This window comes from Massilia violaceinigra (assembly GCF_002752675.1).
Classification (GTDB): Bacteria; Pseudomonadota; Gammaproteobacteria; order Burkholderiales; family Burkholderiaceae_D; genus Telluria_A; species Telluria_A violaceinigra.
In genome coordinates, this window is sequence record NZ_CP024608.1 from 4,482,871 (window position 1) to 4,598,213 (window position 115,343).

At 63.4% G+C, this 115,343-nt stretch carries 84 protein-coding genes and 1 pseudogene (2 of these 85 only partly in view); 52 read left to right on the forward strand and 33 right to left on the reverse strand.

The genetic code is table 11. The annotated features are described in order from the left end of the window. Together CR152_RS19750 and CR152_RS19755 are read right to left on the reverse strand one after the other, a co-directional pair. Window positions 1-911, reverse strand: partial view of a copper-transporting P-type ATPase gene (locus tag CR152_RS19750; protein WP_099877480.1) — the 5' portion only. The gene continues 1,219 nt to the left of window position 1, outside the view; only the first 911 of its 2,130 coding nucleotides appear in the window; it begins with the start codon at window positions 909-911; the stop codon falls past the left edge of the window. A 63-nt stretch (window positions 912-974) separates the two neighbouring features. Then, window positions 975-2,402, reverse strand: coding sequence for an RtcB family protein (locus CR152_RS19755; protein WP_099877483.1), 1,428 nt, complete (start codon window positions 2,400-2,402; stop codon window positions 975-977). Between the two features lie 253 nt (window positions 2,403-2,655). Between CR152_RS19755 and CR152_RS19760 the strand changes: the two genes are divergently transcribed. Further along, on the forward strand, window positions 2,656-3,735 hold the full coding sequence (locus CR152_RS19760) for an ABC transporter substrate-binding protein (protein ID WP_099877486.1): 1,080 nt from the start codon (window positions 2,656-2,658) through the stop codon (window positions 3,733-3,735). Here the strand turns inward: CR152_RS19760 and cphA are convergent. The 5 genes from cphA to CR152_RS19785 all read right to left on the reverse strand — a co-directional run bounded on the left by cphA (window position 3,703) and on the right by CR152_RS19785 (window position 10,646). Then, the gene (cphA, locus tag CR152_RS19765) at window positions 3,703-6,300 is read right to left on the reverse strand and encodes a cyanophycin synthetase (protein ID WP_099877489.1); all 2,598 of its coding nucleotides are present in this window, start codon (window positions 6,298-6,300) and stop codon (window positions 3,703-3,705) included. The two genes, CR152_RS19760 and cphA, sit on opposite strands and share 33 nt — an antisense overlap. 5 nt (window positions 6,301-6,305) lie before the next feature. Further along, complete coding sequence (locus tag CR152_RS19770; protein WP_099877492.1) at window positions 6,306-7,163, reverse strand: cyanophycinase; 858 nt, start codon at window positions 7,161-7,163, stop codon at window positions 6,306-6,308. Next, entirely contained in the window at window positions 7,160-8,170 is a 1,011-nt protein-coding gene (locus CR152_RS19775; RefSeq protein WP_099877495.1) for a methyltransferase, read from the reverse strand. The genes CR152_RS19770 and CR152_RS19775 overlap by 4 nt, the downstream gene beginning before the upstream one ends. A 28-nt stretch (window positions 8,171-8,198) precedes the next feature. Further along, window positions 8,199-9,671 (reverse strand): iron-containing redox enzyme family protein, encoded by a 1,473-nt coding sequence (locus CR152_RS19780; RefSeq protein WP_229413465.1) that lies wholly within the window; start codon window positions 9,669-9,671, stop codon window positions 8,199-8,201. A 96-nt stretch (window positions 9,672-9,767) separates the two neighbouring features. Continuing rightward, window positions 9,768-10,646, reverse strand: a complete 879-nt coding sequence (locus tag CR152_RS19785) for an isoaspartyl peptidase/L-asparaginase (protein ID WP_099882534.1) — start codon at window positions 10,644-10,646, stop codon at window positions 9,768-9,770. Window positions 10,647-10,861: 215 nt separating this feature from the next. Between CR152_RS19785 and CR152_RS19790 the strand changes: the two genes are divergently transcribed. Then, on the forward strand, window positions 10,862-11,431 hold the full coding sequence (locus CR152_RS19790) for a hypothetical protein (protein ID WP_099877498.1): 570 nt from the start codon (window positions 10,862-10,864) through the stop codon (window positions 11,429-11,431). Between the two features lie 27 nt (window positions 11,432-11,458). After that, complete coding sequence (locus CR152_RS19795; protein WP_157778620.1) at window positions 11,459-11,803, forward strand: hypothetical protein; 345 nt, start codon at window positions 11,459-11,461, stop codon at window positions 11,801-11,803. Here the strand turns inward: CR152_RS19795 and CR152_RS19800 are convergent. Beyond that, the gene (locus CR152_RS19800; RefSeq protein ID WP_208640156.1) at window positions 11,785-12,423 is read right to left on the reverse strand and encodes a TetR/AcrR family transcriptional regulator; all 639 of its coding nucleotides are present in this window, start codon (window positions 12,421-12,423) and stop codon (window positions 11,785-11,787) included. The two genes, CR152_RS19795 and CR152_RS19800, sit on opposite strands and share 19 nt — an antisense overlap. An 89-nt stretch (window positions 12,424-12,512) precedes the next feature. Here CR152_RS19800 and CR152_RS19805 point away from each other — a divergent pair, with 89 nt between their 5' ends. Then, on the forward strand, window positions 12,513-13,700 hold the full coding sequence (locus tag CR152_RS19805) for an arabinose transporter (protein WP_229413466.1): 1,188 nt from the start codon (window positions 12,513-12,515) through the stop codon (window positions 13,698-13,700). A gap of 34 nt (window positions 13,701-13,734) precedes the next feature. Beyond that, complete coding sequence (gene ribB, locus CR152_RS19810) at window positions 13,735-14,379, forward strand: 3,4-dihydroxy-2-butanone-4-phosphate synthase (protein WP_099877507.1); 645 nt, start codon at window positions 13,735-13,737, stop codon at window positions 14,377-14,379. A gap of 679 nt (window positions 14,380-15,058) precedes the next feature. Here ribB and CR152_RS19815 read toward each other — a convergent pair. The 3 genes from CR152_RS19815 to CR152_RS19825 all read right to left on the reverse strand — a co-directional run bounded on the left by CR152_RS19815 (window position 15,059) and on the right by CR152_RS19825 (window position 18,296). After that, complete coding sequence (locus CR152_RS19815) at window positions 15,059-16,645, reverse strand: sensor domain-containing diguanylate cyclase (RefSeq protein WP_099882537.1); 1,587 nt, start codon at window positions 16,643-16,645, stop codon at window positions 15,059-15,061. Window positions 16,646-16,964: 319 nt separating this feature from the next. Further along, entirely contained in the window at window positions 16,965-17,516 is a 552-nt protein-coding gene (locus CR152_RS19820) for an RNA 2'-phosphotransferase (RefSeq protein ID WP_099877510.1), read from the reverse strand. A 114-nt stretch (window positions 17,517-17,630) separates the two neighbouring features. Next, window positions 17,631-18,296: an NUDIX hydrolase gene (locus CR152_RS19825; protein WP_099877513.1), complete on the reverse strand. Its 666-nt coding sequence runs from the start codon at window positions 18,294-18,296 to the stop codon at window positions 17,631-17,633. 173 nt (window positions 18,297-18,469) lie between these two features. Here CR152_RS19825 and CR152_RS19830 point away from each other — a divergent pair, with 173 nt between their 5' ends. Genes CR152_RS19830 through pnuC form a run of 6 tightly spaced genes read left to right on the forward strand, consistent with a single transcriptional unit; the run spans window position 18,470 to window position 24,861 of the window. Next, window positions 18,470-19,339 carry a cysteine hydrolase family protein gene (locus CR152_RS19830; RefSeq protein ID WP_099877516.1) on the forward strand — a complete coding sequence of 290 codons (870 nt, stop codon included), beginning with the start codon at window positions 18,470-18,472 and terminating at the stop codon, window positions 19,337-19,339. A gap of 57 nt (window positions 19,340-19,396) precedes the next feature. Then, complete coding sequence (gene pncB / locus CR152_RS19835) at window positions 19,397-20,587, forward strand: nicotinate phosphoribosyltransferase (RefSeq protein WP_208640275.1); 1,191 nt, start codon at window positions 19,397-19,399, stop codon at window positions 20,585-20,587. Between the two features lie 16 nt (window positions 20,588-20,603). Beyond that, window positions 20,604-22,301 (forward strand): NAD+ synthase, encoded by a 1,698-nt coding sequence (locus tag CR152_RS19840; protein ID WP_099877520.1) that lies wholly within the window; start codon window positions 20,604-20,606, stop codon window positions 22,299-22,301. 17 nt (window positions 22,302-22,318) lie between these two features. Next, the gene (locus tag CR152_RS19845) at window positions 22,319-23,365 is read left to right on the forward strand and encodes a bifunctional nicotinamide-nucleotide adenylyltransferase/Nudix hydroxylase (RefSeq protein ID WP_229413467.1); all 1,047 of its coding nucleotides are present in this window, start codon (window positions 22,319-22,321) and stop codon (window positions 23,363-23,365) included. Further along, complete coding sequence (locus CR152_RS19850; protein WP_208640157.1) at window positions 23,362-24,285, forward strand: ADP-ribosylglycohydrolase family protein; 924 nt, start codon at window positions 23,362-23,364, stop codon at window positions 24,283-24,285. The genes CR152_RS19845 and CR152_RS19850 overlap by 4 nt, the downstream gene beginning before the upstream one ends. Before the next feature lie 12 nt (window positions 24,286-24,297). After that, complete coding sequence (gene pnuC, locus CR152_RS19855) at window positions 24,298-24,861, forward strand: nicotinamide riboside transporter PnuC (RefSeq protein WP_099877523.1); 564 nt, start codon at window positions 24,298-24,300, stop codon at window positions 24,859-24,861. Window positions 24,862-25,051: 190 nt separating this feature from the next. Here the strand turns inward: pnuC and CR152_RS19860 are convergent, their stop codons facing one another. Beyond that, window positions 25,052-26,389, reverse strand: a complete 1,338-nt coding sequence (locus CR152_RS19860) for an acetylxylan esterase (protein ID WP_229413826.1) — start codon at window positions 26,387-26,389, stop codon at window positions 25,052-25,054. A 178-nt stretch (window positions 26,390-26,567) separates the two neighbouring features. Between CR152_RS19860 and CR152_RS19865 the strand changes: the two genes are divergently transcribed. From CR152_RS19865 to CR152_RS19885, 5 genes are all read left to right on the forward strand, one after another. After that, a complete protein-coding gene (locus tag CR152_RS19865; RefSeq protein WP_229413468.1) occupies window positions 26,568-27,077 on the forward strand; it encodes a hemerythrin domain-containing protein in 510 nt (169 codons plus the stop codon). Window positions 27,078-27,205: 128 nt separating this feature from the next. Further along, the gene (locus tag CR152_RS19870) at window positions 27,206-28,024 is read left to right on the forward strand and encodes a Crp/Fnr family transcriptional regulator (RefSeq protein ID WP_370663824.1); all 819 of its coding nucleotides are present in this window, start codon (window positions 27,206-27,208) and stop codon (window positions 28,022-28,024) included. A 174-nt stretch (window positions 28,025-28,198) separates the two neighbouring features. Further along, window positions 28,199-28,528, forward strand: a complete 330-nt coding sequence (locus CR152_RS19875) for a DHCW motif cupin fold protein (protein ID WP_099882547.1) — start codon at window positions 28,199-28,201, stop codon at window positions 28,526-28,528. Window positions 28,529-28,538: 10 nt separating this feature from the next. After that, entirely contained in the window at window positions 28,539-29,018 is a 480-nt protein-coding gene (locus CR152_RS19880; protein WP_099877531.1) for a GNAT family N-acetyltransferase, read from the forward strand. A gap of 32 nt (window positions 29,019-29,050) precedes the next feature. Continuing rightward, the gene (locus CR152_RS19885) at window positions 29,051-29,671 is read left to right on the forward strand and encodes a hypothetical protein (RefSeq protein ID WP_157778622.1); all 621 of its coding nucleotides are present in this window, start codon (window positions 29,051-29,053) and stop codon (window positions 29,669-29,671) included. On the opposite strand, the gene CR152_RS19890 is transcribed toward CR152_RS19885, so the two are convergent. Then, the gene (locus tag CR152_RS19890) at window positions 29,655-31,226 is read right to left on the reverse strand and encodes an oleate hydratase (RefSeq protein WP_099877538.1); all 1,572 of its coding nucleotides are present in this window, start codon (window positions 31,224-31,226) and stop codon (window positions 29,655-29,657) included. The two genes, CR152_RS19885 and CR152_RS19890, sit on opposite strands and share 17 nt — an antisense overlap. A gap of 258 nt (window positions 31,227-31,484) precedes the next feature. Here CR152_RS19890 and CR152_RS19895 point away from each other — a divergent pair, with 258 nt between their 5' ends. Further along, complete coding sequence (locus tag CR152_RS19895) at window positions 31,485-32,738, forward strand: PQQ-dependent sugar dehydrogenase (RefSeq protein WP_229413469.1); 1,254 nt, start codon at window positions 31,485-31,487, stop codon at window positions 32,736-32,738. Here CR152_RS19895 and CR152_RS19900 read toward each other — a convergent pair. Next, entirely contained in the window at window positions 32,692-34,533 is a 1,842-nt protein-coding gene (locus tag CR152_RS19900) for a putative bifunctional diguanylate cyclase/phosphodiesterase (RefSeq protein WP_167399925.1), read from the reverse strand. The two genes, CR152_RS19895 and CR152_RS19900, sit on opposite strands and share 47 nt — an antisense overlap. Before the next feature lie 506 nt (window positions 34,534-35,039). Between CR152_RS19900 and CR152_RS19905 the strand changes: the two genes are divergently transcribed. Next, window positions 35,040-36,017, forward strand: coding sequence for a chemotaxis protein (locus CR152_RS19905; RefSeq protein ID WP_099877544.1), 978 nt, complete (start codon window positions 35,040-35,042; stop codon window positions 36,015-36,017). 115 nt (window positions 36,018-36,132) lie between these two features. On the opposite strand, the gene CR152_RS19910 is transcribed toward CR152_RS19905, so the two are convergent. The 3 genes from CR152_RS19910 to CR152_RS19920 all read right to left on the reverse strand — a co-directional run bounded on the left by CR152_RS19910 (window position 36,133) and on the right by CR152_RS19920 (window position 38,338). Further along, window positions 36,133-36,315, reverse strand: coding sequence for a hypothetical protein (locus CR152_RS19910; protein WP_099877547.1), 183 nt, complete (start codon window positions 36,313-36,315; stop codon window positions 36,133-36,135). A 49-nt stretch (window positions 36,316-36,364) separates the two neighbouring features. Continuing rightward, window positions 36,365-37,420 (reverse strand): alpha/beta fold hydrolase, encoded by a 1,056-nt coding sequence (locus CR152_RS19915; protein ID WP_229413470.1) that lies wholly within the window; start codon window positions 37,418-37,420, stop codon window positions 36,365-36,367. A 105-nt stretch (window positions 37,421-37,525) separates the two neighbouring features. After that, window positions 37,526-38,338: an EcsC family protein gene (locus CR152_RS19920; RefSeq protein ID WP_099877549.1), complete on the reverse strand. Its 813-nt coding sequence runs from the start codon at window positions 38,336-38,338 to the stop codon at window positions 37,526-37,528. A gap of 144 nt (window positions 38,339-38,482) precedes the next feature. Between CR152_RS19920 and CR152_RS34695 the strand changes: the two genes are divergently transcribed. The 6 genes from CR152_RS34695 to CR152_RS19945 all read left to right on the forward strand — a co-directional run bounded on the left by CR152_RS34695 (window position 38,483) and on the right by CR152_RS19945 (window position 42,065). Further along, window positions 38,483-39,097 carry an SMP-30/gluconolactonase/LRE family protein gene (locus tag CR152_RS34695; RefSeq protein WP_267876245.1) on the forward strand — a complete coding sequence of 205 codons (615 nt, stop codon included), beginning with the start codon at window positions 38,483-38,485 and terminating at the stop codon, window positions 39,095-39,097. Next, a complete protein-coding gene (locus CR152_RS34700; protein ID WP_267876246.1) occupies window positions 39,094-39,486 on the forward strand; it encodes an SMP-30/gluconolactonase/LRE family protein in 393 nt (130 codons plus the stop codon). Before CR152_RS34695 ends, CR152_RS34700 begins: the two co-directional genes overlap by 4 nt. Window positions 39,487-39,677: 191 nt before the next feature. Then, complete coding sequence (locus tag CR152_RS19930) at window positions 39,678-39,869, forward strand: hypothetical protein (protein ID WP_099877552.1); 192 nt, start codon at window positions 39,678-39,680, stop codon at window positions 39,867-39,869. Window positions 39,870-40,016: 147 nt separating this feature from the next. Next, window positions 40,017-40,634, forward strand: coding sequence for an AIM24 family protein (locus CR152_RS19935; protein ID WP_208640158.1), 618 nt, complete (start codon window positions 40,017-40,019; stop codon window positions 40,632-40,634). Window positions 40,635-40,712: 78 nt separating this feature from the next. Then, a complete protein-coding gene (locus tag CR152_RS19940) occupies window positions 40,713-41,324 on the forward strand; it encodes an AIM24 family protein (protein WP_229413471.1) in 612 nt (203 codons plus the stop codon). Window positions 41,325-41,327: 3 nt separating this feature from the next. Beyond that, entirely contained in the window at window positions 41,328-42,065 is a 738-nt protein-coding gene (locus tag CR152_RS19945; protein WP_099877557.1) for an AIM24 family protein, read from the forward strand. A gap of 12 nt (window positions 42,066-42,077) precedes the next feature. Here the strand turns inward: CR152_RS19945 and CR152_RS19950 are convergent, their stop codons facing one another. After that, a complete protein-coding gene (locus tag CR152_RS19950; protein WP_099882555.1) occupies window positions 42,078-43,043 on the reverse strand; it encodes a DMT family transporter in 966 nt (321 codons plus the stop codon). Window positions 43,044-43,393: 350 nt separating this feature from the next. Beyond that, on the reverse strand, window positions 43,394-44,023 hold the full coding sequence (locus CR152_RS19955) for a pyridoxamine 5'-phosphate oxidase family protein (RefSeq protein ID WP_099877560.1): 630 nt from the start codon (window positions 44,021-44,023) through the stop codon (window positions 43,394-43,396). 350 nt (window positions 44,024-44,373) lie between these two features. Here CR152_RS19955 and CR152_RS19960 point away from each other — a divergent pair. Continuing rightward, window positions 44,374-44,664 (forward strand): annotated as a pseudogene (locus CR152_RS19960) (IS30 family transposase); the annotation flags it as partial. A 533-nt stretch (window positions 44,665-45,197) separates the two neighbouring features. Here CR152_RS19960 and CR152_RS19970 read toward each other — a convergent pair. Both CR152_RS19970 and CR152_RS19975 read right to left on the reverse strand, forming a co-directional pair. After that, complete coding sequence (locus tag CR152_RS19970; RefSeq protein ID WP_099877566.1) at window positions 45,198-45,815, reverse strand: nitroreductase family protein; 618 nt, start codon at window positions 45,813-45,815, stop codon at window positions 45,198-45,200. Window positions 45,816-45,849: 34 nt separating this feature from the next. Beyond that, window positions 45,850-46,761, reverse strand: a complete 912-nt coding sequence (locus tag CR152_RS19975; protein WP_099877569.1) for an EamA family transporter — start codon at window positions 46,759-46,761, stop codon at window positions 45,850-45,852. Window positions 46,762-46,846: 85 nt separating this feature from the next. On the opposite strand from CR152_RS19975, the gene CR152_RS19980 reads away from it, so the two are divergent. Continuing rightward, window positions 46,847-47,362 (forward strand): MarR family winged helix-turn-helix transcriptional regulator, encoded by a 516-nt coding sequence (locus tag CR152_RS19980; protein WP_099877572.1) that lies wholly within the window; start codon window positions 46,847-46,849, stop codon window positions 47,360-47,362. A gap of 14 nt (window positions 47,363-47,376) precedes the next feature. Here the strand turns inward: CR152_RS19980 and mdtH are convergent, their stop codons facing one another. Then, the gene (mdtH, locus tag CR152_RS19985; RefSeq protein ID WP_099877575.1) at window positions 47,377-48,576 is read right to left on the reverse strand and encodes a multidrug efflux MFS transporter MdtH; all 1,200 of its coding nucleotides are present in this window, start codon (window positions 48,574-48,576) and stop codon (window positions 47,377-47,379) included. Window positions 48,577-48,660: 84 nt separating this feature from the next. On the opposite strand from mdtH, the gene CR152_RS19990 reads away from it, so the two are divergent. After that, window positions 48,661-49,569, forward strand: coding sequence for a LysR family transcriptional regulator (locus tag CR152_RS19990; RefSeq protein ID WP_208640159.1), 909 nt, complete (start codon window positions 48,661-48,663; stop codon window positions 49,567-49,569). A gap of 188 nt (window positions 49,570-49,757) precedes the next feature. Here CR152_RS19990 and CR152_RS19995 read toward each other — a convergent pair whose 3' ends face one another. Both CR152_RS19995 and CR152_RS20000 read right to left on the reverse strand, forming a co-directional pair. Then, window positions 49,758-50,837: an ABC transporter ATP-binding protein gene (locus tag CR152_RS19995; RefSeq protein WP_099877580.1), complete on the reverse strand. Its 1,080-nt coding sequence runs from the start codon at window positions 50,835-50,837 to the stop codon at window positions 49,758-49,760. Window positions 50,838-50,845: 8 nt separating this feature from the next. Beyond that, entirely contained in the window at window positions 50,846-54,625 is a 3,780-nt protein-coding gene (locus CR152_RS20000) for a GH36-type glycosyl hydrolase domain-containing protein (RefSeq protein WP_099877583.1), read from the reverse strand. Window positions 54,626-54,857: 232 nt separating this feature from the next. On the opposite strand from CR152_RS20000, the gene CR152_RS20005 reads away from it, so the two are divergent. From CR152_RS20005 to CR152_RS33130, 11 genes are all read left to right on the forward strand, one after another. After that, complete coding sequence (locus CR152_RS20005; RefSeq protein WP_099877586.1) at window positions 54,858-55,898, forward strand: LacI family DNA-binding transcriptional regulator; 1,041 nt, start codon at window positions 54,858-54,860, stop codon at window positions 55,896-55,898. 18 nt (window positions 55,899-55,916) lie between these two features. After that, window positions 55,917-58,784 carry a TonB-dependent receptor gene (locus CR152_RS20010; protein WP_099877590.1) on the forward strand — a complete coding sequence of 956 codons (2,868 nt, stop codon included), beginning with the start codon at window positions 55,917-55,919 and terminating at the stop codon, window positions 58,782-58,784. A gap of 12 nt (window positions 58,785-58,796) precedes the next feature. After that, window positions 58,797-60,221 (forward strand): glucoamylase family protein, encoded by a 1,425-nt coding sequence (locus tag CR152_RS20015; RefSeq protein ID WP_099877593.1) that lies wholly within the window; start codon window positions 58,797-58,799, stop codon window positions 60,219-60,221. Beyond that, complete coding sequence (locus tag CR152_RS20020) at window positions 60,218-61,492, forward strand: sugar ABC transporter substrate-binding protein (RefSeq protein ID WP_099877596.1); 1,275 nt, start codon at window positions 60,218-60,220, stop codon at window positions 61,490-61,492. Before CR152_RS20015 ends, CR152_RS20020 begins: the two co-directional genes overlap by 4 nt. Continuing rightward, window positions 61,489-62,367, forward strand: coding sequence for a carbohydrate ABC transporter permease (locus tag CR152_RS20025; RefSeq protein ID WP_099877599.1), 879 nt, complete (start codon window positions 61,489-61,491; stop codon window positions 62,365-62,367). The genes CR152_RS20020 and CR152_RS20025 overlap by 4 nt, the downstream gene beginning before the upstream one ends. Next, complete coding sequence (locus tag CR152_RS20030) at window positions 62,364-63,197, forward strand: carbohydrate ABC transporter permease (protein ID WP_099877603.1); 834 nt, start codon at window positions 62,364-62,366, stop codon at window positions 63,195-63,197. The genes CR152_RS20025 and CR152_RS20030 overlap by 4 nt, the downstream gene beginning before the upstream one ends. Beyond that, window positions 63,194-66,274 carry a discoidin domain-containing protein gene (locus CR152_RS20035; RefSeq protein WP_208640160.1) on the forward strand — a complete coding sequence of 1,027 codons (3,081 nt, stop codon included), beginning with the start codon at window positions 63,194-63,196 and terminating at the stop codon, window positions 66,272-66,274. The genes CR152_RS20030 and CR152_RS20035 overlap by 4 nt, the downstream gene beginning before the upstream one ends. Next, window positions 66,271-67,671: a GH1 family beta-glucosidase gene (locus tag CR152_RS20040; RefSeq protein WP_099877606.1), complete on the forward strand. Its 1,401-nt coding sequence runs from the start codon at window positions 66,271-66,273 to the stop codon at window positions 67,669-67,671. The genes CR152_RS20035 and CR152_RS20040 overlap by 4 nt, the downstream gene beginning before the upstream one ends. Window positions 67,672-68,251: 580 nt before the next feature. Further along, window positions 68,252-69,952 carry a ShlB/FhaC/HecB family hemolysin secretion/activation protein gene (locus tag CR152_RS20045; protein WP_229413472.1) on the forward strand — a complete coding sequence of 567 codons (1,701 nt, stop codon included), beginning with the start codon at window positions 68,252-68,254 and terminating at the stop codon, window positions 69,950-69,952. A gap of 72 nt (window positions 69,953-70,024) precedes the next feature. Next, window positions 70,025-87,727: a hemagglutinin repeat-containing protein gene (locus CR152_RS20050; RefSeq protein WP_099877613.1), complete on the forward strand. Its 17,703-nt coding sequence runs from the start codon at window positions 70,025-70,027 to the stop codon at window positions 87,725-87,727. A 1-nt stretch (window position 87,728) separates the two neighbouring features. Further along, window positions 87,729-88,034, forward strand: coding sequence for a CDI system immunity component (locus CR152_RS33130; protein WP_157778623.1), 306 nt, complete (start codon window positions 87,729-87,731; stop codon window positions 88,032-88,034). Window positions 88,035-88,139: 105 nt separating this feature from the next. Here CR152_RS33130 and CR152_RS20055 read toward each other — a convergent pair whose 3' ends face one another. Then, window positions 88,140-88,310 (reverse strand): hypothetical protein, encoded by a 171-nt coding sequence (locus CR152_RS20055; protein ID WP_208640161.1) that lies wholly within the window; start codon window positions 88,308-88,310, stop codon window positions 88,140-88,142. A gap of 410 nt (window positions 88,311-88,720) precedes the next feature. Between CR152_RS20055 and CR152_RS20060 the strand changes: the two genes are divergently transcribed. The 4 genes from CR152_RS20060 to CR152_RS20075 all read left to right on the forward strand — a co-directional run bounded on the left by CR152_RS20060 (window position 88,721) and on the right by CR152_RS20075 (window position 97,988). Then, a complete protein-coding gene (locus CR152_RS20060) occupies window positions 88,721-95,803 on the forward strand; it encodes a hemagglutinin repeat-containing protein (protein ID WP_099877616.1) in 7,083 nt (2,360 codons plus the stop codon). After that, window positions 95,800-96,294: a hypothetical protein gene (locus CR152_RS20065; protein WP_208640162.1), complete on the forward strand. Its 495-nt coding sequence runs from the start codon at window positions 95,800-95,802 to the stop codon at window positions 96,292-96,294. Before CR152_RS20060 ends, CR152_RS20065 begins: the two co-directional genes overlap by 4 nt. 384 nt (window positions 96,295-96,678) lie before the next feature. Then, window positions 96,679-96,954 carry a hypothetical protein gene (locus CR152_RS20070; protein WP_099877619.1) on the forward strand — a complete coding sequence of 92 codons (276 nt, stop codon included), beginning with the start codon at window positions 96,679-96,681 and terminating at the stop codon, window positions 96,952-96,954. A 554-nt stretch (window positions 96,955-97,508) separates the two neighbouring features. Next, entirely contained in the window at window positions 97,509-97,988 is a 480-nt protein-coding gene (locus CR152_RS20075; RefSeq protein WP_099877622.1) for a hypothetical protein, read from the forward strand. Between the two features lie 481 nt (window positions 97,989-98,469). Here the strand turns inward: CR152_RS20075 and CR152_RS20080 are convergent, their stop codons facing one another. After that, window positions 98,470-98,931 carry a hypothetical protein gene (locus CR152_RS20080; RefSeq protein ID WP_099877625.1) on the reverse strand — a complete coding sequence of 154 codons (462 nt, stop codon included), beginning with the start codon at window positions 98,929-98,931 and terminating at the stop codon, window positions 98,470-98,472. A gap of 150 nt (window positions 98,932-99,081) precedes the next feature. Next, on the reverse strand, window positions 99,082-99,381 hold the full coding sequence (locus CR152_RS20085; RefSeq protein ID WP_099877628.1) for an antibiotic biosynthesis monooxygenase family protein: 300 nt from the start codon (window positions 99,379-99,381) through the stop codon (window positions 99,082-99,084). Window positions 99,382-99,480: 99 nt separating this feature from the next. On the opposite strand from CR152_RS20085, the gene CR152_RS20090 reads away from it, so the two are divergent. Then, window positions 99,481-100,026, forward strand: a complete 546-nt coding sequence (locus CR152_RS20090; RefSeq protein WP_099877631.1) for an HD domain-containing protein — start codon at window positions 99,481-99,483, stop codon at window positions 100,024-100,026. Here CR152_RS20090 and CR152_RS20095 read toward each other — a convergent pair. From CR152_RS20095 to tssK, 3 genes are all read right to left on the reverse strand, one after another. After that, window positions 100,014-100,586 (reverse strand): 3'-5' exonuclease family protein, encoded by a 573-nt coding sequence (locus CR152_RS20095; protein ID WP_099877634.1) that lies wholly within the window; start codon window positions 100,584-100,586, stop codon window positions 100,014-100,016. The genes CR152_RS20090 and CR152_RS20095 overlap by 13 nt on opposite strands. Before the next feature lie 142 nt (window positions 100,587-100,728). Further along, a complete protein-coding gene (icmH, locus tag CR152_RS20100; RefSeq protein WP_099877637.1) occupies window positions 100,729-101,493 on the reverse strand; it encodes a type IVB secretion system protein IcmH/DotU in 765 nt (254 codons plus the stop codon). Window positions 101,494-101,510: 17 nt separating this feature from the next. Further along, entirely contained in the window at window positions 101,511-102,851 is a 1,341-nt protein-coding gene (tssK, locus tag CR152_RS20105; protein ID WP_099877640.1) for a type VI secretion system baseplate subunit TssK, read from the reverse strand. 233 nt (window positions 102,852-103,084) lie between these two features. Between tssK and CR152_RS34275 the strand changes: the two genes are divergently transcribed. The 9 genes from CR152_RS34275 to CR152_RS20150 all read left to right on the forward strand — a co-directional run bounded on the left by CR152_RS34275 (window position 103,085) and on the right by CR152_RS20150 (window position 112,994). Next, window positions 103,085-103,657 (forward strand): tetratricopeptide repeat protein, encoded by a 573-nt coding sequence (locus tag CR152_RS34275; RefSeq protein WP_229413473.1) that lies wholly within the window; start codon window positions 103,085-103,087, stop codon window positions 103,655-103,657. Window positions 103,658-103,696: 39 nt separating this feature from the next. Beyond that, window positions 103,697-104,206: a type VI secretion system contractile sheath small subunit gene (gene tssB / locus CR152_RS20115; RefSeq protein ID WP_099877643.1), complete on the forward strand. Its 510-nt coding sequence runs from the start codon at window positions 103,697-103,699 to the stop codon at window positions 104,204-104,206. 2 nt (window positions 104,207-104,208) lie between these two features. Then, window positions 104,209-105,696, forward strand: a complete 1,488-nt coding sequence (tssC, locus tag CR152_RS20120) for a type VI secretion system contractile sheath large subunit (protein WP_099877646.1) — start codon at window positions 104,209-104,211, stop codon at window positions 105,694-105,696. Between the two features lie 37 nt (window positions 105,697-105,733). Beyond that, window positions 105,734-106,225 carry an Hcp family type VI secretion system effector gene (locus tag CR152_RS20125; RefSeq protein WP_099877648.1) on the forward strand — a complete coding sequence of 164 codons (492 nt, stop codon included), beginning with the start codon at window positions 105,734-105,736 and terminating at the stop codon, window positions 106,223-106,225. A gap of 24 nt (window positions 106,226-106,249) precedes the next feature. Continuing rightward, window positions 106,250-106,741, forward strand: coding sequence for a type VI secretion system baseplate subunit TssE (gene tssE / locus CR152_RS20130; protein WP_099877650.1), 492 nt, complete (start codon window positions 106,250-106,252; stop codon window positions 106,739-106,741). A gap of 2 nt (window positions 106,742-106,743) precedes the next feature. Further along, window positions 106,744-108,588: a type VI secretion system baseplate subunit TssF gene (gene tssF / locus CR152_RS20135; protein ID WP_099877653.1), complete on the forward strand. Its 1,845-nt coding sequence runs from the start codon at window positions 106,744-106,746 to the stop codon at window positions 108,586-108,588. After that, window positions 108,552-109,637 (forward strand): type VI secretion system baseplate subunit TssG, encoded by a 1,086-nt coding sequence (tssG, locus tag CR152_RS20140; protein WP_099877655.1) that lies wholly within the window; start codon window positions 108,552-108,554, stop codon window positions 109,635-109,637. The genes tssF and tssG overlap by 37 nt, the downstream gene beginning before the upstream one ends. 34 nt (window positions 109,638-109,671) lie before the next feature. Further along, window positions 109,672-112,329, forward strand: a complete 2,658-nt coding sequence (gene tssH / locus CR152_RS20145; protein ID WP_099877658.1) for a type VI secretion system ATPase TssH — start codon at window positions 109,672-109,674, stop codon at window positions 112,327-112,329. A gap of 143 nt (window positions 112,330-112,472) precedes the next feature. Then, window positions 112,473-112,994, forward strand: a complete 522-nt coding sequence (locus CR152_RS20150; RefSeq protein ID WP_157778624.1) for a hypothetical protein — start codon at window positions 112,473-112,475, stop codon at window positions 112,992-112,994. Between the two features lie 50 nt (window positions 112,995-113,044). Here CR152_RS20150 and tssA read toward each other — a convergent pair whose 3' ends face one another. The 3 genes in view from tssA to tagF are tightly spaced (at most 24 nt apart) and all read right to left on the reverse strand, a layout consistent with a single transcriptional unit that may run on beyond the window. Next, a complete protein-coding gene (tssA, locus tag CR152_RS20155; RefSeq protein WP_099877664.1) occupies window positions 113,045-114,112 on the reverse strand; it encodes a type VI secretion system protein TssA in 1,068 nt (355 codons plus the stop codon). Between the two features lie 24 nt (window positions 114,113-114,136). Next, on the reverse strand, window positions 114,137-114,904 hold the full coding sequence (locus tag CR152_RS20160; RefSeq protein ID WP_099877667.1) for an OmpA family protein: 768 nt from the start codon (window positions 114,902-114,904) through the stop codon (window positions 114,137-114,139). A gap of 2 nt (window positions 114,905-114,906) precedes the next feature. After that, window positions 114,907-115,343, reverse strand: partial view of a type VI secretion system-associated protein TagF gene (tagF, locus tag CR152_RS20165; RefSeq protein WP_099877670.1) — the 3' portion only. Its footprint extends 550 nt past the window's final position; 437 of the gene's 987 nt are visible here — the last part of the coding sequence; the start codon falls outside the window, past its right edge; the stop codon is at window positions 114,907-114,909.

Sequence of the window (115,343 nt, forward strand, 5' to 3'; positions counted from 1 at the left end):
AGCGGCGCGCGCGAGCGCTGGGCGCTGGCCACCAGTTCGACGATGCGCGCCAGCACGGTGTGCGCTCCGACCAGCTCGGCCCGCATCACCAGGCTGCCGCTGGTATTGATGGTGGCGCCGATCAGCTTCTCGCCCGGGCGCTTGCTGACCGGGACCGGTTCGCCCGTGAGCATCGATTCGTCGACGGCGCTCTCGCCTTCGAGTACCACGCCGTCGACCGGTACCTTATCGCCGGGACGCACGCGCAAGCGGTCGCCCACCCGCACATCAGCCAATGGCACTTCGTCCACGGCGCCGTCCTCGCGCAGGCGGTGCGCCCTGGCGGGGGCAAGCCCCAGCAGCGCCTTGATCGCCAGCGAGGTCCGGGCCCGTGCGCGCAGTTCGAGCACCTGGCCGAGCAAGGTGAGCGAGACGATGACCGCCGCCGCCTCGAAATACACGCCAGCCATGCCATCGGCCGCCAGCGCTGCCGGAAAAATGCCCGGCGCGACTGTTGCCGCTACGCTGTAGCCGTAGGCGGCCGCCACGCCGGTGCCGATCAGGGTCCACATGTTCGGACTGCGGTTGCGCAGCGAGTCGCGCCAGCGCACGAAGAAGGGGCCGCCGGCCCACAGCACCACCGGCGTGCTCAGGACCAGTTCGATCCAGTGCTGCGGCCATCCGGGCGGCAGCAGCCGGTGCCCGCCCATGGCCACGACCATCAGCAGCACGGTCAGCGGAAGCGACAGCCGGAAGCGCCGCTGCATGGCGTGCAGCTCGGGGTTGTCGTCGTCCAGCGCCGGCATGAGCGGTTCGAGCGCCATGCCGCAGATCGGGCAGGTGCCCGGCCCGCTCCGGCGAATCTGCGGGTGCATCGGGCACGTGTAGACGGCGGCACCGGCGCCGGGAGGAGGGTGGCTGGCGTCGTTCATATGGCAGTCCTGCAAGGCGATCCTGTTTGGATCGCGGCGGCGGCGAATGGTTCGGCGCCACGGTCATGCCTTGAAGGTCAGCAGCGGGGACAGCTTGGCGATCGGCCGCACCAGTCCTTCTTCCACCTGCGATTCGATCACCGGCCCGATCGGCTTGTAGGCCCCGGGCGCCTCTTCGATGCGGCGCTCCTCGCGCAGCGTGATGCACTCGAACTGGCGCTGTGCGCCGGCATCCGCGTCGTGCTTCGACTTCCACGCCATCTCCATGCGCGACACCGCCCGTCCCGCGCCATGGCTGGCCGAACTGGCCCAGCGTTCGTGACCGAGGCCGTCGAGCAGGTACGAGTCGTCGCCCATCGAACCGGGAATGAGCAGCGGTTGCCCGGCATGCGCGGGCGTGGCGCCCTTGCGGTGCACATTGCCGCCCGCTTCACTGAGCACGATACTGTGCGGCACGTCGCACACCAGCGGCATCGACTGGTCGCCGAACACCTGGCGGATGCGCTGGCGCACCAGTTCCACGATCAGCGCCCGGTTGGCGTCGGCGTAATGGGCGGCGGCGTGCATGGCCGTCAGGTATTCGGCGGCCAGCGGCCCGCACAGGCCATACAGGCCGGACTCCGGATGCTTTACGCCCGTTGGCCACTCGGCCTTGGCGCGGTCCATCCAGCGCGTGCCGATGTACGAACCCACGTCGCGCGAGCCGCTGTGCACCATCAGCGCCAGTTGACCGGGCCGCACGCCCAGTTCAAAGGCGCGGTGGCGGTCCAGCACTTGCGACACGTACTGGAACTCGCAGAAGTGATTGCCGGCGCCGAGCGTGGCCAGGCCCGGATCGCGCAGCAGGCCGCGGCGGGTATCCTGCAGCGCTTCGGGCGCATAGTGCGCGTTGCCGGCGATGTGCGAGGCCGCAAACAGGCGCGTCGTTTCCGCTTCGACCTGGGCGAAGTCGATGTGCGCGAACAGGCCCTCGCGCGTGTTGCGCATGGCGCGCCAAAAGGCGCCCAGGCCGTCGGAAAACAGCGCCGTCATGGCCGCCGGCGTGGTCGGCACATTGCGCGCCGCCTCCAGCAGATCGCCCTTGAGCAGGGCGACCAGGCGCTCCTTGTGCGCCAAAAAGCGTTCGAGCGGCACATCGATCACGTGCAGGCGCATGCCGCAGTTGATGTCGCGCCCGATCGATTCGGGTACCACGAAGTCGTGGTTGGTAACGAGGATGCTGCCGACCGGTACCGGCGCGCCGGGATGAAAGTCGGGCGTGGCGCAGGCGCGGCAGACGTGCCCGCCATGCGGGTGGCGCATGCCGGCGAACGCCAGCAGCTGGCTGACCGCTTTCGCTTCCAGCGGCAGGCTGTCGGGCAGCAGGATTTCGGCGCGCACGTCGGACCGCAAGGTCGACTGCACGCGCAGGATATTGCCTTCGCGTTCGGCGAAGATATTATGGGAGGCAAGGGCTTTGGCCAGGCGTTTGGCCGATACGGTAGTGCTCATTTTTGGCTGCTTTCAGGGGACGAAGAAAAACGCACCTTCGAAAAGGCGGTTTCTTCAGAGGCAGCAGCCAATACAACGAAGAGGGCGGATTATAGCAGGACGCCCGCAAGCATGGTGATTTCGTTAAGATTGAAGTGTAAATGAAATCAAAGTTGCAGCACGTCATCACCCTGTCATACCTTGTGCGTACCATCGCGGTTTTCACCCCTGAGAGTTGACCGTGAAGTCCTGTATCCGTGCCCTGTGGCTGGCAATGAGCGTCTGTTTAACCCTGCTGGCCACCCGCGCCAGCGCCGCCGAGCAGATCGTGGTCGGCCATGCGATCGACCTGTCCGGTCCCAACGGCAGCATCGGCCGCGATTATGTGGCCGGCATCACTACCTATTTCGACAGCATCAATGTCAAGGGCGGCATCAACGGCAGGAAGATCGTCTACACCGTGCGCGACGACCGCGGCGTGGCGGCCGAATCGGCCAGGCTGGCCAGCTCCCTGATCCAGCAGGACCGCGCCAACTACCTGCTCGGCGCCATCGGAGCCGAGTCGACCCAGGCCATCCTGGCCGCGCCGGCCTTTGCCGACTCGCGCCACGTGCTGTTTGCGCCGCTGACCGATGCTTTCGCGGCGCCGCGCGGGCGCGTCATTTTCTGGCGCCCCAGCATGGAGCGCGAGTGCCAGTTCATCCTCGCCTACTTCGACAAGCTGGGACTCAAAAAAGTCGGCATCGTCCTGCAGGACACGCCGCAGAACCAGAAAACCTACCAGATGGTCGCCGAGGAAGTGCGCAAGCGCGGCATGACGCTGGCCGGCACCGCGCGCGTGTCGGCCAATATCGAGGCCGACGCGAAGCAGTTAAGTGCCTCCGGCGCGAAAGTGGTGCTGATGATCGCCGATACCATCGGCGCATCGCAGTTCCTCAAGGCTTTTCGCAAGCATGATGCGAGCACGTTTGTTGCCGGCACTTCGCTGATCAACCTGGCCACCTTGAGCGAAATCGCCGGCGCCCGCGCCACCGAGTGGACCGTGTTTTCGCAGGTGGTGCCCAATCCGGGCAGCACCGCGTCGGTACTGCAGTCCGAGCATATCGACATGATGAAAAAATTCCGCGACGAGCCGGTATCGGCGATCACGCTCGAAGGCTTCGCCGTTGCCAAGACGCTGGTCAAGGCGATTCAGATGGACGCGGGCGGGCGCGGCGCCCTGCAGACAATGGCCGCCAGCCGCACCCCGATCGACATCGGCGGCATGACGATCCTGTCGTCCGACCGCAAGAGTACCATGTCCGAATTCGTGGACATTGCCTTATTCAAGCGGGACGGTCGCCTGATGTACTGATGGCACGGCGGCCGGCATCCCTGGCGCCGGGTCGACGTAGCGTGCCGTCTCGCGCAGGGCGGTGGCGTTTGATCCGCAGGCGAATACCAGCACGTCGCCCGGCTGGCAGCGCGCCATCGCCGCCGCGAACGCATCGCTGACCGGCACGATGGCGTGCAGCAGGTGGTCGTCTTTCCCGGCGCGGCGCGCGCCATCGAGAATGGTGCGCGCCGTCTCACCGCTGGCGCGCCCGCGCGGATCGGCTTCGTACACGAACAGTTCATCGAAACCTTCGGCGCAGGTGTGCCCGATGTCGAGCAGGTCGGCCTCGCGCCGGTCGCCGGGGCAGGTGAGCACCGCGATGCGGCGCCCGCCGGAGAGCGACTGCGCCATCGACGCCATGGCCGCGTAGGCCGCCGGGTTGTGCGCATAGTCGACCACGATGGTCACGCCCTGCGCGCTGTAGATGTTCGAGCGCAGCGGATTGTTGTCGCGGTCCGACACAAAGGTGGACAGTGCCGCGCCAATCTGCGCAGGGGTAAAGTTCGCCCCCATCAGGGCGGCGGCGGCCGCCAGGGCGTTGGCGATGTTGTAGCGCGCGTGGCCGTGCAGGCTCGCCGGCATGCGTTCCGCGCGCAGCAGTTCCAGCCTGCGCAAGCCGTCGTCGAGGATCAGCGCATTGTCCTGGAACCAGGCGGCGCGTCCGCCGTTGTCGAGGTGGCGCAGCAGGACCGGGTTTTCCGGCTCCATGGAAAAGAAGATACGTTCCACATCCGCCGACACCTGGGCGCTCATCGCCACGCACAGCCGGTCGTCGGCGTTCAGGACCACCGCGCGCGAAGCGGCATTGGCCACCACCGCCTTGACCGCTGCCAGTTCGGCCACGGTTTCGACGCCGTCGAGCCCCAGATGGTCCGCCGAGACGTTGAGCACCACCGCCACCGCGCAGCGGTCGAACGCCAGGCCGCGCTTGAGGATGCCGCCGCGCGCCGTTTCCAGCACGGCGATATCGACGCTCGGCGTGGTGAGCAGGGTGCGCGCCGAATGGTAGCCGGCGCAGTCGCCATCGATGATCTGGTGGCCGTCGATGAACACGCCCTCGGTGGTGGTCACGCCGGTGCGCAGGCCGGCCAGGCGGGCCGCATGCGCGATCATCAGCGAGGTCGTGGTCTTGCCGTTGGTGCCGGTGACGGCGATGACGGGAATGCGGCCGTCGCTCTCGCCGAACATCGCCTCGACGATGGACTCGCCGGCATTGCGGGCCTGGCCCTGGCTTGGGTATTCGTGCATGCGGATGCCGGGCGCGGCGTTCACTTCGATCAGGGCGCCGCGCTGGCCGCGCAGGCACAGCGAAATATCGCTGCAGATCACGTCGATGCCGGCGACGTCCAGGCCGATGATCTGCGCGGCGCGGATGCACATTTCGCGCGTGGATGGATGCACGCGGTCGGTGACGTCTTCGGCGGTGCCGCCGGTCGACAGATTGGCGTTGCCGCGCAACTGCACCTCGACGCCGTTCGGCACAACCGAATCGAGCGTGTAGCCTTGCTCCGCCAGCAGTGCCAGCGCCAGTTCGTCGAGCCGAAGGCGCGTGAGGATGTTGGTGTGGCCGTCGCCGCGCGCCGGATTGCGGTTTTCAAGATCGACCAGTTCCTGCACGGTGGATGTGCCGTCGCCGGTGATGGAAGGCGGGCGGCGCAGCGAGGCGGCGGCGAGCTTGCCGCCGATGACCAGCAGGCGGTAGTCGCGCCCCTCGATGAAGCGTTCGACGATGACGCGGCGGCCATACTGGCGCGCGAAATCGAAGGCGGTACGGACCGTGCCGGCATCGGTGCATTGCGTGGTGACGCCTTTGCCCTGGTTGGCGTCGAGCGGCTTGACGGCGACGGGAAAGCGCAGACGCGTTGCCAGCGCCACCGCTTCATCGGATGTGCTCACCACACCGCCCCTGGGTACCGGAATGCCGCCCTGTTCGAGCAGGGTCTTGGTCAACTGCTTGTTGCTGGCGATACCGACCGCGATGGTGGAGGTGTCGCCGGTGACGGTTGCCTGCAGGCGCTTCTGGCGGCTGCCCCAGCCAAGCTGAAACAGATTGGCTTCGTCGGTCAGGCGTACCGCGGGAATGCCGCGCGCCTGCGCCGCGTTGACCACGGCAGCCGTGCTGGTGCCGATGGCGCCGCGTTCGGCCACTTCGTGAAGCGCTTCAAGACGCCCGCTCCAGTCTTGCGCTTCGCCGCGCGCCAGTGCCTGCACCACGTCGAGCGCCAGGGCCATCGCCTCGACGGCGACCTGCTCGCGCTGGTAAGCGACCACGATGCGCCAGTGCGTCTCATCGACTTTGCCGGTCAAGCCAAAGCTGACCGGCGTACCGGCCATGGTTTGCAGTTCCAGCGCCACTTGTTCGGCCGCGTGCGCCAACGTTGCATAGCTGCGCCGGCCGGCCATGCCGGGAAGTTGCGCAAGCAGCGCATCAGTAAAACCAGGGGCCATGCCAGACAGCTCGCCCGCATCGATAATGGTTTGCAGGCAGGTCAGCCGGGACCAGCGATTGGGGCCGCGCAGGACGCGCTGTTCGATGATGTTCATGATGTTTATGCGATGTTGGTAACGATTTTCAAAAAGTCGGACAAGGCCGCCGGCGTTGCGGTGTCGCCGGCCGCGCCGTAGCGCGAGCCGGACGGCAGCAGGTGAAGGCGCACGTCCACCATTTCAGGCACGCTGCGGTTGCGGATGTCAGCCACGTTCGACACCATGTGTCGGCCGTCGATGACGGTGACGGCGCCGGCGCCCAGGATCTCGATGCCGCCGCCGGCTTCGATCAGCAGGGCCGTGTCTTCGTCGATGCCCACGCCGAGCAGAAACGGGTTTTGCGCCACCACGGTGAGCAGCCGGGCGAGGCGCTGGCGCTGCGAGAAGTGCTGGTCGATCACCACGCGCTGCACGAAGCCGATGCCGGCGCCCAGGCTGACCGTGCCTTTTTCCGGATGCAGGTCGGCCTTGCCGTCGGCCAGCATGTGGGCCGACATGGCCGACGCGCCGGCGCTGGTGCCGGCGATGCAAGCCCCGCGCGCGAGGGCTGCGTGCAGGGCTTCGTCAAGCCCGGTTCCGCCGATCAGCGCCAGCAGTCGTTTCTGGTCGCCGCCGGTAATAAAAATGCCGTCCGCCTGCGCCACTTCGGCCGCCATGGCCGCATCGTTGGCCTCGGCGCGGCTGGCGATGTGCACCGGCTTGCGGCTGGTCACGTTCATGCCGCCGAATGCGGCGTCGTAGATGGCCCACATGCGCTCGGGCACGCGGCTGGCCGCCGTCAGTACCGCGATGCGCTTGTCCGGCCCACCGCACAGGGCGATGAAGCGCTCCAGGATCTGCATGTCGTCTTCGCGGTCTTCACTGCCGCCGATGATCAGGAGGCTGCCACGGCGCGGATCGGCATGCGCCGTCTCGCTCATGCGCTGCCGTCGGGCCGGGTGGCGCACAGCCACACCGCCGCGATCCGGTCCGCATAGGCATAGGGGGCTTCGTCGAGTTCTTCGCCGAACACGTCAGGGTCGATTTCGTCGTAGGTCCAGTGAAAACCGGCGGCGCGCAGGCGCGGTTCCACCGCCTGGCGGAACGGGTCGGCATTGGCCACGATGGCCGCGCCGGTGTACAGCATGAGCGTGCCGCCCGGGGCCAGGCGCTTGATGGCTTCGTCGACGATGGCCACCGACAGGCCGGCACCCAGGTCGCCGCCGCCATGGCGGTAGGCGCGCTGCTCGCGGTCGATCAGGTAGGGCGGGTTGGCGACGATCAGGTCGAACTGGCCGTCGACGCTCGACAGCAGGTTGCTGTCGACGGGCGTGAGGTTGGTCACGCCGGCGATGCGGGCGTTGATTTCGGTGAGCACCAGCGCGGCCGGGTTGATGTCGGCGGCGAACACGTGGGCGCCGGGATGGACCAGCGCAATCGTGATGGCGCCAGGCCCCGCGCCGCAGCCGATATCCGCCGCGCGCCTGACTGGCGCCATGCGCGCCCCCAGCGAGGCGCGCATGGCGCGCACGAAGCGGTAGGTGTCGGGGCCGAAGAACACGGCGTCGGCCGCAGTGGTCGGATAGGCCGAATGCAGGTATAGCTGTCCGTCCAGGGTGGAGGCGCGCAGCACGCTGCGCAGCATGCCGTTGTCGTGGTTGATCACCTCGGCGTCGTGCATCAGGTCGATCAGCGTGGCGTTGACCACGGCCGGCTTGAAGGCGCGGCTCCAGCCGAAAATGCCCGACAGGTCATGTGCCCAGCCGCTGGCCAGGCGCGCATTGACGCGGCTGTGCGTGAGCGGGGTGACGGTGGTGAAGGCGTAGCCGTGCTGCTTCAGGGCGCAGCCCAGCGCATGCAGCGCGGCCTTGCGTTCCTCGCCGGCGATGCCGATGGGCGGCGCCTGGTCGAGCCGGTGACCGTCGATGGAGATAATGGAGGCGCTCATGCTGTTCCTGTCGTTTTGGTTTTGTCGGTCAGCCGAGCAGGCGCACGAACATGCGCGTTGCCATCAGGCCGGTAGCGGTGTGGTGTCTGGATGGCGCCATGTGCGCCACCAGCAGTTTCATGGCGGCGCTGGTCGATGGCGCCAGCGCGACGGCTTGTTCAAGGCGGCGCAGCTGGTCGTTTTCGGCTTCGTGTTCGCCGGCATGGCCGGCGTACGGGTAGCGGATCAGGGCGCGCGCGCCGTGGGCTTTCGGCGGCGCGCTGCGGGCCGGGGCGAGCGCGCGCTGGCGGGCGCGAAACGAGGCCACGCGCGGCGCGTCGGTGGCGGGGCCGCCCGCCTGCGCCGGCGTAGCGATCCAGTCGGCCAGCACCTGCTGTTCGTAGCTTGAGAAAACGCCGAACATTTCGGCATGGTCGCCCTGCAGGAGGCTCCAGAAGCGGCTTTCCTGGGGCGCCGCGCCGCGTTTGATCCAGCCGGTGCTTTCAAAGGCGCGCAGCAGGCCGGGGATTTGTTCGGGATCGGCCAGCCAGGCGTTGATGGTTTTTCCGGCCACGCGGCAGTAGTCGCTGTGCATGTTCTGTCCGACCACGGCCTTGGCCGCGAGGATGCGCACCAGTTCTTGTTCCAGGTCGAAGGAGGCGATCACGGAGTTGGTGTTTTCGCCCAGTTCATTGAGCTTGTAGCCTTCTCGTACGCGGCGATAGAACTCGGCCGGATCGGCGGCGCGCGCCGCAATCCGTTGCAGTGCGTCGACCGCGTCACGCGCGTGCCCGGTCGAGCCATTGTCGACCGTGATGTGCAGCGTGAAGTAGTACGGGTCGATTCCGAGCTCGTTCAATTCGTAGGCGGTGATGAGCAGGTGCAGCGGCAGCTGTTCGTAGCCGAGGTTATAGCCGATCATCTCCGGCAGGAAGCTTTCGCCCGCATGCGCCAGCGCCAGCTGCAGCGCGCCCTGGGTGAAGTGGGCGCCACCGAGGTCGTCCCATTCGGCGCAGCCGTGGTTGTCGAGCAGGCGCTGGTACAGTACCACGTGGTTCTTGTCGGGCAGGCCGTCGCCCAGTTCCTCGACATAGGTCTTGACCAGGGGGCGGAAATCGTTTTCCTGCCAGCGCTGCAGGGCGCCGTACAGCCAGGCGCCGTCCACCAGCTTGGTCGGCGCCACGCAGCGCAGGAAATACAGCGCGTGCGACTTGCTGGTGAAGAAGCGGCGCGGGGCGCCATCGCGGCGGCTGGCCAGGTATTGCTGGTACTGGGTGCCGATGGCGGCGCTGCGCGGCGCGATCCAGTCGTTCAGGCCGGCCGCGGTGTCGGGCAGGTCGCATGGGTGGGACGCGGCGCGCGCCAGCTGGCCCACCAGGTAGGCCTGGGCGTCGGCGCCGGCAGGCGCATCGGGCTGCGAGAGGGTGTCGTACAGCGCACGGCAGCTGGTCGCGGCAGGCGCGCAACGGCGCGGAGCGATGACGGGTGGCGTGGCGAACGCGGTGCTTTGCATGTTGGACATGGGTGCGAGGTCTGGGTTTTTCAGAGAGGCCTCATTATCGCTGCCGCCCCGCGCGCCTCGTATCGGTGGTCAAGCTGTGCTTGTGTAAGACAACGATTACGCGAATTCCCGGATTATTGCCCGCGGCATGGCGCGGTTGCTGCACGTTGCCTGCTCGGTGTAGCTCACCGCGATCAGGCCGACGGCCACCGCCGGGTCGAACAGGTTGATGCCGCGCTGTAGCGCCTGCTCCAGCGGGGTGCCGGCCGCGATCCACTGGTACACGGTGAAGGCCAGCAGGTGGCGCACGATCTGCTCGCCGATGCCGGTGGCCGCCACGGCACCGTCGGGACCGGCATAAAAGCCGCTGCCGATGATGGGCGTGTCGCCGACGCGGCCGAGCAGGGAAGGGGCCGAGCCGCCGGTCGAGCTTGCCACGGCGAAGTGTCCGTCGGCGCCGCGCACCACCGCACCGACTGTGTCGCAGGCGCTCTCTGCGGCCTGGTCGAGCGGACGTTCGTAGTTCCACAGGCGGGCAAATGCGGGCCGCTCGCCCAGCGAGGCGAGCAGCCGCGCATGGGCCGCGCGCGCCTTGTCGGTCGGCTGGTGGAAGGGCGGGTGGCCGCCGGCGCGGGCGAAACGGGTGGCGCCGTCGCCGGCCAGCAGCCAGTGCGGGCTGTCCGCCACCGCGCGCGCAACCAGAACCGGGTTCTTCACTTGCGTGATGCAGGCCACGCCACCCAGTCGCCCCCGGGTATCCATGACGGCGGCATCCATTTCGATGGTCTGGCCGTCCAGGCACAGCACCGAGCCGGTGCCGGCGTTGAAGCGGCCATCGTCTTCCATCGATACGACGGCGGCCACGGCGGCGTCGAGCGCGTCGCCGCCGCGCCGCAGGGCGGCCAGCGCCAGGCCGGCGGCCAGGGTGCAGCCATCTTCATTTTCCCTGGAGGTACCGGCGCCGCCGTGGACGACAATGGCATGAGCAGTGGACATGGTGTTTCCGCTTGATTCGGCATCGGCTGCCATTATCCGGCGCGGTGCAGCGCGCCAGTGTGCGTTGCCTAACCCTGCGGCGCATCGACCGCTGTGCCTTAAACCGAAGGTATATTCGTAAATACGACAAACGGTTTTGTTTGCGATTCGTCAAGTTGACAAAATCGGCGTATGCTGGGTATTCAGGCTGATAGCGGCCGCCCACCGGGGAATGCATGACACTGTCCGATATCATTGCGACGGAGCAACTCGAACTCCGTCGGCGCACTGGCGTGGCACGAACGGAAACGCGCGCCGTGCCGCGCGCGATGCCGCAGGACGGCGCGAGCCTGCGCGACACCTTGCGTCCGCGTTGCGAGGAGGCGCTGCTGCGCTGTTCGGCGCAGTCGGCCGGCATCAGCATTTTCGACAACGACGACCTGGACGAGCTGACCTGGGCCGCAACCGTGGGGGTGCTGGGACCCTTTGAAGGGCGCCGTTTTCCCTGCTCCAACAGCCCGTGCGGGCTGTGCTTTTCCTACCGGAAAACCCAGCTGCTGCTCCAGCCGCACCGGTATTTCGCGTGGATGGCGCAGACCGGCGTTTCCATTAACGAGGCGCTGGTAGCACCCCTGATTGGCCAGTTCGGAGCGTTTTACGGGACCATCTGGGTGATGACCCATGACGACCTGGATATCCATTTCAACCTCGACGATGCCGACACCCTGGCCGACCTGAGCCGCGGGCTGGCGAGCACCATCCGGCTCAACGATATCGGGCGCGATCCGGCCGGGAGCAGGGCCTGACCGGCCTGTTCCCTTGTTTCGGAATCTGTGGCAGGGTACTCCCGGCAAGACGCCGGCGCCGCGAGACTGGCGTTTTCATCCATAACGCCAGAGTCGATCCATGAAAAAACCACGCTAATCCTTGCCATCGTGCTGGCGTCGGCGCCGGCCGGCCCGGCGCAGGCGCAATTTTCCGGACGGGCCTGGGCCAATGCGGGCGACGTGGCGCGCGACAAGCAGAACCATCAGGCAGCGCTGGACGCCTATCGCCAGGCGGCCGACAGCGGCTACACCAAGCTGGCCAGCGACAAGCGCCAGCCCGGTATCGCTATTCTGAGCGTCAGGGATTTCAAGCGCTTCCTGGCCGATAGCGGCTACGCCAGCGCGCCTTGACGGGCGGCGCCGGCGCGCAGGAAGCCTTCCAGCGCGTCGACGATGCTGCGCTCGATGTCGGCGCCGGCAAAGCGCGCCGGCGCGTCCATCACGGCCGCGTGCACCAGCGACTCCATCATGCGCAGCAGCACCCAGGTGGCGAGGTCGGGGTCGGGCTGGCCGATCTCGTCCTTGTGGCGTTGCAGCAGGTGCAGGATGCACTGGAAGGAATTATTGTCCACCGCACCGTCCTGGCTGGGCGCATCGAAGAAGGGGAATTCCTTTTCCAGCACCTTGTGCAGTTCCGGTTCGAGCTGGTGCGCGACCAGCCAGGCGTGCACCATGGCCGCCAGCTGCTCGCGCAGGGTGCGCGGCTCTTCGCCGCCCAGCACGGCGTCGATGGCGGCGTACATCTGGGCGCCATGGCGTTCGTGCAGCGCCGTGATCAGCGCATCCTTGTTGGGAAAATACTGGTAGACCGATCCCACGCTCACTCCGGCGCGGGCGGCCACCGCATTGGTGTTCATGCCTGCGTAGCCGTGTTCTTCGAGAATGCGAGCCGTGGCCTGCAAAATCTGCTCGACCATGTGCTGGGAACGCGCCTGGCGCGGCACTTTGCGGGGCGTGGGAAGAGGGCGCATGCGGTCCTTGGAATGCGAGTTTTCAATACGAGTAATTGCTCGTATTCTCTCACATCCCGAGCAATTGCTCGTCTTCCTGTGAGGCCATCGTGCAGTTACAACCGAATGCCGCGGCGGCCGCGCCGCGCAGCCTGTTCGTTGAATTATTTCCCATCACCCTGACCGTGTTCGTCGCTTTCCTGACGCTGGGCCTGGCGTTGCCGGTGCTGCCGCTGCATGTGCAGTCGGCGTTGTCGATGAGTCCGCTGGTGATCGGGATTGTGGTCGGCAGCCAGTTCGTGGCGGCGCTGCTGACGCGGGCGTGGGCCGGCAATACCGTCGATCGGCGCGGTGCCAAGCGTGCTGTACTGCTTGGTCTGGGGCTGGGCGCGTGCTCGGGTGCCGCTTGCCTGGCATCGCTGGGCGCGCCGGCCGGGTACGGCGCCGTGGCGATCCTGATCGGTGCGCGGGTGCTGCTCGGCTGCGCCGAGAGCCTGGTCGTGACCGGTGCGCTGGGCTGGGGCGTCGGCCTGGCCGGGGCGCAGCACGCGGGCAAGGTCATGGCGTGGGTCGGCATTGCCATGTACGGCGCGTATGCCGCCGGCGCGCCGCTCGGCGTGTTCGTGTACGGCCGCTACGGGTTTGCCGGCATTGCGCTGGCCGGCGTGGCGATTCCCCTGGTGGCGCTGGCCATCGTGGCGCCGGTGAGGGCGCTGGCGCCGTCGCACGCGGTGCGCGTGCCTTTTTATAAGGTATTGCGCGCGGTATGGCTGCCCGGGCTGGGCCTGGCGCTGTCGAGCATGGGGTTCAGCGTGATTGCCGCCTTTGTGGCGTTGCTGTTTGCCGCCCGCGGCTGGGGTGACGCGGCGCTGGCGTTCACCGCATTTGGCGCGGCGTTTATCGGCGCGCGGCTGCTGTTCGGCCATCTTCCCGATACGCTTGGGGGCGCGAAAGTGGCGCTGATGTGCGTGCTGATCGAAGCGGTCGGCCAGCTGCTGATGTGGAGCGCACCGTCGGCCTTGGTCGCCTGCGCCGGCGCGGCCATCACCGGGTTCGGCTACTCGCTCGCGTTTCCGGGCTTCGGGGTGGAAGCGGTGCGCCGCGCGCCGCCCCAAAGCCGCGCTGCCGCGATGGGGGCGTATGTCGCTTTCCTCGATATGTCGCTGGCCGTCAGCGGTCCGCTGGCGGGGCTGGTGGCGATGCGCTGGGAGGTGGGCAGCGTATATCTGGCTGGCGCGGTCGCGGTGGCGTTGTCCGCCTTCGTGGCGCTGCGCTTGCTGGTGACCCGGCCCGCCTGATCATTTTTCTATTTTTTTATGGGAGTTAAAACGCATGTTGGATTACATTGATACCGCGCCTGCCAGCGCCCTGGCCAATCGCATCCATGCCGCGCTCGGCGCGATGCGCGCGGGCGTGCCGGTGATCCTGACGGACGATCATGACCGCGAAAACGAGGCCGACCTGATCGTGGCGGCCGAGCGCCTGACGGTGGAAACGATGGCGCTGATGATCCGCGAATGCAGCGGCATCGTGTGTCTGTGCCTGCCGCCGGAAACGGTAAGCGCGCTGGCGCTGGTTCCCATGAGCGCGCGCAACGGCAGCCGGCATGGGACGGCGTTTACCGTGTCGATCGAGGCGCGGGAAGGGGTGACGACCGGGGTGTCGGCGGCGGACCGGGTGGCCACCATCCGTGCGGCGGTTGCGCCAGACGCGCAGCCGGGCGACGTGGTGAGCCCGGGCCATGTGTTTCCGCTCGCTGCCAAGGTTGGTGGCGTGCTGGCGCGGCGCGGCCATACCGAGGGATCGGTCGATCTGGCGGTACTGGCGGGCCTGCGCCCGGCGGCCGTGCTGTGCGAACTGATGAACGCCGACGGGACCATGATGCGCGGGGCGCAGATAGAACGCTTTGCGGCGGACCGGGATTTGCCGGTGCTGTCGGTGGCCGATATTGTGGCTTGGCGCAGCGGGGAGGCGTAGGACTTGGCGGCTGCGCACCGGGGCGCGTTGGCGGTGCGAGGAGGCCGGCGCATCGGATCAGCCCCGCTTGCGCGGCATCGACTTGACCAGGCCGGGGATCTCATGGGCGGTTTCGGCGAACTGCATGGTGCATGTTTTGGGTGGGCACCGTGACGTGACTTCGTTCTTAAAGCTCCCCCGGTTTGGGTTCACTCACAGTCGTGGTGGGCTCGTTGAGGGCATTCGCGGTTGGCGCCGAGGTGCCCCACAAGGATGTTCATGCCATTTATTCGTGGGAGGAGGGTTTGCGTGCTCAACTTGTTTCTACAATAAAGCACAGCTTACTTTTCGTTCAACGGCAATTGCAATAATTCACCATTGCAGACAGGGAGCTTTTTGAATGCAAGAGCTCTTGACTTATCGAGTAAAAAATATGCGTGCAGATCTTCGTAGCTACAGCAGGCAGCATGCCAGATAAATCCATTTAGGAATTTATCGCCACGACTCAAACTTCGTTCCCATTCATCATCGGATTTGCTGACAAGTACTGCTCGAAGCCGTGCCCCGCTTCATAGCCGGCGGCGGCCCGCGCATGGGGACTGTAAGCCGGCAGGCAACATGCCATAAGAAACATTTACCCGTCGACCGGACCAGGCCGTACGCTCGCGTCGCTGTGCACTTTCGACTGAACGACCCGTCCCTAGCTGCCCAGGATCGACGCGCGCTCGCGCCGCGAGGACACCGCCGGCGCATCCGGGCACACCCGGTTGCGCCCGGTCGACTTGGCCAGGTAGAGCGCCTTGTCGGCCGCTTCGACCAACTGTTTCGACTCCATGCCTTTGGTCGGCACCAGCGCGTGCACGCCGCAACTGATGGTGACGATGCCGGCCGGATTGGCCTGATGCTCGCGCCCGGCCGATGCAATCGACCTGCGCACCGACTCGGCCACCACGATCGCCCCGTACAGGTCGGTATTGGGCAGCAGGATCGCAAACTCTTCGCCGCCCACGCGCGCGGCCAGGTTGCCGGCGCGGCGCCGCCCGGTGCGGATGCACTGGCCGATGAACTGCAGACAGGCGTCCCCGGCCGGATGGCCGTAATGATCGTTGTACTTCTTGAAGAAATCGACGTCGAGCAGCACCAGCGCGAGCGAGGTGCCGTCGCGCACGGCACGGTTGAACTCGGCGTCGAGACGGGCGTCGAACAGGCGCCGGTTGGCGATCCCGGTCAGGCCGTCGTTGCGGGCCAGCAGTTTGAGCGAACGGTTCTTGGTCACCAGCGCCAGCTGGGCGTTGCGCAGCTGTTCTTCGAGCTCGTCGCGCAGGGTCACCTGGCGGAACAGGCGCAAGCCCATCCACATCAGGATCAACAGCAGGATCACCACCCACGCCGTCGAGATATACGCGTTGGCCCACCAGTTCGCCAGCGTCTCGTCGGTCGACAGGCCCACCGCCACGAACAGCGGGTAGCGCCGCAGGGGACGGTAGCTGTACATGCGGTCGAGCGTATCGAGGTCGACCGGCACGGCGCGCGAAGCGGGCGTGGCGCGCCACTGCTTGAACATGGGTTCCTTGGCAATCGACGTGCCGATGTTTTCTTGCACGTAAGGGCGACGCATCACCAGCGCGCCGCTATCCAGGGCGATCGTGATGTTGCCTTCCTTGCCGATGTCGAAACTGTCGTAAAAGGTGCGGAAGAAGCTCAGTTGCACCGTAGCCAGGGCCACCCCGATGAAATTGCCGTCCTTGTCTTCCAGGCGGCGCGACACCGGCAGCACCCAGGTGTCGGTCGAGCGGCTGCGGATCGGCGGGCCGACATGGGCCAGCTTGTCCTTGTGCGTCTTGTGATAAACGAAATATTCGCGGTCGGCGTTATTCAGCACCGGGATCGGCTCGCGCAGCGAGTGCAGCGCCCAGTTGCCGCTGGCATCATAAATATACATGCCCTGCAGCGATGGCGTGCGGCTGACGTGGTCGATCAGGTGCAGGTGCAGGCGCTCGCCGTAATGGGTGATGCCGTCGTGCTGCACGCTCTCGACCACACTGGCCAGGATGGTGTCGACCAGCTCGATGGTGCTGTCGGCGTGGTCGGCCAGGGCGCGCGCCATGTTGGCGGTTGCCGCCGCGCTTTGCGCCAGCTGGGTTTCGCGCGCGCTGTAAATGCTCCAGCCCTGCACCGCCACCAGCGAAATGCAGACGACGAGCAGAAACGACGCGGCAATAGCGATCAGCGGCCGCTTTTTGCCATCGAGGTCGGTCACGGGCGGTACATGCTTATCAGCTTTCATGGCGGGGAAGGTCGCGTTCGGAAAGTGTCGTGGGGCGCGCATGCGCGCGATGCGCCCGGGGCGGGCGGCGTGTTCATGCAGTGTGGATCGAATCGCAAAATGGCGCCTGCACTCACATCGTCGTAGCTCCGCAAGGCGACTCGGCCAGGGCTGACCGGATACGCGCGGTGATTGAATAATAGAGCGGCCATTCTACCTTAGCGCATGCGAACTGGAATCAAATATTTACTCAAGGAATGCTTGTCTGTTGTTTCATAAAGCGAATACGAGCATGCCTTGCCATTGTCCGGGCGCCGCGGTCAATTGCCGCAGAGAAAAATCAAGGGAAGGTGATAAAGCGCTTGTTCACCGGGCCGGTCAGCCACACACCATTGGCGGAAAGATAAAATTCCTGGCCCTGTTCATGCAGGGCGAGTGCCTGGACCGTCAGCACCACCGGCACGCCGTGGCGCTGGCCGACGGACAGCGCGGTGGCGGTGTCGGCCGACAGGTGCACATGGTGGCGCGAGGCGGGAATAAGGCCCTGGTCGCGGATCGACGCGGTAAAGCGCGAAGCGGTGCCGTGGTACAGCAATGGCGGCGGGGTCACCGGCACCAGTGCGAGGTCGACGCCGGCCACCGAGTGGCCCTGGTTGGCGCGGATACGTTTGCCGTCGTCGCTGATGGCGAAGCGCTTTTTATCGTTGTCGGCAACGACTTCCAGCAGCAGTTCGGGGGTGATGCGCTTGCCATGCTTGGCGGCGCGCGTAATCAGCTCGTCGATATCGGCCCAGCCGTTCTGGTCGAGCGTGAGCCCGATGGTGCCAGGGCTGTGGCGGAGAATCAGGGACAGGAATTTACTGATTGCTACGGTACGGTTGGAGTCGCTCATCAAATGAAATGATTGTTCTTTTATATTTTTACGTTTAGTCATGTCTCATAATTATACGTGACAGCAATGCAAAGATAGCAAGATAATATGCTATTGCTGTTGCATGAAACCCCACTACAGGCCACGTTCGAGCAGGGTCAGGGTTTTTCTCAGCGCCGCTTTCAGGCGGTACAGCTGGGCCGGACGATGGGCGCCGGCCGCTTCGAACTGGCCGTCAACCGGGTCGAGCACGTCCATTTCGCTCATCTTGCGGCGAAAGCTCACCTTGTTCAGGGTCTCGCCCAGCAGCAGTTCATAGATGCGCTGCAGTTGCGGCAGGGTGAAGGTGTCGCCGGCCAGGAAGCAGGGCAGGGAGGAATACTGGCTTTTGTTGCGCAAGCGTTCCAGCGCCGTGGCGATAATCTCGTTGTGGTCAAATGGCAACGTTCCAAGCTGCGACAGGGGTACGACATGCACGGCGGCGTCATTGCGCGCAGCCAACAGCTCGTACGGTACCAGCGCATAGTGAGCGACCGACAACGACCAGCCGCGCGGATCGCGCTCGGCCCCCGAGAAGGTAGCCAGTTGCTCGAGATAGGGCGCGACGATGCCGGTCTTGTCCTTGATGACGCGCATGGCCGCATCGTGGGCGCTCAAATCGTCTTCCGGATGCACATAGCCGCCCGGAATGGCGAGCGCGCCCTGGAAGGGATCGTGTTCGCGCCGCAGCAGCACGGCCGCCAGCTCCTCGCCGACCAGGGTGAGCAGCACGATATCGACGGTGCAGATCACCGCGCTCATGTGCCTGCCGCCGTCGCGCGGCGCTGAAAATTGCTAAAAATTAATTTCCCGGACATTGTTACTCCTTCATATAGATCAGGCCCGCCATCGGATGAACAAATTATTGCATAGTTAGTTGCAAAAGTAAATTAAGTAGCTTATGCTTGTCGTACTGTACTCACAAGGACAAAGCAATGAAACGCAACCTCCATCTGCTCGTAATCGATCCGCAAAACGATTTCTGCGATTTGCCGGCCGACTATCTGCCGCCGCCCGTGGGCGCCAACGCCGCGCTGGCGCCGGCGCTGCCAGTCACCGGCGCGCACGCCGACATGCTGCGCGTGGCCGACCTGATTCGCAGCGGCCAGGATGGCCTGGCCGCGATCAGCATCACGCTCGACTCGCATCACCGCTTCGACGTGGCGCACAGTTCATTCTGGATGGATGCGCAGCAGGGCGCGATCAACCCGTTCACCCAGATCACGGCGGCGGACGTCAGGCAGGGCAAGTACCTGCCACGCAAAGCGAGTGCGCTGCCGCGCGTGCTGGCTTACCTCGATGCGCTGGAGGCGGCGGGCCGCTACACCCTGATGGCCTGGCCGGTGCACTGCGAGATCGGCTCCTGGGGCCACAACGTGCACGCCGACGTGCGCGCCGCCTACAACGCGTGGGAAGACAGCGCGCTGGGCATGGTGGGCAAGATCAGCAAGGGCAGCAATCCCTGGACCGAGCACTATTCGGCGGTGCAGGCCGAGGTGCCGGACGCCGATGACGACAGCACCCAGGTCAATCAAGCCTTCCTGAGTCTCTTGCGCGGGTCCGACCAGGTGTATATCAGCGGCGAAGCGGGCAGCCACTGCGTGCGCGCCACCACCGAGCATATCGTCGCCAACTGGGACCCGCGCCAGTTGTCGCAGCTGGTGCTGCTGACCGATTGCATGAGTCCCGTGACCGGCTTCGACGCCCAGTACGACGACTTCGTGCGCGACATGCGCGCGCGCGGCCTGCAGATTGCGCAGGCCGCTGACATCATGCCCGAGCTGCTGGCCAACGCGCGCCGCTGATCCCGCCTTTTCCCTTTCCTTTTTCCGACGCGTTCTTACGCGAACCATATGACGCCGATTGTCCCGATTGTCCATAGTCTGCTCGAAACCGATCTGTATAAATTCACGATGTGGCAGGCGCTGTTGCACCGCCACCCGGCCGCCCAGGCCGAATATGCCTTCACCTGCCGCAACCAGAGCGCCTATCCGCTCTCCGAACTGAAGGCCGACGTCGAACGCGAACTCGATCATCTGTGTTCGCTCTCGTTCAAGCCCGAGGAAATCGCGTACCTGCGCGGCCTGCGCTTCATCAAGAGCGACTTCGCCGATTTCCTCACCGTGTTCCGTTTCCAGCGCCACTTCCTGAGCGTGGAAACCGATGGCGACGCGCTGCAGATCCGCGCCACCGGCCCGCAAGTGCACGTGATGGGCTTTGAAATCTACGTCCTGTACATCGTCAACGAGCTGTATTTCCGCCGTTTCGACCAGGAGGCGGCGCTGGCCGAGGGCCGCAAGCGCCTGCAGGCCAAGATCGCCCTGCTGCGCGGCCTGGCCAGCGAGCCTGCGAAGCGCCATCCGTTCGAGTTTTTCGACTTCGGCGTGCGCCGCCGTTTTTCCGGGGCCTGGCACGAGGAAGTCGTCGCCACCCTGGCGCGCGAAGTGCCGACGTACTTCAAGGGCACCTCGAATGTGTACTTCGCCATGAAGTACAAACTCGTTCCGATCGGGACCATGGCGCATGAATACCTGCAAAGCTTCCAGTCCTTCGGCGTGCGCCTGCGCGACTTTCAGAAAGCCGCGCTGGAAGACTGGGTGCAGGAATACCGGGGCGACCTCGGTACCGCGCTGACCGACGTGGTGGGCATGGATGCCTTCCTGAGTGACTTCGACCTGTATTTCGCCAAGCTGTTCGACGGCCTGCGCCACGATTCGGGCGACCCGGTGGAGTGGGGCGAAAAGGCGCTGGCGCACTACGCCAAGCTGCGTCTCGACGCCCATACGCGCCGCCTGGTGTTTTCCGACGGTCTCGATCTGCCGACCGCGTTTTCGCTGTACCGCCATTTTGCCGACCGCACCATGACCGGTTTTGGCATCGGCACCAACCTGTCGAACGACGTGGGCATCACCCCGCTCAATATCGTGATGAAGCTTATGTCCTGCAATGGCCAGCCGGTCGCCAAGCTGTCCGACTCGAAAGGCAAAACGCTGTGCAAGGACGAAACCTTCCTGGCGTATCTGCGCCAGGTGTTCAATCACCCCGCCGCCTGAGAACAGAAAGAATCCGATGCTGAAAATCGCCATCGCCCAATTGAATCCGACCGTCGGTGATATCGACGGCAACAGCGGCGCCATCATCGCGGCCATGCAGCGCGCCGCCGGGCAGGGCGCCGACCTGGCCGTGTTCACCGAGCTGGCCCTGTGCGGCTATTATCCGGGCGACCTGCTGGAAGAAGCGGCGTTCCTGGACCGCATGCAGGCCGGCCTGCAGCGCGTGCTGGAGGCTTCGCGCGGCTTGCCCGGGCTGGTCTCGGTCGTCGGGGCCGTGCGCGCCAACGACGGCCCCGGCAAGCCCTTGTTCAACGCCTTGCTGGCGATTCGCGATGGCGTCATCGTCGCCGAGTACTACAAGCAGCTGTTGCCGACCTACGGCGTGTTCGACGACCGCCGCCACTTCGAGCCGGGCCCGGAAGGCGCCTGCGTGCTGCAGGTCGGCGATCATCGCATCGGCTTTCTGATTTGCGAGGATGGCTGGAACCACGAAGGGCGCGACTACAAGGTCAATCCGTTCACCGCGTTGCGCGAGGCCCGGCCCGACCTGGTGGTCAGCATTAACGCCAGCCCGTCCGATATCGGCAAGCGCGAACTGCGTCACAAGCTGTTTCGCACCGCGTCGGTCCATAACGAACTGCCGATCCTGTACGTGAACCAGGTCGGCGGGCAGGACCAGCTGGTGTACGACGGCGCCTCGTTTGCCGTGTCGCCGTCGCAGGGCATTGCCTTCGAGGCGCAACGCTTCAGCGAGGATTTTCAGGGCATCGGCTTTACGCAAGGCCGCTTCAGCGCAGCCGATGGCTTTGCGCTGCCAGCACCAGGCGCCGACGGCTTGCCGGTGGCCGAATTTGCGCGCCGCCAGATCGTGCTCGGCTTGCAGGATTATGCGCGCCGCTGCGGCTTTTCCAAGGTCGTCGTCGGTTCCTCGGGCGGCATCGATTCGGCCCTCACGCTGGCGCTGGCGGTGGACGCACTGGGACCGGAGAACGTGATCGCGGTGACCATGCCGTCGGCGTTTTCGAGCGAAGGCTCGGTCAGCGATTCGGTCGCGCTGTGCCGCAACCTGGGCATCACCCTGTTCACGCATCCGATTCTGGACCTGGTCAAGCAGTACGGCATCGGTTTCGAGGGCGCGTTCGACCGTCCGCTGCAAGGCCTGCCGCTGGAAAACCTGCAGGCGCGCGTGCGCGGCACGATCCTGATGGCGTACTCGAATGCGTCCGGCACCTTGCTGCTCACCACCGGCAACAAGAGCGAAATATCGGTCGGCTACTGCACTTTATATGGCGATACCAACGGCGGACTTGGCCTGATTGGCGACCTGTATAAGACCGAAGTCTACGCCTTGTCGCGCCACGTGAATCAGCGCGCCGGGCGCGAGCTCATTCCCGACGCGGTGCTGACCAAGCCGCCATCGGCCGAACTGGCGCCGGGCCAGCAGGATACCGACAGCCTGCCCGAGTACGAGGTGCTCGACGAGATCCTCAAGTGGCACATCGAAGGGCGCCGCCTGCCGGCCGCCGAAGCGGCGCTCGCCGAGCAGTTCGTCGCCGGCCTGCTGGCCGATGCAAATGGCGCGGCGCTGGTCAAACGCATCCACGGCATGGTTGCGCGTAACGAATACAAACGGCGCCAGGCGCCTCCGATTATCCGGGTGCGCTCGCGCGCCTTTGGCAGCGGCCGTCAATTGCCGATTGCCGCTCACTATTGATGACCATGAACGCACAAATGAACCAAACATCCACCGACGTCGCCGTCCTGATCGGCCGTTTCCAGCCATTCCATCGCGGGCACGTGGTGCTGCTGCAGCGCGCGCTGGTGAGCGCACCGCACGTGGTGCTGGTACTCGGCTCCTCGTTCCAGGCGCGCAATGCGAAAAATCCGTTCACCTGGGAGGAGCGCGCCGCGATGATCGGCGCCACCTTGAGCGAGGAAGACCGGGCACGCGTCAGTTTTGTCGCCGTGCGCGACTACTACGACGATTCCCTGTGGTCGGCGGCGGTGCGCAAGGCGGTCGCGCAAAGCGCACCGGATGCGGCGCACGTGGCGCTGGTGGGCCACTTCAAGGATGCGTCGAGCTACTACCTGAATCATTTTCCGAAATGGGAAAACATCGTCGTCGAATCCGAACGGGCCATCGACGCCACCTGCGTGCGGCGTGTGTTCTTCGAGGCGGAAGACCTCGACATTTCGCTCAGCGTTCTCGATGACATGGTGCCGCCCGCGGTGCGCCAGTATCTGAAAGCCTGGGCGCTGCTGCCGCATTATGCCGCGCTGGTGGAAGAGCACCGCCGCATCGTGGCCTATAAAACGGCATGGAAAAGCGCACCGTACCCGCCGATCTTCACCACCGCCGATGCCGTGGTGGTCAGCGGCGGCAATGTGCTGCTGATCCGGCGCGGCGGCTATCCCGGAAAAGGGCAGTGGGCCGTTCCGGGCGGCTTCGTCGAACAGCGCGAACGCCTGCTGCACGCGGCGATTCGCGAGCTGGCCGAAGAAACCAAGCTGGCGCTGCTCGGCGCCACGCTCGAAGGCATGCTGGTCGATGTCAAGGTATTCGACCATCCCGACCGCAGCCAGCGCGGGCGCACCATCACCCATGCTCACTTCTTCGATCTGCAAACCGAGAACCTGCCGCCGGTGGAAGCGTCGGACGACGCCTCGCATGCCGCCTGGATCCCCATCGTGGAGCTGGCCGGCATGGAAGACCAGTTCTTCGAGGACCACTTCCACATTCTCGATTCCTTCCTGTCGCTGAGCGAGGAGCCATCATGATCAGCATACGCGACCGTTATCGCGGCAGCTTGCTGGGGCTGGCCTGCGGCGATGCCGTCGGCACCACCGTGGAATTTTCCGCGCGCGGCTCGTTCGCCCCGGTGACTGACATGACCGGGGGCGGCCCGTTCAGGCTCAAACCTGGCCAGTGGACCGATGACACCTCGATGGCGCTATGCCTGGCCGAGAGTTTTCTGACCAAGGACGCCTTCGATGCGGCCGACCAGATCAACCGCTACCGCAACTGGTGGCAGTGGGGCTACCTGAGTTCGACCGGCACCTGTTTCGACATCGGCATGACAGTGCAGGATGCCCTGTCGCGCTATGCCGTCAGCGGGGACCCATACAGCGGCTCCACCAACCCACGCAGCGCCGGCAACGGCTCGCTGATGCGGCTCGTGCCGGCGGTGTTGTTCGCCTATCCGGATCGCGCGCGCGCGCTCCAGCACGCGGCCGACAGCTCGCGCACCACGCACGGCGCGCCGGAAGCGGTGCAGGCCTGCCAGCTGTTTGCCGGGATATTGAGCGCGGCGCTCGACGGCCAGCCCAAAAATGCGCTGCTGGTCAACGCCGGTTTCATGCCGACCGAGCCGAAACTGGCGGCGATAGCAGCCGGCGCGTTTCTCGACAAGGCCGACAGCGAGATCCGGGGCACCGGCTACGCTGTCGATTCGCTGGAAGCGGCGCTGTGGTGCTTCTTCCATACCGACAGTTATGAAGCGGCCGTGCTGCGCGCGACCAATCTGGGCGACGACGCCGATACCACGGCCGCCATCGTCGGCCAGATCGCCGGCGCCTGGTACGGCGTGGACGCGATTCCGGCAGGCTGGCTTGACAAGATCAGCATGCGTGCCGAAATCGACGACATGGCCTGCCGCCTGTTCGACCGCTTTCATGACGTCAACAGCAAGCATGCCTGACGAAAGCGCGGCGTGATCGGCAACCTTGAAATCGCGGCCAACGTGGGGGCTACCGCAGCCATCCTGCTGGCCGGGCGCAACAGCGTCCACACCTGGTGGACCGGCATCATCGGCTGCGCTCTGTTCAGCGTGCTGTTCTACCAGTCGAAACTGTATGCCGACGTGGCGCTGCAAGGCTTTTTCATCGTCTCGAGCGTGGTGGGATGGGTGCAGTGGCGTCGTGGCCGGGAGGGCAGCGCGCTGCCGATCAGCCACGCGAAGATCGGCGCGCTGGCCTGGATCGTTCCGGCCGGCGTGGCCGCCGCCGCCGCGTATGGCGCGCTGCTGCATCACTATACCGATGCGTACGCGCCGTTTATCGATTCGGCCGTGCTGGTGTTCAGCGTCGTGGCCCAGTTGCTGCTGATGCAGCGCAAAGTCGAAAACTGGGCATTCTGGATTCTCGTGAACACGGTCGCCGTGCCGCTGTATGCCAGCCGCGGCCTGTATCTGACCGCGTTCCTGTACGCCTGCTACTGGGTCAACGCGATCGTGTCGTGGCTGTGGTGGCGCCGTCTGGCGCGCCAGGGCGCATGAACGTGCCGGCCAAACAGTGGCGCCGCGGTCTCGTGGTGGGCAAGTTCTGACCGCTGCACCGTGGCCACATGCTGGTGATCGATAGCGCGCTGGCCGCCTGCGACGATGTGGTCGTCATCAGCTACACCAAGCCGGAGTTCGCCGGCTGCGGCAGGGCGCTGCGCGAGGCATGGCTGCGCGCGGCTCGCCGCTATTTAGCCAGTCCCAGTTGCCGCACTACCCACTGCTGGACCATGTCCAGCTGCTCGGGTGACATGGCATGGCCTTGCGCCGGCGCCACGGTCAGCTGTTTCGGGGCCGTGATCACGTTGTAGGCCGCGAAGGTCGAGGTGGGCGGGGTAAGGACATCGTTGTAACCCCAAAAGTAAAACCCCGGCACGCGCAGGCGCCGCGCGAAGTTCACCGTATCGTAATACGCGGTCGTCGCCGCCTTGGCCGCGACTGGCGCGTCCGTGGGAGCGCCATCCGGCCCCGGCCTGAACAGGGCCGGCCAGCCGCCGGCGCGGCCGTTCAGATAGCCGGTGACGTCGCTAAAGCCGGGATTGCTGGCCACGATGGCAGTCACGCGCGGCTCCAGTGCCGCCGTCATGATGCTCAGCATGCCTCCCTGGCTGCCACCCACGGCCAGCAACTGCTGCTTATTCCACTTGGGATGCGTCGCCAGATAATCGGCCGCGCGCAGCACGCCCAGATTCACGCGCCGGAAATAATAGTTCTCGCGGTCGTCGAGGTTGATCCGGCTGTAACCGAACAGCGCGCCCCCCGCCAGCGACTCGTAGACCTCCGGTGCCAGGTTCAATGGAATGCCGTGGATGCCCACCTGCAGCGTAATGGCACCTTTTTCGGCCACGGCACGTGCTCCGGTGCGCGCTTCGATGCCCGCGCCCGGCAGTTCCAGCACGGCAGGGAAGGGGCCGGCGCCGCGCGGGACCGCCAGCACGCCATAGAAACGGCTGGTGAGCGTGCCGCCGCCGACATTGCGGAAACTGAGGTAGGACACCTCGATCTTGTCATTCGACAGTTCCGGCGCGGGGGTGAGGCGGTAATCGGGCGGCACCTGCGCCAGTGCCGCTTTCTGGCGGGTCCAGAAGGCGTCGAAATCGGCCGGATTGGCCTGGGTGGGCACGATCTTGTCCGGCGCGAAGCCGAGCGTGGCCAGCGTGGTCAGGCTCTGGCTACCCACGTCGGCGCTGGCGATGATGCGCATGAAGGCGGGCGTGGACGGCGCCGGTACCGGCAACACCAGGCCGTCGGCCGGCACCACGGCCGTGCGCTCGGGGCCTTCAAGCATGTCGGGACCGAGGCGGTAGCGGATCGTCACGCCGGCCGCCGGGTAGGGATCGAGCGCGAGCTTCACGCGCACACTGGCAGGCGCGCCCAGGGGATAGGTCCAGTCGTCGCGGTCCGGCGTGACCGTCAGCGCCGTGCTGGCGGCTGTCGGCGGAAGGTAAACAGGCGCACCCTGGGCGCAGGCGCTACCGGAGGCGAGGGTCAGGGCCAGCAAGGTCAGGGCGCAGGTGGGCTTCATCAAGTCGGGGCTTTCGTTGGCTGGCTGCCGCAGCCATGTCGCGCGGCAAGACGCGGCGAGTCTATCACGCGGTATTGTCGATTGCACCACGCTGAATGCACAGCTGGCGGATTCCACTCGGCGCAGTCGCATACTTTTGGTATGCTTTTGTACCTATACTAATAGTTTCGGAGCGAACATGGACATCGAAGGCATGCAAGACGATGCGATTGACATATTAATCATCGAACACGAGGAGGTAACTGCCCTGTTCGAGCAGTTCCGCGGCCTGAGCGTCCGCTCGAAGGACAGCAAAAAACGCATCTCCGAGGATATCTGCGACGCCCTGACCATTCACGCCCTGCTGGAGCAGGAGATTCTTTACCCCGCAGTGCGGACCGCGCTCAAGGATGCCGACCTGGTTGCCGAGGCCATCGTCGAGCATGCCAGCGCGCGTGAGCTGATCGGGCACATCCGCCAGATGGAGCCGGAGAACGAATTGTTCGACGCGACCATCAAAGTGCTGTGGGACCAGGTGACGCGCCATGCACGCGAGGAAGAGGAAAAAATGTTCCCGCGCCTGCGCAAGAGTAAGCTCGACTTGGTCGCGCTGGGCGCGCGCATGCTGGAGTACCGCAGGGTGCTGGAAACCGGGCCGGGGCGCATCCCCGCCCACGTCCGTGCAGCGGGAGACACGTCATCCACGTAGGATATAGATGACAAAGCGTCATTGTTCATGCCTACAGCGTGTCATCCACTGGTCCGATGGTTGGTTTTTCTAGCGAGCCTTACAGTAGAGCCATTGATGAGTTGAACCTAACAACACAGAGGCATACCATGTACCGCACGCAAAATATCGATTCGAACAGCAACGCCACCAACGCCATCCGCTCCATCGCCCTGGGTTCTGCCGCGAAGCCGGCCTCCGCGAAGCCGATGATCAGCGTTGCCGGCGCCCAGCAGAACGAATTGCTGCGTGCCTTGTCCCGCACGGACCTGGAAGCCCTGTTCCCGCACCTGGAACTGGTTCCCATGCCGGCAGGTAAGCACCTGTATGACTTCGGCAGCAAGTTCGACTACGCTTACTTCCCGACCAACGCCATCGTCTCCCTGATGTATGTCATGGAAGACGGCGCCACCACCGAAATCGGCGTGGTCGGCCGCGAAGGCGTGCTGGGCGTGGCGATGTACGAAGCTGAACGCGCTACCTGCAGCGCCGTGGTGCAGACCGCCGGCTACGCTTACCGCCTCAAGAGCAGCGTGCTGCGCGAACTGGTCGCCTCCGGCGGCGCCATGGCCCAGCTGCTGATGCGCTACACCTTCGCCATGTTCGCCCAGCTGGCCCAGAACGTCGTCGGTGGCCGCCACTGCACCATCGAACAAAAACTGTGCCGCTGGCTCCTCGACCGCCTGGACCGTTCGCTGTCGGACGAAATCAAGGTCACGCAAGACACCATGGCGACCATGCTCGGTGTGCGCCGCGAAACCATCACCATGACCGCGCGCAAGCTGCAAGCGGACGGCCTGATCCAGTATCGCCGCGGCACCGTCGCCATCCTCGACCGCGCTGGACTGGAAGACTACGCCGGTACCTGCTACCGCGCCGGCAAGATCGGTTTCGAGCAGATGCACGACACGGCCTGGAACAACGCTTAACAGTTACCCTGGCGGCGCGGACAGCACATCACCGCCCGCGCTGCCATCCTCATTTGCCAGGCCCGCCGACCGACGCCGGGCCGAGCGCAATGTCTTCCTGCATGCTATGTTATGCGCTTGCGGATGCTGGAAACAGCGTCCGTTTTCAATGACGGCATTGAACAAGGCATGCGCATGAACATCTCCGATATTCCCTTTGGTATTACCGACTGGACCGGCGTGGAACGTACCGAGCATCCCGGCGAAACCGGCATGGCGTACTGGCAGACGCGCCAGTTCGGCGCCATCCGCGTGCGCGTGGTGGAATACAGCGCCGGTTATCTGGCCGACCACTGGTGCAGCAAAGGCCATATCCTGTTATGCCTCGACGGTGAGCTCGAAAGCGAACTGGCCGACGGCCGCAAGTTCATCCTCACGCCGGGCATCAGTTACCAGGTTGCCGATAACGCCGAAGCACATCGCTCCGGCACGCGCAGTGGCGCCAGACTGTTTATCGTCGATTGAGGAGCGGGCCATGCTGATATTACGGGCGGCCACGCTGGCCGATATCGATGCCATGTGGGCGCTGCGTACGCGCGCGGTGCGCATCGGCTGCGCCGGTCATTATCCGGCCGACGTGGTCGAGATATGGTCGGCGGCCCCGGCGCCGCGATCGTATCCCGGGCTGGTTGCCAGCGGCGGCGCCGTCATTGCGCAAGAGCAGGGCGCCATGCTGGGCTATGCGATTCTCGACCTGGTTGCCGGCGAAGTCGATGCGGTATTTGTCGATCCGGCGGTGGGCGGGCGCGGCATCGGGAAGACGATGCTCGCCGCCCTGGAGCGGATGGCGCTGGAGCGTGGCTGCACACGCTTGTATTTATCGGCCTCGCTCAATGCGGTGGCGTTTTATCGGGCGGCGGGATTTGTCGTGCTGCGCAATGCGGTGTATGCGCACCCGTGCGGCATTGCGCTGGATTGTGTGGAAATGGAAAAGCACCTTCCCGGCGCGGGGTAGAATGCGGTTCGCTCATTGTGTTTGTCCATCCCATGCGCTACAAATCATCTCGCCCCGTCCCGGTGAGCCTGACTCGCACTGTGCTCGCCATCGCGCTCATCGCCGTGCTGGTTTGGGGCCCGATAGCAGTGTATTGTTCCTGGAGCATTTACTTTACCCAGCCATCCATCTGGCTTGGTCTTGCAGCGGCCGGCATGGGCATTGTACTGGTCGCGCGGCCGATGATGCGCACGGTGCGACGCGATATCGAGATGGGTACGCACGCCAGCCGGCTGCGTGGAACGCGCTTCTCGTGGGTCAGTTACCTGGCAATGCTCGGCATCACCGGCCTGATGTTTTACGGATGGATGACCTGCGCGCTCTGGATTCTTGCGATGTTGATGTCGCCGCCGCTGGTGGAGCGGGAATTCAGGGTCGGCACGACCAATGAATGCACAGGCAGCAAATGCAACAGTTGCCGATACCGGGCGGCGACCTTGTTACGCTTCGAATCGACGGATACGGATATATGCGTCGACGAGGTGAAGCCCGCCCTGCGCCAGGGCGAACGGATGATCGTGCGCGGTTATTTTCACCCGCTGGTGATTCAAATCGACTCCGTGCGGCGTGCTCCGGCCGCGCCGCCTGCTCCCATGCCTACTTCAAGGCCTTGAACAAGGCTTCGAACTGCGTGCTCAGTGCGTGATCGTGCTGTTTGATCGGCGGCACTTCGCGTTTGATATCGAGCAGTTCATACACCGCCATCTGCGCGGCCCGTACCGAATACTCCACCGTGAACACCACATCATCGGCAATCTCGACAAACTGGCTGATGAACGCCAGGTTTTTCGATTCCTTCGGCACCGGCAGCGGACGGTCGCTGTGCAAACGCGGCATGAACATGCTGGTGATGTAAGGCATGCGGCAAGGGATGCAATTGGCCGTTTCCACCGCATCGAGATCGAAGCGCAAATGGCCGCACAGCTCGCGCAGGATTTCTTCGCCGGTGCAGTCCGACATCGGCTTGGCGACAAAATTGCCGATCCGGTCCGGTGACAGCGCATAACCCCAGAATACCTTCACGCCGGCCGGCTGGTTGGCAAAGTGCGGCTGGTGCGCCAGCACGATGGACATGAACCAGTTCGAATCCTTGAACGTGACCAGCCCGCCGGTGCCGGCTTCATTGCCACTGAACTGCTGCATCTTGTCGAAGAAGGCAGAATCCTGCTGGGTCACGGTGAACGATTCCCAGTACGATTCCGAAATGCTGCTGTTGAACGCCGCCGGATTGCCGAAACCCGGCTGCGCGGCCGCCAGCTTTTCCCACAAGGTCCAGCCATGGCTGTCGGTCTTGTCGAGTTTTTCCGGGGCGCTGGTCATGCTGCCCAGGCTCGACGCGTCGGTCATCGAACCGTTCTGGAAGAACACCAGGTCGCCCGCAGCCACGTCCACATGCTCGCTGTTGCCGCTTCGGATGCAGTCAAAACCGGTGACGACGAACTTGCCATCCACGCTGGCGTGGCCGATGTCGGTCACCTTGCAGTCGAGGATGAACCGCACGCCTTGCTGTTGCAGCCACTCCTGCAGCGGGCGCACCAGCGAATCGTACTGGTTGTAGACCGTGCGGCGCACGCCGGCGAGCGTTTCGATGCGCGAAAACTCCAGCATGAAGCGGTGCAAATAGCGCTTGAATTCAACCGCGCTGTGCCACGGCTGGAAAGCAAACGTGGTGGCCCACATATACCAGAACTCGGTCTCGAAAAAGGAAGGATCGAGCCAGTCGCTGATGGTGTCGGCGCCCAGCGTCTCTTCGTCGGCCAGGCTCAGCTTGAGCAACTGCGCGCGGTCGTGCATCGAAAAGCCCATCGACGTTACCGGCACCTTGGCGCGGCGCTTGTCGACCAGGCGCGCTTGCGAGTGGGACTTGTGCAGCTCGTTGAAATCGACGGTTTCATCGAACACGCTCTTGTTTTCGTCCGCCAGCGAGGGAATCGACTTGAACAGATCCCAGGTGCACTCGTAGTTGTCGAACGTGAGCATGCGTCCACCGCGCAGCGAATAGCCCTGATCGGGCGTTCCCGCGCCGTCCAGACTGCCGCCGAGCAGAGGAGCGGCTTCGTAAATGCGGATGTTTTCACCGGGGACATTGCCGTCGCGGATCATAAAAGCGGCTGCCGACAGCGAGCCGATACCGCCGCCGAGCAGATAGGCGCGTAAATTGTTGTTCATGTGGGGATCGTCCAAAAAGGTGCATCGGTGTCCGGTGCTAGCCGGACAGGCAAAGTCCGGACGACATTGGCATCTGCCATTTGTTGCGACGCAGCATGCGTCCGGAGGCATGCAGAATCGCATACAGTGAACGCAAAAAAATTGACGCACATCAAAATTGACCGATCAATCATAGAGTGATCGCTCAGACATTGCCGCTGGAAATGCTGCGTGCATTCAATACTCTATAATTCCCGCACCTTCTTCATTGGATGCCGCATGACGCCTTTCGACTCCCGCAATCTTCTTCGCCCGGCGCTGGCCGCCGCTTTTTCCCTGATGGCCGGTGGCGCCGCCGCGGCCGATAAATGCGGCGGCGCACCGCGCCTGGCTGTCACGACGCCGCCGGGCTTTTGCGCGGGCATCATCGCCGGCGGCTTCAAGTTCGCGCGCGGCGTGCAGCCGCTGGACAATGGCGACGTGCTGGTGGTTGACCTGGGCGGCTGGCAGCCCAACCAGGGCAGCATCTGGACCTTGCGGCCGAGCGCGGCCGGGTATCAGAAAACATTGCTGATGAAGAAAATCGACCGTCCGAACGGCATCGTGCTGGGGCCGGACGGGCTGGTGTATGTGGGCGCCATCAAGCGCGTGTTCCGCTTCGATCCGCGCGATCCGGACGGCACCACCAAGGACATTATCGGCGGCAAGTCCGGCGTAGCGGCGCTGCCCGGCATTGGCCGCCACCCGCTGACCGCCTTGCGCTTCGACGCCAAGGGCGACCTGATCGTCAACGTCGGCTCCGGCAGCGACCATTGCGAAGGCAAGGGCGGCAGGGCGCCGGACCCGGCCAAACCATGCGCCGAGGCCAGCGGGCCGAATGCCCTGGGCGTGCTGCGCAAATATCAGATGCAATGGCCGGCCGGCACCGTCAAGAGCTGGGAAGTGCACGCTACGGGATTGCGCAATTCCATGGCGCTGGCGGTCCACCCGGTCACGCATGCGGTGTGGCAGGGCGAAAATTCGCGCGATGCGATCCAGGCGGCCATGAAGGGATTAAAGAACGATAACGATCTGCCGCACGATGAGCTGAACCTGATCGAGGCCAAGGGCAACTACGGCTGGCCCTACTGCTACGACAACAATGTGGCCAGTCCGGAGTATCCGGCCGCCAAGTGCGCCAGCTACCGCGCCCCGGCGCGCCTGCTGCCGGCCCATTCCGCGCCGCTGGGCATGACCTTTTACACGGGCGACATGTTCCCGCCGCAATACAAAAATAGCCTGATCATGGGATTTCACGGCTACCGCGAGCACGGCCACCGCCTGGTGGCGTTCCTGCCCGATGCGCAGGGTGCGCCGCTGGGCAAGAAAATCGAACTGATCAGCGACTGGACCGCCAAGCCGAACCAGTCGGCCGGAGCGCCGGTCGACGTCAAGCAGGGCCGCGACGGCGAGATTTTCCTGGTCGAGGACCGCAGCGGACGGGTGGTCAGGTTGCAGTATGACGCGCCGGCGAAGGCGTCACAGGGCAAATAGGCTTCCAGGGTGCGCGCGGGGCGGGCTGTTCGGCTTGCTCGCGCGCGCACCAGGCGAACAGGTCTTCCGGCGCCAGCGGCCGGGCGAACAGGTAGCCTTGCCCCTCATCGCAACCCTGATCGCGCAGCAACTGCCGAACGTCATCGGTTTCGATACCTTCGGCCACCACGCGAAAACCCAGCTCGTGCGAGAGTGAAATCATGGTGTTCACCAGCGTGCGGTTGCGCTCGCCGCCAGCCATGTTGCGCACGAATGACTGGTCGATCTTGACCACGTGCGCCGGCATGCTCTGCAGGTAGGACAGGCTGCTGTAGCCGGTGCCGAAGTCGTCGATCGCCAGGCGCACGCCGGCTTGATCGAGCGCCGCCAGCGTGGCCAGCGCGGTGCCCTGGTTTTCCATGATGGCGCTTTCCGTCACTTCCAGCTCCAGCCAGCCCGGCGCCATGCGGTGCTGGTTCAGCAGCGCGGCGAGATTGCTGACGAAATCCTTTTCCAGCAGGTTGGCGGCCGACACGTTGACCGACATCTGCAATTGCAGGCCGGCGCCGTGCCAGGCGGCCAGCTGGCGCACGGCTTCGCGGATCACCCAGTTGGTGGCGGCGCGCACCATCGAGGTTTGCTCGACCACCGGTATGAATTCACCCGGCGGCACGTCGCCCAGCTCCGGATGGCGCCAGCGCAGCAGGGCTTCGGCGCCGACGCAGCGCCCCGTGCCGAGGTCGATGCGCGGCTGGTAGACCAGGCGCAGCTGGTGCGTATCGTCGAGCGCCGCATCGAAAGCGTTGAGCAGGGTGAAGCGGCGGCGGTAGGCGGCGTCCTGCTCGGAGGAGTAGGTGCCGATCAGCTGGCCGGTCTGGTGCGCGTCCTGCATGGCGTTCTGGGCAATGCGCAGCACGTCCAGGCAATCGGTGCGGCCCGGCAGGAAGGGCGCCATGCCGATCGCGGGGGTGGTCACGAAGCGCGAGGTGCACCACTCGCCGCGGCTGTCGAGCCAGTGCGCCAGGCGCGCCCGGTAAGTGCCGTCCTCGGCGCCATCGTCGATGCCGGGCGGAGCGATGGTGATGAACTGGGTCGCGGCCAGCTGGTACACCTTGTGCTCTTCGCCCATGAGCGCGCGGTAGGAGCGGATCGCCTCGTCCATCAGGTCGTCGAAGTAGGAGGCGCCCATCACGCGCGCGGCATTGTTGAGCTGTTCCTGGTTGGCCATGTTGACCAGCACCGCCACGCGCCGCTCGCCATGCGGGCGGTCCATTTGCAGGTCGGCGTAGTCTTCGATGAATTGTTTGCGGTTCGGCATGCCGCTGAGCGGGTCGACCCGGCCCAGGGTGTGCTGCAGCTCGATCTGGGCCATGACCATGGCCGCCAGGTCGGTCAGCGCATCGCGTTCGGTGCTGCTGATGGCGCGCGGTTCCAGTCCCAGCACGCACATCGCGCCGAGCTTGTAACCGTCGCTGGTGATCAGCGGCGCGCCGGCGTAAAAGCGCACGCCGCTGTGGGCCAGGTGGCTGTCGCGGAAAAACGCATCCTCATGCAGGTCGTTAATCACCAGCATGATGCCGGTGTCGGCAACGGTGGCGCAGGGCGCCTTTACACGGGGAATCTCGGTGTGGCCAACGCCCACGCGCGACTTGAACCATTGGCGGTCGCTGTCGGTCAGGGACACGGCTGCGATCGGCAGCCCGAAGACGCGCGCGGCCATGCGCGTGATGCGGTCGAACGCTTCGCTGGGCGCGCTGTCGAGCAAGTTGAGCTTGCGCAGTGCGAGCAGGCGGTTGGATTCGTTGCAGGTATTCATAAACATGCCTTTTTGCCCTGAGCGCCGGGCCGCATCGTGAACGCAATTCCATCCGATGCGCTCGTTGTCACTGGTAACAAGGGAAGGATGCGGGGAATGGGCATCGAATAGCAAGGCAGGCAAGGCTGCCCGATTGACAGTATCGGGCTGGCCGCCAGGGCCGGCGACGAGCGGGTCAGGGCTCATGCAACAAATTGTAGCATCGAAAGAAATTTAATGCTCTATGGCATTAAATGTACGAACGGCGCAACAAACCCGGGGGATTCAGGTGAATCACGATGATGCCGCAGGAATATTTACACGTATAATCGATTGGACTGGACTGCGGATTTTCCCGCCTCCGGCCGGTTTACCTCTTACCTGATCCCCCATCCCCCGGGATCGCCCAGATCCGCCTGTCGGCCCAAGCCCGCCGATGCATCAGAACGCCAGGTTCGCGTCGGCCCGACGCGCTAACACAGTTGCTGCCGGCCGCCCTTGGGGCCGGGCGCAGGGAAAAGGAAACGATGAATAACGTTCAACAGGATATCGACGAAAGAAGCAATCTGACCAGTCTCAACAAGCTGGAATTGCTCTTGTTCCGCCTGGGTGGCGATGCCGAGGGCAACCACTCCGAGCTGTATGCGATCAACGTGTTCAAGATTCGCGAAATCGTCGCGATGCCGCATGTCACGCCGATTGCCGATTCTCATCCGCACATGCTGGGTGTTGTCAATCTGCGCGAGCAGATTATTCCTGTTATCAATCTCCCTGCGGTGGTGGGATGCATCCCGGCAGCGGGCCTCAAGCTGCTGTTGATCACCGAATTCGCCCGCACGACGCAAGCATTCGCAGTCGAAGCGGTGGAAGAAATCGTGCGCCTGGAGTGGACCTCGGTGCTGCCGGGCGATAAAACGGCCAGCGGCGCGCTGGTGACCAGCATTGCCAAGGTCGATGGCGACGTGCCCAATACGCGTCTGGCCCAGGTGCTCGATGTGGAATCGATTTTGCGCCAGTTGCACAGCAACGATGAGCCGGATGTGGACGTCGATTCGATTGGGGCGCCGCTCAACCTGCCCGAGGGCCAGGTGATCTTGGCGGCGGACGACTCCGTGATTGCGCGCGCGCTGATCGAAAACGCGCTGCAGGCGATGGGGGCGCAGTACGTAATGACCAATTCCGGCAAGCAGGCGTGGGACAAGCTCGAAGCGATTGATATCGCGGCGAAAAAAGAGGGCAAGACGGCGCGCGACAAAGTGGCGCTGGTGCTGAGCGACCTGGAAATGCCGGAGATGGATGGATTTACGCTCACGCGTAATATCAAGCAGGACAGCCGGTTTTCGACGATCCCTGTGATCATTCATTCCTCGCTGTCGGGCGCGGCGAATGAAAACCACGTCAATGGCGTGGGGGCGGATGCTTATATTGCCAAATTCGTGCCGATTGAACTGGCGGCGCTGCTGCGCAAGACGCTCGCGAAAAACACGCCGCAAAAGCGCGGGTGAGTTAGTACTGTCGTATCCACCACTGGCGGAAAGTTGCTTCCACCAGTGGCGAAAGGTCGTTTTCACCAGTGCTGAAAAGTCGTTTCCAACACTGTCGGAAACGACAGTTTTGAGATTAGTGGTTTTGCTTCTGCTTCGCCCCGCCACCCGCACCTTCATCGCTCCCCGCTTTTACATTGCTTTTGGCATCGTGGCTGCTTTTGTCATCCTTCTTGCCGGCCGCCGAATTAACGTCCGCTTCGGTTTCCAGGCTGCGTGATTGTTGGTTTTGCGTATCTTCTGATTTCGATTGGGTCATGGTAAATCTCCTTGTAGCAGTGAATAAAACGGATAAGCGCGGCGTCGCCTTAGTGCAGCGTCGCGCCAGTGTCGTGCTGGGCCCACGCAGGAATATGCGCGAGGCCCGCGCGTGCCCCGACCTCAAGCCTGGCAACTGCTGCCATGATGAGGTCCGGACGAGCGTAGTGCAGCATGTGCCCGCAGCCTTCTTCCAGCTGCAGGTCGCTATGGGGAACTTCGTGATGGAACCGTACCGCCTGGCCTTCGGCGCTGACCACCCGGTCTTCGCAGCCGGCCAGCACGGCAATCGGCAGGCGCAACTCGCCGTAACGCTGTGACAGACGCTCCGCCGCCGCCACCATCATGCCGCTTTCGGCGGCGCTGGCGCCCAGCTGTTCCGGCCGCAGTGACATCCACGCCGGAAACTCGCTGAAGCGTTCCGGCACCGCGGCCGGGCCGAACATGCGCCGCGTCAGAGCAGGCCACAACAGGCGGCCCAGCAGCGGCGCCACGGTGTTGCGCAGCACCTGCCCGAGCAGCGGCAGCGCGGGCGCCGACGCCAGCGGCACGTCAAGACGCAAACTTGGATAATAATAGCCGGACACCAGCGTAATGCCGCGCACGTAGCGCGGATATTCCAGCGCCAGCGCCAGGGTCACGAGCGTGCCCCAGGAATGCCCGACAATCACGGGCCGTTCAACCCCCAGCATGCGCAATGCCTTGTACATCAGGCGCGCCTGCGCTTCCGGGGTCCAGCTGGTGTTGTCTGGCCGTTCGCTGTGCCCGAATCCCGGGCGGTCGAAGGCAATCACGCGATGCGACTCGGCCGCCGTGTCGAGCAGGCCGCTGAGAGCGAAGTCGTGCACATGCAGTCCATTCCCGTGCAGTAGCACCAACGGTGGTCCATCGCCCTGCTCAAGATAGTGCAGGCGCACGCCATCGACCTCGATCACCTGGCCCTGTGCCGGGTTGGCCAGCTCGGCCTCGCGTTTCCGGGCTTGCACATACATCGCCGAAGCGGCCAGGCCGGCGGCGGCGAGCAAGGCGATGCTGCCCCAGCCGGGCGTGCGCGGCTCGGTGCAGGTGGAAATTCGGTTCGGCATGGCGGTGCGGTCGTAAGGCATGTTTGTCCTGCGGCAGGTTGATGAGTGGCTGTCGTGGGGCACACTGTGCCTGTCTCGGTCACTGCTGGTCTGTGCGCCAGACAACACTGTGGGAACCTTCGCCGGTCAGCCTTGCAGTTGCAGGTAAGCGGCGCTGACCGCATCCGGGCCGTACAGACGCTCCAGCCGCCGCACCGTGAAATGGCCGCGCGCCATATCCTGGAAGTGGTTGATGAACAGGGTATTAACCAGCGCGCCGCCGGCCGCGCCGATGATCGGCACCATCATCGCCGCCGCTTTCTGCGACACGTGCACATTGAAGCGGGTGGCGATCTGGGCGATCAGGCGCACCAGCGCCGGCGCGCTTTCGCTGGCCAGGCTGTGCTTGGCAAGATAGACCGTCGCCTCGGACATGGCCTGGGCCAGCGCAATGCGCGCCGCGTAGTAGCCCGATTCCGTTGCATCGTCGGCGGCCGTTTTGCCCCCCAGCGAAAACACCATCAGGCAGGCCAGCTGCGCTTCGCCCGAGGCCAGGTTTTCGCCCTGCGAGCGGCCGATATCGGCGATCGAACGCAGCATGACGACCGTGGACACCGGCAGCTCCACCGCCAGTCCGGCAATGCCGAAGGCGCCGCCGGCCGCGCCGCTCAGCGCCACCGCCGCGCTGTGCAGCTTTGGAAACGACGAGGTGCCGGATGGGCGCAAGGTAGCGTTGGCCACGTTCAGGCATTTGGTCAGCGACGCGTTGGTGACGGCGGCAATCTTGCTGGTCCACGCGGCGGGCAGGGCCTTGACGGCCGCTTCGAGCGGCATGCCGATCACGTCGGTGATGCGGGCCACGTAGCCGGGATGCTCCAGCAGGCGCTTGGCTTGCTGCAATTCGGCCAGGTGCTCCTGCGACAGGGTCGGCGTGCCGCCGGCCGGGTGTTCACGTTCCATGATTCCTCACTGATCAGATGCCGCTGCGCACGGTGCGTCAGGGCGGTGCGTGGAGTATAGGCGAGTCGGGCCACTGCGGCCTGCACGCACGAAGCGCTGCTACAATGATCATTTTGATAGCGCTAACATTTCACAAGGATACCGATGCTGCCGACCCTGCCCCTGCGTTCCCTGCCGCGCCTGACGCTGCGCCTGGCCTTGGCCCTGAGCGTGCCGCTTGGCTTGACCGTGCCGTACAGCGCGGCCGCGGCGCAGTGCGCCGGCGTGCCCCCCAGCGGCGTGCTGACAGCCGCGCGCGTGGCCGGAACGGCGCCGGCCCACGCTGAAGCGGGCCTGTACGAAGGCCCGGTCTGGATCGGCGAGTCCCTGTATTTTTCCGACTTCACCTTCGGCCCCGGTTTTCCGTCGCGTATCCAGCGGCTGGGGCCGGATGGCAAGGTCGGCACGGCGATCGCCGACAGCGGCAGCAATGGCTTGGCCGTCGATGCGCGCGGCAACATCGTCGCCGGCACCCACAAATACAAGGGCGTGTCGCGCTTCGCTCTCCCTGGCGGCAAGCGCACCCTGGTCGCCGGCACCTACAACGGGCAGGTCTTCAATTCGCCCAACGACCTCGCCATTGCTGCGGATGGCACGATTTATTTCACCGATCCATCTTTCCAGCGCGACGCCGCCCCGGGCGGGCAGGACAGCGCGACGCCGCCCCGGGCGGGCAGGACGCCACCCGTGTCTACCGCGTGGCGCCCGGCGGCAAGGTGACGGTGGTCGAACGCGGCATCGCGAACCCGAACGGGGTGGCCTTGTCGCCGGCGGGCGATATCCTGTATGTGAATGGCGGCGGCGAGCACGGCGTGCTGCGTGCCTACCCGATCGTGCGCGGCGTGCCGGGCAAGGGACGCGACCTGGTCAAGGGCCTGGCCGTGCCCGACGGGATGACCGTCGATTGCCAGGGCAATATTTACGTGACCGAACACACGGCGCAGCGCCTGCGCGTGTTCTCGCCAGCCGGCAAGGAGCTGGCCACGATCAAAGTAGATGCCAACATCACCAACGCGGCATTCGGCGGCGCGGACCGCAAGACCTTGTTCATCACGGGCGCCGGCACGCTCTGGCATATACAGCTGGGCCTGACCGGAAAGGCCTATTAGGATCAAGGGCTGCGGGATTTCAATGATTTGTGTTAAGAGTCGAACATACGGCGCAGGTTCGCGTGCGCATACTGGGTTCATGCAGTAATTGTTCTCACTGAAAGACATCATGAAAACCCCGCAGTTGACCGTTTCCAGCAATGACCGCATCGCCATTTTTATGCGCTGCACCTCGCGCCGGAGCGTGTGATATGAAAACCACCAAACCCGATCCCCAGCCGGCCTCGCGCATCGAACGCGAAATCGAGCGCGAGCGCGACCAGCGCCACAAGAACGACGAAGAGCGCTCGGGCACCAGCCCGGCCTCGGATTTCCGCATCAAGGATGCGCGCGAAAGCAGCGATTCGGGCGCTCTGCACCGGTCTCGCTCGCGCTACCACTGATCCGGCGCGCCGGGCGCCCGGTGGGGTGGCCAGGTCCGCCGGGGCGAGCCACGCATTGCTGTCTTGACACACCTGCCTGACACAACCAGAATGAGACGTTCTGGTTGCCGGCGGCCGCGCCGCGACCGCTTTTGTCAGGAGCAAGCCGTGACCCGTTTCCGTAATAATTCCGATCGCCTGCTGGAAGTGACCCTTCAAAACGAGAAGGTGCTTGCCATCGCCGGTTCCATGGTTGCCTACACGGGCGCCATCAAATTCGAAAAATCGATTCTCGGCGGCGAGGGCATCTTCGGCGCCCTCAAGCGCAAGGTGACCAACGAGGGCATGCAGCTGATGCAAACCTCGGGCACCGGCACCGTGTTTTTCGCGCAGAACGCGGCCGAAATCACCGTCATTCCGCTATCCGGCGAAAAAATGACCATCGAAAGCAGCAGCCTGCTGGCCTACGATACCTCGCTCAAGACCGGCACCAGCTTTGCCGGCCTGCGCGGTGCGGTCTCGGGCCAGGGCCTGTTCAGCACCACGGTCGAGGGGCAGGGCAATATCGCCGTCATCTCGCGCGGCAACCTGATCATGCTGGAAGTGACGCCCTCCACCCCGCTGCGCGTCGATCCCGACGCCTTCATCGGCTACAAGGGCAATATCACCCAGGAATTCGTGTTCGACGTCAATTGGCGCACCATGGTGGGCGAAGCCTCGGGCGAATCCTACCAGCACAAGTTCTCCGGCCAGGGCGTGGTCTTCATCCAGCCCGCGGAACGCTGACAGGGCGGCGCGACGCGCTGCCGATAATCGAATCAAGTGGAGAATGCCATGCCGGCGTACCAGCAAATCAATGAAAAAATGATTGAGGTCAAACTCAATAACGAGGAAGTCTTCGCCAAGAAGGGTGCGATGATTTCGTACCAGGGCGAAGTTGCCTTCAGCCGTTCCTTCCTCGCGGGGCAGGGCGTGCAGACCCTGGGCATGCGTGCCGCCACCAACGAGGGCTACTCGCTGATGCTGGCCAAGGGCCGCGGCTCGGTCTACTACGCCTACGACGGCCTGTTCGTCACCATCGTTCCGGTGCGCGGCGACACCCTGTACGTCGAAAGCGACAATGTGCTCGCCTTCGATGCGCGCCTGACCGCCGGAACCATGTTCCTCGGTAACCAGGGCGGCATCCAGGGCATGGCGCGGGGCGCCGTGTCGGGCCAGGGTTTGTTCACCAGCACCTTCCAGGGCACGGGCGAGGTGGCCATCCTGTCGGACGGCAACGCGATCGGCTTGCCGGTCACGCCCGATGTGCCGGTGTGCGTCGATCCGCAAGCCTACATCGGCCATACCGGGCAGTTGAGCTCGACCATCATCACCGACCTGAACTGGAAAACCTTCGTCGGCCAGGCATCGGGCGAATCGTATCAAGTCAAATTCACTGGCCAAGGCACGGTCTACATTCAAGCGAGCGAGAGGTAAATCATGACAATCTACAATCCAGTGAATTTACCCAAGAACGATAACCTGAACCGGTTTGCCTTCGTGGTGGACGTGAACGACCAGATCTTCATCCGCAAGGGCAAGATGATCGCCTTTTATGGCAACCTGACCTTCGAGGCCATGGGCAGCAGCGTGGTCGACATGCTGGCGCGCCACGCTTTCAACGCGCCCAAGTACATCCACAACTTCGTGGTCGCGCAGGGCAATGGCCAGCTGATCTTGGGCGACAACGGCAACGACCTGGCCTGCTATGACCTGGACGCGGCCAACATGACGATCCGCGCCAAGAACCTGCTGGGCTTTACGAAGAACGTGATCTGCCAGGAATCGACCTTGCCGGGCTACCTGACCCTGCTCGGGACCGGCAAGATCATCGCCTCGTCGAACGGGCCGGTGCACTTCCTGGAATTGCCGTGCCGGGTCGACGAGCAGGCCGTGCTGGGCTGGGCCGATTGCCCGAGTCCGTCATACCGCTATGATTACGAGCACGTCAGGGGCTTCGTGTCGACCGTGGGCGCGTTGACGGGCTTCACGCTGTCGGGCGAGGAAAAGCAGGTCGACTTTACCGGTGCCGGCACGGTGCTGGTGCAGTCATCCGAGCTGGAACTGAGCGGCAGTTCGACCTTGTCGCACTTGCTGGCGCAGTTGCCGATGCTGGGCAAGGAAGATTTGACCAGGCTGAGTTTGTCGATACAGCAGCAGAGCCAGCAGCGCCGTTAAGGCTGCACCGTGTCAGGCGTGCGTGGCAGTCTGCTCGGCGAGCGGCTGCACCGCGTGCATCCTCACTGCCCACACCACGCCCGCGACCAGCAACACGATCGCCGCCATTTCCATCACGCGCGGAAACTGGCGGTGATACACAAAGCCATACAGCAGCGCGAACAGGGTCTCGAACAGGATCAATTGTCCCGACAAGGTGACCGGCACGCGCCGGCTGGCAATATTCCACAAATGGTTGCCGATCACTGACGCGCCCAGCGCGAGCAGGGCGTTGGTGATCCAGAACACCGTCCAGTTGCGACCGCTCGCGGTGCCCGCGGCACCGGTGACGTCGCCATGCCAGATGGCGAACGCCAGCGCGCCGATCACCAGCGCGATCAGGCCGCTGGCCATGCCGTACAGTGCCGACCATTCCGCACTGCTGAAATGCGCATTGCGCTTGAGGAAGCGCGCATTGTCGAGCGCGTACCAGCTCCAGCACAGCAGCGCACCGAAGGCGCACAGTACGCCCAGCAAGGTGGCGCCAGGAGGCGCCCCGCTGGCGCGCGCATGCAGGAATACATCGATATTAATACAGGCAATGCCGGCGGCGACCACCAGCAATGGCAGCGCCAGTTGCGACAAGGGAATGGCGCCATGATCCTTGCGCCCGAGCAGGGTGACGGTGATCGGCAGCAGGCCGATGATCAGCGAAGTCGGCGCCACGCCCGCCAGCTTGACGCCCAGGGCCAGCAGCATGTAGTAGACGATGTTGCCGGCCAGCGCATGGCGCACCAGCGCGCCGCAGTCGCTGCGGTCGAGCCGCCCCAACAGGCCGCGCAGGCGCGGCAGCATCAGCCCGGTGGCGATGGCGCCGTAGGCGATGTAGCGGCCCACGGCCAGCTCGACCGGCGAAAACGCCGGCAACAATTCCGGCACGATGAACACCATGCCCCACATCGCGCCGGCCAGCAAGCCGCACAGTACACCAGTCCACATCGATTTATTCCCGCCATGCAATTTCATCAAAGTCCGCCAGTGTCGCACGAAGTGCGCAGGGCTGCTGGCGTAGCGAGGAAGCCTGACCGGACCTCGCGCTTGCTAATGAAGTAAAACACGCCATAAAGTTGGCCGGACTCGTAGGCGCCGATTCCTTGATTTTCTTCAGTTCAGCTTTTTTGCCAAGTTGGTCGGGCCAGGCGCTTCGTACGGCGGTCATTACGGTTCAGCGAACAAAGTCGGTCGGGGACCGCCCGTTGGCCGCTTACGCCCCAATGCAGCCTGTCGACTATCGAAAAAGCTGTCATCACCGGGTGAGTCAAAACGGTTGCCTGCCAGTCATTTCGCTCCTAGTAGAGGCTTGCCTGTTGGCGCGCCTGAAGGTCACGATCATATAGTTCACCGTCGATTTGGGCGTTTGTAATAGCCTCGAGCATTGCGCCGGCACTGGGAACCTTGGCGGGGACTTCTGCAGCAACTGGCTGCCATAGGTTCGAGCGGCGAATGGCTCGTGCGCATTGAAAGAACACTGCCTCGACCTTGACGATGAGGACGCATTTCGGCAACTTACCTTCCATCGAGAAACGCTGAAGCAATTCTGGATCCGTAGTGATGCAAGCGCGACCGTTGACCCGCAGGGTTTCGCCGACACCTGGTATTAGGAATAACAGGGCAACTCTAGGATCAGTAAGAATGTTGCGCAAGCTGTCTACCCGGTTGTTGCCACGACGTTCAGGAACCAAAAGTGTATGCTCATCTTGAACATGCACGAACCCCGGAGGATCCCCGCGAGGCGAAGCATCTAGCCCATCTGGACCACTTGTAGCTAATACGCAAAAAGGCGATGCTTCAATGAGTTGACGATAACGCGGGTGGATATTCGAAACCTCCTTTTTCAAAGAGGCATCGCTAACTTTTTCGAACAGCAGGTCAAGTTGCGCCGTTGTGCTGATGACGAATTGTTCGGTGGGCTGAGTCATTGTTGTTCCTCGAAATGTCTAAATTTGTTGTCGGCGTACGTATAAACCCCGAGACATGAATTCGCTAAGAAGAATTTGCACAGTAAGTTTGCGGGTCTCACTGTTTGGATATCGGTGTGACATCGAATTTTCGCAAAAGACATCGGTGCCACACATCGAAGGCTGCTTTGGGGACAATGCGTGACCGACCGCATCTGGCCGGCTCCTGCCGATTGTACTCGACCGCGAATTGGCGTCGGCCAGCTTCACCGCTGGCGCGCCATAGCCGCCACCTAAGTCAGCTTCCGGGGCCGGTTCGAGCCGGTTGGTTAGTCACCGACGAAAACGATATAGGTATGAACCTTACCGATCGCGGTTTGACGTGGGATCGCGGAAAAGAAATGGCTGGCCATAAACGCTTTACCCTCGCGTCCGACATTCAAGTCTACTTCTGTGATCCCAAGAGCCCATGCCAGCGAGGATCCAACGAAAACACGAATGGTCTGCTGCGACAGTACTTCCCGAAAGGGCTGGACCTCTCTAGCTACTCTCAGGAAGGACTTGATGAGGTGGCCAGGAAATTGAACGAGCGTCCCAGGAAGACGCTAAACTATCAAACACCGGCTCAACGATTTGCAGAGTGTGTTGCGTGGACCGATTGAATCCGCAGCCATAACCTGCCGTTCGAAAAATAATCAATCAAGCAAATAGCTCTTGGCCTAAGTGAACGTAGAGATGCTGCCTTCAATGTTTTCTAATATTGCCACCAGGCTCTTCAGGCGAAGATGGTGGTTCGTCCTGGTTTCAATAGTCGGCCTTTGCATGCTGATCGTCAGTATGATCTATGCACCCGGCAATGCGAGATTGTTAGCCGGGATCATTGTCGGCCCCCTCATTTTCCTGCCGTGGGCTCTTTTATGTACTTGTATGTGGTTTCACCCTGCACAAGGAAATCTTCAGCCGGGGAGCCGATACATCGGAAAGTTGCCGCCAATGCTACAGTCGGCGTTGCGGTGGTACGCGTCTCTTTTTCTGATCGTCTTTGTCCTGGCGGGGCTGGTCATTTGCCCATTAATTTTGATGACAATGGGCTAGGGCCGAATGTGCGCCGCGGTCGCTGCCGTCGAGCTGTCCCAAGAGAGTGCGAATGCGCGGCGGCATCGGTCCGATGGCAATGGCGCCGTACACCCATCGTTTAAACGAACTCAAGCACCTTGTGCAAGGGCTTGCGCGGCTTCTGCGGCCAATTGCCTTCGGTAACGTAGCCGACCGTCACCAGCATGACCGGTATCTCGGTCGGCGCCAAACCGAACTCGCGCGCCACGCCCTCGGCTTCGAAGCCCCCTATGGATCCGCTGGACATGCCCATGCCCTGGGCGGCGAGCATCAGCGTCATGGCCGCCAGCGATGCGGAGCGGATGGCCTCGTCGCGCTGCAACTGGGGGTTGTCCAGATGCGAACGGCTGGCCATGAGCAGCCAGGTATCGAACACCGACTTGTCGACGATGCCCGCCTCGACCGACGGCTGCAGCGCCTCGGCCAATCCTTCGTGCGCGGCCAGAGTGCCGCAGACGATAAAAGTGACGGGCGCATCGGCAACTTTTTGCTGTCCGAACGATAGTGCTTTCAAGCGCGCCTTGGCCCCGGCGTGACGCACGGCGATGAATTTCCAGTTCTGAAAGTTGTAGGCCGACGGCGCCAAGGTGGCAAGGCGGACCAGCTCGCTTATTTCCAGGTCCGACACCGGACGGGTGGTGTCATAGTTATTGGCCGAGATGCGCGCTTCGATGAGGGTCTTGATGCTGTTGTTCATGGTGCGTTCCTTTGGGTAGTTGAAAAAAATGGCTTTACGACTTGCATGGATTGCCGCCGGCCGGTGCTGGCGTTTGCGCGCCAGGCAGCGTGGCCCACTGCACCGCAACGATGCTGGCGAAAACCGTCGCCAGCCCGGCCAGCGACACGCCCGTCATGGCTTGCCCCAGCAACGCCCAGCCAAGCACCACGGCCGCCAATGGGCTAAGCAGACCGAGCGACGACACCGCCACCGGCGACAGCCGCGCCAGGCCGCGAAACCACAGCACATAGGCGGCCATGGTGCCGATCAGCACCAGGTAGGCGTAGGCGAGCAGGTGGGCGCCGTTCAGCGCCGGCAACGGCGGATCGATGGCCCACGCTGCCGGTAGCAACATCGCGCCACCGGCGAGCAACTGCCAGCCCGTGAACGCCAGCACAGGCACATCGGTTTTCCAGCGCCGCGTCAGATAGGTGCCGGCGGCCATGCAGGCAGCGCCGGCGAGCGCCGCGGCAATGCCGAGCGCATCCCACCCGGCGCCCGGCGCGAGCAGCAGCGCCGCCATGCCGAGTACCCCCAGCACGCAGGACGCGATCGCCAGCCCGCTGGCGCGGCGTCCCTCGCACGCCCACGCGAGCGCGACCACCAGCAGCGGCTGGATTGCGCCCACCACGGCCGCCAGGCCGCCCGGCAAGCGGTAGGCCGCCACGAACAGCAAGGCCTGGAAGACGCCGATATTGAGCGCGGCAAGCAGCGCCAGCCGACCCCACTGACTGCGTTCGGGCAGGCGCCTTGCCCACAGCGTCAGCAAGATGCCGGCCGGCAGCGTGCGCAGCAGCGCGGTCGTGAATGGCCGGTCCGGCGGCAGCAGGTGGGTGGCGACGATATAAGTCGAGCCCCAGATGGCCGGGGCCAACGCGGTGAGGAGGTAGTCAGTCCAGGACGGCTGTTCTTGCGTGGCGTGCATGCCGGTGCTCCTCAAATTTATCTTCAATTGAAGATAATAGCTTAGCATATAATCTTGAGTTCAAGATAAATGAGAGAGGTTCGTTATGGAAACCGAGCGAGCGCCGGACGCGGTCGACGCGATCCTTGCACAGTGGGGCCGGGAGCGGCCCGATCTCGATTGCGGTCCGATGGGCACCATCGGGCGCATCAAGCGTTGCGCCGCGTTATTGCAGCGCAGGCAGGAAGAGGTGTTTTCCGCCTACGGGATGACCAGTTGGGAATTCGACGTGCTGGCCACGCTGAAGCGTTCCGGAACACCCTACCGGATGGCGCCGACGGCCCTGTTCTCCAGCCTGATGATTACCTCGGGCACGATGACGCACCGCCTGAAGGGCCTGGAAACGCGCGGCCTGGTGCTGCGCGTGCCCCATGGCGACGATGCGCGCAGCGTGCTGGTGCAATTGACACCGGATGGCCTGGATCTGATCGACCGCGCCGTGACGGCCCATGTGGCGAACCAGCATCGCCTATTGGCCTCCACCGCGGCGGCCGATCTGGCCGCGATCGACGCCACCCTGTCGCGCCTGCTGGGCGTGCTCGAGCCCGGCGCGCAGGACTGATGCGCCAGTGGCAATCAAGCGCGGGCGCGCTGCCAGGAGGCGGCGCGGAAGAACTGGTGCGCCAGGGCGGCCAGGGTAAGACAGCCGACCGCGCACAGCACCATCCAGGGCAGGCCCGGCAGGCCCAGCGCCTTGCCCGCGTCAAGCAGATATCCGCCCCCGACGTAGCCAAGCAGACCGCCCAGCGCCAGCCCGATCCTGCTCAGCCCGATGTAGCTGGCGCGCGCCCGCACCCGTGCATAGCGCGCCACGATGGCCTCGCGCGCGGGCTCGGCGATCAGGCCGCCGACAAAGAACAGCCCCAACACGCCAAACACGCCGACCGTGCCCGATACCAGTGTCATGGCCGCAAGGCTGGCCGTCATCACGCCGATTCCGAGCAGCAGGCGTGCCTCCTCGCTCAGATAGCGTTCGCCCAGGCGCGCCATGGGATAGAGCAGCAGCACGGCGAGCAGCGCATCCATGCTGTACATCCAGGCCACGGCCTTGGTGGCCCCGGTCACGTGCGTCAGCAGCACCGGCAGCAGCAACATCAGCTGGACCTGCAAAACGTAGTAACCGCTCAGGGTCAGCACCAAGGTCAGGAATGGCTTGTCGCGCAGCGGAACCCGGATCGCCGCCAGCGCGGCCGTGCCGGGAACGGCGACCCGGTATGCGGGCAGCATCAGCGCATTGACCAGCGCCGCGAGCAAAAACACCGCGCAGCCGCCCATCGCGACCCAATAAAAATCCAGACCGAGCAGGAACGTGCCGAGCAGCGCTCCCAGCACGGCCGCCGCGCTGTCGAGCATCATCAGCAGCGCGTAGAAGCGGCTGCGCTCGGCCGGACGGGTCAGTTTGACGACCAGCGCCCCGCGCGCAGGTTCGAACAGGCTTCCGCCCAGCCCGGACAGGATGCAGGAAACGAACAGGTGGGCCGGGCTGCTGGCGTAGGCAAGTACCCCAAAGCCGGCTGCCCGCAGCAGCATGCCGCCCACGATCAGGGGCTTGGCACCAAACCGGTCGGAGAGCGAACCGCCGAGCAGCCCCAGGCCCTGTTGCGACACTTGCCGCAAGCCGAGCGCCAGGCCGACCGCCGCCGCGGCCCATCCAAGCTGATCGACAAAATGCAGGCCGATGATGGGGAAGACCAGATAGAAACCGGCCACCACCACTAGATTGTCTATCACGATAAAGCGCTTGCCGCGCAGCCTGGCGCCGCTTGTTCCTGCCATGTTCCTGCTCCCACGTCATCGATGAATTTTCATCTTAGGCAAGAACAAGACGGGACAGAAGATGCCTAATTTAAATGTTTGATATTGGATATTTTTATGTCTTTGAGTTTCGACGATCTGCGCCTGCTGATTGAAATCGTGGAATACGGCAGTTTTACCCAGGCCGCCGCGCGCCGCCGCTGGTCGCAGCCCCAAGTGAGCCAGCGGGTGGGCGCGCTGGAAGATCAGGTTGGTGTACAGCTGTTTCGACGGCACCGCCGTGGCGCCGTCCCCACCGAAGCCTGCGTCGCGTTCCTGCCGGCCGCGCGCGCCGCGCTCGCTGCGCTCGACCTCGGATTGCGCTCGGTCCAGGGCGTGCCCGCGCTGCCGAAAATGGGCCTGGCGTGTGTGCCGTCGCTCGCGTCCATGCTGTTCGGCCCGATCCTGCTGGCCCTGGCGCAGGCGCCGATGGAAATTCGCTGTACCACGAATCACTCGCCGATCATCATGGACATGCTCCTCACCGACCGTGCCCAACTTGGCTTTGTATTGCGCTGCCCGGCGATTGCCGGCATCGAGCTGGAACGCATTTGCGTCTCGCCCATCATCGCCGTGGTGCATCGCGATCATCCGCTCGCGCGCTCGCCCGCTTGCGTGCTGGCCGATATCGCGAACGCGCAGCTGGCCCCGCAATTCTGGGGCCCGCAATGCGATGAATTGATCGGACGCCTGCATGCGTATCGCACAACGAATATGCCGATTCATGCGATCCAGCCGGCCAGTGCCGCACTTGAGCTGGTGCTGGAGCATGGTTTCCTGACATTCATGCCTGAGATGGCGGTCGCGAAACAGTTGCAGGACGGGAGTCTGGTCAAACTCGATATCGCCGACTTGCCGCTGTGGGAGTGGGAAGTCATGATGGCGTGGCGCAGCGGGAAACGCGTGGATGCGAGCAAGCAGATGGTGTTGCGGGTTGTGCGGGAGATAGCGGCAGCTTGGACCCCAGGCACGTAGTCTTTGCCCCAAGTTTGCGAAAGCCCGCGCCAGTGTCGAACCAGGCGCTCAACGCTGTAGCCAACCCAGGGAACTGACCAAAGCAACTAAAGTAAGCTAGCCGTACGTAAGCTCATGTCACGCGTCTCTTCCACTGGCGTGCTTGATCTTTGTTGGCGGCCGTCAAAAGGTTTTGACAGGCAGGCGCTCTAAGGCGGGCACCTTCTGCCGTTTTCGCCGAATACATGGATACGCGCCAGCGGCGCACCGAGCGCCAGATGCTGGCCGACCTCCCAAGCGGCATCCGGGTCGGCCCGCACCACCATCTGCTCGGCGCTGCCGCCCACGCTGGCGTACAGATACGTTCCTTCCCCCAGCCGTTCGACCGCGAACACGGTCGCCGGGATGCCGTCCGTCGCACCGGTCACGATGTGCTCGGGCCGCATTCCCAATGTGACGTGCGCACCGGGTGCCATCGGCGCTGCCACGCACACCATCAGCTGGGTGCCGCCGGCCAGCGCCACCACCGCCCGGCCCGCGTTCCACTGGCGGATCTCGCCGCGCAGAAAATTCATCGGCGGCGCACCCAGGAAGCCCGCCACGAACAGATTGTCGGGCCGGTGATACAGCTCCAGCGGCGCGCCCACCTGTTCCACGCGGCCGGCGCGCAGCACCACGATGCGGTCGGCCAGGGTCATCGCCTCGACCTGGTCGTGGGTCACATAGATCATGGTGGTCGCCAGGGTGCGGTGCAGCCGGGCCAGTTCGATGCGCATCTGCACCCGCAGCGACGCGTCCAGGTTCGACAGCGGTTCGTCGAACAGGAACACGGCCGGCTGGCGCACGATGGCGCGCCCGATCGCCACGCGCTGGCGCTGGCCGCCCGACAGTTCCTTGGGCCGGCGCTGAAGCAGCGCTTCGATCTGCAAGGTGTGCGCGGCCTTGCGCACGGCTTCGTCAACCTCCGCCTTGCGCTTGCCGGCCAGTTTCAGGGCAAACGCCATGTTCTCGTACACGGTCATGTGCGGATACAGCGCGTAGCTCTGGAACACCATGGCCAGCCCGCGCTGCGCCGGCGCCACGTCGTTTACGCGCGCGCCATCGATGACGATGTCGCCGTCGTCGATGTCTTCCAGCCCGCAGATGGCGCGCAGCAGGGTCGACTTGCCGCAGCCGGACGGGCCGACAAAAACCACGAACTCGCCATCGGCGATATCGAGGTCGATTCCATGCAGGATTGCCTGCGCTCCGTACGACTTGCGAATGCCTGTCAGCTGTACTTGTGCCATGCGTGACCTCAGGCAGCGCGCAGCACGATGACCACGCGGTGCGCGGCGCCATCGGCCTTCATCGGGATCAACGCCGCGCCGCCTTCGATCGGCGCTTCCTGGCCGTCGAGCGAGGCGGCCACCACCAGCGCGCCGTCGCCGATGGCGTCGTTGATCACTTCAATGTGGTAGCTGGTGGCGCCGTCCGGCAGGCGGTAGCGGATGCTGAAACGCGGCCACGCTGCCGGCACCACCGGCTTGATGCGGATCGCCGCGCCGCCCACCAGCGTAAAACCGAGCACCGATTCGAGCGCGACCCGGTAAGCCCAGCCGGCCGAACCGGTGTACCAGGTCCAGCCGCCGCGGCCCACGTGCGGTTCGGCCCCGTAGATGTCGGCCGCAATCACGTACGGCTCGACCTGGTAGCGCGCCACCGCTTCCGGCGTGAGTGTATGGCTGATGGGGCTGAGCATTTCGAGCAGCTGCGCGGCGCGCTCGTTGCGGCCCGCTTCGGCCACCGCGCGCACCGCCCAGCAGGCCGCGTGCGTGTACTGGCCGCCGTTTTCGCGCACGCCCGCCACGTAACCCTTGATGTAGCCTGGGTCCTGCACGGTGTGGACAAACGGAGGCGTCAGCAGGCGGATCAGGCCATCGTGGTCCGACACCAGGCGCTCTTCCATCGCGTCGAGCGCCTTCTGCGCGCGCTCTTCCGGCGCTGCACCCGAGATCACGGCCCAGGCCTGGGCCAGCGCGTCGATCTGGCATTCGTCGCTCTGGCTTGACCCCATCAGCGCGCCGTTGTCGTAAAAGGCGCGCCGGTACCAGGCGCCATCCCAGCCGTCGGCATTGAGCGCGCCGGCCAGATGGTCGCGGTAGGCGCTGTAGGCGGCGATACGGGCGCTGTCGCCACGCTTTTCGCACGCCGGCAGAAAGTCGCTGATGATGCGGAACAGGAAAAAGCCCATCCACACGCTCTCGCCGCGGCCTTCGCGTCCGACCCGGCTCATGCCGTCGTTCCAGTCGCCGGTGCCCATCAGCGGCAAGCCGTGCGCGCCTTTTGTCAGCGAGCGGTCCAGCGCTCGGCAGCAATGCTCGTACACGTCGGCGCTCACGCCCGCTTGCTGCGGCTGCAGGAATACTTCGTCTTCGCCGTCTTCCAGTTGCGGCGCGCTCAGGAAGCCCTCGACTTCATCGAGCACGCTCCAGTCGCCGGTGGACTGGAGATAGAAGGCGGTAATGTAGGGTAGCCACAGAAGGTCGTCCGAAAAGCGCGTGCGCATGCCCTTCTCCAACGGGGCCGGGTGCCACCAGTGCAGCACGTCGCCTTCCACGAATTGATGCGCGGCGTGCAGGCAGATCTGCTTGCGCGTCATCTCGGGCAGGGTGTAGATCAGGGCACTGGCATCCTGCAGCTGGTCGCGGTAGCCGAACGCGCCGCCGGACTGGTAAAAGGCCGAGCGGCCCCAGATGCGGCAGCTCAGGTTCTGGTAGGCCAGCCAGCCGTTGACCATCAGGTCGATCGCCGGCACCGGGGTGGCGATTTCGATGGCACCGACCGTGTCGTGCCAGAACTGGCGCACCTCAAGCAGCGCCTGGTCGACCGCCGCGCCGCTGCGGTAACGCCGTACCAGCGCCTGCGCATCCTCGCTGGAGGTGGTTTCGCCCAGCAGCACGGCAAATTCGACCTGCTCGCCGGCGGCGATGGTCAGGCGCGCCTGGAACGCGGCGCACGGATCGAGACCGGGGCCGGTGCGCCCATCCAGGCGCGCCTCGCCCAGGGCTGCCGGACGGGCGGTCGTGCCCTGGGGGCCGATGAAGGCGGCGCGGTCGGCGCTGTGAAAGCTGGCGCTGGCCGGCGGCGCGACCAGGGCGGCGAAGGTCACGCCGTCCGCGAACGGGCCGGCCATGCGGTTGGTGGCCAGCAGCACGCCGGTGTCCCACGTGGTGCATATGTGGCGCGCGCTGTCCGCTGTGGCGCCCAGCACCAGCTGCTGGAACGAGAACAGCGACAGGGTGCGGCTGCGCGCATCGGTATTGCGCAAGCGGATGCGCACGATCTTGAGCGGGTCGTGGCGCGGCACGAACACCGTGCATTCCTGTTCGAAGCCGTAGCTGGCATGGCGGAAGGTGGTGTAGCCGAAGCCGTGCACCGCTTCGTAGCCGGCGGCGGCCGGCGCCGGGCCGGGCATGGGCGACCACCAGCTGCCGTCGTCCTCGTCGCGCAGGTACAGCGCTTCGCCGTGCGGGTCGCGTACCGGATCGTTGAACCAGGGGGTGAGCCGGTGTTCGCGGCTGTTGCGGCTCCAGGTGGTGCCGGCGCCGGTTTCGCTCACCAGCACGCCCACCTGCTCGTTGGCGATCACATTGGTCCAGGGCAGGGGCGGGCGTGACAGGCCCGTGGCGCCATCCCAGGCGAGCCGGATGACATATTCCCTGCCGTCGCTTGAGAAGCCGCCGTCGCCGTTGAAGAACTGCAGCGGCGCGGGTTCGGCGTCGTCCTGCGCGTGTTTGCGCTGCGGTGGACGGGGCGGCCGCAGGATGCTGGCGCGCGGCGCGAAGGCCGGCAGTTCGCCCTTGACCACCATGTGCGCCTGCGCGCTGATGCGTTCCAGGTCGGCGCTCAGCACCTGCATCGGGTCGAGCTGGGTGACCGGGCCTTGCAGGCCGGGCCAGTCGGCGGCGGCGCCGATCAGCACCAGATGCAGGGGCAGGGCCAGCGCTTCCCAGTAGCGCGCCGCGTCGAGCAAGGCTTGCGCATGCGGGTCGCGCGCACCGATCGCGTGCACCACGCACAGCACGCGTTCCTTGGGCAGGCCCAGGCCGTCGGGAACGGCATCGCTGGACACGCGCGCGTCGCCCGGGGCGCGCAGGGTGCTCTCGCCGTACAGGATTGCGGCGGCCAGCGCTTCGGCGTAGGCGGCTTGTTCGGTGTCCAGCGCCAGCGCGGTCAGGAGGGCGGCGCGGCGTTCGCCCGCCGTGCGCGCCGCCAGTTCCGGCGATGGTGCGCTCGCCAGCAAGGCCAGTGCGGCATCGCGGCTGCCCGCCGCGCCCAGGGTGAAGGCGATGACGGCATTCGCATCCGGCGTCAGCGTCACCTTGCGGCGCAGGCTGAACGAGGGATCGAGCACATTGCCGGCTGTGCCAGACAGCGGCTCGCTCGTCGCCAATGCGGCTGGCGCGGCCAGGCTGCGGCCACGCCCGATGAAGCGTTTGCGGTCGGTCTCGATGCCGGCTTCCTCGCCGCCGCTGGCCGCATGCACCAGCCAGATACATTCCTCGCCGGCGCCGCGCGGACGGCGCCGCGCCAGCACAGCGCCGGATGCCGGAACCGATTCGGTCTGCACGAACAGCTTGGAAAAAGCAGGGTGCGCGGCTTCCGCCTCGCGCTTGTTCAGCACCACTTCCAGATAGCTGGTGACCTCGATGCGGCGTGCCCGCGTACCGGTGTTACGCAAGGTCAGGGTGCGCAGCTCGACGTCGCTCTCCGGCGCGACGACGATGTCGAGCCGCGCTTCGATGCCGAGGTGGCGGCAGGTCAGCCACGCACCGCCATCGTCGCTGCCGAAGCCATAGCGGGCGCCGGCGGCGGTGCAGGGCTGGGCGCCGACCGACCAGAACTCGCCGCTGTCGAGGTCACGCAGGTAGATAAAGTAGCCGTCGCCATCTTCCACCGGGTCGCCCTGCCAGCGCGTCAGCGCATGCTCGCCGAGGTCCGTCGCGCCGGTGCCGGCTGCCGTGACGAGCACCCGCAAATGACCGTTGGAGAGAAAGCGGGCGCCGGCGGCTGGGCTGAATGGAATCGGAGTCATGGGCAGGGAAAGGTGGTTTTCATTGGGCAAGACGCAATGTAAGCGGTTACATCGTGATAAATTTTACATGACATCGATGTTGAAACTGTGAAATTTCGACCATTAGCCCTACTTTTTTCAATGAAAAATTTACAGAAAAACCACGATGTGCTGAGCCCGATTGGGGTACATTAGTAAAAATGTAATCGGTTACCGGACTTCTATGCAAGAGGAATGACAAGGTGGCGTTTTTATGGCGGTAACGATCAAGGATGTGGCGCGGGCGGCGAATGTGTCGGTCGCATCGGTGTCGCGCGCGTTGAACGGCAGCGGCACCGTCACCGAGGAGACGCGCAAGCTCGTGCTGGCTGCCGCGCGCAGTTTGCGCTACATCCCGCACAGTGGCGCGCGCAGCCTGTCGACCAGCCGCACCCAGACCATCGGCGTGGTGCTGCCGGACCTGCATGGCGAGTTCTTTTCGGAGCTCATTCGCGGCATCGATATGGCGGCGCACCGCCGCGGCCTGCACCTGCTGGTATCGAGTTCGCACGGCGACGCCGGCGAGGCGGCACTGGCCATGCGCGCCATGAGCGGCCGGGTCGATGGCCTGATCGTCATGTCGCCCCATGTGGACGCCGGTTTTTTGGCCGACAACCTGGCCGACAGCCTGCCCATCGTGCTGCTCAACACACGCGCCACCGGCCACGATTGTTCGGCCCTGGCGGTCGACAACCATGGCGGCGCGGCCGACATGGTGCAGCACCTGGTGGAGATGGGGCACCGCAGCATCGTCATGATCGCCGGGCCGGCAGACAACTTCGAGTCGCAGGAGCGCCTGCGCGGCTTTCGCGAGACCATGGCGCGCCTGCTGCCTGGCGTGCCGGCGTTCGAGCCGGACGTGCTGCGCGGCGACTTCGGCGAGGAATCGGGCTACCGCGCGGGTCAGCAGCTGCGCGCCCTGAAACGCCTGCCGGACGCGGTATTCGCCGCCAACGACATGATGGCGATCGGCTGCCTGTTCGCGCTGGGCGAGGGCGGCCTGGTGGTGCCGCGCGATATCGCGCTGGTCGGCTTCGACGATGTGCCGACGGCGCGTTTTGTCGCGCCGCCGCTGACCACCGTGCGGGTACGGATCACCGAAATGGGCAGCCGCGCGCTCGAATGCCTGGCCTTTGAAATCGAAAACCCGCAGGGAACGAAGAAAACCGTGCAGGTGGTGCAGACGGAATTGGTGGTGCGGCGCTCGTGCGGCGCGCATGCGCAGGGCGGCGCGGATAACAACATTAAAGAATAAATACAACTGGAGAAACGCATGAAGATGAAAGCAGGCGTGCGCGAACTGCGCCGGGCATTGGTGGGATTGTCGACGGTGGCCATGCTGGCCGCCGCGCCGGCGCAGGCGCAGTTAAGCAGCGCCACCATCAAGGGACAAATCACGCAGAGCGGCGCGCCCGCGGCGCCGGCCACGCTGGTCGTCGCCAGTAACACGGCCACCGGCTACAACTACCGCACCACCACCGCCGCCGACGGCAGCTATGTGCTCACCGGCCTGCCGCCGGGCGAGTATGCAATCAAGGTCGGCGGCCAGACCACGGAAAAGCTCACGCTGGCGATCGGCCAGACCGCCTCGCTCGACCTGTCGGTGGGCGCGGCCGATCCGGCGAATATGGCGCAGGTGGTCATTTTGGGCTCGGCCGCGCGGCGTGACGTCAAGACCTCGGAAGTGGGCACCAGCGTGTCGCGCGCGCAGATCGAAAGCCTGCCGCAGGTGTCGCGCAACTTCCTCGCCTTTGCCGACCTGGCGCCGGGCGTGCGCTTCGACGTCGAGGCCAAGACCGGCTACGGCTCCCTGCAGGGCGGTTCGCAGAACCAGGATAACGTGAACGTTTTCATCGACGGCGTCGGGCAGAAAAACTACATTCTGCGCGGCGGCATGTCCGGGCTCAACTCGTCGCGCGGCAATCCGTTCCCGCAGTCGGCGGTGGCAGAGTACAAGGTGGTTTCGCAAAACTACAAGGCCGAATTCGATCAGGTCAGCTCCACCGCGATCACGGCGATCACCAAGTCGGGCACCAACCAGCTGCATGGCGATGTGTTTTTTGACCGCACCGGCGCCAACCTGACCGCCTACGATCCATTCCAGAAGAAGAGGAAGGAAGAGGGCGTGGACCGCCCGCGCTACTCACAGAAGCAGTACGGCGCAACGCTCGGCGGGCCGATCAAGGAAGACGTGATGCACTATTTCGTCGCGTACGAAGGCAAACGGATCGACACGCCGCGCCAGGTCGTCGCGCAGCGCCAGGACTTGCTGCCGAACGCCGGCATCGTGCCGTCCCTGCTGGCGCAGGCCGGGTCCGCCACCTCGAAGTTCAAGGAAGACCTGGTGCTCGGCAAGCTCACCACGCGCATCGGCGAAGACCACCTGGTCGAACTGTCGACCCGCATCCGGCGCGAGAACGACCTGGTGCCTGAAGACTTCAAGCTGTCGGTGCCGGGCAACGAGAAGGACCGCAAGAACGATGAAACGCGCTTTGACCTGAAACACGAATTCACGCGCGGCGACTTCCTCAACGAAGCGCGCATCGGCTACGAAAAATTCCACTGGAATCCGAGCGCCGCGCAATCGGCTCCCTACGTCAAATACGTGGTCTCGCCGAGTAACGAGACCAAGAACGTGGTCGATGTGCTGTTTACCGGCGGCTCGCCAGACTCCCAGGACCGCATGCAGAAAGGGCTCTCGTTCAGCGACAGCCTGACCTGGACGGGGTTGGCCGGCCACACGATCAAGGGCGGGGCCAAGATCAAGAAGGTCGACTTCGACCTGTATGGCACTTCGCGCAGCATCGATATCCGGCGCGAGATGATCGACAACGTGACCGGCATCCCGCGCGTGTTCGAAATCTCGCCCGCCCTGGCGCCGACCGGTGTGAGCTACGTCGACCGCCAGTACGGCATCTATCTGCAGGACGACTGGAAAGTGACCAAGCAGCTCGAACTCAATCTCGGCCTGCGCTGGGATTACGAGACGAATATGCTCAACGACAGCTACGTCACGCCCGCCGACCGTGCGGGCCTGTTCGGCAAGCAGGACCCGCGCGCGGGCGCGCCTGCGGGCCAGACCTATGCGCAGTCGCTGGCCAAGGGGGGGGTGACGATCGGCGACTACATCAGCACCGGCTCGAACCGCAAGTCGTTCAAGGATGCGTGGCAGCCGCGCGTGGGCATGTCGTACGACGTTTTCGGCAATAGCAATACCGTCTTCTTCGCCGGCGCCGGGCGCGCCTACGACCGCACCATCGCCAACGCGGCGCTGGACGAACTGCAAAAGAACTCGCAGCCGGGCGGCGAAATCTGGCTGATCCGCAGCGAACACGAACTGCCGTACACCGACCAGTTCAGCCTCGGCGTGCGCCAGGCGCTGGGCGCGTGGAATACCGAAGCCGGTGCGACGGTGTCGCGCAGCCGCAACCAGTTCAACTGGTTCGGCGGAAACCGCGACGTCAACGGCGGCTGGGGCAATGCCAGTCCGACCGATCCGATGTTCAGCTCCGTGCCCGGTTACGGCACCCTGATCCTGGGCGACTTCATTTCGCAGGCTAAAACCTCGTCGGCCTACCTGAAAGGCGACAAGCCGTTTTCGACCACCTCCGGCTGGGGCCTGGCCGCCACCTACACCTACTCCAAGGGCGAGACCACCAACAAGGAGTGGACCAACGATCTTTTCAACTGGACCTACGGGCGCTACGCCCATTCGTGGAATCCGTCGACCAACGTCGAGCGCCACCGCCTGGTGATGGCGGGGATGAGCGACCGCCTGCTCCCGTTCGGGATCATGCTGTCGTCCAAAGTCACCCTTGGCAGCGGCCTGCCGTACCGGATTACCGACTGCTCCAAAGGCTTCAGTGCCTGCGTGTCGCGCAAGGGCGATGGCGGCTCGTTCCGCGAAGTGGACCTTGCCATGGCCAAGGATATCGGGGTCGGTTTCGGCAAGGTCTCGCTGCGGCTCGATGTCCTGAACGTGTTCAACACGATTAACTACGCCGGCTACGACGCCTGGGGCGGTGGACCGGCCACCAACAATCCGAACTATCTTGGCGGCGACAACGTCAAGCTGGGAACGCCGGGCGAGGTTGGCGGCCCGATGCGCACGGTCAAACTGAGCGCGCGCTACGCATTTTAATAAGGGAAGTTGATGAGAAAACGCTTGATGCCGATGGCGGCGCTGGTTGGCGCCATCGCGACGATGCCGCTGGCGCCGGCCGAAGCGGCGCCGGCCAGCACCGGCCCGGCGGCGGCGCTGCTGGACGACCTGTCCGAACGCACCTTCCGCTTTTTTTGGGAGACCGCCAATCCGGCCAATGGTCTGGTGCCCGACCGCTATCCGTCGCCGTCATTCTCCAGCATCGCGGCGGTCGGTTTCGGCCTGACGGCGTACCCGATCGGCATCGAACGTGGCTACATCACGCGGGCGCAGGCGCGCGAACGCGTGCTGACCACCCTGCGTTTTTTCCGCAATGCGCCGCAAGGCAAGCAGGCGCAGGGCATGAGCGGCTACAAGGGCTTTTTCTATCACTTCCTGGACATGAAAACCGGCGCGCGCAGCTCCAAGTCGGAGCTCTCGACGGTCGACACAGCCTTGCTTATTGCCGGCGTGCTGCACGTGCAGTCGTATTTTGATGGCGCCGACAAGGAGGAGACGGAAATCCGCCGCCTGGCCGACGAACTGTATCGGCGCGTCGACTGGCAGTGGGCCCAGGCGCGCCCGCCTTCCATTGTCCTCGGCTGGCATCCGGAAACCGGCATGCTGCCTTACGACTGGCGCGGCTACAACGAGGCGATGCTGGTGTACGTGCTGGCGCTGGCGTCGCCAACCTATCCGGTCGATCCGAAGGCGTGGGACGAGTGGACCAGCACCTACGACAAGACCTGGGGCACCTCGTGGGGCCAGGAGCACCTGGGGTTCGCCTCGCACTTCGGACACCAGTATTCGCACGTGTGGATCGATTTCCGCGGCATCCAGGATGCCTACATGCGCAAGCGCGGTATCGATTACTTTGAAAACAGCCGGCGCGCCACCTATGCGCAGCAGGCTTACGCGGTCGCCAATCCGCTCGGCTGCAAGGGGTACGGCGCCAAACTGTGGGGCGTAACGGCCAGCGACGGCCCGGCCGATGCCACCATCACCACCGACGGCAAGCGGCGTAAATTCCGCAGCTATGCGGGGCGTGGCATGGGCAAGGAGCATGCCGACGATTGCACCATCGCCCCGACCGGCGCGGCGGCATCGATCGCGTTCGCGCCGGAGATCGCCATTCCGGCGATTACCGACATGCACGCGCGTTACGGTAAGCAGATCTACGGTAAATACGGCTTCCTCGACGCCTTCAATCCGAGCTTCGACTTCGGCATCAAGCTGGCCAACGGACGGCGCGTGCCGGGCTTCGGCTGGATCGACACCGACTACCTGGGCATCGACCAGGGGCCGATCCTGGCCATGATCGCCAACCACCGCGACGAATCGGTCTGGCGCGTCATGCGCGGCAATCCGGTGATCCGCACCGGCTTGCGCCGCGCGGGCTTCACCGGCGGGTGGCTGGAGAGCGAGGCCAAGCCATGAATTTGCGGCGGCGCCACTGGGTTGCCGGTTCGGCGCTGGCGCTGCTGCTGGCCGGCTGCGAGCGGCGCAGCGGCGGCCCGGTGGAGCTGCGCCTGTGGGCCATGGGGCGCGAGGGCGAGGTGGTCAAGGACCTGCTGGCCGACTTCGAGCGCGCCAACCCCGGCATCCGCATCAAGGTGCAGCAGCTGCCCTGGCTGTCGGCGCAGGAAAAGCTGCTCACTGCCTTCGCGGGCGACGTCACGCCCGACCTGTGCCAGTTGGGGAACACGTGGATACCGCAGTTCGCGGCACTGGGCGCGATCGAGCCGCTGGGCGACCGGATCGACCGGCCCGACGGCGTGGCCAGCGCCGACTATTTTCCCGGCATCTGGGCTTCCAATCAGATCGACGCCCAGTTATTCGGCGTGCCCTGGTATGTGGACACGCGCCTGATCTACTACCGCAAGGACTTGCTGGCTGATGCCGGCTTCGCCAAGGCGCCCGTCAGCTGGGCCGAATGGACCGAAGCGATGCGGGCGGTGAAGCAGCGCAGCCCGCAAAACTACGGTGTGCTGCTGCCGCTCAATGAATACGAGCAGCTGCTTTCACTGGCGCTGCAGCAGGAGGCGCCGCTGCTGCGCGAAGGAGGGCGCTTCGGCGACTTTCGCCATGCCGATTTTCGCGCAACGCTGCAGTTCTACCTCGACCTGTTCATGAATGGCCTGGCGCCGCGCCTGTCGGCCACGGCGATTTCGAACGTATGGGACGAATTCGCAAAGGGCTTCTTCTCGTTCTATATCTCAGGACCGTGGAATATCGGCGAGTTCAAACGCCGCCTGCCGCCTGAGAAGCAGCACACATGGATGACGGCGCCGTTGCCGGGACCGCGCGGCGCCGGTGCGTCGGTGGCTGGGGGCGCCAGCCTGGTGGTGTTCAAGGCGTCGCAGCACAAGGAAGAGGCGTGGAAGGTGGTCGAATACCTGTCGCAGCCCGCCGTGCAGCGCCGTTTTTACCAGATGACCGGCAACCTGCCGCCGCGCCGCAGTGCGTGGAATGATCCGGCATTGCAGGACGACCCGTATTCGGCCGCGTTCCGCGAGCAGCTCGAACGCGCCAAGTCGCCGCCCAAGGTGCCGGAATGGGAGCGCATCGGCACCGAAATGCGCATCGTGACCGAAGCGCTGGTGGCAGGGCGCATGACGATCGAGCAGGCCGTGACGGAACTCGACGCCCGCACCGACCGCATACTGGAAAAACGCCGCTGGATGCTCGATCAGCGGGGTAGGGCATGAAGACCGGCCGCGCTGCGTGGTGGATGGTGGGGCCGCCGCTGCTGGTGATCGGCGTGTTTTTCTTCGTTCCGGTGCTGGCCGCGCTGGCGATGAGCATGACCGACTTCGACCTGTACGCGCTGGCGGACCTCAAGAACCTGCGCTTCATCGGCCTGGCCAACTATGCGGAGCTGCTGCAAACGCCGCTGTTCTGGAAAGCGCTGGGTAACACGCTGTTCTTCGTGGTGGTCGGCGTGCCGCTCTCGATCGCCGCCTCGCTCGGCGCGGCGCTGCTGCTCAATTCGCAGCTGGCGTGGTTCAAGCCACTGTTTCGCACCGCGTTCTTCGCGCCGGTGGTGACGTCGATGGTCGCCGTCGCCGTCATCTGGCGCTACCTGTACCACTCGCGCTATGGCTTCATCAATTACGGGCTCGATCTGGTGGGGCTGGCCCCGGTCGACTGGCTGGGCGATCCGCGCTTCGCGATGCCCTCGATTATCCTGTTCGCGGTCTGGAAGAACTTCGGCTACAACATGATCATCTTCCTGGCCGGCCTGCAAAGCATACCGGGCGACCTGTACGAGGCGGCCGAACTCGATGGCGCGCGCAGCGTTGCCATGCTGCGCCATATCACCTTGCCGGCGCTGGCGCCGACCATGTTCATGGTCAGCATCCTGACCATGGCCGGCTACTTCCAGCTGTTTGCGGAACCGTACATGATGACCGAAGGCGGGCCGCTGCAAAGCACAGTCAGCGTGTTGTACTTCATGTACGAGCAGGGCTTCAAGTGGTGGAACCTGGGCAGTGCCACGGCGGTTGCCTTCATCCTGTTCCTGCTGATGTTCGGCGTGACCATGCTGCAGATGCGCGTGGCCGGGCGCGGGCTGGAAGAATGAGCGCGCGCACCGGTACCGCGCCTCGGCGCGTGTTCGTGAACGCCATGCTGGTACTGTGCGCACTGGTGGCCATGTTCCCGCTGCTGTGGATGACGTCCGTGTCGTTCATGGCGCCCGGCGAGGCGAGCCACTTTCCGCCGCCGCTCTTGCCGCGCCAGGCGACGCTGGCCAACTACATGGAGCTGTTTTCTCAGGCCGGCATCGGGCGCTATTTCCTCAACAGCCTGATGCTGGCACTGGCCGCGACCATGCTGTCGCTGGCGTTCAACGTGGGCGCGGGCTATGCGTTCGCCAAGCTGCGCTTCGCGGGGCGCGAGCGCATCTTCAAGCTGCTGCTGGGGGCACTGGTGATTCCGGGGCAGGTGGCGATGCTGCCGCTGTTTTTGATCATGAAGCAGATGGGGCTCGTGAATACCTACATCGGGGTGCTGGTGCCGGCGGCGGCCAGCATCTTCGGCATCTTTTTGGTGCGCCAGTACGCGCTGACCATTCCAGATGCGCTGCTGGAGGCGGCGCGGCTCGATGGCGCCAGCGAATTTCGCATCTTCCGCTCGATCGTGCTGCCGCTGCTGGCGCCGATTCTGGTGACGCTGGCGATCTTCAGTTTCCTGGGCAGCTGGAACGACTTCATGTGGCCGCTGATCGTCCTCACCGACAAGGACCTCTACACGCTGCCGGTGGCGCTGGCGTCCCTCTCGCGCGAGCATGTGCAGGATAACGAGATGATGATGGCCGGGTCGGTGCTCACCATCCTGCCGGTGCTGCTGCTGTTCTTGGTGTTGCAGCGTTATTACATTCAAGGCCTGCTGGTTGGGAGCGTAAAGGGATGAAACTCTGGCCGCTGCTGGTGTGCACGATGATGAACGCCCACGCGCAGGAGCGCATCCTGGACGACTTCGAGCAGCCGCTCGCGTGGAAGACCGTAGTGTCGGACGGCGTCAGCGCGGCGACATCGACCGCGCCCGGTGTGCAGGGGCAGGGCATGCGTTTCGATTTCGACTTCGGCAGCGCCGCCGGCTACGCCGCCGCGCGGCGCGCGCTGCCGCTGGACTTCGACGGCGACTACGCGATCTCGTTTTGGATACGCGCCGATGCGCCGGTCAACAACTTCGAGCTGAAACTGGTCGACGCCAGCGGCGACAACGTGTGGTGGGCCAACCGGCCGAACTTTGCCATGTCGCGCGAATGGCAGAAGGTCACCTTCAAAAAACGCCATATCGATTTCGCCTGGGGTCCCATCAAGGACCACACGCTGCGCCGCGCGGAACAGATGGAACTGGTGGTCAGCGCCGGACGCGATGGCGGGCGCGGATCGGTCTACATCGACGACCTGCGCATGCGCGCCATCGCTCCCGCTGGTCCGCCGCCGGAACCCGTCATCACCACCACGCCAGATGCGGTGACGGTGGACTATGGCGTGCCGCGCGAATTCGGCGCCATGGTGCTGCACTGGGCAGACGGGCTGCACGCCGCACGCTACGACGTGGCGTTCTCAAACGACGGTGACACATGGCGGACAGTGCGCAAGGTGGTCGATGGCACGGGCGGCGCCGACCCGCTGCTGCTGGGCGAGTCGGAGACACGGTACGTGCGCGTGACGATGCACGAAGCGGCGGCGCACCGGCATCGGCTGGAGCGGATCGAACTGAAGGACCTGGCGTACGGCGCGTCAGCCAACAGCTTCTTCCAGGCGCTGGCGAAGGATGCACCGCGCGGCCATTACCCGCGCGGTATGTCGGGGCAACAGAATTACTGGACCGTGCTCGGTGTCGATGGTGGCCGTGAAACAGGGCTGATCTCGGAAGATGGCGCCATTGAAGCGGCGCGCGCCGGATTCACGATCGAGCCTTTTGTGGTCGACGATGGAAAGCTTGCCACCTGGGCCGATGTAACGGTGTCGCAGTCCCTGCAGGATGGCTTTCTGCCGATACCGTCGGTCACCTGGACGGCGCCACGCTGGCAGCTGCGCACGACCGCTTTTGCGCTAGGAACGCCTGCCAGTTCGCAGCTCATTGCACGCTACGACCTGGCCAATACGTCGCCGGCGGCGATCTCGATGCGGCTGGTACTTGCGCTGCGCCCGTTCCAGGTCAATCCGCCGATGCAGTTTTTGAATACGCCGCCCGGGGTGAGCCCGATCGGCACGCTCGCGTGGCATGGCGACAGCTTTGCCGTCGATGGCGCCACCCGCGTGTGGAGCCTTTCCGCGCCCGCACTGGCCGGCGTGTCCTCGTTCGACAATGCCGCGATTCCGGCTCGCCTGGCCGGCGATGGCTGGAGCGCGGTGCGGCAGGTAAACGACCAGGCCGGCTTCGCCTCCGGAGCGCTGGCCTATGACGTAACGCTGGCGCCGGGAGCGAAGGCGGTGTTTGGCCTTGCGTTGCCGCTCAATGGCCAGCCGGGCGCGCCCCGACTGGCCGGCGTCATGCCGGAGCAGTGGCTGGCGGCGATGCAGGAGGAAGTCGCCGGCCAGTGGCGCGCGCGCCTTAATCGCGTTTCGATCAGCGTTCCGCCCCCGGCGCAGCCGCTGGTGGACACCTTGCGCTCGTCGCTGGCGCACATGCTGATGACACGCGACGGCGCGGCACTGATGCCGGGCACGCGTTCGTATGCGCGTTCCTGGATCCGCGACGGCGCCATGATGTCGGAAGCGCTGCTGCGGCTCGGGAACGACAGCGTCGCGCGCGACTACGCGAACTGGTTCGCCCCGTACCAGTTCGCGAACGGGAAAATTCCCTGCTGCGTTGACCGGCGAGGGTCCGATCCGGTGCCCGAGAACGACAGCCAGGGCGAGTTCATTTTTCTGGTGGCGCAGTTGTGGCGCTACACGCATGACCGCACCCTGGTGGAACGGCTCTGGCCGCGCGTGAAGGCTGCGGCGGCCTACATGGAACAGCAGCGCCAGTCGGAACGCGGCGCGGCCAATCTGGCGCCGGCACGCCGCATGCTGTATGGTTTGCTGCCGGCGTCGATCAGCCACGAAGGGTATTCGGCCAAGCCGATGCATTCGAACTGGGATAATTTCTGGGGCTTGCGCGGCTATCGCGATGCATCCATGCTGGCGGCGGTGCTGGGCAAACCCGCCGACGCCGCGGCCTTGCGCGCACAGGGCGACCAGTTCGAGCGCGATCTGCTGGCGTCCCTGCGCCTGACCGCCAGCACGCACGGCATCGGCTACCTTGCCGGCGCGGCGGAACTGGGCGACTTCGATCCCACGTCGACCACCATCGCGCTCTCGCCGGGCGGGTTGCAACAGCGCCTGCCGCAAGACCTGATGCACGGGACCTTTGAGCGCTACTGGCTTGAGGCGGTGGCACGGCGCGACGGGTCGCGCGAGTGGAAGGACTACACGCCGTACGAGCTGCGCAACGTGGCCGCCTTTGTGCGCCTGGGATGGCGCGATCGCGCGCACGAACTGCTCGACTTTTTCATGCGCGACCGCCGCCCGGCCGCGTGGAACCAGTGGGCCGAAGTGGTCGGGCGCGACGCGCGCGAGCCGCGCTTTGTGGGCGACATGCCGCATGGCTGGATTTCGTCGGACTTCATCCGTTCCGCGCTCGACCTGTTTGCCTATGAACGCGAATCTGACCAGTCGCTGATCGTCGCTGACGGTATCCCGGCGGCGTGGCTCGATGGCGCCGGCGTGCACGTGCGCGGACTGCGCACCGCCTACGGCCCGCTCGACTACACCATGAAGGCGCAAGCGGGCGGCGTCACCATGACGATGGCAGGTAGCATGCAGGTGCCGCCCGGCGGCGTGATTCTGCGTGCGCCGGATGCGCGCTGGCGTGCGGCGCACACCACCATCAACGGCAAGGCCGCGCGCTGGCGCGGGGGCGAACTGCGCGTTGCCGCGCTACCGGCCACCATTTTCATCGCAGTCAAGACCACCAAGGGAAAACCATGACGAACGCAATTCAATTTCCCAAGCACTTCCTGTGGGGCGCATCGACGTCGGCCTACCAGATCGAAGGTTCGCCGCTGGCCGATGGCGCGGGGCCGAGCATCTGGCAGCGCTTTGCGCATTCGCCGGGCAATATCCGCGATGGCGACACGGGCGACGTGGCCTGCGACCATTACCGCCGCTCCGCGCAGGATGTGGCGCTGATGCGCGAGATCGGCCTGCAGGCTTACCGCTTCAGCGTCTCGTGGAGCCGCGTCATGCCGTCCGGGCGCGGCGCGGTTAACCCCATCGGGATCGGTTTCTACGACGAACTGGTGGACCGCTTGCTGGGGCAGGGCATCAAGCCGATGGTCACGCTGTTCCATTGGGACCTGCCGGAAGCGCTGGATAACCAGGGTGGCTGGCTCAATCGCGACATCGCCGACTGGTTCGCGGACTATGCGCGCGTGATGTTCGACCGGCTCGACGACCGCGTGACGTCGTGGGCCACGCTGAACGAACCCTGGGTGGTGTCCGACGGCGGCTACCTGAACGGCACCCTGGCGCCGGGGCACCACAACCGCTTTGAGGCGCCCATCGCGGCGCACAACCTGATGCGCGCGCATGGTGCTGCGGTCAAGGTCTACCGCGAGGTGGGCAAGCACGAGATCGGGCTGGTGGTCAATCTCGAACCCAAGTACCCGGCCAGCGACAGCGCGGCCGACCAGGAAGCGGCCGCGCGCGGCCACGCCTACATGAACGGGCAATTCCTCGATCCGGTGTTCTTCGGGCGTTATCCCGAGAAGATGAAGGACGTGTACGGCGACGCCTGGCCCGAGTGGCCGGCCGAAGATTTCGATTTGATCCGCCAGCGGCTCGACTTCATCGGCGTCAATTACTACACGCGCAGCGTCACGCGCGACGACGCGACAGCGTATCCGCTCAGGGCGGTGGCGGTGCGCCAGCCGCAGGCCACCTATACGGAAACCGGCTGGGAGGTGTACGCCAAGGGCCTGAGCGACACGCTCGAATGGGTCGCTGCGCGTTACGGCAATCCGCCGCTGTACGTCACCGAGAACGGCGCCGCGTTCTTCGATCCGCCGGTGGCCGAAGGAGGGCGGGTGCACGACCCGCTGCGCGTCGACTATTATCAGAAGCATCTGCGTGCGATTCACGAGGTGATTCAGAAGGGCGTGGACGTGCGTGGCTACTGCGCCTGGTCGCTGCTCGACAATCTGGAATGGGCGCACGGCTTCTCCAAGCGCTTCGGCATCGTGCATGTGAACTTTGCGACCCAGGAGCGCACGCTCAAGGACAGCGCCTATTTCTATCGCGAGGTGATCGCCACCAACGGCGCCGTGCTCGATGGCGTGCCGGCGCGGCCGTCCGCATGGAACGGGGCGGCCATGTGGACCGAGTGACCGGCTGCGCCGGCAAACCTTGTTGCCAAACCGGCCGGTGACGATTAGGCGGCAGGGGTCCATTTGGCAAATCCCACGTTATTTACTTCGCTGAAGCACAACCTTGGCAAAGGCCGAGGTGTACTCCCATGGGTGGTCCATGGCCGGGATTGCACTGGTTTGCCTCTCGCCCGCCGCCTGGAAAGATGAGTTTCTCGGCGAAGTCGCCACAATCACTGGCAGTTACAAAATTGTGTTGTATTTATGCTGTAAAAAAAGAAAGGCGGAAGTAAGAAAAGAAGTGCCCATTTGCAATCATAATTACCTATGCAGGTAGCATTTTTGCACCATATGGTGCTCTCGTGCATGGAGGGTAAATTTTGACTAATATCAAAAATCGGCGTGATATTGTCATTAAACAATTTCTTGAATGCACGTACATCTGCTAAACTGCTCGACTCGTTAAGATTTGTGCAATATATCAGGCCACGTAGATGGGCTGTTGCCGCCCGCCATGCTTCTCACTCAAAACAAAAAATCGCCTTGCTTCTCTCCTCGCCGCAGCAGCTTGGGTTCCCTCGTGCGCACCGCACTGTTGCTCATGACCACATCGGCCGCGTCGGCGCAACAGGTTCCGGTGCAGGGCGCTGTCGCGCTCAATCCGCTCGACGTTGCGCAGGAAGGCATCCGGCGCCAGGAGGAACGCACCCGCGAACAGCAGCAGCAATTGCAGACCAAGGCCGACCTGTTGCAACCGGCGCAAGCGGCCAGCGACATGAGCAGGTTGCCAGTCGAGAAACCCTGTTTCGTCATCAGAACCATTACTGTCGGTAACAAGCAGGAGCTCGGCTCGATGGCGTCAACCGTGGCGCCTTTCGTCGGTCAGTGCGTTGGCGTGCAAGGCGTGCGCCAGATCGCCGCCGTGCTCGACGCCAGGCTGATCGCGCTGGGTTACGTCACCACACGGGTCAGCCTGCCGCAGCAAAACCTGAGCGAAGGCAATCTGGTGTTCGCGCTGCACATCGGCCGTGTCGCCGGCGTCAAGATGGTCAAGGCCGGCGTGCCGGGCGACGTGGCGGACAATGACTGGGGCACATGGAAAAACGCGTTCCCCCTGTCCGCCGGCGACATGCTCAACATCCGCGACCTGGAGCAGGGCGTCGAGCAGATGAAGCGCTTGCCGAGCCAGACTGTCACTACCCGCATCGAGCCGGGCATGGATGCCGACACCAGCGTCGTGCTGGTCGAGCGCACTGCCGCTACCTTGCTGGAGCGCACGCGCGCCTCCGTGACGTTGGACAACTCCGGCTCGGAAGCCTTGGGCCGTGCGCAGTTGTCGGGTTCGCTGTCGCTCGATAACGCCGCCGGCCTGAACGATATCCTCAGCCTGAGCAGCAACATCAATGCCCAGCAGCCCAAGCGTGACCATCGCAGCTACAGCCTGTCGGCCAACTACAGCATTCCCTGGGACTACCATACCTTCAGCGCGTCGCACAGCAGCAGCCGTTTCGCCCAGTTCGTGCAAGGAACGACAGCGCGTTTTCTGTCCAGTGGCAGCAGCAAGACGGCCGAGGCCAGGTGGAACTATCTGGCGTGGCGCACGGCGTCGGCCAAGGCCGGCGTGTATGCCGCGATCTCGACCCGGCGCGCGCAGAGTTTTCTCGATGACGTCGAACTGGTCGTGCAGCGCCGCCGCACCACCAGCGCCCAAGGCGGTGTGACCCTGAAGCAGTACCTCGGCCAGGGCATGCTCGACCTCGACCTGGGGTATCGCAGTGGCGTCGGCCTGGGCAGTGCGGAAGACGATTATCCGAGCGCGGCCGAGGGCGGCCTGACCCTGCGCCCGCGCATCTTCAGCTTTAACGCATCGTACAGCCAGCCATTCAAACTGGCCGAACGTACGCTGCATTACAGCGCCAGCCTGCGCCTCCAGAAAACCAGCGACATGACCCTGTCGGCCGACCAGATCAGCATTGGCGGGCGCTACAGCGTGCGCGGCTTCGACGGCGACAGCGTGCTGCTGGCCGAAAGCGGCGCGATCCTGCGTAACGACCTGTCGACCGGCTTGCCATCGATCGCCGGGATCGACAGCAGCGTCTTTATTGCACTCGACGTCGGCAAGGTGTCGGGACCAAGCGCCGCTGGCCTGGTCGGCCACACCCTGGCCGGCCTGGCCGCCGGCGTGCGCGGCAGGTGGAAAGCGCTGGTGTTCGATGTCAGCCTGGCCACCCCGGTCAGCAAGCCGGAGCGCTTCAAAACGCGCTCGCTCACCCCTTATGTATCGATCACGTATTCGCGCTGATCGACGCAGTTCCAATCAGTTAGTCCCCGCAGCACACCGTTTGACGCCGTTCAGGCACCCAAGGACCCCAGCATGAAATCATCAATCCGCCATCTGTTGAAAAGCAAACAATCCACCCTGACCGCGGCCGACCGCCTGGTCCAGGCGCAGCTGGATGAGCCAATGGAGGCCGCGGGCCGCACCGGCCGGCCATGGACACGGACCGTGGCCAGGATGATGATCGTGCTGCAAATCCTGCAGACGGCCCTGGTGGCGGGGCCGGCATACGCGCAGGTGGTGGCTGCGGGCAACGCGCCGGCCGGGCAAAAGCCGCTGGTCGATGCCGCCGCCAACGGCGTGCCGATCGTGCTGATCGCGCCGCCGAGTGCGGCGGGCGTGTCGCACAACCGCTACGACCAGTTCAATGTGGGCAAGCAGGGCTTGATCCTGAACAACAGCCGGGACACTACCAGCACCCAGCTGGGTGGCATCATCACCGGCAACATGCAGCTCGGCACCACAACCGCGCGCATCATCCTGAACGAGGTCACGTCCGGCAATCCATCGCGCCTGAACGGCTACATCGAAGTTGCAGGGCAGCGCGCCGACCTGGTGATTGCCAACCCCAACGGGATCAGTTGCGACGGCTGCGGCTTTCTCAATACCGCCGGCCGCGCCACACTCACCACGGGTACGCCGCAGTACAACAGCGCCGGCCAGCTGGATAGCCTGAACGTGCAGCGCGGCGTGATTACCATCGGCGCTGGCGGTTTGAACGCAAGCAATGTCGAGCAGCTCGACCTGCTGGCGCGCGGCATCGTCATCGAAGGCGAAATCTCGACCAAAAATCTGCAGGCCGTCCTGGGCGCCAACAAGGTCTTGTACGGCACGCTCAAGGCCACCCAGCAAGATGGTACCGGCAACGCGCCCAAATTCGCGATTGATATCGCCGACCTGGGCGGCATGTATGCCAACCAGATCTACCTGGTCGCCACGGAAAAGGGTTTGGGGGTCAACAGCGCCGGCCGGGTTGCATCGCTGACGGAAAACCTGACCCTGAGCGCGCAGGGCGACCTGACCCTGAAAGACAATTACAGCAAGAAGGATGTCGACCTGTCCAGCAGCGGCAAGGTGACCCTGCTTGGCCAGACCAACGCCGACCGGGACGTGCGCATTGCCGCAGCCGAGCGGGTTGCCATCAACAGTGGAGCCATGCTGCGCGCCGAGCAGGGCGTATTGCTCAACACCCGTCACATCGACAACAGCGGCAGCCTGATTCAAAAGTCCGCCAGCGAAACGCTGGTGCTGGCCGCCGAGCGCATCAACAGCAGCGGCAGCATCTATTCAGCTACCGGCCTGACCTTGCAGGCCAATAGCATCGACGGCAAGGGCGGCGTGCTGCAGGCTGAGCGCACCTTGAGCGTGTCCGCCGACAGCATCGCTGCCGACCAGCAGCAGTGGGCTGCCAACGACGCGGTCACGGTCAAGGCCGGCGAGATTCGCGTGTCGGACAGCGTGCTGGCGGCCGCGACCGATCTGACCATGAACGCCGGCGGCGCCCTGAACCTGCAGGGTAGTCATTTGACTGGCAAGAAGGCAATCGATCTGCGCGGCGCGGGCGTGAACACCGGCGCTGCGACCGTGTCGGCGGCATCGATCGTGGTGGATGCCGGCAAGGGCAAGCTGGACAATACAGCTGGCGTGATCTACGCGACCGGCAACATCGATGTACGCGCTGCCGGCATCGACAATACGCGCGGCAAGATCGTGGCGACCGACAAGCTGGCCTTGCATGCCGGTGGCGGCGCGCTCGACAACACGGGCGGCACGGTGGCATCCAAGGCTGCCGTGTTCACCGATGTCGGCGGCATCCGCAACCGCGAGGGCACCCTGTCCACCACCAGCGACCTGGTGCTGGACGGCGCCTTCGACAACAACAAAGGCAAGCTGATCACCGCCGGCGCGCTGACGTTCGCCGGCAGGTCGCTCGATAACGCCGGTGGCGCCATTCAAGCCGGCCAGGCCGTCAAGCTCACTGCCAGCGGCCTGATCGACAGCGCCGCCGGCATCATTCAGAGCACGGGCTCAGGCGTCACGATCAAGGCAGACCGCTTCGACAATACAAAAGGCGCAATTGCCGCGGCCACGGACATTGGCATCGATGCCCAGCGTCTGCTGGCGCGCGATGGCGAAGTGAGCGCCGGCGGCAAGCTCGCCGTCACGGGCGCCACGCTCGACCTGGGTGGCGCCAGCCTCGCCAGCAACGGCACGCTCGATCTTGCGGCAAGCGACATCGTAGCCACCGCAGCCAAATTGGAAGCGGGCCAGGCACTGACGCTCAAGGCAAGCAGCTTGTCCGCCGCCGGCGCCTCCCTGGCTTCCGTTAACAATGTGGACGTGGCCGTCACCGGCGACGCCTGGCTGGACAAGGCAGCGATTGCCGCCAACGGCAACATCGACCTCAACAGCCGCAACCTGCACGCCCAGCAACTGCGGGTGGAAAGCGGCGCCGGCGTCGCCATCAAGGCCAATGGCGTGAACCTGCAGGACGCCAGCCTGTCCGGCGCGCGCGGCCTCACCCTGGACGCCGGCAACTTGCTGATGCAGGGCGGCAGCGCCATTTCCGGCGGCAAGCTGACAATCACCGGCCAAAGCCAGCAGGGTGGCAAGCTGTCCGCCGCAGGCGATGTCGATATCCGCATGGAAAAGCGGTTTGAGCTGACCGGCGGCGCCATCCTCGCCGGCGGCGATATTGCCGTGCGTGCCGAAGGCATTGTCACCGACAAGGCGCAGGTGGGCGGCAAGCACATCGTGCTCGACGCCGGCCTGGAAAGCATGAGCAACGTCCAGGGCACGGTCGTGGCCGAGTCCGGCGGCGGCACAGGCACGCCAGCGCTCGTGGTGCGCGGCAACGGCATCGATAACAACCGCGGCGTATTGTCGTCCGACGCGCATGCCGTGTTCGACGCTAAAAGCCAGGTATTCGATAATAACGGCGGCAATGTCGTCGTGGCTGGTGACATGGCATTGTCGGCGGGCACGCTGAAAAACCGTTTCGGCAGCGTGGCCACGGGCAGCAGCATCGTCATGCGCGGCAATGATGTCGACAATACCGACGGCCAGCTGCGCTCCGGCAAGGATGTCGTCATCGAATCGAACGGGCAGCGCCTCGGCAACGACCGCGGCCTGATCGAAGCGCAAGGCGCCATGACCCTCGCAGCAGCCGAACTGACCAATATCGGCGGCAAGCTCGCGGCCAACCAGACCCTCAGCCTGACGGCGGGCGCACTGAACAACAGCGGGGGCACCGTGGCGGCCGGCAAGGACTTGACCCTGAGCGTGGGCGGTGTCATCAACAGCGCCAACGGCAGCTTGCGCGCGGGCGGCCCGATCAGCATCAGCGCCCAGCGTCTCGACGCGGCCGGTGCGCAGATTTCGTCGCAAGCGCAGATCGTGATCGCCGCCGGCCAGGGCATTGACCTGGACAAGGGCGACATCAAGGCCGGCGGCAGCGTCGATCTGTCCGCCGACAGGGTGCAAGCCAGCGGCGCGACCATCATCAGCAACGGTGCCATCGCCGTCACCGGGCGCGACAGCGTCAGCCTTGCCGGCGCCGACATCAACGCCAACGGCGCGGTGGCGGTCAAGGCCGGCAAAGGCGCGAGCCTGCAGGGCACGCAGATTGCCACCAATGCTGAGTTGCAAATCAATGCCGCGAGCATCGATGCCGGCGCCAGCCGCCTGTCGAGCGCTGGCGACCTGACCTTGCATGCGAGCACTGGCGCTATTGTGCTCGATGGCGGCCACCTCGCCAGCGGCGCGCGCCTGCAGATCGACGGCAAAGGCATCGACGCCGCCAACGCGACCCTGGCAGCGAAGAGCGATATCGCACTCGATACCCGCGGCGCGGACTACACAGCGGACGGCAGCGTGCATCGCAGCGAGGCTGGCGGCATCACGGTCAAGGCCAACAACATCCATGCCGGCGGCAGTGCCGGCCAGGCGGCCAATAGCGGCTTCATCGCCAAGGGCGCGATTGCGCTCGATGCAAGCGGGCTGATCGACGCCGCCAACAGCAGCGTGTCTTCCGGCAGCAATGTGGTGCTGAACGCCGGCAAGGGCATCCGCACCGCGGGTGGCGCGGTATCGGCCATTGGCAGCGCGACGCTGTCCGGCGCCACCATCGACAATGCCGGTGGCGCGATCGCCGCCAACGGCGCGGTCAAGCTGGTCGCCCGCGACGGCGGCATCGACAATGGCGGCGGCAGCATTCTGTCGCGCGACCAACTGACATTGCAGACCCGTACTGGCCTCGACCGCATCGCGGGCAAGCCGGTGGCGGCTGGCGGTGCCACCGACCTGAACAACAAGGGCGGCTCGATCGTGGGCGTGGGTGGCGCCGTCATCAACAGCGGCAGCATCGATAATAGCGGCGGCAAAATTGCCAGTGGCGACAACCTTTTGCTTGACCTCGGCAACAGCGACTTCAAGGGTGCCAAAGGCAGCGTGCTGAGCGAGAAAGGCCTGACCCTCACGGCGCGCCAGATCGACCTCAGCGGCGGTCAGCTGCGCGCAGGCAAGGGCGTGACCATGTCCGGCGATTCGATCATGGCGAAAGGCACGGTCATCAGCGCCGCCGCCGGCGACCTGCTGATCGACAGCAAGGGCAGCGATGTCGGCGCCAGCGGTTCCGACATGCTGGCCTCGGGCCTGCTGAGCCTGAAGACAGGCGCGGCCAACCTGGCGCAGGCCAATCTGGCCAGCGGCGCCAACACCAGCATTGCCAGCGCGGCGCTCGACGCGCGCCAGGCCAGGATCCAGGCTGGGGGCGATATCGCCATCGCCAGCAGCGCGGCTATCAACGCACAGGACGCGGCAATCAACGCCGGGGGCAAGCTGGGCGTGGCCGCGACCTCGCTCAAGGGCGGCCAGTATTCGGCATTCAAAGACCTGACGGTCGTCACTACCGGCGGCATCGACCTGGGCAAGAGCACGTTGCCGGGTGCGCAGGGCGGCGCTTTCCTCACCGACGCCGCGTTGTCGGTCAAAGCGCAGGGCGTCATTCTCGATGACGGCCGTGCCATCGGCAAGAACGTCACGCTCGACGTCGGCAACGGCGTGCTGAGCAATCGCGGCGGCACCATTCTCGCCACCGATGCCGCCGCCAATGCGCCGGCGTTGAAGCTCACCAGCAATGGCCTGGACAGCACGGGCGGCAGCATCGTCAGCAATGGCGACCTGATCATCAACAGCGGCAGCGGCACCCTCGAAAACAGCAAGGGCACGATTGGCGCCCTGCGCAAGCTCGACATCGTGGCCGGCAATGTCGGTAACGCGGGCGGCAGCGTGGTGGCCAACACGGCGCTCGCAATGCAAGTACAGGTGATCGACAACCAGGCCGGCAAGATCCAGGCCGGCACCAGCCTGAACATCAAGGCAGGCGACATCGACAACCGCGCCGGCACGCTGGTCGGCAGCACCGGCATCGAACTGACGGCCGGCAAGGTCGACAGCGGCGCCATGGCGCTGATCGGCAGTAACGGCAACGTCACCTTGAACACCAAGGGACTCGACAACAGCGGCAGCCAGGTCACGGCCGGCGGCAAGCTGGCCATCGATACCGGCACGGGGGGCGCCATCACGAACGTCAAGGGCAAGTTGACCAGCGACGGCAGCATGACCCTGGCAAGCGCGGGCGACCTGGATAACAGCGGCGGCACCATCGCGGCGGGCGAGGGCCTGGACGCGCAGATCCAGGGCGCGCTGGTCAACAAGGCCGGCAACATCGTTGCCAGCAAGCAGATCGGCCTGACCGTCAATGGTCCGGTCGCCAATCAGGGCGGTTCGATCCAGGCCGGCACCGATATTCTGCTGGGCGCGACCAAAGGCATCGACAACGATGCCGGCAAGCTGATCGCCAACGGCGCGCTCGGCATCGATGCCGCGTCGCTCACCAGCAAGAAAGGCTTGATTAGCGCAGGCAAGGACTTGGAGGTCGACGTCAAGACCCTCGGCGGCGCGCTCGACAACCAGGGCGGCCAGATCCAGGCCAGCGGCAAGGCCAGCATTGCGGCCACGGGCCTGGGCAATGTGGATGGCATCATCATCGCCAACCAGGATCTGGTGCTCGACGCCGGCAAGGCGCTGCTGGATAACCGTGGCGGCATTGTGCAGAGCGCCAAGGCATCGGTCGTGATCGACGCCGGCGACATCGCGAGCCAGGGCGCGGACAGCGCCATCGTGGCGGCGGGTGACCTGACGATTGCCGGTGGCAATATCGACAGCAGCAAGGGCCTGATCAGCGCAGGCAAGGACCTGTCGCTCGTCGCGCAGGGAGCGCTCAGCAATGCGCAGGGCCGCATCACGGCCGGCGCGAACGCGACCGTGCAGGGCAAGGGCATCGACAACAGCGGCGCGCTGCTTAGCGCCGGCAAGAGCATGACCGTGCAGGCCGGCAGCGGCAGCCTGGTCAACAGCGGCGGCAACATGCTGGCGGGCGACGCGCTCACGTTGGGCGCGAGCAGCATACAGAACGTGGGCGGCACGCTCGCATCGAACGGCGACCTGAACCTGGTAGCCGATACCGGCGGCACGGTCGACAACAGCGCCGGTACCATCCGCAGCGCGCAGGGCAGCGTCAGCCTGACGGGCGGGCAGTTGCGCAACGGTGCCGTTGGCACCGCTACGCCTGCTGCCGGCGGCATGATCGCGGCCGGGAAGGACGTGACGATTGTCGCCAATGGCGCGCTGGGCAACCGCGACGGCAGCATCGTGGCGGCGAACAAACTGAGCATCCAGGCGATCGGTGCGCTCGATAATAACAACGGCAAACTGACCGGCGCCAACGCGCTGGCCGTCAGCGCCAATGGCATCACATCGGTCAACGGTTCGATGCTCAGCAACGGTCAACTGAGCGCCAACGCGGGCAAGGGCGCGTTCGACAACCGCAAGGGCGTCATTTCCGGCGGCGGTACTACCACGCTGAATTCGGCCGGCCGGTTCGACAATACCGACGGCAAGATCACGACCGGCGCCAATCTGGTGGCCTCGACCGGCGCGTTCGACAATGTGCGCGGCCTGGTCAGCGCGCAGGGCGGCGCCAGCCTCACCACCGCGGCCTTCGATGGCCGCAAGGGCGAGGTCATCGGCCAGCAATCGCTGTCGATCAACACCCAGGGTGCGCGTTTCGATGGTTCGGCCGGCCGCTTTGCCAGCAATGGCGGCGTGACCCTCGCCACCGGCGACGCTGTTTTGACCGGCAGCACCATTGCCGCCGGCGACAGCTTCGGCATCCAGTCGTCCGGCCCAAATTCGCACCTGGACGCCGACGGCATCCAGATTGCCGTCACCAAGAACATCACCATGACGGGCGCGGACGTGGCCCTGAACGGCAGCAATCTGCAGGCCGGCAATACGATTTCCGTCGCCGGCACCAAGGTAGGTTTGAACAACGCGGCGCTGGCGGCCAACACCGCCGTCAACGTCAGCGGCACCGATGTGCAGGCTGCCGGCATCAACATCAGCACGCAGGGCGATATTTCGCTGCAGTCATCCAATACGCTCGACTATCGCAACGCGCAGTTTGCGGCTGGCAATAACGCCGCTATTTACGGTGGCGGCCTGGTGGCCACCTCCGGCGCCAAGCTTGCGGCCGGCAAGCGCTTGTCGTTTGGCATGGGCCAGCAGGCTGTCGATTTCAGCGCGCTCGACTTTACGTATCAGTTCGGTACCGACTTGCTGGTGCAAGCCATGGGCATTCGCACCGGCGGCGTGGCGATCAGCGGCGACAACCTGTTCTTCGACGCCGGCACCGGCGTACTCGACAACACCTACGGCACCCTGTCCGCCACCGGCGTAGTCGAATTCAAGGGTCGCGGCATGATCAACACCGGCGGCCTGATCGCGGCGGACCATCTGGTCTCGCTCGACTCGGGCACGGGCGCCATGATCAACGATGGCGGCACCATCGCCAGCGCTGCCGGCAAGATCGGCATCGCCGGCAGCGACCTGCTTAATAAAGGCGGCAACATCAGCGCCGCCGACACGGTCGATGTGTCGACGATCGGCCTGGCCGACAATGCTGACGGCAATATCGTGGCTGGTGGCGAAGTCAGCCTCTACAGCGGCACCTTGGGCAACGTCAAGGGCCAGGTGGTCAGCAACAAGGACAAGGTCACCATCAACGCCGGCACCTTCGACAACAATGGCGGCGTGGTCAGTGCCAAGACGGCGCTCGATGTCACGACCAAACTTGAAGTGAGCAACAAGGGCGGCAGCCTGGTCGCCGGCACCGACGCGACCATCATCGGCAAGAATGGCGTCAACAACACAGGCGGCCTGATCGGCGCCGCGCAGAAGGTGGTGCTCAGCAGCAGCGCCGGCATCCTCATCAACCAGGATGGCACGATCCAGAGCGACAAGTCGACAGTCGAGATCGACGCGGCCAAGGGCATCTGGAATCAGAAGGGCGATATCTATGGCGTGACGAGCGTGCAGGCCAAGACCGACGCCGACCTGCTGAACATGCAGGGCGGCCGGATCGCCAGCCAGGGCGAAGTCAAGCTCGGCAGCCTCAAGGGCAAGCTGGACAATGCAGACGGCGTGATCAGCTCGGGTACCGATCTGATCGTCGCGGCCAAGGACGTGAACAATGCCGGCGGCGTGCTGTCGGGCTTGAAATCGGCCAAGGTCGATGCCGACAGCGTCAACAACAATGCCGGCGTGATCGAGTCGGGCGTGGGCGGCATCGCCATCACCGCCAAGACGCTCAGCAACGATCACAGCGGCACCGAGCGCGGGATCGTCAGCCACGGCGATATCGCAATCACCGGCGGCAGCGTGAAGCAGAACGGCGGCTACATCGGCGCCGACGGCAAGCTGACCATCGACGGCACCAGCATCGACAATACCGGCGGCTCGACCATGCTGGCCTTGAAATCGCTGAGCCTGATCGGGTCTAGCGGCATTAATAACCAGGGCGGCAATATCAAGTCGGCGGTCGATACGACGCTTAAGGCGCCGGTACTGAATAACATCGGCGGTACGGTATTTGCGCACAACAACCTGGTGGTTGACGTGGCGGCGATCGATAACAGCAATACCAACAACGGCGCGTTCGACCAGGGCTTGCTGGCATCGAACACGGTGACCGTGAATGCGGCCACGGTGGGCAACGTGAATGGCGCGATTGTGGCGCTGAAGAACCTCAAGGTGACTGGCACGACCAGCATCAACAACAGCGGCGGCCAGCTGAGCGGCGAAGAAGTCATCATCGACACGGCTGACTTCATCAATACCAGCGGCCGTACCGATGCGACCACCAAGCTGACGGCGAACATGAAGAAATTCAGCGCCGACGGTGTGATGGCGTCCACCGGCACCTTGCGCCTGGCCATGGATGGCGATTTCACCAACATTGGCACGGTGGCGGCCGAGAACAATCTGGAGATTGTTCTCAATAACGGCAAGTACACCAACGCCAATAACGGCACGATCAGCGCGGCCAAGGACCTGAGCCTGTCGGCCACGGAGCTGAATAACTACGGCACGATCAGCGCGACCAATACCACGCTCGATGTCGGCACGTTTACCAATGCCGACACCGGCGTGGTCAATTCGATCGGTACCACGACGGTCAAGGGCGGCAACACTTTCAATACAGGGCGCATTTACGGCGGCAACGTGGTGATGGGCGGCGCGGTGACGAATGAGGCCAAGGCCACCATCGGAGCGCGCGACATGCTCACCGTGAACGGTCTCCTGATCAATAAGCCGGGCGCGAATGTGATCAGCCTTGGCAATATGAAGCTGGGCAGCGTGGTCAATGCCGGTGCGCGGATCGAAGCGGGCGGTAATCTCGAGCTTGGCATGCTGAAGAATCTGAACTGCGTGAGCGGTGGCGCCGGCAATGGCCATGGCGCTTCAGACTGCGGTTCATATGGATTGGAGGGCGGGATTGGATTCCAGGATCAAACCACCGTCCACGCAGTGAATCGCGTGACGATTACCCCAAAAAATACCAATAACGAGTACACGCTCGACCAGTTGTCTTATTACACGGATGATAAGCACTACTATATCCATCCTGACGCACTGCACGACAAGATCGAGGACTACACCAAGAAGACAACCGATACCCGGACCACGATCGAGTCGGTGATGACAAAATCGAATGCCGGTGTCGTTACTGCCGCGGGCAATATTTCGGCGGCGAGTGCCATCAACATCGACAGCCAGATTATTGCTGGCGGAAGTATTGGTATCGGCGGTGGGGCCGAAGTTGGTAACGGCGTGGTCAAGACGCCAGGCGACACTGTCAATATTTCGACCCAGGGAACCAGGCAGGTTACCGACTCGGGAGTGAAGTACTCAACAGAGGTTGTGTCGTCCGGCTTTAGTGGCCACAAGCGGACGTATGGCCCTGAGCAGGCATTCCAGGATGTCGGCCCAACGACTTCCATCGATCTCGCTGGCGTTCTTTACGATAGTAGTGGCGCGGCACCTGCGCCTGTAGCTCCGGCGAATACGGTCATTACGCCTGCCGAACCGGCAAAGGTCGTCGGTGCCCTTGGCGCCGGCGTAGCTGGCAATCTCACCCCAAGCAGCGGCAACACGGCGGCGGGCGACGCGGCAGCACCCAAGACGGGCAAGGTCGCCACCTACACGACCGGCAGCACGACCGTCGGCATCAACGTCGGCGCGATCAAGGCCGATACCGCAGTGCAGGGCGTCGCAGCTCAAGGCGTTATCGCCGGCGGCGCGCCATCGGTTGACACATCCGTCGCCGCTGGCGGCACCAAAATCGGCGCGCAAGCGGCCGGTCCTGCCGGCGGGGCGGGCCCGGTCTCGACCGACGCCCAGCAACAAGGCAGCGGCGGCGCGGCGGACGTTACGGTTGGCACGAGCGCGCAGCCAGTGGTCAAGGGCCAGGTGGCAGGAAATGCCTTGCCTGGCAGCGTTATTGCGGGCAACGCCCGCGCGGCGCAGCAGACCGCCATCGGCGACCTGACGACCTCGTTCGCCAAGTTCGCCGCCGCCCGTCCTGTGACAGTGGCGGACAAGAACGTGGATGCCGGTGTATTCGGCCCCAACGCCAAGGATGTCAACGGCCGCGCCACCGATCCGAACGTTCCGAACGTCACGCTGACCAGCAACGCCGACTGGAAAGCGCCAACCGGCAATCTGTTCTCGTTGAAACCGGGCGAGGGCGCCGGCTATCTGGTCGAAACCGACCCGCTGTTCACCGACAAAAACAAGTGGACCGGCAGCGATTACTTCCTGGACCAGCTTGACCTCGATCCACAGCGCACCCTCAAGCGCTACGGCGATGGTTTCGTGGAACAGCGCGCGTTCGCCGACCAACTGATCAACATTACCGGCCGCAACAAGCTGTCCGGCTACGAGAACAACGAACAGGCGTTCAAGGCGCTGATGGATTCCGGCGTGGCCTACGCCAAACAGTTCCAGCTGACTCCGGGCGTGGCACTATCCGAGCAGCAGATGGCCCAGCTGACGACCGACATCGTGTGGCTGCAGGAAGAAACCGTCACCTTGCCAGACGGCAGCACCACCAAGGTGCTGGTGCCCCAGGTCTACCTGCGCCGTCCGCAACAGGGTGACCTGTCGACCGGCGGCGCGCTGATTGCCGGCGACAACGTCACCATCCGCAACCAGAACGGCAGCATCAGCAACAGCGGCACCATCCTGGCCGGCTATGCCAATGCGAAGCCGACCGACATGCAGGGCGCTGTCAACCTCGACGCCCAAAATGTCACCAATCGCGGCACCGTCGCCGGTGATGCGATCGACATCAAGGCGGCGAACGATATCGCCAACGTCGGCGGGCGCATTGCAGGCCTGTCCAACAAAGGCGTCGATGGCAGCGCCACCGACGACAGCCGCGTCACGCTCAATGCCGGCCGCGACATTCTCGTCGCCAGCACCATGCAGGCGCGCAGCGTTGACACTGTTGGCAACAACGGCACCAGCACATCGAGCCGCACCAACATCGACCGCGTCGCCACCATTGCCGGCGGCAACGTGTTCATCGATGCCAAAGGCAATTTCACGGCGCGCGGGGCCCAGGTCGACGCGGCCGCGAACTTGACTGTGTTGGCGGGCAAGAACATCGACATCGCCGGCGTGGAAGAAAAGCACGCGCTGTTCGTGCCGCTCGGCGGCAACACGATGGGCCGCACCGGCTACACCAGCGGGGCGAGCGTATCGAACGTCGGCAGCAATCTGACTGCCGGCAATAACGCCACCATCAGGGCGGCCGGCGACGCCACGCTGAGCGGCAGCCGTGTCGCTGCGGCCAACGACGTGAGCATTACTGGTGCCAACGTCACCATCTCGGCGGTCAAGGACCGCTCCCTCGTCGACGTGCAAACGGTGGGCCGCAAGCAGTACGACCGTGCCATGAACGATGACGAAAGCCTCAGTGGCGGCGTCGTCAGCGCCGGCAACAACGTCACCATCAGCGCGACCGGCGTTGCGACCGGGCAGAAAGACAAGGATGGCAAGGCGATTGCCCACGTGGGCACGGGCAACCTCGTCCTCAACGCGGCCAACGTGACCGCCCTGAAAGGGACGGCCGGGCTGCTGGCCAACAACGATGTGTCGATCCAGACCGTCGCCACCCGGCACGACAGCCTGAACGACAGCTACAGCAAGAGCGGCAACCTGGTCAAGAGCACGACCACGACGACCTCCACTGCATCGAGCACCCAGCAGGCCGAGGGCAGCAGCATCGCCGGCAACAGCGTTGCCATTTCCGCCGGCAACGGCAAGGACCTGGTCGGCAACGTCAATGTGATCGGCTCGTCGGTGCTTGCCGACACCAACCTGACTGTGACGGCGGGCGCGGACATCAATGTCCTGGCCGCAACCAGCAACGGGACGTACAGCCAGGCGACATCGGTCAGGCAGTCCGGCCTGTCGGGCGCCAAGAACGGCATCGGCTTGAGCGCCGGGTCGTCGACCGTGAAAACCCGCGACGACGGCACCTTTGCCACCCAGAGCGAAACGGGCAGTGTGCTTGGTTCCACAGGCGGCAACGTGACCCTGAACGCAGGCAAGAACGCAACCATTGCCGGCAGCGAGCTGATCGCGGGACGCCTGGAGACCGATACCACCGTGCTGAACGGGAACATCGCTATCTCGGCGCAGAACATTGACATCATTCCCGGGCAGGACCAGCGCCACGAAACGCGCTCGCTCGACACCACGTCGAAGAGCCTCACCGTGGCCGTGGCCGGCACGCCGGTCGATACCCTGCGCAACCTGAAGGAGATCAAGAAGGACAAGAGCAAGTTCGGCCGCGTCAATGGCACGCTCTCCGAACTGGCTGACAGCAGCCTGACCGCGCCGCAAGTGGCGGTCACGTTCGGCAAGAGCCAGACCAGCAGCAGCACGGTGCACGATGGCGAGACGCAGTCCGGCAGCAGCATCACCGCGGCCGGCGACATCCGCCTCACGGCGCGTGGCAATGGTGTGACGGGGGCGGACGGCAAGCCGCTTGACGGCGACATCACCGTGCGCGGTTCGACAATCGACGGCGGCGGCTTGGTAAAGCTGAGCGCCGAACGCAACATCACGGTGGAAGCATCCACCGACCGCAGCAGCGACAGCAGCGCGGCGACGGCCAGCGGGTCGACCTTCAGCACGGCGGGCACGAGCCTGGGCGACATCACGCGCTCCATCAACGGCGGGCCGAACAATGGCGGCGTGACCCTGTCGCCATACAACCAGAAGCGCGGCAGCGACAGCGGCAGCGAAACGAGCACCAGGCAGACGGCCAGCCTGATCAACGGCAATACGGTCGAACTGGTCAGCAACAAGGGCGACATCCTTGTGCAGGGCAGCGGCATCAAGGCCAAGGGCGATATTGCGCTGACTGCAAAGGACGGCAAGATCGACATCGTCAGCGGCCAGGACGGTACGGTGCTCAAGGAAACCCACAACATCATGCAGTTGGGCGACCTGGGCGGCAATGGCACTGCCAACACGGTGGGTATCAAGCGCGGCAGCGACACGCTCGATACGCGCAAGGATCAGGAGAACACCATCCGCAGCGGCATATCCGCCGGCGGCGACCTGGCCATCACAGCGAAAGACAACGTCGTGGTGCGCGGCAGTGACTTGCGCGCCGACGGCAATATTGACATCACGGGCAAGAACGTCCTGCTCGACCCGGGCGTGGATGAGGTCAGCACCAGGGCAACCAGCCAGAGTAGCCAGTTTGGCGTGACCGTGGCGCTGTCCGGCTATGCGGTGGACGCGGCGAATGCGGTCAAGCAGGCCGCCGTGGCGCACGAGCAGAAGGACGACGACAAGCTGGCCGGCATTTACGCGGTCAAGGCGGCGATCACGGTGGCCAACGGCACCGGCGTCGGCGGCGGAACGCCTGCGGCCAACAACACGCAGGCGCCGGCATCAAGCCAGGCGTCCATCAAGGCGACGGTCAGCATCGGCGGCAACAGCAACGACAGCACAACCGATAACAGCGCGTTGCAGAACAAGGGCAGCACGGTCAACGCGGGCAAGAGCCTGACCATCGTTGCCACTGGCGACGGCGGCAAGGATGCGGACGGCAAGGCGCTGAATGGTGACATCACGGCGCGTGGCGCGGTACTGAGCGGCAAGGATGTGACCCTGGACGCCGCCCGCGATATCACGCTAGGCAGCGCGCGGGACACCAGTGCCAACGACAGCAGGAACAGTAGTCAGAACGCATCGGTGGGTGTGGGTTTCGGCCTGGGCGGCACGCAGAACGGCTTTACGCTGGAACTGGCTGCCGGGCAGTCGCGTGGCAACGCCAATGGCGATGCCACGACCAACCAGAACACCAGTGTTACGGCCAGCAATGTCCTGACGATCAAGAGCGGCAACGACACCACCCTGGCCGGTGCGCAGGTCAGGGGCGACAAGGTGGTGGCCAACATTGGCGGCGACCTGAATATTGTGAGTCTGCAGGACACCGACAATTACACGAGCCGGGAAAAGAGCAGCGGGGGGAGCGTGAGCATTTGCGTGCCGCCGTTCTGCTATGGCTCCAGCTCGGGCAGCGTGAACGCGGCCAAGGCGAATACCGACAGCGTGTTTGCGGGCGTGAACCAGCAGTCCGGCATCTATGCGGGGGCGCAGGGCTTCGATGTCACCGTCAAGAATAATACCGATCTGATTGGCGGCGTGATTGCCAGTGCCGCCGGTGCCGACAAGAACAGGCTGACGACGGGGACGCTGACGCACATCGACGTGAAGAACGCCGCCAGCTATGACAGCGACAGCAGCAGCGTCAATTTGTCGTACAGCAGCGGCGCCAGTGCGATCCAGACCATTGGCAGCAATGCGGCCGGGAATATGGCCGGCAATGTCACGCCAGCGCAAAGCGGCAATGCGGCCAGCACGACGAAGAGCGCGATCAGCGTCGGCACGCTCGTCATTACCGATGCCGAGGGACAGATTGCGGCGACGGGGAGAACAGCGGAGGAGACCGTTGCTGCGACCAATCGCGATACGGCCAACAGCGCCGGGGCCATTGCCAAGATTTTTGACCTGCAGAAGCTCCAGGATGAAAAAGAATATGCGAACGCCGTTTCCGGCTTGGTCCAACAGGTTTCCCCGTTAATCGAAACCAAACTTGGCGACGTACTGGTCGGCACCGACACCACCACCAAGGTTGCCGTCCATGCTTTGGTCGATGGCGTTCTCAGCAAGCTTGCAGGCGGTGACTTCAAGTCTGGCGCTGCCGCGTCTGCTGCCACGACGGCGTTGCTCGAAATCTTCGGCGATGACATCAAGAAAATCCCCGGCTTGAATGCCGGGGATGCAAATGCGGTAACGACGATGCTTGCTGGTGTTGTGGGCAATGTCGTCGCGAGTGCCACAGGCGCTTCGCCGAGCGGCGCTAACGCAGCCGGATTCATATCCAACGTGGCGGCAACGAACAATTACCTGAAGCATGGCGACGCTGCGCTGTTCAAGCAAAAATTGGATAGCTGTGAGGCTCAAAAGGGCGGGTGCCCGGAGGATATGCGTCGAAAGATTATTTATGAGTTTAAGGTAATTTCTGATCAGAATGACGCGGCAATGCAGACGTGCATTCTTCACGCCGACAAGTCGTGCCTGGACCGTTTGAGCAAAGACATTGCGGCCTCAAGCGAGCTGCCACGCACACTCATGCAGCCAGAATTTCTAGTCTTTAACGGTAGTGATAATCGCGCAACTAATCAAATTACGCTGGCACAGATACATATCAAAGAGCTGGTCAAGGGTAGGCAGACTTTGTGCGGCAGCATCAGCGAAGCCGCTTGTGACGCAAAGTTCTCTCGGCTGAAAGGTGAGAGTACGGTTAAGGCGGTGACCCTCCTGATGCTCGCGCTTGGAGGAGGCGTGGTGCCGGAGGCTGTCATAGCCATTCGAAGCGGTATGACGGCCTTGGTGAATGCTGGCCGGATGGGGGCTATTGAGGCCAATGAGCTGAGGATATTAGGAGCAGTCTCCTACTGCCAGCTCAAACCGGACAAGTGTTTGGCTGCGGCGGAAGCGGTGGGCACTATTGCGTCGGGCGCCCCACTCTCCGGCGTGTTGCTGCCGAATCCGGGAACTTTGGGCGGAAAGGGAGTAGCTGCCGTGCCAGAGTTGGGGGCGGGCGTAAAAACCATCGGGGGCGGTGTCCCGGGAACCGCGGCCCACGCTGTCGACGACCTGCTGCCGGGTGTGGCGTCGGGGACTAAGAACGCGGGCATTGCGCCAATCATCGGAACAGAAGTCAATGCCGTTCGCATGACTGAGTTAGAGGTAATCAAGCAAAAAATCGCACCCTGCTGTTTTGCTCCGGGTACCTTGGTCGCAACGCCAACGGGTTACATCGTCATCGAGGCGCTGAAGCAGGGTGACCAGGTATGGACTCGGCTTGACGACAATACCGGCGAGGTGTTTGCCTCGACGGTGACCGCAACACACATCCGCGACGATCAGCCGATCTATCGGCTCACATTGAAGCAGGATGATGCTGGCGGCCAAACCCGGCAGGAAGCACTCCTGGTCACGCCCGGACATCCGTTCTACATTGCAGGGAGAGGATTTGTCTCTGCGATTGATCTGAAAGCGGGCGATCGGCTGACTGCGCGGGACCAGTCGAAGAATGGCGCGACGGTAACAACACTCGAACTTGTTCAGCAACAGGGGCGTACCCACAACCTTACGGTAGATCTGGGTCATACCTTTTTTGTCGGAGCGTTCGAGACTTGGGTGCACAATGTGGGGCCCTGTGCCAAGTGCATTAATGGGATGTGTTCGATCCATACGGCGGGAGAGACGAAGGTCGGGCAAATTAATGTAAACGAACCGAACTTGTTGGTTGGGAAAAATGCAGTTTCAGGTCTAGGTACCGGATCGCTTTCTGGACCTCCGACGAAAATTCCACCACTTTCAAACGCCGAAACAACGCGTTCATTGATTCGAGAGAATGAGAGTGCTGTCACTTTGTCTGGCAAGGGATATCATGTCGAGCAAAATCCTGTCGTTGAGGGAATAAAAAATCCGGACTATCGTATAAATGGTGTAATTTATGATAATTATGCCCCTGCAACAAGTAACACTCGGAGTATTTGGACGACCGTGGATGGCAAGGTACAATCCGGTCAAGCGAATAATATTGTGGTGAATTTGGCTGATAGTAAAGTGAATATGAAAGCATTGGAAGAGCAATTTGCCACCTATCCAATTCAAGGGCTGCAGGAAGTAATAGTGATAGATGCAGCCGGCCACATTACAATTATTAAAGGGAGATAATATGGCTATTGATTTGTTTTGTTATTCGTCTAATTCAAAGGAAGAGTTGGGGCTAGTCATTAAAGGTCTTTCAACTCAAGTCGAAGAGTTTTATTCCAATAAATTTATTGTGTCACTGGCAAGGGAAGCAAACCAAATTCATCATGAAATTGCAATGGAGCATGGGTTGAATGCGCGCTCTCTTTTCTTGATACGGGTTAATGAAAAAAATGCCGTCGAGGAGCTGCCGGAATTGGTGTCGATGGTTAAAAATATTGTCGGAGGAAATAAAGTTATCGTTTTGTTGGAAAATGAAAAATTATTGTAAGGTGAACTTCTCGCGCAACTAACCATTGACATCGTGTGACTGCAGGAGGAAACCGTGACGATGCCGGACGGCAGCACGACCGAGGTCCTGATGCCCCGTAGTCGTTCACACCCCGACCGGAATCGCCTGCAGCGTTGGCACCGTCAGACCGCGCCGGGCTGGGGCAATGACGCTGGCAATGTAGGGCCAGGAGGATGCCGATCGTTTTCTGCACGTCTCGATGACGCCGGCCAGAAGCGCGAACGCGCGCGTGCCGGCTTCGCTGCGGGTGCCCATGCTTATACGGCGCGCGATTACCCAATGACGCAGGGCTTGCTCGGCGGCATTATTCCGACTTCCGAATTATGTCGCGCTCGCAGTCAATTTTGCTGCGGCGCGACGGATGCTTGGTTTCGCCCCGTCCAGACAGTCGGCATTATAAGAGTTGGGCAGTGCTTCGACTGAGGAATGGTGCCAAGGAATGGTGCCATACAGGAATAGGGCCAGGTCTGACATTTAGACACGACCTCGTCGGTGGAGCCGTTACGCGACTGCCTCCACCGTCGGCGGAATCAATGTCGGCGCGGTCGTCGAACCGGCACCGTACAGGGCGCGGCGACGCAGGGCGTGGTCGTTAATGGCCACCGGCAGTCGGTACTACGGCTGCGGCCGATGCCCAGCAAAAGGGCAGTGGCGGCGCAACGGACGTGCCGAACGTCATCCTGACCAGCAACACGGACTGGAAAGCGCCGGGCGGCAATCTGTTCTCCCTGAAACCGGGCGAGGGCGCCGGCTATCTGGTCGAAACCGACCCGCTGTTCACCGACAAAAACAAGTGGACCGGCAGCGATTACTTCCTGGACCAGCTTGACCTCGATCCACAGCGCACCCTCAAGCGCTACGGCGATGGTTTCGTGGAACAGCGCGCGTTCGCCGACCAACTGATCAACATTACCGGCCGCAACAAGCTGTCCGGCTACGAGAACAACGAACAGGCGTTCAAGGCGCTGATGGATTCCGGCGTGGCCTACGCCAAACAGTTCCAGCTGACTCCGGGCGTGGCACTATCCGAGCAGCAGATGGCCCAGCTGACGACCGACATCGTGTGGCTGCAGGAAGAAACCGTCACCTTGCCAGACGGCAGCACCACCAAGGTGCTGGTGCCCCAGGTCTACCTGCGCCGTCCGCAACAGGGTGACCTGTCGACCGGCGGCGCGCTGATTGCCGGCGACAACGTCACCATCCGCAACCAGAACGGCAGCATCAGCAACAGCGGCACCATCCTGGCCGGCTATGCCAATGCGAAGCCGACCGACATGCAGGGCGCTGTCAACCTCGACGCCCAAAATGTCACCAATCGCGGCACCGTCGCCGGTGATGCGATCGACATCAAGGCGGCGAACGATATCGCCAACGTCGGCGGGCGCATTGCAGGCCTGTCCAACAAAGGCGTCGATGGCAGCGCCACCGACGACAGCCGCGTCACGCTCAATGCCGGCCGCGACATTCTCGTCGCCAGCACCATGCAGGCGCGCAGCGTTGACACTGTTGGCAACAACGGCACCAGCACATCGAGCCGCACCAACATCGACCGCGTCGCCACCATTGCCGGCGGCAACGTGTTCATCGATGCCAAAGGCAATTTCACGGCGCGCGCGGCCCAGGTCGACGCGGCCGCGAACTTGACTGTGTTGGCGGGCAAGAACATCGACATCGCCGGCGTGGAAGAGAAGCACGCGCTGTTCGTGCCGCTGGGCGGCAACACGATGGGCCGCACCGGCTACACCAGCGAGGCGAGCGTATCGAACGTCGGCAGCAATCTGACTGCCGGCAATAACGCCACCATCAGGGCGGCCGGCGACGCCACGCTGAGCGGCAGCCGTGTCGCCGCGGCCAATGACGTGGTCATTGGCGGCGCCAACGTCACCATCTCCGCGGTCAAGGACCGCACCCTCGTCGACGTGCAAACGGCGGGCCGCAAGCAGTACAACCGTGCCATGAACGATGACGAAAGCCTCAGTGGCGGCGTCGTCAGCGCCGGCAACAACGTCTCCATCAGCGCGACCGGCGTTGCAACCGGGCAGAAAGACAAGGACGGCAAGGCGATTGCCCAGGTGGGCACGGGCAACCTCGTCCTCAACGCGGGCACGATCGTGGCCCAAACCGGCGTAGCGAAGCTGCTGGCGAACAACGACCTGACGGTCCAGGCCATCACAACCGAGCACGACAGCCTGCGCGAGAGCTACAGCAAGAGCCGCACGCCTGGCGGCAGCAGGATGTCGAGCAGCACCAGCACGGAAAGTTTGCAGCAGGTGACGGGCAGCAGGGTCGTTGGCGACAGCGTGCTGGCCGAGGCGGGCAAGGACTTGACGGTCAGCGGCAGCTTGATTGCAGGCGTGAACGACGTATCGCTGAAAGCGGTCGCAGGCAACGTCACGATCAAGTCGGCCGAGGAAATCTACAAGGAGCGCAATAGCGCTGTCCAGAAGCAGTCCGGTTTCACGGCCGGTTATGCCGGCGGCGCGGCCAGCGTGGGCTACAACAAGTCGAGCGGCTCCAGCCAGTCGAGCCTTGATCTGGTCAGCCAGGTCGGATCGACCATCAAATCCACCAACGGCAAGGTCGGCATCACTGCCGGCGAAGGCATCAAGGTGATCGCGTCGGAACTCGACGCCAAAACCGACCTCAGTTTGAGCGGCAAGACGGTCGACTTGCTAGCGGCGCAGAACACCAGCGACGAGCACAGCGCATATAAGACGGCATCGAAAGGCTTTTCGGTTGGGGTGACGCTCGATCCGAAGGCGGCGTTCAGTAAGGCGCGTAAAGAAAGCGAGAAGGGCAACAGCGCCGACAGCGGCGTGGGCAAGATCACCAAGCGCGCGGACGGGGTGGGGGAAGGCCTGCTGGCGGCAATTGGCGGCGTGGTGGTGCAAGGCAGTTCGCGCAGTGCGGCCGGGACCAGGGATCACGTCAGCAGCACCGCCCAGGTCAGCATGCTCAAGGCGGGCGGCAACCTGAGCATTGACGCCACGGGCGGCAGCATCACCAGCGAAGGCGCGACCCTGAAGGCCGAAGGCAACGCCTCGCTCACGGCCAAGGACAGCATCATCCTCGATGTTGCACATAGCACCGAGAGCGAAGGGCAGGACAACAAGGCCAAGGGCTGGAGCATCGATTCGCGCGGCAGCCTGCCGGTCGGCATGTTCAACAACAAGGACAACGGCAAAGGCAGTGCCGACACGATTACCGGCACCACCTTGTCGGTCGGCGGCAACGCCACGCTCAAGAGCACGGATGGCGACATTGTTCTCACGGCCGCTTCGGTGGTCGCCGACAAGAATGTCGACATCGCCGCTGGCAGGAACCTGACCATTCAAAGCGGCCAGGATACCGTCTCGAACGATAACCACAGCAACAACAAGGCCATCGGCAAGGTGGTCGTGTCGGACACCGAGCGTTTTGCCGGATATAACAACATCAAGAAGAACGGCAGCAATGACGCGGTTACCCAGGTGCAGTCGGGCGTGGCCAGCATCAACGGCAATATCACCCTGACGGCAGGGGAGAAATACACCCAGACTAGCAGCAATGTCCTGGCGAAAAACGATGTCAGCGTGACTGCCAAGTCGATCGAGATTGGCACGGCGCTCAATACGAGCAATAGCGCGCAGGACAGTTCGGACCTGAAGATCGGCGGCTTTGCGCGTATCAGCTCGCCGTTGATCGACCTGGCCAACAACCGCAAGGCGGCCAAGGAATCGGACGGACGCCTTTCGACCATGCAGAACATGGCTGCGGCTGCGAACGCGTATCAAGCGGTTGCTGCGGGGATTGGTGGCAGCGGCACCTTGTTCAAGGCCGAGGCTGGCATTGGCATTGCCACCGCCAAGAGCCGCGACCAGAGCAGTGGCAGCGTGGCAATCGCCACCACGCTCACGGGCACCAACGGTAATGTGGCGCTGACCACGACCGAAGGCGATATCAAGGCCACCGGCGCTGGCATAACCGCCGGCAAGGAACTGAAACTCGACTCGGCGCGCGACATCGTGCTGCAATCGGCCACCAGCCAGATGAGCAGCGAGGGCAGCAATAATAACGCCGGCGTCGAGGTGGGCGTGGGCGTTCAGGTCGGTGCGCAGACCGGCACCTATGTGTACGCCACCGCCAACGTGGGCAAGGGCGAATACGACAACAACGCCACGGTTAATACCAATACCAGGCTGACCGGGGCTACGGTCAATATTGCCTCTAAAGGCGACACTACGCTCAAGGGCGCGGTCGTCAAGGGCGACAGCGTTACCGCCAATGTGGGCGGCAAGCTGGCGATCGAGTCCGTGCAGGACACGAACAAGCAGCACAACGAGCAAACCAACGTAGGTGCTCGGGTGCAGCTGTCGTTCGGCACCGCGTGGGAAGCGTCGGGCAACATCGGCCATACGTCGGCCGATGGCAGCAGCAAGGTCGTGCTGGAGCAGTCGGGCCTGTTTGCGGGCGACGGCGGCTACCATGTCAAGGCCGACACGATTGCGCTGAAGGGCGGTGCAATTGCCAGTACCAACGCGGCTAATTCCGACCTGACTACGAAGGCCATCACGTTCGAGAATCTGGATAACCAGATGAACTACAAGGCCCAGTCGGTCAGCCTGTCAGGCGGATTCACCACCGGTGCGGTCAAGGGCGCCGCGCCGGAAACGCAGACCAGTACCGGCGCACGCAACCCGAACGTCACGCCCGGCCTGCCGATGCAGGACAAGGGTAAAGACAGTTCGACTACCTATGCAACGCTGACGAATGGCAAGATCAATATCGGCGGCAAGGAGATGAGCAGTGCGGCAGAGCTCGGTGCGCACACCGACCTGGCGACCGCGAATAAGGCAGTCGATCCGCTGAAAGACATGAAGGCCGTGATGGCTGACCAGAAGGCGATGGGCGCGGCGGCAGGCACCTTGATTGCGACCGGCCAGCAGATCAATGGTGACATTGCGCGCGGGGCGACGGATCGACTGAATCTGGCTGAAGCGGACGTCAAGTCTTCTCAAACGGAGATCGAGCGGGCTCGGGCAGTATTGAACGATTCTGCCAGTACGCCGGAACAGCGCGCGCTTGCAAATTCGGATATTGCCACAGCGAACCGGAACCTGGCTGTGGCAACGACTGCGCAAGACGTCGCCAACACCGACGTCAAGAACTGGGGACCGAAGGGTGACTATTCACGCGCGCTGACCGTTGCGACAGGCTTGCTGGTTGGCGGCTTGTCGGGACAGGGCACCGGACAATTAGCCGCCGGAGCCAGCGCGCCGTATGTGTACAAGGCCATTGGGGATCTTGCACAGACGATGACCAAGCCGTACACCGACGCCCAGTTGCTGAAGATTGCGACAGAAGGACGACTCGCCGCCGAGACGGATCCGGCGAAGCGTGCAACCTTGGAGCAAACCCTGGCGCAAGCCGACGCCATCATGCTCCAGTTCCAGGGGCAATATGACGATTGGAAAGACGGCAGCCTTTACAAGGCTGGCCTGCACGGGGCCGCGACCTCGATTCTGAGCCAGGTGGGCGGTGGCGATGCGCTGAAGGGTTTCGTGGCGGGAAGCTTGAATGAAGCGAAGAGTCCGTTGATCGATGAGTTGACGAAAGGGCTTGGGCCAACCGAGACGAAATTCGTTGCCGATCTGGCCAGTGTGGTGGTCGGCGCGAGCATCGGTAATGCCCAGACGGCTGGTTTGACGTTGGCGGCAGAGCTTAACAATCGGCAGTTGCACCCAGACGAGTCCAATTGGATTAAGAAAAACGCGAAGAAGTTCGCGGCAATGACGCTCGTAAATGGACAACCAATTTCGGAGGCGCAGGCGACCGCAATCCTGACACAGCAAGCGTTGAAGGATATCGACCTGCTTTGGCGCGGTGTCTTGACTGATGGGGAAAACAAGGACGCACAAGAATTTCTTAAAGGTGCAAACGCAACCAGCTTTACGAACAGCGACGGCAAGCCGCAAGGGCTATTCACGGTCGAGGGTGGCCAGTTCACGGCGCCGCAAAACGGTTTGTATGACACCGACCGCAACTTCATAAACAAGTACGCTAAGCCTGATGCGAACCGGCTGGCGATTGCTGGGGTGAAATATGAAATTAAGCAGCTCGGAGGCGATGCTCTCGACGCCGTGTTAGCCAATCCGGTCGACGTCGCAAAGAAAATTGCGGGCGGAATGGCCAATTCGGCCTGGGAAGCCGTTAAGCATCCGTTTGATACAGTTGAGAAAGCAATTGACGATGTCGGTTCGCGCGCGAAAAGTTTCGGCGAGGGCTTTGCAGCTTCTACAAATACAGACATACAACAGCAGCTCAATGCCCTGTATGGCCAGGACATCACGAGTGCGGTTCGCATCGCTACCGCTGCACAGGGTATTACATTGCTGGCTGAAGCGACCGGCGCAGGCAAGGTTGCCGGCAAGGGGGCAGGGCTGGTCGGCGATCAGCTTACGAACGCAATCGGTCGGGTGCCGGGTATCAAGGGCATCAAATCTACAACCGAGCTGCCGCCTTCCGGCACAAAACCGGCCGTCGCGCAAGTCGATGAGCCGCCGGCGAAGGTGAAAGATCCGGCTCCGGAAATCAAGGATGAGTTAGCTGATGCCGGAGCGCCGGCGCCTGCAAAGCAGAGGCTGGACAAAGATGGTCGTCCATGTTGTTTCGCTCCCGGTACCTTGGTTGCCACACCCGCGGGCTACATCGCGATCGAAACCCTGAAGCAGGGCGATCAGGTATGGACCCGCCGCGATGACAATACCGGGGATGTGTTTGCTTCGACGGTAACGGCTACGCATATCCGGGACGATCAGCCGATTTACCGGCTCACGTTGACTCGCCAGGGGGCTGATGGCGATAGTGGGCAAGAAGCCTTGCTGGTTACGCCTGGACATACGTTTTTCATTGGTGGTCGTGGGTTCGTTGCAGCGATCGATCTGAAGGCTGGGGACCAGTTGACTGCCCGCGAGCGTTCGGTGCATGGCGCTACGGTTGCATCGCTTGAACGGGTTCAAGATCAAGGACGCACGCACAATCTGACGGTTGACATAGGTCATACCTTCTACGTCGGGGCGTTTGAAACATGGGTGCATAATACTGGCGGATGCGATTGCGAAGGTAGCTCATGCTCGAGCCCGCCTGCGAATGAAACACCCGAGGGTTCGAACGGCGAGGCGCCGGCGAAGAATCCAGCGACGGCTGCGGATACGCCCGAAGCGAACCGGGCAAATACCCCTCAGCCCCCTAACGCTGTCGTCGGCTTACCGAATTTCAAGGTTTTTGGTCTCGACGAAACGGCTCATCCTGCACTGAACATAAATGCCATACGGGACAAGCTTGAAAACTATGTGTCATCCGGCAATACTCAGGATATCTCGATTGCCACAGCCGTCATTACAACCGATAGCGGAAAGATTATTCATTTACTTAGTGTTAGTGGAAAATCCTGGAGGGGCGATGCGGCTGACAATGTTACAATTAATGGAATTGATTACAAAGTCATCCGAGGCGATAGCGGTACTTTGGGCAGCGCGCCGGTTGGCAACGGGCAGTTAAATGCCAGACACGCGGAAATGAAGCTTGGAAGTTACATCAACGATAATTTTTCGTCGTCCAAAGCGACTATCGACATGGCAGTCCAGAACACCTCGACAAAGGCGCCAGGTATGTGCGCTGGCTGTGTTCAGACGATTCCAAATTTAGCGATTAATAATCCCGATCTAACAATTAACGTATATCAGGGAACTACAGGAGTAAAGCCGTGACGAAATTATTCTTTGATAAGATTGAGCACCTGGTTCCCGAAGCAGGTGAAAGAATGGTGGGGTATCATGAGTTCGAATTGCGAAGAATTGAGCGGCTTTACGGAATTAATATCGGAGGCGATTTCTCTGAATTTTTATTAAAGGCGGGTCGATGCGATGGAGGGGTAATTGGAGATGATCCTTTGATTATTTATCGGCCCACTTGGTCAGTAAGAACGCACCTGTTGTTCCAAGTTAACTTTTTCAACGGTTTGCAGGAGATTGGTGCATTTGAATTTATAAATAAGCCGTTTGTTTTTTCGCTCGAGGCAGAGACGCAATATTATTTTCTGCAAACCAGAAATCCTGATGATATGCAAGTCTATCATTACGATGAAAACGCGGAATCGGTTCAGGGCACTGGATTGACGTTAGAAAATTATTTGATCGATATTCTGCAAAGATATCCAATAGGCGGTGTTGTTTGTAAAGGTGAGCTCTTGGATTTTTAGCCTTGTCGCCTGCACGGTATCGCGCGTGCTAATCTGATGGGATCCTAACGGGGTCTACCATTTCAGGTCCTCACGAGACTGACGCGTTTCTGGAGTCGGCTGATTACTGGGGCAAATTGCTCAGCCATAGTTGCGAATACAGCAGATTCGATTACACCATTCTTCGGATGGTCTTTCAAAAGCGTTTCCTAGTACGGTCATGAACGGGCGCGGACAGTCTGGAGACATTATCATTGACGCTCGCGGCCAAGTTGGGATGACTGTGCAAATTGCGCAACGTGGTGTCGGCCGTGCGTTTGGCGCCGATGCTGAAACCGGATCGAAAATTCAAAGCATTACCGTTATTACATCAGAGGGCACGATTTTTGTTCCACGGAAACCATTATGATTAACGGCTATCCAACAGAAGAAGAGTTGCGTAATCGGATCATCAATCAACTCGGTTGGCGTGGTCCGACTGAGAAAGTTGCCCTAGTCTGGCATGGTTACCTTACTGCCTTGCTGGAATGGGGGTTAATTGAGGTTCAGGTATTTGATCGGCTTTCCGTATTGCTGCCCCACGTAGGCGATAAAGAGCTATATGAGTTATGTACGGACGAACCGCTCAGTCCCGAACGCGAGCGAGGGATAGATGAATTTCTGAGCAAGAAAAAGAAGTAGCCACTTCTTTTATTCTGAAAAATCCGCTCCCAACTTCGGAAGAAAGAAATTCTGGAAGTATTTTCTTCTTCTCTTTTTTGACATAAAAAGCCGTTCCCAACCCACTGTTTTTCGCGCGTGTTCGGGGTGCGACTTTTTTTTAGCGGCTAAAAAGAGAGCTAGGGAAGCACTTATATGGACGCCCCTTGGATTGCAAGTGTTGGCAGTACAATGCATTAACGGAGGTTGCAGTCTTATATGCGGCCTGTCTGCGCAGGCGTTGTATCCTGCTGGCCCGGATGGCATTCACGGGCGAGGCTCCTATCTGATCTTCGGACTGAACGGCCCTTTCCCTGTCGGAGTGTCCTTGCCCGGTATGACCTGTTGACCCATCACTTTGCTGTTGCTTGCTCTCCCTTAAACTCTCTTTGTAAGGCCGCATTGAGCGGATTTTGCGTATTGTTCAGGTCGCCGGCTCAAGAGAGGAATCGGCAAGTTACAAAGAGGAAAATGCTAACGATGAGGACGAGACACTATTTGTGAATAGACAGCTAGTTTGAATATGAAAGCGAATAATGCAAGAGATCTGCGATATCTATCTGATTGAAAAACTGAGCGGCTCGTCAAAGCTGTTGCAGCAATTGCGCATTTTTGATCCTACTATTGCCTTTGACGAAAATCAGTTGTATTTGGGATTTCTGGGACTGAACTTGAAACGATTAACAAACGTTGCGATTCTTATGAATTTCAAGAGCAACGGTATTAGGTGCTTTAATATTCCGGTCCGGTACAGGTCAGCACTAATATCTCAAGATGAGGCGCGAATATATGCCGAAATATATATGGATAGTGTCGGTGGGACGGTTATTTGCCACAGAACGCGGCCCGGCGTATCGAATCCGATGTTTTGGTATTTTCTCGTCCATGACCCGCGCGAGAATTCTGTTGAGCCGAGGGAGGGAGGCGGAAATTTAACTGTCGATTCATTCGATGGCCATATCTGGACGTGCGACGAGGCGGCGGAATACCACTACGATTACAATAATTCGATATAGCGAACGCCGTACAGATGCGAACGAGAAATGTTTTTGATGAGCTCCTGGGCTTCATTCGCCTTCCTTCATGGCGGTGTACCGTTTTTTCAAACGCTTTGGCATTGCGCACGTGAACTACGCGACCAGGAGCGCGCGCTCAAGGACACAACCTCTCTTAATCGCGAGGTGATCGCCACCAATGGCGGCGTGCTCGATGGTGTGCCGCCGCGCCCGTGCGCATGGAGTGGAGCGGCCATGTGTCGCGAGTGAAAAACGGGCAGCCCGCCCGGATTATTCTGCGACCTGAATCAGGTACTCTTTCTGGCAGAACGATTTGGTTTGCAGAAACTCGGGAAACGGGATGAGGTTCTTGCAATCCATCCAAAACCGGACGACGTATTATTCAGATTAAAATCGCACCGTTCGTCGTGGTTTTTCATCGCTCTCTTTGCTACCGTCGATCAGGGTGTGGGCCATTTCCTCATCCAGGCGGATCAACTCCTTATTGCTGGATGCGCCGCTGATGATTTTCGCAACAGGAAAGTTTTTGCCTGAAGAGCGATCTGGCCGACACCGACTTGCCGGTCGCGTGCGAAAACACCGGCGCTTCTTTTTCGATATCCGGCGTTCTAACGCACACGGTCGATTTGGCAAAAACGACGCTCACATATTTCTCGGGGAGCTGGTTTTTTTCGAAGTCGAGCTGGGAGTTCCATGGATGTCTCTGGGAGGCGGCCCCGCATTGCTTTGCTTCCCGGGCGAAGGTGCGGGACGCGGCCGTTAGTCCAGCCTGGACGTTCCTGACAGCTTTCTTGTTCATGCCACCAATGGCGTTGACCGCCACGGTTTGAACCGCCACGCGTTCAGCCTGCTTCTTGTCACTGGGCTTCGACGCAAAGGTGAAAAGCCTGGTCGAGCTGATGCATGGTTCGACGTCGAGTGTTGAGGTAGGCCGTTTTTGCACGATGAGTGTTTAGAAAGCCACTGTATTGAACGCGCAATTGTTTTTTGACTAGCCATTCATGGCATCGTCGGCTGCGGCGATGACGTGTTGCCGCGGGCGATACAACGCGCCCGACGGCTGTACTGAAATCATTCGCGCCAGCGCGTGGGGTTAGAAGCCCTCGACCGCGCTAGTGGTATGGAACACGCGCGGCGGCGCGCTGTAATAGCCGCCCACCAGACGGCGCCATTCCCGAAAATCCTCGCTCTCGCGAAAATGCACCATGTGGTCCTCGATGGATTCCCACTCGACGAACAGCATGTAGCTGCCCGGTTCTTCGACCGACCGCTCCATGCGCATGCCATGGCATCCTTTGGCGCGCTTGAACAGTGGTATGGCTTGCTGCACGCCTGCTTCAAACAGCTGCTCCGTTCCCGCAGCGACCTTGAGCTCCGCAACTTCCCTGAACATGTTTTCTCCTATCGATACCGACGCTTGTCGGCGTGCCGATATTGTAGCCAGTCGCACGCATTTGTGCCGGCTGCGCTAAGATCGACCATCGGAGGAATCATGACACAGCAGATCGATTACGCAGACCAGGAAGCATGGCTCAAGGCGTGGCGCTACGCCGCTCAGGTGCACGCCCAACAAAAATTCCCGGGCACCGACATGCCCTATCTGGTCCATCTGGGGATGGTGAGCATGGAGCTTCTCGGCGCCCATGCGCAGGAGCGGATCGACGGCATCGGCACGGCCATGCAATGCGCCATCCTGCACGATGCGATGGAAGATCAGGGCGTCTCGCACGATACGCTGGTCGCCGAATTCGGACTGGCCGTGGCCGACGGCGTGGCTGCATTATCGAAGTCGCCCGGCCTCCCGAAGGCGGATGCCATGGCCGACAGCTTGACAAGAATCCGGCTCCAGCCAAAGGCCATCTGGTGCGTCAAACTGGCCGATCGCATCAGCAACCTGCAAGCGCCACCATCGTACTGGCCGCAAGAAAAAATCAGCGCCTACGGCCAGGAGGGCAGTGTCATTCTCGCTGCGCTGGGTGAAGCCAATGGCTACCTTGCGCAGCGGCTCGCCGCCAAGATCGCCGCTTATCCGTCCTGACGTCCACGCGCCAGGTTATCGGCCAGCATATTGCAGAACAGCGCACCCTGTTCGATGGCGTCGTCCAGCGCCACATGCGAATGGGGCAGGGGATCGAACCAGTGTTTGGGCATATTGCGCTTGGTACTGTCGCGGTAATCGCGCTTCATGACGGCCATCGCGTACGATTTGATATCGAGCGCGGAATGGCTGAACGGGCTTTCGCCGGTAAAGCGGATCAGGTACCAGTACACGAACAGAAAATCGAAGCCGGCAGGGTAAGCTACGAACACCGGCTTGCCCGGCAGCGACTTGACCCATGCCAGATAGCGCTGCGTGGCCGCCAGTGGCGTCTCCAGGTCCGCGCGGCAGGCGGCCCACGCCTCGGGCTGGGTCAGCCACCACGCGGCGGTGGCGGGATGCGCCGCGGCGTCGGGCAGGCATTCCAGGTTCGCGCTGAAGGTCGCGATGCACGTCTTGTCGGCCAGGTAGGCTGCCGATCCGATGCTGAGCATCGAATGCGGCCCGGGAATCGGACCGTCGGTTTCGACGTCGGTGCTGATGTAGATTTCCTGTTTCATGAATCCTCCAACCGGCTTCGCTGGCTGCTGCCTGCGCCGCAAACGGAACGCTCATCGCCACCACGGTCGGCCCGGCGATGCGTGATGATCGCCCAAGCCGGCGCCGGACACGCTCAGGGAGCGATCCGGCCGGCGCCTGCCATCAAGGCAGCGTGATGGTCAGGTTGGCCGCGCGCGGCGCCAGCTTGACGACATCGTTGTAACCCGCCATGCGTTCCTCGGTGGTCTTGCTGAGCGACGCGCGCAGGCCGATGTAGCCGAGGATGCAGATCAAACCGAACACCGAGCACAGGACCCACAGCGGCAGGTCGCTGCGCAGCTTGTGCACGATCTGGTCGGGCCGGTCGGCGTGCGGCGCAAAGCCCCCGCGCTTGCCCTTCATGTTGGCGATTTCGTCGCCCAGGCGCGCGGTCAGGTAGTTGAGCTTTTCCGAGCCTTCCAGGATGTAGCGGCCCTGGAAGCCCAGCAGCAGGCACATATGGAACACTTCCAGCGCCTGAAGATGCGTGCTGCCGCGCGTGCGCAGCGATTCGAGGCGGTGATAGAAATTCTCGCCGGCCAGCTGGTCGCCGAACAGCACCAGTTGCAGCGGGCGCCGTTCCCATTCGTCGCGGATCGAAAACGTCGAGCGCAGGATGATTTCGTCGACCGCCGCGCAGAAGGCATATTTGGCGGCGTCGATGTCGTCGGCCGAGGCGCCCTGTTTCTTGGCGCCGCGCGTGAACTCTTCGAGAAACTGCGTGGTCTTGTGCTGGAAGTCGGCATTGTTCTGCGGGCCGTTGCCGTTCTTGAGCATGAACAGCGCGTAAAAGCCGTCGTACATCAGGTCCAGCAGCGTTTGCGGAGTGGCTCCCGCGGCGGCGGCAACCGGGCCGCCGGCCATCAGGGAGGGTGCAGTGGTAGTCATCTGGGCAAATCCTTGGGTCAGGAGGTTACGGCGATCAGTTCCAGGGTCAGCTCGCGCAAGCCTTCAGGAACATAGATGGAAATCGACTGCGCCTGCATCATGCGTTCGTACATCTGGCCCTTGGCCTCGATCGTGAAGTAGACGGTGTCCGGGCGCACCGGAACGGCCGGCGGCACCTGCGGCGCGTGCTGCAGGCGCACGCCCGGCATGGCCGAAAGCACGAATTTCTCGACGTCGTCCGGCGCGCCGATCTTGAAGCGCAGCGGCACCACGTCCACCAGCTCGATGGCTGGCAAATTGGCCGACACGGCCAGGTAAAACGCGGTCTTGTCGTCGATCTTGCCCGACTCCAGCGATCCCAGATAGTAGGACGGCTTGATTAGATCGAGCGCAATGGCGAAGTACTTTGACGAGATTACAGTGTCCAGCAGGTCGCGGATGATCATGTTCAGTTTCGCGAACGCGGGCCCGGGATCGGCGTGCTGGTAGGGCGGCAGGTCGGCCAGGGTCCAGCTCTTGGAAAACGTCATCAGCGCGCCCGCCACGCCCAGCAGCGCTTCGTACAGGCGTTCCGGATGCAGGCCCGGGTGGTGAAAGTAGTGCGTCAGCGAGGCATACGCGGTGCTGGCCGTGTGCAGCAGCCAGAACGAGGACATGTCGCCGGAACGGAACTCGATCACATTCTTGCTCGGCTCGCGATGGTGGCCGTACAGCGCGCTCACCTTCGCTTGCAGCGCGTCGATCAGGCGGCGCAGCTGCAGGAACAGGATCGGGGCGCTGCGCACCGACATGCTCGGCGGCACGAACGCCGGGTCCATCTCGAAGCCGCCGGTGGCCACGCGGCGCAGGCGCAGCAGCGGGAAGTGGGTGTAGGAATCGCGCGGCTCGAACTCGGAAATGAGGCGCACGCTTTTCTTCAGGTACGTCAGCTGGGCTTGCGCGGCCTGGGTGTACAGGTCGGGCGTGTCGGCATTGGCCTGTACGAAGCGGGCCGCGTTGGCGGTCTGGCCGAGCGGCGCAAAGTTGCCGCCGAACGGCTTGAAGGCGGGCAGGGCGGCGTAAAAGGTGACGCTCTGTTGCGACTGCAGCAGCTGGCTCAGGTCCACCGTCTCGGGCAGCGCGTCGGCGCCCGGCGCGTCGACCAGTTCGCCGTCCTGGAAGCGCAGCGACAGTTCCAGCACGCGCAGCGCATTGTTGGCCAGCGCGTCGCGGTCCACCTGCAACTGGTTCACTCCCCACGCATAGGGATGGACCGCCTTCACGCTCTCGTGCAGGCGGTGCTCGTGGTACTGGTCCTGCTGCTGGAAGTGCTGGGGCCGGAGGAACAATCCTTCGCCCCAGAGGACTTTACTAGACATGCTGTGGGCACCTTTGGCAATTTTTACATCAATTTGAAAAACTAATTAGCGGAACAATAACATTTATGAGAAGATTTGTCTCCGTGCTAATGTAACGTGCGCGCTTACTACAAAGTGAAAATGTGTGATTTTCAATTGCGCGATGTAAAATTTCAATCTCTGCTAACGTTGCTCGTGTAATAAGTGTTACAATATACACATTAATTTTCTGTCAATGCTTTCGAGGATACCGCATGACCACTTTTTCCGATCTGAAGCACCTGTTCGGCGTCATGGCTTGCGCCGCGGCTCTCTCCGCCTGTGACTCGGCGCCGAAGGTCCCGCCCCGGGCCCCGCTGGCCGATCTGCTGAACCAGGCGAGCCAGGCCGCCGGTTCCGGGCAGAAGGAGCAGGCCGTCACCGTGTGGAAACAAGCCGCTGCCGCCTATCCGGCCGACAAGGCGCCGTGGGCCAGCATCGCCCAGACCCGCTACGACGCCGGCCAGTATGGCGAAGCGATCGTCAGCGCCCAGGAAGTGTTGTTGCGTGATCCCAACGACAAAGCGGCCAACAGCATCATCGCCATCGCCGGCCTGCGCCTGTCGACCCGTGCCTTGGGCGACCTGAACCGCCAGAATGGCATGACCCCGGCGCTGCGCACCGAGTCCCAGGACCTGGCCAAGCTGCTGCGCGAAAACCTGGGCGATAACACCGCCGCTACCCCGACGCGCCGCACCGAGCCGACCCGGCGCAAGCCAGCAGAGAAGACGTCCAAGACCGACAAGGACGACGGCAATAAATCCGACCCATTCGACTTGCTCAAGTAAGCCGGCGATTCACGCTCCAACCATGTAGAAGGAACCACCATGTCCAAGAAAGAAAGTGTCCAAAAGCGTCTGCAAAAAGTGCGTCCGCCGCGCGTGCAGATGACCTATGACGTCGAAATCGGCGATGCGATCGAAAGCAAGGAGCTGCCGTTCGTGATGGGCGTCGTCGGCGATTTCGGCGGCAGTTCCGAAGTCGAGAAGAAACGCCTGAAAGACCGCAATTTCGTCGGCATCGACCGCGACAATTTCGATGAAGTCATGAAGGGCGTCGAGCCGCGCGCCGCTTACCGCGTGAATAACACCCTGACCGGCGAGGGCGGCAAGTTCGCCGTCGACCTCAAGTTCAAGTCGATGGAAGATTTCCGTCCCGAGGCGGTGGTCCAGCAGGTTGAGCCGCTGCGCAAGCTGCTCGAAGCGCGCACCAAGCTGGCCGACCTGCGCAACAAGCTGGCCGGCAACGACAAACTCGAAGACATCCTCAACGATGTGCTCAGCAACACCGAGAAATTGGCCGAACTCGGCCAGCAAGCCAACGCCAAGAAAGACTGATCATGTCCGCTCAACTGACCCCTGCCTCCGGCGCCGCCGCGACGACCCATGAAACGGCCTTGCTCGACCAGATCGTCGAACAGAGCAAGGTGGCCAAATCGAGCGTCGAGCACGCACGCGCCAAGGACCTGATTTCGGAACTGGTGCACCAGGTGATGGACGGCACGGTGATCGTGTCGGACAACCTGTCGGCCACCATCGACGCCCGCGTCGCCGAACTGGACCGCATGATTTCGGACCAGCTCTCGGCCGTGATGCACGCGCCCGAATTCCAGAAGCTCGAAAGCAGCTGGACCGGCCTGAACTACCTGGTGAAGAACACCTCGACCGGCACCAACCTCAAGATCAAGATGCTCAACGCGACCAAGCGCGAGCTGGTCAAGGACTTCCAGAGCGCGCTCGAGTTCGACCAGAGCACGATGTTCAAGAAGGTCTACGAGGAAGAATTCGGCACTTTCGGTGGCGCGCCGTTCGGCTCGCTCCTGGGCGACTTCGAAATCACCCGCCAGCCGGAAGACATGTATTTCGTCGAGCAGATGTCGCACATCGCCGCCGCCGCCCACGCGCCCTTCATCACCTCGGCCTCGCCCGAGCTGTTCGGCCTGGAAAGCTACAGCGAACTGGGCAAACCGCGCGACCTGGCCAAGATCTTCGACACGGTCGAATACGCCAAATGGAAGTCGTTCCGCGAATCCGAAGATTCGCGCTACGTCGGCATCACCTTGCCGCGCTTCCTCGGCCGCCTGCCGTTCCATCCGGCCGATGGCGCCACCACCGAAGGCTTCAATTTCGTGGAAGACGTGGACGGCACCGACCACCACAAATACCTGTGGTGCAACGCGGCCTACGCCTTTGCGACCAAATTGACCGGCGCGTTCGACGACTTCGGCTGGTGCGCGGCGATCCGCGGCGTCGAAGGTGGCGGCCTGGTCGAAGACTTGCCGACCCACACCTTCAAGACCGACGAAGGCGAAGTCGCGCTCAAGTGTCCGGCCGAGATCGCGATCACCGACCGCCGTGAAAAAGAGCTGTCGGACCTCGGTTTCATCTCCCTGGTGCACTGCAAGAACACCGACTACGCGGCCTTCTTCGGCGCCCAATCGGCCCAGAAAGCCAAGAAATACAATACCGACTCGGCCAACGCCAACGCGGTGCTGTCGGCCCAGCTGCAGTACATCTTCGCCGTCTCGCGCATTGCCCACTACATGAAGGCAATGATGCGCGACAAGATCGGCAGCTTCGCCGCCGCATCGAACGTCGAAGACCACCTGAACCGCTGGCTGACGCAGTACGTGCTGCTCGACGATAACGCAAGCCAGGAACAGAAAGCCCAGTTCCCGTTGCGCGAAGCGTCGGTGCAAGTGTCGGAAGTGCCGGGCCGTCCGGGCGTGTACCGCGCCGTGTCGTTCCTGCGTCCGCACTTCCAGCTCGATGAGCTTTCCGTTTCACTCCGTCTGGTCGCGGAGCTACCACCATCGACCAAATCGTAGCACCCCGTAGTACCTATAAACCACTGAAAGGAACACAATGGCAATCGACGTCTACCTCCAAATCGACGGCATCAAAGGCGAGTCGTCCGACTCCGCCCACAAAGACTGGATCGAATGCCAGTCCGTCAGCTGGGAAGTGCTGCAGCCTAAATCGGCTACCGCATCGACCGGCGGCGGCCATACCGCCGAGCGTACCGAGCACCGCGATATCGTTATCGCCAAACTGGCCGACCTGGCAACCCCTCTGCTGCTGCAGAACTGCTCGTCGGGCAAAACCCTGCCGAAGGCAAAGCTGGAATTCCTGCGCGCCGACGGTCAGGGCGAGCGTATCAAGTACTTCGAAATCGAACTGGAAAACGTGCTGATCTCCAGCGTCGCTCCAGCAGTTTCGGCGGGCGACATCCTCACCGAAAACCTGTCGCTGAAGTACTCGAAAGTCAAATGGAAATACACGCAGCAGAAAGTTGGCGGCGGTTCGGGCGGTAACACTTCCGGCGGCTGGGATCTGTCGACCAACAAAACCGCGTAACAGCAGTAACGCATCGGGGTGCCAATGAAGGGTTTTACGCCAGGCTTGTTCGACCGGTTGATGGATGTGCCGGTCAATGGCTCCTCCAGCGGCACAGTCACCCGGATGTCGGTCGAGGACTTGAAGGACTCGGTCGCACGCGATCTCGAGGCGCTGCTCAACACGCGCACCGTGATTCCGGAAGACTTGCTGAAACGGTACCCCGAATGCGGTCGCTCGATCGTGACCTTCGGCCTGAACGATTTTGCGGGCCGGTCGCTGTCGAGCCCCGACGACAGGGCTTACATCTGCCTTTGTCTCGAAAAAGCCATCGCGCGCCACGAGCCGCGCCTGCGCAACGTCAAGGCGTCGCTGGAAATCCGCGAAGACTCGGTCAACCGCCTCAATTTCGCCATCACGGCGCTGCTGGTCGTGAGCAGTTCCCAGGAACCCGTCAACTTCGACGCCATCTTGCAGCCATCGAGCCTGCACTACACCATCAGCAAGGCGCGCCGCCCTGCGTCCGCGGGAGCCTGAGTTTGGAAGATCTGTTACCGTACTACGAACGCGAACTGGGATTTTTGCGCCGCTATTCGCGCGAATTTTCAGAGCGCTACCCCAAGATCGCCGGGCGCCTCCTGATCGCCGGCGAGGTGTGCGAAGACCCGCACATCGAACGCATGATCGAATCGTTCGCGCTGCTCAATTCGCGCATCGCCAAGCGGCTCGACGACGACTATCCCGAATTTACCGAAGCACTGTTCGAAGTGCTGTACCCGCATTATCTGCGCCCGTTCCCTTCGTGCTCGATCGCGCACATGGATTTTTCGGGCGCGGCCGCGCAGCTGACCACCGCCACCGCGATCCCGCGCGGCACCCAGCTGACCACGCGCCCGGTGCGCGGCGCTTCCTGCACCTTCCGCACCGCCTATCCGGTGACGGTGGCGCCGCTGGCGCTGACCGGCGCCTCGTTCGCGCCGATCATCGACACCCCCGAAGCGATCCGGCCTCCGGTCGGCGCCACCTCGAGCGTGAGCCTGACCATCAGCAGCACCTCGGACCAGGTGTCGCTGGCCCAACTCGGCCTGGCAAAACTGCGCGTGTTCATCGATGGCGAACCCTCGTTCTGCGCGGCGCTGCGCGATGCGCTCTTCATGCGCACCGTGGCTGCCTACGCCGAAGGCGACAGCAGCGGGCGCTGGATGGCCCTGCCGGCCATCCCGGTGCACGCGGCCGGCTTTGGCGAAGACGAATCGCTGATCGACTTCGCGGCGCGCTCGCACACGGCCTACCGCCTGCTGACCGAGTATTTCTGCTTCCCCGAAAAATTCAACTTCTTCGACATCGACCTGGCCGCGCTGACGGCGGTGCTGCCCATGGGCTGCCGCTCGATCACCTTGCACCTGGCGCTGTCGGGCATGCGCACCGACTCGAACGCGGCGCGCATGCTGGGCACTCTTTCCACCAACAACGTGCTGCTCGGCTGCACCCCGGTGGTGAACCTGTTCCGCCAGCGCGGCGAGCCGATTCGCCTGACTCACACCACCGCCAGCTACCCGGTGCTGGCCGATGCGCGCCGCGCGTTCGCCTACGAAGTGCAGTCGATCGATTCGGTCAAACTGGTGCGCCAGACCCCGCAGGGCGAATCGATCGTCGACTTCCGTCCGTTCTACTCGCTCAAGCACGGGCAGATGCCGGAAAAGAAGGGCCACTACTGGGTCATGCGGCGCGACGAAACCATCGCCGACAAGAGCCCCGGCTTCGAGACCGAGATTTCGATCGTCGACATCGATTTCGACCCGGCCGAAGTCGAAACCGACACCCTCAGCCTGGAACTGACCTGCACCAACCGCGACCTGCCGGCATCGCTCACCTACGGCCTGCGCGGCGGCGACCTGTTTTTGGAGGGCGGCTCCACCGTGCGCCAGATCAGCTTCCTGCGCAAACCGACCACCTCGCACCGCTTCGAGCGTGGCCGCGGCGCCCACTGGCGCCTCATTTCGCACCTGTCGCTCAACCACCTGTCGCTGGCCGACGGCGGCCTGGATGCCTTCCGCGAAATGCTCACGCTGTACGACCTGCCGCGTTCACCTTCCTCGCAGCGCCAGATCGGCGGCATCGCCTCGGTGGCGTACAAGGCGGCCAACACCTGGCTGCCGGGGAACCCGTTCGCCTGCCTGGTGCGCGGCATGGAAGTGCGCCTGACGATCGACGAGGAAGCCTTTGTCGGTAGCGGCATCCACGCCTTTGCCCACATCATCGACCGCTTCCTCGGCCTGTACGTGCACGCCAACAGCTTCACCCAACTGGTGATCGTATCGAATAAAAATGGAGAAGAGCTATTGAAATGCTTGCCACGAAGCGGCGATTTGAGCCTGCTGTAATCGAACGCCTGTTCGAGGAACCGTACCGCTTCCAGTTCTTCCAGGCGGTGCGGATGCTCGAGCTATGGCTCAAGCGCCACGGTTCGCCGCAGCAGGGCGCGATCGCCAACTTCCTGCGCTTCCAGAATTCGACCTCGCTCGCTTTTCCGCCCAGCCAGCTCGAAACCATCGAGACGGTGCCGCGCGACGTGCCGCACCAGGCCAGGTCGCTCGGCGAAGCCCTGCAATCGAACACGCTCAAGTACATCCGCATCACGCCGGCCTTCATGGGCCTTCTGGGCGGGAACGGCGCGCTGCCGGCCCATTACACCGACCGCATCTCGGCCCACATCATCTACAACAAGGATGAGGGCCCGCGCGCGTTCCTCGACACCTTCTCGAACCGCTCGCTGGCGCTGTTTTTCGAAGCCTGGCGCAAGTACCGGCTCGAACTCAAATACGCGGTCGACGGCAAGGACAGTTTCCTGCCGCTGCTGCTGTCGCTGGCCGGCGTGGGCAACGAGTCGCTGCGCCACCGCCTCAAGGACGACATGGGTGGCGGCGTGCTCGATGAATCGCTCGGCTACTTTGCGTCGGCCATGCGCCATCGCCCCCCGTCGGCGGTGCAGATGTCGCGCGTGCTGTCGGAGTATTTTAATCAGCGTATCCGCGCCGAGCAGTTCATCGGCTGCTGGTATGCGGTGCCTTCCAGCCAGCAGACCATGCTGGGCGCGGCCAATTCGATGCTGGGCGGCGGCGCCATGGCCGGCGAGCGCGTATGGCAGCGCGACCTGCGCCTGCGCCTGGTCATCGGCCCGCTCGACCATGCCGGCTTCGACTCCTTCCTGCCGGGCGGGAAGGCGGCGCGCGCGCTCAAGAGCATGATCACCATGTTTACCGGCGTGACGCTCGAATACGAAGTGCAGCTGGTGCTGCGCGGCTCCGACGTGCATGGCGTGTGCATGGACGAACCGCGCACCGGCGGACGCCTGGGCTGGGACAGTTTTCTGGTGACCGGCTCGCGTCAGGAAGACCGAAGCGATGTCCGGTACGATATCCACGCGCTGTGATTGACAACACGACACAACAAAAAAAGGAACCTGCATGAGCATCAACCTGAAAACGCTGATCGGCAAACTCAATGAGACCAGCCGCACCGCCGCCACCCGCGCGGCCGGCATTTGCGTGTCCCTCGGCCAGTACGAAGTCGACATCGAACACCTGTTCCTGGCCCTGCTGGAGCAGCCCAAGAGCGACTTTGCGCTGATCGCGCGCCAGTGCGGCATCAGCGCCGGCATGCTCGAAGCGGACTTGCAGGCCGAAGTCGCCCGCCTCAAGGCCGGCAACTCGCGCACCCCGGTGTTTTCGGTACGCCTGCCCAAATTGTTCGAGAACGCCTGGCTGATCGCCTCACTCGATATCCAGGCCGGCCGCACCGCCGAAATCCGCAGCGGCCATTTGCTGCAAGCCTTGCTGACCGATCCGGAACTGGCGCAGCTGGCCTTCCGCGGCTCCAAATTGTTCGGCAAGTTCGACGTCGAGCAGATCAAGCATAACCTCGACAAGCTGGCCGCCGGCTCGCAGGAAGCCGCGGCAACGCAGGCCGCCGGCGACGCCGACGATGGCGAGGGCAACGACCCGGTCGGCGACATGGCCGCCAAGGCCGCCTCCAGGACGCCATCGCTCGACCAGTTCACCACCAACCTGACCGAGCGCGCGCGCGACGGCAAGGTCGACCCGGTGATCGGCCGCGATACCGAAATCCGCCAGGCCATCGACATCCTGATGCGGCGCCGCCAGAACAACCCGATCCTGACCGGCGAAGCCGGCGTCGGCAAGACCGCCGTGGTCGAAGGCCTGGCGCTGCGCATCGCCGCCAACGACGTGCCCGATGTGCTCAAGGGCGTCGAGATCCACACGCTCGACATGGGCTTGCTGCAGGCCGGCGCCAGCGTCAAGGGCGAGTTCGAGAACCGCCTGAAAAACGTCATCGACGAAGTCAAAAAGAGCCCGCACGCGATCATCCTCTTCATCGACGAAGCGCACACCATGATCGGCGCGGGCGGCACCGCCGGCCAGAACGACGCGGCCAACCTGTTGAAACCCGCATTGGCGCGCGGCGAACTGCGCACCATCGCCGCCACCACCTGGGGCGAGTACAAAAAATACTTCGAGAAGGACGCCGCGCTGGCGCGCCGCTTCCAGGTGATCAAGGTCGAAGAGCCGAGCGAGGAACTGGCCTGCGCCATGTTGCGCGGCATGGCGCCGCTGATGGAAAAACACTTCGGCGTGCGCGTCTACGACGAAGCGATCACCGAGGCGGTGCGCCTGTCGCACCGCTACATCATGGGCCGCCAGCTCCCGGACAAGGCCATCAGCGTGCTCGATACCGCCTGCGCCAAGGTCGCCCTGGGCCAGAACGCCACCCCGGCGCTGATCGAAAACCTGGCGCGCAAGCTGGAACGGATCGACATCGAAGCCGGCGCCCTGGAACGCGAACAGAGCGCCGGCGGCTCGCACGCGGCGCGCCTGAAAGACCTGGCAGCGCAGCGCAGCGCCGCCGCCGAACAGCACACCGCGCTGGCGGCGCGCTGGGAGCAGGAAAAGCAGCTGACCGAAAAAATCATGGACGGACGCCGCAGCCTGGAAGACGCCGAACAGAAAGACGCCAGCAAGGGCAAGGATATCCAGGCCATGATGGCCGAACTGCGCACCCTGCAGGGCGAAACGCCGATGGTGCCGGTGCAGGTCGACGGCCACGTGGTCGCCGAAATCGTGGCCGGCTGGACCGGCATCCCGCTCGGCAAAATGGTCAAGGATGAAATCAAGACGGTCTTGAAACTGAAGGACTTGCTGGAAGAGCGCGTGCTGGGCCAGTCGTACGCGATCGAAGCGGTGGCGCAGCGCGTGCGCACCTCGCGCGCCAACCTGGACGATCCGAACAAGCCGAAAGGCGTGTTCCTGTTCGTCGGCCCGTCCGGCATCGGCAAGACCGAAACCGCGCTGGCGCTGGCCGATGTGCTGTACGGCGGCGAGCGCAAGCTGATCACCATCAACATGAGCGAATACCAGGAAGCGCACAGCGTCTCCGGCCTGAAAGGCTCGCCGCCGGGCTACGTGGGCTATGGCGAAGGCGGGGTGCTGACCGAGGCCGTGCGCCGCAATCCGTACAGCGTGGTGCTGCTCGATGAAGTCGAGAAGGCGCACCCGGACGTGATGGAGCTGTTCTTCCAGGTCTTCGACAAGGGCGTGATGGACGACGCCGAAGGGCGCGAGATCGACTTCAAGAACACCATCATCATCCTGACGTCGAACGTGGCGTCGAGCGCGATGATGCAGGCGTGCCTGAACAAGACGCCGGAAGAAATGCCGACCCCGGAAACGCTGGAAGAGATGATTCGTCCGCACCTGATGAAGCAGTTTAAACCGGCCTTCCTCGGCCGCCTTAAGGTGATTCCGTACTACCCGCTGGGCGACGATGCGCTGGTCAAGATCATCGAACTGAAAATGCGCAAGATCCAGCAGCGCATCGCGACCAACCACAAGGCCGAATTCTCGTACGACGAAGCGCTGGTCGAAGCGGTACTGGCGCGCTGCACCGAAGTCGATTCGGGCGCGCGCAATGTCGACAATATCCTCAACGGCACCTTGCTGCCGGAGATCGCCGAATCGGTGCTGGCCAAGATGGCCGAAGGCGCCGCGATCGCCAAGATCAAGGTCAGCGCCGACAAGAAGGGCCAGTTCAAGTACACCATCAAGTAAGCGCGGTGTGTGGCACGGAAACGTTTATTTTTTGATATTGCAATATAATTAAGTGCGACAGGCCCCGAATGGGGTCTGTCGCGTCCCGTCACGCGGTACTGCGAGCACCGCGTTCATCGAGAAAATCTGAGGAGGAAGTGGGAATGGCATCAAGAACATGGCCGTGCGGCGAGGACGGACCGAAGACAGTGCCGGAATTGCGCAAGAAAATGATTGAGCTGGTAAAAAACAAGTCCAGTTCGCAACTGATCGACATTAAATTTACACGCGATCACATCTTCGCCGGGCACAAGGGCAGCGTCGAAAAGCTGGCGCAGATGCTGGCACAGCAGCGCGAGCTGCCCCTGAGCACCTTGCTGATCACGTCGATGCAAGCCACGGCCAAGGCTGAAGTACTGAACTGGATCGCGCACATTCCCGATGCGATGCTGACCTATCAACGCGGTGTGTGGACGGTCAATACCCAAGGCAGCACCGTTCCGGCGGTCTGCAGCTACAAGTGGGTGACGGTCAATCTGGACGAGTTGAAAAGGATGATGAGGAAGCAACCCGGCGACATCGTCACCAAGAAACGCGAGTGGATGACGGAGTCGCTCAATTCGCCGGACATCGCTTGCCAGTTCGCCGGCGACGGCACCCCGGTCATTTACCACCTCGACTATTAACAAACGGCGTGCGCGCCCTGGCCCTTATCCGGGCCGGGGCGGCGCGCGCGTCAATCGTCCTGCGGCGGTTTCACGCCCAGCAGCTCTTCGATGTGGGCCATGGCGCCCGAATCCTTGACCACGGAACGCAGCCAGACATGCAGGTCGGTGTTGGCCGCGTCGGCCGCCTTGTCGGCGAAATACGAGGCTGGGCTGTGCGGCTCGGTGCGGCGGAAAAATTCGGCCACGTTGCGCAGCTGCGTGACGGCATGCTCGCGGGTGCGGATCACGCCCGGCGGGCCGGCTGGCTGGGGCGTGCCTGGCGGACCCTGGTCGTTTTCCGGTTCGGCGTAATAAAAGTCGCCCGGCGCGGCCACCGCTTCGGCCGGCGCGGCGCTCGGCGCCGGCATCAGGGTCACCATGTCCTGCACCGCTTCGCGCGCGTTCGAGAAGCCCGGGCTGTCGTGGCCCAGGCGCGCGTCGGCCGCCTGTTCGAACTGGCGCAGCGCATCCAGGCAGTACTGGGCGTCGGCGGTGAAGGTTTCGCGGAACCTGGCCGAATTGGCGCTGCGCGCTTTTTCCAGGTCGGCCAGTTTCAGGCCGGCCGGCGCGCCCGGGCTGTTGTTATAGCTGCTGTTGCCGCTGCTGGCGTTGGCCAGCTTGCGCGCGACCTCGAAGTCGACCAGCGTATAGCCGCGCGTGCCTTCGGTAATGCGCATCTCGCGCAGCAGGGCAGGGGTGCGGCCCAGGATCCAGGACAGGTTGCCGATGCGCTGGTCGTGGTCGTCGTCTTCGGCTTCCGGATACAGGCCGCGGTCCCAGTACTGCTCGATCAGGCCGGCCAGCACGCGAAAGCTCTCGCCCAGGCCGCGCAGCTGGTGCTTCTTGGCGGCCGCCTCGGCCAGCCACACGCCCAGGCGCAGGTCCTTGCTCTTTTGTTCGAGCAGGGCGGCGCAGCGGGTCACCACGAAATCCCAGTCGGCTTCCTTGATGTCGGTGACCCACTCGCCCTGGTCGAGCGAGGGGTCGTCGAATTTGCGCGCCAGCGTGATGGCGTCGAGTTCAGGCGAAAAGGCCAGGTCCTCGCCGGCCGGCTGGTCGTCGCTGATCGGGGTTAAGAGCTGTTCTGCTGCAAACATGATGTCCTCGTGGTGGGGAGGCGCTTATTGCGCCATCCGGAATTCGATGCGGCGGTTGCGCGCGCGCCCGTCGGCGCTGTCGTTGCTGGCCACCGGGCGGTCGGCGCCCTGGCCGGAAGCGCTGAGCAGTTCGGCCTTGATGCCGGAACTGGTCAGGTAAGTCTTGACCGCTTCCGCGCGCGCCTGGCTCAGGTTCTGGTTAGTGGCCTTGTTGCCCTGGCTGTCGGTGTGGCCGATGATGTCGACCTTGCGGTCCTTGAGCTTGATCATCGCCGCCGCCATCTCGTCGAGAATGGCGCGTCCGGCCGGGGTCAGCGTGGCCTTGCCGCTTTCGAATTCGACGATGCGGTTGGCCAGCGTGGTATCGAGCACGTTCTGGTCGGCGGCCGACACGCGCAGGCTGTTGTTGACAGTGTAGGTCGGGTTCAGGCTGGCCGTGACGTTGCCGGCGATTTTCTGGCGCGTCTCTTCGCTGGCCACTTCGCCCTTGATGCTGACGGTGCTGCCATCGATTTTCAGCTGGCCGCGCGAGATCGATTTGAGGTCCGGCGTGATCAGTTTTTGCACGTAGCCGTTCCAGTTGGCCGGCGTGGCAACCTGGCCGACGGTGATCTGGTCGACCACCATGTCGGCGCCGTACACTTCGCGCAGGCGGGCCAGTACGGCGGCCTTGCTCGCTTCATCGGGCACGGTGCCGGACACCAGCACCTGGCCCGGCTGGGGGGCGGCGGTTTGTGCGCCGGCATTGACTGCGCCGGCAAGCAGGATTAACAGGGCGACGAGGTGGCGCATGATCAGTTTCCGATAAACGCCGCGCGCAACGATTCCAGCGCGGATTTGAGTGACAAATTGGCTTGCGCCAGATAGGTGGACAGTTTCTGGACGGCGTAGTCCGTGTCGGTCTGCTCGTCGACCCAGTCGAGATGGTCGAACGTGATGTGGCGTTCCAGCGCCGCGGCCGGGTCCATGATCGCCTGCAGCGTTTGCGGGGAGGCGCCGGAAAAGCCTATCACCAGCGCCGGGCGCTCGTTGATGCGGGCTACGAACAGGGACAGTTCGAAGTCGGCGCGCGCCAGGAACGGGGTAATCAGGTGCATCCAGAACGCCGCCACCAGGTTGCGGTAGATGGGGTCGACCGGCAGCGGCAGCACCAGGCTCTTTTCGAGCCGGCTCGAACTGCTGGCCATCACCGGCTGCATCAGCATGCCGAGCGCCAGCAGCACCTGGCGCG

Coding starts and splice junctions, on each gene's coding strand:
- CR152_RS20015 (WP_099877593.1), top strand. CDS start 58,797: ATGAGAAAACGCTTGATGCCGATGGCGGCGCTGGTTGGCGCCATCGCG.
- CR152_RS19800 (WP_208640156.1), bottom strand. CDS start 12,423: ATGCGCCCTCTTCCCACGCCCCGCAAAGTGCCGCGCCAGGCGCGTTCC.
- CR152_RS19980 (WP_099877572.1), top strand. CDS start 46,847: ATGGAAACCGAGCGAGCGCCGGACGCGGTCGACGCGATCCTTGCACAG.
- CR152_RS19770 (WP_099877492.1), bottom strand. CDS start 7,163: ATGAGCGAGACGGCGCATGCCGATCCGCGCCGTGGCAGCCTCCTGATC.
- ribB (WP_099877507.1), top strand. CDS start 13,735: ATGTTGGATTACATTGATACCGCGCCTGCCAGCGCCCTGGCCAATCGC.
- CR152_RS19790 (WP_099877498.1), top strand. CDS start 10,862: ATGACACTGTCCGATATCATTGCGACGGAGCAACTCGAACTCCGTCGG.
- CR152_RS19975 (WP_099877569.1), bottom strand. CDS start 46,761: ATGCACGCCACGCAAGAACAGCCGTCCTGGACTGACTACCTCCTCACC.
- CR152_RS19955 (WP_099877560.1), bottom strand. CDS start 44,023: ATGACTCAGCCCACCGAACAATTCGTCATCAGCACAACGGCGCAACTT.
- CR152_RS20045 (WP_229413472.1), top strand. CDS start 68,252: ATGACCACATCGGCCGCGTCGGCGCAACAGGTTCCGGTGCAGGGCGCT.
- tssH (WP_099877658.1), top strand. CDS start 109,672: ATGAGCATCAACCTGAAAACGCTGATCGGCAAACTCAATGAGACCAGC.
- CR152_RS19760 (WP_099877486.1), top strand. CDS start 2,656: ATGAGCGTCTGTTTAACCCTGCTGGCCACCCGCGCCAGCGCCGCCGAG.
- CR152_RS19930 (WP_099877552.1), top strand. CDS start 39,678: ATGAAAACCACCAAACCCGATCCCCAGCCGGCCTCGCGCATCGAACGC.
- CR152_RS20070 (WP_099877619.1), top strand. CDS start 96,679: ATGATTAACGGCTATCCAACAGAAGAAGAGTTGCGTAATCGGATCATC.
- tssE (WP_099877650.1), top strand. CDS start 106,250: ATGAAGGGTTTTACGCCAGGCTTGTTCGACCGGTTGATGGATGTGCCG.
- CR152_RS19950 (WP_099882555.1), bottom strand. CDS start 43,043: ATGTGGACTGGTGTACTGTGCGGCTTGCTGGCCGGCGCGATGTGGGGC.
- CR152_RS19900 (WP_167399925.1), bottom strand. CDS start 34,533: ATGAATACCTGCAACGAATCCAACCGCCTGCTCGCACTGCGCAAGCTC.
- CR152_RS19825 (WP_099877513.1), bottom strand. CDS start 18,296: ATGAGCGCGGTGATCTGCACCGTCGATATCGTGCTGCTCACCCTGGTC.
- CR152_RS19920 (WP_099877549.1), bottom strand. CDS start 38,338: ATGGAACGTGAACACCCGGCCGGCGGCACGCCGACCCTGTCGCAGGAG.
- tssK (WP_099877640.1), bottom strand. CDS start 102,851: ATGTCTAGTAAAGTCCTCTGGGGCGAAGGATTGTTCCTCCGGCCCCAG.
- CR152_RS20005 (WP_099877586.1), top strand. CDS start 54,858: ATGGCGGTAACGATCAAGGATGTGGCGCGGGCGGCGAATGTGTCGGTC.
- CR152_RS19895 (WP_229413469.1), top strand. CDS start 31,485: ATGACGCCTTTCGACTCCCGCAATCTTCTTCGCCCGGCGCTGGCCGCC.
- tssA (WP_099877664.1), bottom strand. CDS start 114,112: ATGTTTGCAGCAGAACAGCTCTTAACCCCGATCAGCGACGACCAGCCG.
- CR152_RS19995 (WP_099877580.1), bottom strand. CDS start 50,837: ATGGCACAAGTACAGCTGACAGGCATTCGCAAGTCGTACGGAGCGCAG.
- CR152_RS19820 (WP_099877510.1), bottom strand. CDS start 17,516: ATGAGCGACTCCAACCGTACCGTAGCAATCAGTAAATTCCTGTCCCTG.
- CR152_RS20125 (WP_099877648.1), top strand. CDS start 105,734: ATGGCAATCGACGTCTACCTCCAAATCGACGGCATCAAAGGCGAGTCG.
- CR152_RS20000 (WP_099877583.1), bottom strand. CDS start 54,625: ATGACTCCGATTCCATTCAGCCCAGCCGCCGGCGCCCGCTTTCTCTCC.
- CR152_RS20020 (WP_099877596.1), top strand. CDS start 60,218: ATGAATTTGCGGCGGCGCCACTGGGTTGCCGGTTCGGCGCTGGCGCTG.
- CR152_RS20085 (WP_099877628.1), bottom strand. CDS start 99,381: ATGTTCAGGGAAGTTGCGGAGCTCAAGGTCGCTGCGGGAACGGAGCAG.
- CR152_RS33130 (WP_157778623.1), top strand. CDS start 87,729: ATGGCTATTGATTTGTTTTGTTATTCGTCTAATTCAAAGGAAGAGTTG.
- CR152_RS19755 (WP_099877483.1), bottom strand. CDS start 2,402: ATGAGCACTACCGTATCGGCCAAACGCCTGGCCAAAGCCCTTGCCTCC.
- tssG (WP_099877655.1), top strand. CDS start 108,552: ATGCTTGCCACGAAGCGGCGATTTGAGCCTGCTGTAATCGAACGCCTG.
- CR152_RS19940 (WP_229413471.1), top strand. CDS start 40,713: ATGATTGAGGTCAAACTCAATAACGAGGAAGTCTTCGCCAAGAAGGGT.
- CR152_RS20030 (WP_099877603.1), top strand. CDS start 62,364: ATGAGCGCGCGCACCGGTACCGCGCCTCGGCGCGTGTTCGTGAACGCC.
- CR152_RS19945 (WP_099877557.1), top strand. CDS start 41,328: ATGACAATCTACAATCCAGTGAATTTACCCAAGAACGATAACCTGAAC.
- CR152_RS20160 (WP_099877667.1), bottom strand. CDS start 114,904: ATGCGCCACCTCGTCGCCCTGTTAATCCTGCTTGCCGGCGCAGTCAAT.
- CR152_RS34695 (WP_267876245.1), top strand. CDS start 38,483: ATGCTGCCGACCCTGCCCCTGCGTTCCCTGCCGCGCCTGACGCTGCGC.
- CR152_RS19870 (WP_370663824.1), top strand. CDS start 27,206: ATGTACCGCACGCAAAATATCGATTCGAACAGCAACGCCACCAACGCC.
- CR152_RS20050 (WP_099877613.1), top strand. CDS start 70,025: ATGAAATCATCAATCCGCCATCTGTTGAAAAGCAAACAATCCACCCTG.
- CR152_RS19880 (WP_099877531.1), top strand. CDS start 28,539: ATGCTGATATTACGGGCGGCCACGCTGGCCGATATCGATGCCATGTGG.
- tssC (WP_099877646.1), top strand. CDS start 104,209: ATGTCCGCTCAACTGACCCCTGCCTCCGGCGCCGCCGCGACGACCCAT.
- CR152_RS20075 (WP_099877622.1), top strand. CDS start 97,509: ATGCAAGAGATCTGCGATATCTATCTGATTGAAAAACTGAGCGGCTCG.
- CR152_RS19850 (WP_208640157.1), top strand. CDS start 23,362: ATGATCAGCATACGCGACCGTTATCGCGGCAGCTTGCTGGGGCTGGCC.
- CR152_RS19970 (WP_099877566.1), bottom strand. CDS start 45,815: ATGAACAACAGCATCAAGACCCTCATCGAAGCGCGCATCTCGGCCAAT.
- CR152_RS19915 (WP_229413470.1), bottom strand. CDS start 37,420: ATGCCTTACGACCGCACCGCCATGCCGAACCGAATTTCCACCTGCACC.
- CR152_RS19785 (WP_099882534.1), bottom strand. CDS start 10,646: ATGTCCACTGCTCATGCCATTGTCGTCCACGGCGGCGCCGGTACCTCC.
- CR152_RS19840 (WP_099877520.1), top strand. CDS start 20,604: ATGCTGAAAATCGCCATCGCCCAATTGAATCCGACCGTCGGTGATATC.
- CR152_RS19910 (WP_099877547.1), bottom strand. CDS start 36,315: ATGACCCAATCGAAATCAGAAGATACGCAAAACCAACAATCACGCAGC.
- CR152_RS20010 (WP_099877590.1), top strand. CDS start 55,917: ATGAAGATGAAAGCAGGCGTGCGCGAACTGCGCCGGGCATTGGTGGGA.
- CR152_RS19885 (WP_157778622.1), top strand. CDS start 29,051: ATGCGCTACAAATCATCTCGCCCCGTCCCGGTGAGCCTGACTCGCACT.
- CR152_RS19865 (WP_229413468.1), top strand. CDS start 26,568: ATGGACATCGAAGGCATGCAAGACGATGCGATTGACATATTAATCATC.
- CR152_RS19830 (WP_099877516.1), top strand. CDS start 18,470: ATGAAACGCAACCTCCATCTGCTCGTAATCGATCCGCAAAACGATTTC.
- CR152_RS19860 (WP_229413826.1), bottom strand. CDS start 26,389: ATGAAGCCCACCTGCGCCCTGACCTTGCTGGCCCTGACCCTCGCCTCC.
- tssB (WP_099877643.1), top strand. CDS start 103,697: ATGTCCAAGAAAGAAAGTGTCCAAAAGCGTCTGCAAAAAGTGCGTCCG.
- icmH (WP_099877637.1), bottom strand. CDS start 101,493: ATGACTACCACTGCACCCTCCCTGATGGCCGGCGGCCCGGTTGCCGCC.
- CR152_RS19775 (WP_099877495.1), bottom strand. CDS start 8,170: ATGAGCGCCTCCATTATCTCCATCGACGGTCACCGGCTCGACCAGGCG.
- CR152_RS34275 (WP_229413473.1), top strand. CDS start 103,085: ATGACCACTTTTTCCGATCTGAAGCACCTGTTCGGCGTCATGGCTTGC.
- CR152_RS19875 (WP_099882547.1), top strand. CDS start 28,199: ATGAACATCTCCGATATTCCCTTTGGTATTACCGACTGGACCGGCGTG.
- mdtH (WP_099877575.1), bottom strand. CDS start 48,576: ATGGCAGGAACAAGCGGCGCCAGGCTGCGCGGCAAGCGCTTTATCGTG.
- cphA (WP_099877489.1), bottom strand. CDS start 6,300: ATGAACATCATCGAACAGCGCGTCCTGCGCGGCCCCAATCGCTGGTCC.
- CR152_RS20150 (WP_157778624.1), top strand. CDS start 112,473: ATGGCATCAAGAACATGGCCGTGCGGCGAGGACGGACCGAAGACAGTG.
- CR152_RS19815 (WP_099882537.1), bottom strand. CDS start 16,645: ATGAAAGCTGATAAGCATGTACCGCCCGTGACCGACCTCGATGGCAAA.
- CR152_RS19905 (WP_099877544.1), top strand. CDS start 35,040: ATGAATAACGTTCAACAGGATATCGACGAAAGAAGCAATCTGACCAGT.
- CR152_RS20040 (WP_099877606.1), top strand. CDS start 66,271: ATGACGAACGCAATTCAATTTCCCAAGCACTTCCTGTGGGGCGCATCG.
- CR152_RS20055 (WP_208640161.1), bottom strand. CDS start 88,310: ATGGGCACCCGCAGCGAAGCCGGCACGCGCGCGTTCGCGCTTCTGGCC.
- CR152_RS20035 (WP_208640160.1), top strand. CDS start 63,194: ATGAAACTCTGGCCGCTGCTGGTGTGCACGATGATGAACGCCCACGCG.
- CR152_RS20025 (WP_099877599.1), top strand. CDS start 61,489: ATGAAGACCGGCCGCGCTGCGTGGTGGATGGTGGGGCCGCCGCTGCTG.
- CR152_RS19845 (WP_229413467.1), top strand. CDS start 22,319: ATGAACCAAACATCCACCGACGTCGCCGTCCTGATCGGCCGTTTCCAG.
- CR152_RS20090 (WP_099877631.1), top strand. CDS start 99,481: ATGACACAGCAGATCGATTACGCAGACCAGGAAGCATGGCTCAAGGCG.
- CR152_RS19890 (WP_099877538.1), bottom strand. CDS start 31,226: ATGAACAACAATTTACGCGCCTATCTGCTCGGCGGCGGTATCGGCTCG.
- CR152_RS20095 (WP_099877634.1), bottom strand. CDS start 100,586: ATGAAACAGGAAATCTACATCAGCACCGACGTCGAAACCGACGGTCCG.
- CR152_RS19780 (WP_229413465.1), bottom strand. CDS start 9,671: ATGTCCAACATGCAAAGCACCGCGTTCGCCACGCCACCCGTCATCGCT.